Annotated in this window: 98 protein-coding genes, 3 pseudogenes and 1 riboswitch (2 of these 102 cut by a window edge); of the genes and pseudogenes, 37 read left to right on the top strand and 64 right to left on the bottom strand. The window is 72.3% G+C overall.

Going from position 1 to position 114,563, the window contains the following annotated elements; genetic code table 11:
* Nucleotides 1-2,799, bottom strand: the 5' portion of a protein-coding gene (locus AB0G35_RS16785) for an EAL domain-containing protein (protein ID WP_360949272.1). It extends 99 nt beyond the left edge of the window; 2,799 of the gene's 2,898 nt are visible here — the first part of the coding sequence; it begins with the start codon at nt 2,797-2,799; the stop codon falls past the left edge of the window.
* A 322-nt stretch (nt 2,800-3,121) separates the two neighbouring features.
* Nucleotides 3,122-4,084 carry a 2-hydroxyacid dehydrogenase gene (locus tag AB0G35_RS16780; protein ID WP_360949214.1) on the bottom strand — a complete coding sequence of 321 codons (963 nt, stop codon included), beginning with the start codon at nt 4,082-4,084 and terminating at the stop codon, nt 3,122-3,124.
* 89 nt (nt 4,085-4,173) lie between these two features.
* Between AB0G35_RS16780 and AB0G35_RS16775 the strand changes: the two genes are divergently transcribed.
* The 3 genes from AB0G35_RS16775 to AB0G35_RS16765 all read left to right on the top strand — a co-directional run bounded on the left by AB0G35_RS16775 (nt 4,174) and on the right by AB0G35_RS16765 (nt 6,780).
* A complete protein-coding gene (locus AB0G35_RS16775; RefSeq protein ID WP_360949212.1) occupies nt 4,174-5,205 on the top strand; it encodes an aldo/keto reductase in 1,032 nt (343 codons plus the stop codon).
* Between the two features lie 102 nt (nt 5,206-5,307).
* Nucleotides 5,308-6,492, top strand: coding sequence for a PQQ-dependent sugar dehydrogenase (locus tag AB0G35_RS16770; RefSeq protein ID WP_360949210.1), 1,185 nt, complete (start codon nt 5,308-5,310; stop codon nt 6,490-6,492).
* 87 nt (nt 6,493-6,579) lie between these two features.
* Entirely contained in the window at nt 6,580-6,780 is a 201-nt protein-coding gene (locus AB0G35_RS16765) for a DUF6191 domain-containing protein (protein ID WP_360949208.1), read from the top strand.
* Nucleotides 6,781-6,790: 10 nt separating this feature from the next.
* On the opposite strand, the gene AB0G35_RS16760 is transcribed toward AB0G35_RS16765, so the two are convergent.
* From AB0G35_RS16760 to AB0G35_RS16725, 8 genes are all read right to left on the bottom strand, one after another.
* Nucleotides 6,791-9,895: an AAA family ATPase gene (locus AB0G35_RS16760; RefSeq protein ID WP_360949270.1), complete on the bottom strand. Its 3,105-nt coding sequence runs from the start codon at nt 9,893-9,895 to the stop codon at nt 6,791-6,793.
* A 125-nt stretch (nt 9,896-10,020) separates the two neighbouring features.
* On the bottom strand, nt 10,021-10,227 hold the full coding sequence (locus AB0G35_RS16755) for a hypothetical protein (protein WP_360949206.1): 207 nt from the start codon (nt 10,225-10,227) through the stop codon (nt 10,021-10,023).
* Nucleotides 10,228-10,586: 359 nt separating this feature from the next.
* Nucleotides 10,587-11,213, bottom strand: coding sequence for a hypothetical protein (locus tag AB0G35_RS16750; RefSeq protein ID WP_360949204.1), 627 nt, complete (start codon nt 11,211-11,213; stop codon nt 10,587-10,589).
* Between the two features lie 81 nt (nt 11,214-11,294).
* Nucleotides 11,295-13,598, bottom strand: coding sequence for an MMPL family transporter (locus AB0G35_RS16745; protein ID WP_360949202.1), 2,304 nt, complete (start codon nt 13,596-13,598; stop codon nt 11,295-11,297).
* 330 nt (nt 13,599-13,928) lie between these two features.
* Nucleotides 13,929-14,315, bottom strand: coding sequence for a hypothetical protein (locus tag AB0G35_RS16740; protein ID WP_360949200.1), 387 nt, complete (start codon nt 14,313-14,315; stop codon nt 13,929-13,931).
* A 23-nt stretch (nt 14,316-14,338) separates the two neighbouring features.
* Entirely contained in the window at nt 14,339-19,117 is a 4,779-nt protein-coding gene (locus tag AB0G35_RS16735; protein ID WP_360949198.1) for a putative T7SS-secreted protein, read from the bottom strand.
* A complete protein-coding gene (locus AB0G35_RS16730; RefSeq protein ID WP_360949196.1) occupies nt 19,114-19,737 on the bottom strand; it encodes a hypothetical protein in 624 nt (207 codons plus the stop codon). Before AB0G35_RS16730 ends, AB0G35_RS16735 begins: the two co-directional genes overlap by 4 nt.
* On the bottom strand, nt 19,737-20,186 hold the full coding sequence (locus AB0G35_RS16725) for an SseB family protein (RefSeq protein WP_360949194.1): 450 nt from the start codon (nt 20,184-20,186) through the stop codon (nt 19,737-19,739). The genes AB0G35_RS16730 and AB0G35_RS16725 overlap by 1 nt, the downstream gene beginning before the upstream one ends.
* Before the next feature lie 428 nt (nt 20,187-20,614).
* On the opposite strand from AB0G35_RS16725, the gene AB0G35_RS16720 reads away from it, so the two are divergent.
* Entirely contained in the window at nt 20,615-22,345 is a 1,731-nt protein-coding gene (locus AB0G35_RS16720) for a glycoside hydrolase family 18 protein (protein ID WP_360949192.1), read from the top strand.
* 9 nt (nt 22,346-22,354) lie between these two features.
* Here the strand turns inward: AB0G35_RS16720 and AB0G35_RS16715 are convergent, their stop codons facing one another.
* Nucleotides 22,355-22,777 (bottom strand): ATP-binding protein, encoded by a 423-nt coding sequence (locus AB0G35_RS16715; RefSeq protein WP_360949190.1) that lies wholly within the window; start codon nt 22,775-22,777, stop codon nt 22,355-22,357.
* Between the two features lie 112 nt (nt 22,778-22,889).
* Here AB0G35_RS16715 and AB0G35_RS16710 point away from each other — a divergent pair, with 112 nt between their 5' ends.
* Both AB0G35_RS16710 and AB0G35_RS16705 read left to right on the top strand, forming a co-directional pair.
* Complete coding sequence (locus AB0G35_RS16710) at nt 22,890-23,711, top strand: helix-turn-helix transcriptional regulator (RefSeq protein ID WP_360949189.1); 822 nt, start codon at nt 22,890-22,892, stop codon at nt 23,709-23,711.
* Nucleotides 23,708-23,959, top strand: a complete 252-nt coding sequence (locus tag AB0G35_RS16705; RefSeq protein ID WP_360949188.1) for a DUF397 domain-containing protein — start codon at nt 23,708-23,710, stop codon at nt 23,957-23,959. The genes AB0G35_RS16710 and AB0G35_RS16705 overlap by 4 nt, the downstream gene beginning before the upstream one ends.
* Nucleotides 23,960-24,061: 102 nt before the next feature.
* Here the strand turns inward: AB0G35_RS16705 and gatB are convergent, their stop codons facing one another.
* From gatB to AB0G35_RS16620, 17 genes and pseudogenes are all read right to left on the bottom strand, one after another.
* A complete protein-coding gene (gene gatB, locus AB0G35_RS16700; RefSeq protein ID WP_360949186.1) occupies nt 24,062-25,570 on the bottom strand; it encodes an Asp-tRNA(Asn)/Glu-tRNA(Gln) amidotransferase subunit GatB in 1,509 nt (502 codons plus the stop codon).
* Between the two features lie 32 nt (nt 25,571-25,602).
* Nucleotides 25,603-25,845 (bottom strand): hypothetical protein, encoded by a 243-nt coding sequence (locus AB0G35_RS16695; RefSeq protein ID WP_030412837.1) that lies wholly within the window; start codon nt 25,843-25,845, stop codon nt 25,603-25,605.
* Nucleotides 25,842-27,344: an Asp-tRNA(Asn)/Glu-tRNA(Gln) amidotransferase subunit GatA gene (gatA, locus tag AB0G35_RS16690; RefSeq protein ID WP_360949184.1), complete on the bottom strand. Its 1,503-nt coding sequence runs from the start codon at nt 27,342-27,344 to the stop codon at nt 25,842-25,844. Before gatA ends, AB0G35_RS16695 begins: the two co-directional genes overlap by 4 nt.
* On the bottom strand, nt 27,341-27,637 hold the full coding sequence (gatC, locus tag AB0G35_RS16685) for an Asp-tRNA(Asn)/Glu-tRNA(Gln) amidotransferase subunit GatC (RefSeq protein WP_360949182.1): 297 nt from the start codon (nt 27,635-27,637) through the stop codon (nt 27,341-27,343). Before gatC ends, gatA begins: the two co-directional genes overlap by 4 nt.
* A gap of 169 nt (nt 27,638-27,806) precedes the next feature.
* Complete coding sequence (locus AB0G35_RS16680) at nt 27,807-28,214, bottom strand: hypothetical protein (RefSeq protein ID WP_360949180.1); 408 nt, start codon at nt 28,212-28,214, stop codon at nt 27,807-27,809.
* A complete protein-coding gene (locus tag AB0G35_RS16675) occupies nt 28,136-30,244 on the bottom strand; it encodes a bifunctional diguanylate cyclase/phosphodiesterase (protein ID WP_360949178.1) in 2,109 nt (702 codons plus the stop codon). The genes AB0G35_RS16680 and AB0G35_RS16675 overlap by 79 nt, the downstream gene beginning before the upstream one ends.
* A gap of 156 nt (nt 30,245-30,400) precedes the next feature.
* Nucleotides 30,401-32,617: an NAD-dependent DNA ligase LigA gene (gene ligA, locus AB0G35_RS16670; protein ID WP_360949176.1), complete on the bottom strand. Its 2,217-nt coding sequence runs from the start codon at nt 32,615-32,617 to the stop codon at nt 30,401-30,403.
* A gap of 31 nt (nt 32,618-32,648) precedes the next feature.
* A complete protein-coding gene (locus AB0G35_RS16665) occupies nt 32,649-33,662 on the bottom strand; it encodes a methionine synthase (protein WP_360949174.1) in 1,014 nt (337 codons plus the stop codon).
* A 104-nt stretch (nt 33,663-33,766) separates the two neighbouring features.
* Nucleotides 33,767-35,176, bottom strand: a complete 1,410-nt coding sequence (locus AB0G35_RS16660; protein ID WP_360949172.1) for an MFS transporter — start codon at nt 35,174-35,176, stop codon at nt 33,767-33,769.
* 324 nt (nt 35,177-35,500) lie between these two features.
* A complete protein-coding gene (locus tag AB0G35_RS16655; RefSeq protein ID WP_360949170.1) occupies nt 35,501-35,944 on the bottom strand; it encodes a MarR family transcriptional regulator in 444 nt (147 codons plus the stop codon).
* A gap of 125 nt (nt 35,945-36,069) precedes the next feature.
* Complete coding sequence (locus AB0G35_RS16650) at nt 36,070-36,759, bottom strand: SDR family oxidoreductase (protein ID WP_360949168.1); 690 nt, start codon at nt 36,757-36,759, stop codon at nt 36,070-36,072.
* A 47-nt stretch (nt 36,760-36,806) separates the two neighbouring features.
* Nucleotides 36,807-37,349 carry a TIGR00730 family Rossman fold protein gene (locus AB0G35_RS16645; protein ID WP_360949166.1) on the bottom strand — a complete coding sequence of 181 codons (543 nt, stop codon included), beginning with the start codon at nt 37,347-37,349 and terminating at the stop codon, nt 36,807-36,809.
* Nucleotides 37,350-37,419: 70 nt separating this feature from the next.
* Entirely contained in the window at nt 37,420-38,796 is a 1,377-nt protein-coding gene (gdhA, locus tag AB0G35_RS16640) for an NADP-specific glutamate dehydrogenase (RefSeq protein ID WP_360949165.1), read from the bottom strand.
* A 221-nt stretch (nt 38,797-39,017) separates the two neighbouring features.
* Nucleotides 39,018-39,164: pseudogene (locus AB0G35_RS16635) on the bottom strand (chorismate synthase); the annotation flags it as partial.
* A gap of 61 nt (nt 39,165-39,225) precedes the next feature.
* Entirely contained in the window at nt 39,226-39,708 is a 483-nt protein-coding gene (locus AB0G35_RS16630) for a hypothetical protein (protein ID WP_360949163.1), read from the bottom strand.
* Nucleotides 39,705-39,923: a DUF397 domain-containing protein gene (locus tag AB0G35_RS16625; RefSeq protein WP_360949161.1), complete on the bottom strand. Its 219-nt coding sequence runs from the start codon at nt 39,921-39,923 to the stop codon at nt 39,705-39,707. The genes AB0G35_RS16630 and AB0G35_RS16625 overlap by 4 nt, the downstream gene beginning before the upstream one ends.
* Nucleotides 39,920-40,732, bottom strand: coding sequence for a helix-turn-helix transcriptional regulator (locus AB0G35_RS16620; RefSeq protein ID WP_360949159.1), 813 nt, complete (start codon nt 40,730-40,732; stop codon nt 39,920-39,922). The genes AB0G35_RS16625 and AB0G35_RS16620 overlap by 4 nt, the downstream gene beginning before the upstream one ends.
* 368 nt (nt 40,733-41,100) lie before the next feature.
* Between AB0G35_RS16620 and AB0G35_RS16615 the strand changes: the two genes are divergently transcribed.
* Both AB0G35_RS16615 and AB0G35_RS16610 read left to right on the top strand, forming a co-directional pair.
* Complete coding sequence (locus tag AB0G35_RS16615; RefSeq protein ID WP_360949157.1) at nt 41,101-41,412, top strand: hypothetical protein; 312 nt, start codon at nt 41,101-41,103, stop codon at nt 41,410-41,412.
* Nucleotides 41,413-41,468: 56 nt separating this feature from the next.
* Entirely contained in the window at nt 41,469-42,593 is a 1,125-nt protein-coding gene (locus AB0G35_RS16610; protein ID WP_360949268.1) for a methyltransferase domain-containing protein, read from the top strand.
* Nucleotides 42,594-42,668: 75 nt separating this feature from the next.
* On the opposite strand, the gene AB0G35_RS16605 is transcribed toward AB0G35_RS16610, so the two are convergent.
* Together AB0G35_RS16605 and AB0G35_RS16600 are read right to left on the bottom strand one after the other, a co-directional pair.
* Complete coding sequence (locus tag AB0G35_RS16605; protein ID WP_360949155.1) at nt 42,669-43,106, bottom strand: MarR family winged helix-turn-helix transcriptional regulator; 438 nt, start codon at nt 43,104-43,106, stop codon at nt 42,669-42,671.
* Between the two features lie 86 nt (nt 43,107-43,192).
* The gene (locus tag AB0G35_RS16600; protein WP_360949153.1) at nt 43,193-44,080 is read right to left on the bottom strand and encodes an NmrA/HSCARG family protein; all 888 of its coding nucleotides are present in this window, start codon (nt 44,078-44,080) and stop codon (nt 43,193-43,195) included.
* Between the two features lie 102 nt (nt 44,081-44,182).
* Between AB0G35_RS16600 and AB0G35_RS16595 the strand changes: the two genes are divergently transcribed.
* Nucleotides 44,183-44,662, top strand: a complete 480-nt coding sequence (locus tag AB0G35_RS16595) for a MarR family transcriptional regulator (protein ID WP_360949151.1) — start codon at nt 44,183-44,185, stop codon at nt 44,660-44,662.
* Between the two features lie 126 nt (nt 44,663-44,788).
* On the opposite strand, the gene AB0G35_RS16590 is transcribed toward AB0G35_RS16595, so the two are convergent.
* From AB0G35_RS16590 to AB0G35_RS16580, 3 genes are all read right to left on the bottom strand, one after another.
* Complete coding sequence (locus AB0G35_RS16590; protein ID WP_360949149.1) at nt 44,789-45,514, bottom strand: dienelactone hydrolase family protein; 726 nt, start codon at nt 45,512-45,514, stop codon at nt 44,789-44,791.
* Between the two features lie 339 nt (nt 45,515-45,853).
* On the bottom strand, nt 45,854-46,582 hold the full coding sequence (locus AB0G35_RS16585) for a VC0807 family protein (protein WP_360949266.1): 729 nt from the start codon (nt 46,580-46,582) through the stop codon (nt 45,854-45,856).
* A 357-nt stretch (nt 46,583-46,939) separates the two neighbouring features.
* A complete protein-coding gene (locus AB0G35_RS16580) occupies nt 46,940-47,431 on the bottom strand; it encodes a MarR family transcriptional regulator (RefSeq protein WP_360949147.1) in 492 nt (163 codons plus the stop codon).
* 58 nt (nt 47,432-47,489) lie between these two features.
* On the opposite strand from AB0G35_RS16580, the gene AB0G35_RS16575 reads away from it, so the two are divergent.
* Nucleotides 47,490-48,332 (top strand): alpha/beta hydrolase, encoded by an 843-nt coding sequence (locus tag AB0G35_RS16575; RefSeq protein WP_360949145.1) that lies wholly within the window; start codon nt 47,490-47,492, stop codon nt 48,330-48,332.
* A 31-nt stretch (nt 48,333-48,363) separates the two neighbouring features.
* Here AB0G35_RS16575 and AB0G35_RS16570 read toward each other — a convergent pair whose 3' ends face one another.
* Complete coding sequence (locus AB0G35_RS16570) at nt 48,364-48,609, bottom strand: hypothetical protein (RefSeq protein WP_360949143.1); 246 nt, start codon at nt 48,607-48,609, stop codon at nt 48,364-48,366.
* A 202-nt stretch (nt 48,610-48,811) separates the two neighbouring features.
* Between AB0G35_RS16570 and AB0G35_RS16565 the strand changes: the two genes are divergently transcribed.
* The 5 genes from AB0G35_RS16565 (at nt 48,812) to AB0G35_RS16545 (ending at nt 51,598) form a co-directional block, all read left to right on the top strand.
* Entirely contained in the window at nt 48,812-49,597 is a 786-nt protein-coding gene (locus AB0G35_RS16565) for a helix-turn-helix transcriptional regulator (protein WP_360949264.1), read from the top strand.
* Complete coding sequence (locus AB0G35_RS16560; protein WP_360949141.1) at nt 49,594-49,848, top strand: DUF397 domain-containing protein; 255 nt, start codon at nt 49,594-49,596, stop codon at nt 49,846-49,848. The genes AB0G35_RS16565 and AB0G35_RS16560 overlap by 4 nt, the downstream gene beginning before the upstream one ends.
* Before the next feature lie 540 nt (nt 49,849-50,388).
* Nucleotides 50,389-50,835, top strand: a complete 447-nt coding sequence (locus AB0G35_RS16555; RefSeq protein ID WP_360949139.1) for a hypothetical protein — start codon at nt 50,389-50,391, stop codon at nt 50,833-50,835.
* A gap of 47 nt (nt 50,836-50,882) precedes the next feature.
* Entirely contained in the window at nt 50,883-51,173 is a 291-nt protein-coding gene (locus AB0G35_RS16550) for a hypothetical protein (protein ID WP_360949137.1), read from the top strand.
* Complete coding sequence (locus AB0G35_RS16545) at nt 51,170-51,598, top strand: type II toxin-antitoxin system VapC family toxin (protein ID WP_360949135.1); 429 nt, start codon at nt 51,170-51,172, stop codon at nt 51,596-51,598. The genes AB0G35_RS16550 and AB0G35_RS16545 overlap by 4 nt, the downstream gene beginning before the upstream one ends.
* A gap of 17 nt (nt 51,599-51,615) precedes the next feature.
* On the opposite strand, the gene mnmA is transcribed toward AB0G35_RS16545, so the two are convergent.
* Nucleotides 51,616-52,746 carry a tRNA 2-thiouridine(34) synthase MnmA gene (gene mnmA, locus AB0G35_RS16540; protein ID WP_360949133.1) on the bottom strand — a complete coding sequence of 377 codons (1,131 nt, stop codon included), beginning with the start codon at nt 52,744-52,746 and terminating at the stop codon, nt 51,616-51,618.
* 54 nt (nt 52,747-52,800) lie between these two features.
* Between mnmA and AB0G35_RS16535 the strand changes: the two genes are divergently transcribed.
* Nucleotides 52,801-53,649: an N-acetylmuramoyl-L-alanine amidase gene (locus tag AB0G35_RS16535; RefSeq protein WP_360949131.1), complete on the top strand. Its 849-nt coding sequence runs from the start codon at nt 52,801-52,803 to the stop codon at nt 53,647-53,649.
* Here AB0G35_RS16535 and AB0G35_RS16530 read toward each other — a convergent pair.
* The gene (locus AB0G35_RS16530; protein WP_360949129.1) at nt 53,646-54,815 is read right to left on the bottom strand and encodes a cysteine desulfurase family protein; all 1,170 of its coding nucleotides are present in this window, start codon (nt 54,813-54,815) and stop codon (nt 53,646-53,648) included. The genes AB0G35_RS16535 and AB0G35_RS16530 overlap by 4 nt on opposite strands.
* A 225-nt stretch (nt 54,816-55,040) precedes the next feature.
* Here AB0G35_RS16530 and AB0G35_RS16525 point away from each other — a divergent pair.
* Nucleotides 55,041-55,172, top strand: a pseudogene (locus tag AB0G35_RS16525) (alpha/beta hydrolase); the annotation flags it as partial.
* On the opposite strand, the gene AB0G35_RS16520 reads toward AB0G35_RS16525, so the two are convergent.
* The 5 genes from AB0G35_RS16520 to AB0G35_RS16500 all read right to left on the bottom strand — a co-directional run bounded on the left by AB0G35_RS16520 (nt 55,150) and on the right by AB0G35_RS16500 (nt 64,067).
* Nucleotides 55,150-59,250 (bottom strand): SAV_2336 N-terminal domain-related protein, encoded by a 4,101-nt coding sequence (locus AB0G35_RS16520; protein WP_360949127.1) that lies wholly within the window; start codon nt 59,248-59,250, stop codon nt 55,150-55,152. The pseudogene AB0G35_RS16525 and the gene AB0G35_RS16520 overlap by 23 nt on opposite strands.
* Nucleotides 59,247-60,260: a MoxR family ATPase gene (locus AB0G35_RS16515; protein WP_360949125.1), complete on the bottom strand. Its 1,014-nt coding sequence runs from the start codon at nt 60,258-60,260 to the stop codon at nt 59,247-59,249. Before AB0G35_RS16515 ends, AB0G35_RS16520 begins: the two co-directional genes overlap by 4 nt.
* Nucleotides 60,261-60,345: 85 nt before the next feature.
* Nucleotides 60,346-62,520: a trypsin-like peptidase domain-containing protein gene (locus AB0G35_RS16510; protein WP_360949123.1), complete on the bottom strand. Its 2,175-nt coding sequence runs from the start codon at nt 62,518-62,520 to the stop codon at nt 60,346-60,348.
* A complete protein-coding gene (locus AB0G35_RS16505; RefSeq protein ID WP_360949121.1) occupies nt 62,517-63,068 on the bottom strand; it encodes a CU044_2847 family protein in 552 nt (183 codons plus the stop codon). The genes AB0G35_RS16510 and AB0G35_RS16505 overlap by 4 nt, the downstream gene beginning before the upstream one ends.
* A gap of 147 nt (nt 63,069-63,215) precedes the next feature.
* Entirely contained in the window at nt 63,216-64,067 is an 852-nt protein-coding gene (locus AB0G35_RS16500) for a thioesterase family protein (RefSeq protein ID WP_360949119.1), read from the bottom strand.
* A gap of 94 nt (nt 64,068-64,161) precedes the next feature.
* Here AB0G35_RS16500 and AB0G35_RS16495 point away from each other — a divergent pair, with 94 nt between their 5' ends.
* On the top strand, nt 64,162-64,800 hold the full coding sequence (locus tag AB0G35_RS16495; RefSeq protein ID WP_360949117.1) for a trimeric intracellular cation channel family protein: 639 nt from the start codon (nt 64,162-64,164) through the stop codon (nt 64,798-64,800).
* A gap of 19 nt (nt 64,801-64,819) precedes the next feature.
* On the opposite strand, the gene AB0G35_RS16490 is transcribed toward AB0G35_RS16495, so the two are convergent.
* From AB0G35_RS16490 to AB0G35_RS16450, 9 genes are all read right to left on the bottom strand, one after another.
* The gene (locus AB0G35_RS16490) at nt 64,820-66,229 is read right to left on the bottom strand and encodes a M1 family metallopeptidase (protein ID WP_360949115.1); all 1,410 of its coding nucleotides are present in this window, start codon (nt 66,227-66,229) and stop codon (nt 64,820-64,822) included.
* 111 nt (nt 66,230-66,340) lie between these two features.
* On the bottom strand, nt 66,341-67,426 hold the full coding sequence (locus AB0G35_RS16485; protein ID WP_360949262.1) for a dipeptide ABC transporter ATP-binding protein: 1,086 nt from the start codon (nt 67,424-67,426) through the stop codon (nt 66,341-66,343).
* A gap of 29 nt (nt 67,427-67,455) precedes the next feature.
* On the bottom strand, nt 67,456-68,556 hold the full coding sequence (locus tag AB0G35_RS16480) for an ABC transporter ATP-binding protein (protein ID WP_360949113.1): 1,101 nt from the start codon (nt 68,554-68,556) through the stop codon (nt 67,456-67,458).
* Nucleotides 68,553-69,563 carry an ABC transporter permease gene (locus AB0G35_RS16475; protein WP_360949111.1) on the bottom strand — a complete coding sequence of 337 codons (1,011 nt, stop codon included), beginning with the start codon at nt 69,561-69,563 and terminating at the stop codon, nt 68,553-68,555. Before AB0G35_RS16475 ends, AB0G35_RS16480 begins: the two co-directional genes overlap by 4 nt.
* Before the next feature lie 78 nt (nt 69,564-69,641).
* Nucleotides 69,642-71,396, bottom strand: a complete 1,755-nt coding sequence (locus AB0G35_RS16470) for an ABC transporter substrate-binding protein (RefSeq protein ID WP_360949109.1) — start codon at nt 71,394-71,396, stop codon at nt 69,642-69,644.
* Between the two features lie 113 nt (nt 71,397-71,509).
* A complete protein-coding gene (locus AB0G35_RS16465; protein WP_360949107.1) occupies nt 71,510-72,508 on the bottom strand; it encodes an ABC transporter permease in 999 nt (332 codons plus the stop codon).
* A gap of 406 nt (nt 72,509-72,914) precedes the next feature.
* On the bottom strand, nt 72,915-73,712 hold the full coding sequence (locus tag AB0G35_RS16460) for an enhanced serine sensitivity protein SseB C-terminal domain-containing protein (protein WP_360949105.1): 798 nt from the start codon (nt 73,710-73,712) through the stop codon (nt 72,915-72,917).
* A gap of 120 nt (nt 73,713-73,832) precedes the next feature.
* The gene (locus tag AB0G35_RS16455) at nt 73,833-74,636 is read right to left on the bottom strand and encodes an enhanced serine sensitivity protein SseB (RefSeq protein WP_360949103.1); all 804 of its coding nucleotides are present in this window, start codon (nt 74,634-74,636) and stop codon (nt 73,833-73,835) included.
* Nucleotides 74,637-74,769: 133 nt separating this feature from the next.
* Nucleotides 74,770-75,495, bottom strand: a complete 726-nt coding sequence (locus AB0G35_RS16450) for an AAA family ATPase (protein ID WP_360949260.1) — start codon at nt 75,493-75,495, stop codon at nt 74,770-74,772.
* Nucleotides 75,496-75,723: 228 nt separating this feature from the next.
* Nucleotides 75,724-75,819, top strand: a riboswitch (glycine riboswitch).
* Nucleotides 75,820-75,968: 149 nt separating this feature from the next.
* Between AB0G35_RS16450 and gcvT the strand changes: the two genes are divergently transcribed.
* The 7 genes from gcvT to AB0G35_RS16415 all read left to right on the top strand — a co-directional run bounded on the left by gcvT (nt 75,969) and on the right by AB0G35_RS16415 (nt 83,308).
* Complete coding sequence (gene gcvT / locus AB0G35_RS16445) at nt 75,969-77,096, top strand: glycine cleavage system aminomethyltransferase GcvT (protein WP_360949101.1); 1,128 nt, start codon at nt 75,969-75,971, stop codon at nt 77,094-77,096.
* A gap of 131 nt (nt 77,097-77,227) precedes the next feature.
* Nucleotides 77,228-77,605 (top strand): glycine cleavage system protein GcvH, encoded by a 378-nt coding sequence (gene gcvH / locus AB0G35_RS16440; RefSeq protein ID WP_360949099.1) that lies wholly within the window; start codon nt 77,228-77,230, stop codon nt 77,603-77,605.
* 55 nt (nt 77,606-77,660) lie between these two features.
* Nucleotides 77,661-78,923, top strand: a complete 1,263-nt coding sequence (glyA, locus tag AB0G35_RS16435) for a serine hydroxymethyltransferase (protein WP_360949097.1) — start codon at nt 77,661-77,663, stop codon at nt 78,921-78,923.
* A 259-nt stretch (nt 78,924-79,182) separates the two neighbouring features.
* On the top strand, nt 79,183-80,865 hold the full coding sequence (locus AB0G35_RS16430) for an APC family permease (RefSeq protein WP_360949095.1): 1,683 nt from the start codon (nt 79,183-79,185) through the stop codon (nt 80,863-80,865).
* A 105-nt stretch (nt 80,866-80,970) separates the two neighbouring features.
* Nucleotides 80,971-82,341: an L-serine ammonia-lyase gene (locus tag AB0G35_RS16425; protein ID WP_360949093.1), complete on the top strand. Its 1,371-nt coding sequence runs from the start codon at nt 80,971-80,973 to the stop codon at nt 82,339-82,341.
* A gap of 305 nt (nt 82,342-82,646) precedes the next feature.
* Nucleotides 82,647-82,919, top strand: coding sequence for a hypothetical protein (locus tag AB0G35_RS16420; protein WP_360949091.1), 273 nt, complete (start codon nt 82,647-82,649; stop codon nt 82,917-82,919).
* Nucleotides 82,916-83,308 carry a PIN domain-containing protein gene (locus AB0G35_RS16415; protein WP_360949089.1) on the top strand — a complete coding sequence of 131 codons (393 nt, stop codon included), beginning with the start codon at nt 82,916-82,918 and terminating at the stop codon, nt 83,306-83,308. The genes AB0G35_RS16420 and AB0G35_RS16415 overlap by 4 nt, the downstream gene beginning before the upstream one ends.
* A 142-nt stretch (nt 83,309-83,450) precedes the next feature.
* Here the strand turns inward: AB0G35_RS16415 and AB0G35_RS16410 are convergent, their stop codons facing one another.
* The 5 genes and pseudogenes from AB0G35_RS16410 to AB0G35_RS16390 form a co-directional block, all read right to left on the bottom strand.
* Complete coding sequence (locus tag AB0G35_RS16410) at nt 83,451-84,164, bottom strand: UPF0158 family protein (protein ID WP_360949087.1); 714 nt, start codon at nt 84,162-84,164, stop codon at nt 83,451-83,453.
* Nucleotides 84,165-84,286: 122 nt separating this feature from the next.
* A complete protein-coding gene (locus AB0G35_RS16405) occupies nt 84,287-86,374 on the bottom strand; it encodes a hypothetical protein (protein ID WP_360949085.1) in 2,088 nt (695 codons plus the stop codon).
* A gap of 736 nt (nt 86,375-87,110) precedes the next feature.
* Entirely contained in the window at nt 87,111-87,419 is a 309-nt protein-coding gene (locus tag AB0G35_RS16400; RefSeq protein ID WP_360949083.1) for a hypothetical protein, read from the bottom strand.
* Between the two features lie 142 nt (nt 87,420-87,561).
* A complete protein-coding gene (locus AB0G35_RS16395) occupies nt 87,562-88,368 on the bottom strand; it encodes a phosphatase PAP2 family protein (protein WP_360949081.1) in 807 nt (268 codons plus the stop codon).
* Between the two features lie 76 nt (nt 88,369-88,444).
* A pseudogene (locus AB0G35_RS16390) lies at nt 88,445-88,624 on the bottom strand (hypothetical protein); the annotation flags it as partial.
* A gap of 217 nt (nt 88,625-88,841) precedes the next feature.
* Between AB0G35_RS16390 and AB0G35_RS16385 the strand changes: the two are divergent.
* Both AB0G35_RS16385 and AB0G35_RS16380 read left to right on the top strand, forming a co-directional pair.
* Nucleotides 88,842-89,270: a BlaI/MecI/CopY family transcriptional regulator gene (locus AB0G35_RS16385; protein ID WP_360949079.1), complete on the top strand. Its 429-nt coding sequence runs from the start codon at nt 88,842-88,844 to the stop codon at nt 89,268-89,270.
* Complete coding sequence (locus AB0G35_RS16380; RefSeq protein ID WP_360949077.1) at nt 89,267-90,223, top strand: M56 family metallopeptidase; 957 nt, start codon at nt 89,267-89,269, stop codon at nt 90,221-90,223. The genes AB0G35_RS16385 and AB0G35_RS16380 overlap by 4 nt, the downstream gene beginning before the upstream one ends.
* A gap of 108 nt (nt 90,224-90,331) precedes the next feature.
* On the opposite strand, the gene AB0G35_RS16375 is transcribed toward AB0G35_RS16380, so the two are convergent.
* Both AB0G35_RS16375 and AB0G35_RS16370 read right to left on the bottom strand, forming a co-directional pair.
* On the bottom strand, nt 90,332-91,720 hold the full coding sequence (locus tag AB0G35_RS16375) for a HAMP domain-containing sensor histidine kinase (protein WP_360949258.1): 1,389 nt from the start codon (nt 91,718-91,720) through the stop codon (nt 90,332-90,334).
* Between the two features lie 73 nt (nt 91,721-91,793).
* Complete coding sequence (locus AB0G35_RS16370; RefSeq protein WP_360949075.1) at nt 91,794-92,561, bottom strand: response regulator transcription factor; 768 nt, start codon at nt 92,559-92,561, stop codon at nt 91,794-91,796.
* 237 nt (nt 92,562-92,798) lie between these two features.
* On the opposite strand from AB0G35_RS16370, the gene AB0G35_RS16365 reads away from it, so the two are divergent.
* From AB0G35_RS16365 to AB0G35_RS16350, 4 genes are all read left to right on the top strand, one after another.
* Nucleotides 92,799-94,028 (top strand): glycosyltransferase family 4 protein, encoded by a 1,230-nt coding sequence (locus tag AB0G35_RS16365; protein ID WP_360949073.1) that lies wholly within the window; start codon nt 92,799-92,801, stop codon nt 94,026-94,028.
* A 291-nt stretch (nt 94,029-94,319) separates the two neighbouring features.
* On the top strand, nt 94,320-94,874 hold the full coding sequence (locus tag AB0G35_RS16360) for a GH25 family lysozyme (RefSeq protein ID WP_360949071.1): 555 nt from the start codon (nt 94,320-94,322) through the stop codon (nt 94,872-94,874).
* A 218-nt stretch (nt 94,875-95,092) separates the two neighbouring features.
* Complete coding sequence (gene nadE, locus AB0G35_RS16355) at nt 95,093-95,923, top strand: ammonia-dependent NAD(+) synthetase (RefSeq protein WP_360949069.1); 831 nt, start codon at nt 95,093-95,095, stop codon at nt 95,921-95,923.
* Nucleotides 95,924-96,638: 715 nt separating this feature from the next.
* Nucleotides 96,639-96,992, top strand: coding sequence for a hypothetical protein (locus AB0G35_RS16350; protein WP_360949067.1), 354 nt, complete (start codon nt 96,639-96,641; stop codon nt 96,990-96,992).
* 94 nt (nt 96,993-97,086) lie between these two features.
* Here AB0G35_RS16350 and AB0G35_RS16345 read toward each other — a convergent pair whose 3' ends face one another.
* The 7 genes from AB0G35_RS16345 to AB0G35_RS16315 form a co-directional block, all read right to left on the bottom strand.
* On the bottom strand, nt 97,087-97,974 hold the full coding sequence (locus AB0G35_RS16345; RefSeq protein ID WP_360949065.1) for a cytochrome c biogenesis CcdA family protein: 888 nt from the start codon (nt 97,972-97,974) through the stop codon (nt 97,087-97,089).
* On the bottom strand, nt 97,971-98,747 hold the full coding sequence (locus tag AB0G35_RS16340) for a thioredoxin domain-containing protein (RefSeq protein ID WP_360949063.1): 777 nt from the start codon (nt 98,745-98,747) through the stop codon (nt 97,971-97,973). The genes AB0G35_RS16345 and AB0G35_RS16340 overlap by 4 nt, the downstream gene beginning before the upstream one ends.
* A gap of 57 nt (nt 98,748-98,804) precedes the next feature.
* On the bottom strand, nt 98,805-99,302 hold the full coding sequence (locus AB0G35_RS16335; protein ID WP_360949061.1) for a hypothetical protein: 498 nt from the start codon (nt 99,300-99,302) through the stop codon (nt 98,805-98,807).
* Between the two features lie 103 nt (nt 99,303-99,405).
* Nucleotides 99,406-99,933, bottom strand: a complete 528-nt coding sequence (locus AB0G35_RS16330) for an ATP-binding protein (RefSeq protein ID WP_360949059.1) — start codon at nt 99,931-99,933, stop codon at nt 99,406-99,408.
* Between the two features lie 276 nt (nt 99,934-100,209).
* Nucleotides 100,210-100,977, bottom strand: coding sequence for an enoyl-CoA hydratase-related protein (locus tag AB0G35_RS16325; RefSeq protein WP_360949057.1), 768 nt, complete (start codon nt 100,975-100,977; stop codon nt 100,210-100,212).
* Between the two features lie 111 nt (nt 100,978-101,088).
* The gene (locus AB0G35_RS16320; protein WP_360949256.1) at nt 101,089-102,234 is read right to left on the bottom strand and encodes an Ig-like domain-containing protein; all 1,146 of its coding nucleotides are present in this window, start codon (nt 102,232-102,234) and stop codon (nt 101,089-101,091) included.
* 307 nt (nt 102,235-102,541) lie between these two features.
* A complete protein-coding gene (locus AB0G35_RS16315) occupies nt 102,542-103,786 on the bottom strand; it encodes an Ig-like domain-containing protein (RefSeq protein WP_360949055.1) in 1,245 nt (414 codons plus the stop codon).
* A 231-nt stretch (nt 103,787-104,017) separates the two neighbouring features.
* Between AB0G35_RS16315 and glgX the strand changes: the two genes are divergently transcribed.
* From glgX to AB0G35_RS16285, 6 genes are all read left to right on the top strand, one after another.
* Nucleotides 104,018-106,270, top strand: a complete 2,253-nt coding sequence (gene glgX, locus AB0G35_RS16310) for a glycogen debranching protein GlgX (protein ID WP_360949053.1) — start codon at nt 104,018-104,020, stop codon at nt 106,268-106,270.
* A 127-nt stretch (nt 106,271-106,397) separates the two neighbouring features.
* The gene (locus AB0G35_RS16305; RefSeq protein ID WP_360949051.1) at nt 106,398-108,302 is read left to right on the top strand and encodes an ABC transporter ATP-binding protein; all 1,905 of its coding nucleotides are present in this window, start codon (nt 106,398-106,400) and stop codon (nt 108,300-108,302) included.
* Nucleotides 108,299-110,197 carry an ABC transporter ATP-binding protein gene (locus AB0G35_RS16300; protein WP_360949049.1) on the top strand — a complete coding sequence of 633 codons (1,899 nt, stop codon included), beginning with the start codon at nt 108,299-108,301 and terminating at the stop codon, nt 110,195-110,197. The genes AB0G35_RS16305 and AB0G35_RS16300 overlap by 4 nt, the downstream gene beginning before the upstream one ends.
* 104 nt (nt 110,198-110,301) lie before the next feature.
* Complete coding sequence (locus tag AB0G35_RS16295) at nt 110,302-112,065, top strand: ABC transporter ATP-binding protein (RefSeq protein ID WP_360949047.1); 1,764 nt, start codon at nt 110,302-110,304, stop codon at nt 112,063-112,065.
* On the top strand, nt 112,062-113,882 hold the full coding sequence (locus tag AB0G35_RS16290) for an ABC transporter ATP-binding protein (protein WP_360949045.1): 1,821 nt from the start codon (nt 112,062-112,064) through the stop codon (nt 113,880-113,882). Before AB0G35_RS16295 ends, AB0G35_RS16290 begins: the two co-directional genes overlap by 4 nt.
* A 321-nt stretch (nt 113,883-114,203) precedes the next feature.
* Nucleotides 114,204-114,563, top strand: partial view of a M4 family metallopeptidase gene (locus AB0G35_RS16285; protein ID WP_360949043.1) — the beginning only. The gene runs 1,920 nt beyond the window's last position; only the first 360 of its 2,280 coding nucleotides appear in the window; it begins with the start codon at nt 114,204-114,206; its stop codon lies off the right edge, out of view.

Here is a 114,563-nt window from a genome sequence, read left to right as displayed (position 1 = left end):
GCCGCTGAGCACCACCGCCCGGCCCTGTCCCGTGAGGTCCGGGACGGGGTAGCCGGTACGGGTCACCGCCCGGCGCAGCCGGGGTTCGTCGAGCGGGCCGGAGAAGGCCAGGCCCATGCCGTGCGTGCAGCCCATGGAGCGCAGCGCGAGGACCTGCTCGGGCAGGTCGACGCCGTCCGCGACGGTCTGCATGCCCAGGTCGCCGGCGATCCGCAACAGCCCGGCGGTGATCTTGTGCAGCCGGGAGGACTCCACCACACCGTCGACCAGGCCGCGGTCCAGCCGCAGGACGTCGACGGGCAGCCGGCGCAGTGCGGTGATCGCGGCGTACCCGCTGCCGAAGCCGTCCAGGGCGATCCGTACGCCGAGCCGGCGCAGTGCGACCAGCCGGCGCTCCAGGTCGTCCAGCGGGACCCGGGCGTCGCTTTCGGACAGTTCCAGGACGAGCTCGCGGGCGGGCAGGCCGTGCCGGGCGAGGACCGATTCGACGCCCTTGGGGGACAGCGAGCGGTCCAGCAGCCGGCGGGCGGAGAGCCGGACCGCGACCGGGACCTGGTGGCCGGCGCGGTGCCGGGCGGCGGCCTGCCGGACGGCCTCCTCCAGCTGCCAGCGGTCGAGCTCCGCGGCGCGGTCGCCGTCGTCGGTGTACCGGCCGCGGTCGCCGACCCGGAGGAATTCGGCGGGGGTGAACAGGATGCCCTCGGCGGAGCGCCAGCGGGCGTGCGCGGCGAGCGCGGTGACCCGGCCGGTGGCCAGGTCGACGACGGGCTGGTGCAGCAGCGCGAACTCGCCCTCGTTGAGGGCGCTGCGGAGCTTGGAGGCGAGTTCGGCGCGGTGGGCGACCTCGTCCTGCATCTGGGGGGCGTAGAGCTCGACCCGGCCCTTGCCGGCCTGCTTGGCGCGGTACATCGCGAGGTCGGCGTTGCGGAGCAGGCCGGCGGGGGTGACGCCGGGTTCGGCGAAGGCGACGCCGATGCTGGCCGCGACGCGGACGTCCCGGCCGTCGATGCGGTACGGCTCGGAGAGCTTGATGCGCAGCCGGTCGGCGATCTCGTGGATGCGGAACTCGCGGGCCGCGCGGTCGCGGGTGCCGTCGCCGGTGATCAGTGCGGCGAACTCGTCGCCGCCCAGCCGGGCCGCTATGTCGCCGGAGCGGACCGAGTCGGCGAGCCGGCGGGCGGCCTGGATCAGCAGTTCGTCGCCGGCCTGGTGGCCGATGGTGTCGTTGACCTGCTTGAAGCCGTCGAGGTCGATGTAGAGCACGGCGGTGTCGTGGTCGCTGGCCCGCCGGCCGGTGACGGCCTGGGTGACGCGTTCGGTGAACAGCGCGCGGTTGGGCAGGTCGGTGAGCGCGTCGTGCGAGGCGTTGTGCTGGAGCTGGGCCTGGAGCCGGACGCGTTCGGTGACGTCGCGGGAGTTGAAGATCAGGCCGCCGTGGTGGCGGTTGACCGTGGACTCGACGTTCAGCCAGCCGTCGCCGCCGGAGCGCTGTGCGCCGGCCCGGAAGCGGCATTCGATGCGGGTGGTGGGCTCGTCCTCCGGATCGGCGGCGAGGAACCGGCGGACCTCGTGCACCACCCGGCCGAGGTCCTCGGGGTGGATCAGGGCCGCGAGCTCGGAGCCGATCAGCTCCTCCGCGTCCCGGCCGTAGACACCGGCGGCGGCCGGGCTGACGTAGCGCAGCACGCCGGACGGCGCGGCGATCATGATGACGTCGCTGGAGCCCTGCACCAGGGAGCGGAAGTGGTTCTCCTTCTGGGCGAGTTCGTGGGTCAGGGTGATGTTGTCGAGCAGCATGATGCCCTGGCGGACGACGAGGGCGAGCACGACCGTGCAGCCGGTGAAGAGGACCACGCGGTCGATCCGCCGCCCGTCGAGAACGTTGGTGAGGATGCCCAGGGTGCAGACCGCGGCGGCGAGGTACGGAGTGAGCGCGGCGAGCGAGCCGGCGAGCGGCCGGCTGCCGTGCGGGACGCGGACGGCGGCGGGCTCGGCCGACTCGTCCGGCTCCTCCTCCCCGGCCCGGCGGGCGGCCCAGGGTGCGTAGGCGAGCAGCATCGAGCCGGCGAACCACCCGGCGTCCAGGATCTGCCCGGAGCGGTAGTGCTCGCGCAGCAGCGGAGAGCTGAACAGGGCGTCGCACAGCACCGTCAACGCGAGTGCGGCGATGGCGGTGTTGACGGCCGAGCGGTGCACCGAGGAGCGGCGGAAGTGCAGGACCAGGACCATGCTGACGAGCACGATGTCCAGCAGCGGATAGGCCAGCGACAGGGCGCTCTGCGCCACGCTGCGGCCCTGGAAGTGGGCGGTGTGCGCGAGCGCGAGGCTCCAGGAGAGGGTGAGCAGCGAGCCGGCGATCAGCCAGGAGTCCAGGCCCAGGCAGACCCAGCCGGCCCGGCTCACCGGGCGCTTGGCGAGCACCAGCAGGCCGACGATGGCCGGCGGCGCGAACAGCAGGAAGCAGAAGTCGGCCGGCGAGGGGCTGGGCACGGTCCTGCCCAGGACGACCTCGTACCAGCCCCATACGCCGTTGCCGATGCCGGCCATCCCCGAGGAGACGGCGAACAGCATCCAGGCCGGCCGGAACCGGCTGCGGTGCCGGCGGGCGTACAGACCGCAGGAGAAGGCCGCGACCAGGGCCGCGAAGCTGAGCCCGAAGTCCCCCATGAACAGGGCGACTTCGGTGGAGCCCCAGCCGAAGGCGGCACCGAGGGCGTAGCCACCGCAGACCACGGCCAGGACGACCTGCGGCACCGGGCTCGGCGGACTGCCGGACGGCGCCGGCGGCCTGGAGAGCATCGCCCCGGGGGCGCTCACCGCACTCTCCCGTGGTCCCGCGCCGGACGGCGCCTCGCCCGGGCCGCCCTGCGGCCCCGTTGCGTCTCCGCGGGCGCTCGTGGATCCCGCGTCTCGCGGATCGTCCATCGGTCGTACATCGCCCGTCGCCCCCCTCGCGTTCCGGATCTCGCATCGCGCCGCGGCTGTCCCGGCGCCGTCCCCGCTCGGACGATACACCAGTTCCGTCACTCAGCGACATAGGGTATCTACGGAGCGTGACGGCGCGCGGGGTGGTGAATACCCACCGCATTCGTACGGCCCCGTAGCGCGATCCGCGCCCCGGTCAGCCGGCGGTCGCGACGACGTTCCGCAGGGGTTCACCGGCCGCGAAAAGCGCCAACTGGTCCCGCAGCAGCCGCTTCGCACGAGGCAGGAAAGCAGAGCTGGGGCCACCGACGTGTGGAGTGATGAGCACGCCCGGAGCGTGCCACAGCGGATGCCCCGCGGGCAGGGGTTCGGGCTCGGTGACGTCGAGCGCCGCGCGCAGGCGCCCGGATTCGAGCTCGGGGAGCAGTGCCTCGGTGTCGACGACGGCCCCGCGCGCGATGTTCACGAGGAGTGCGCCGTCCTTCATCCGCGCCAGGAAATCGCGTCCGACCAGGCCACGGGTCTGGTCGGTGAGCGGTGTGGCGAGGACGACGACGTCCGCGTCGGGCAGGAGGGCGGACAGGTCGGAGAGTGGGTGCACGGGGCCGCGCACAGTGTCACGCGCGGTGCGTGCGACGCGCACCACCCGCGCACATTCGAAGGGCGTGAGCCGGTCCTCGATGGCACTTCCGATCGAACCATAGCCCACAATGAGGACCGACTTGTCGGCGAGGGCCGGCCGGAAAGCCGGCCGCCACTCCCCCGCGTCCTGGGCCCGGACGAAGCCGGGGACGTCACGCAGCGCCGCCAGCATCAAGGTGAGCGCGAGTTCGGCGGTGCTGGCGTCGTGCAGTCCGCGGGCGTTGCACAGCCGGGCGCCGGCCGGCATCTGCGGCAGCCCGGGCAGCATGTGCTCGATACCGGCGGTGAGGGTCTGCACCACCCGCACCCGGCTCATCCGGGCCAGCGGCCGCAGGCTGACCTCCGTGCCCTTCATGTAGGGGACGGCGTAGAAGACGCAGCGGGCCGGGTCGGCCGGGTACTCGGGGCCGGCGTCCCAGTGGACGTAGTGGAGGCCGCCGGGCAGGCCCTCGATCTCGTCGGGCGGGATCGGGAGCCAGACGTCGTTCGGTTCGGTGCGCTGGTCTGCGGTTGCCATGCCCCGAGGCTATGCGAAGGGATGTTCTGCTCAGACGTTAGTTTGGTCCGTGCCCTTGATCGGGGGCGAGGGGACGGAGGCACAACCAGGTGGAGCGCAGGACAATCGGTGCGGCGGCTCTGGAGGTGGGCGCCGTAGGTCTCGGCTGTATGCCGATGAGCTGGGGGTACACCGAGTCGCAGCGCAACGGGGAGGGGTCCCTGCGGGCCGTGCACACCGCGCTGGACCGGGGCTGCAGCCTGCTGGACACCGCCGACATGTACGGGCCGTTCACCAACGAGCTGCTGGTCGGGCGGGCCTTGAAGGAGCGCCGCCGGGACGCCTTCGTCTCGACCAAGGTCGGACTGCTGGTGGGCGAGCAGCACATCGTCGCCAACGGGCGGCCCGGTTACGTCAAACGCGCCTGTGACGCCTCGCTGCGCCGGCTGCAAACGGACCGGATCGACCTCTACCAGCTGCACCGGGCCGACCCCGAGGTGCCCGTCGAGGAGACCTGGGGGGCGATGGCGGAGCTCGTGGCGGCCGGGAAGGTGCGGTCCCTGGGACTGTGCGCGGTGGGCGCCCGGGCGGTGCGGCAGCCCCGCGCGGCGCGTGCGGAGCGGCGGCCGGCCGGCGCCCGGCCGCGGCCTCGTACGCATGACGGCACGCTGGCCCAACTGGAGCGCATCCAGCAGGTGTTCCCGGTCAGCAGTGTGCAGGCGGAGCTGTCGGTGTGGTCGCGGCAGGCGCTGGAGGCGCTGCTGCCGTGGTGCGAGTCGCGCGGGGTGGGCTTCCTGGCGGCGATGCCGCTGGGCAACGGCTTTCTGACCGGCACCCTCACCCCGGGGCAGGGCTTCGAACGGGAGGACCTGCGGGCCCGCCATCCGCGCTTCACGGCGGAGATGATGGCCGCGAACCAGCCGCTGGTGGCCGGGCTGCGGCGGGTCGGCGCCCGGTACGGCGCGACGCCGGGGCAGGTGGCGCTGGCGTGGGTGCTGGCCCAGGGGCGTCATGTCGTCCCGGTGCCCGGTACGAAGAAGGAGCGCTGGGCCGCGCAGAACGCCAAGGCGGCCGATCTGGTGCTCAGCCGCGAGGACCTGGCGGAGATCGCCGCGCTGCCGCCGGCCCGGCAGTCCTGGTAGCCCGCGAGCAGGCCCGCCCCCGGAGGCATCCGCGCCGTTCACGCGTCCGGCCTCCCGATGTGGTGTTCTTGTGCTCGCCCGGACGACGAGAGGACCCTTGCCGTGCAACGCCGTTCCCAGACCGCCGTGTTGGCCGCCGCTTCGCTGCTCCTGGCAGCGGGCTGTTCGAACGGCGGCGCGCAGCCCCCCGGCGGGGGTGCCTCCGCCACGGCGAAGAGTCCCGGCGCCTCGGCCGGTGCCACCTCACCGGGCGCCACCCCGTCACCCGCCGCGCCGCCCGCCAAGGGGTCGGTGAAGGTGACCAAGACCCTGACCACCGGGCTGAAGTCTCCCTGGGGCGTGGCGGTGCTGCCGGGCGGGGACCTGCTCGTCGGCTCGCGGGACACCGGCAAGATCGTCCGGGTCTCCGCGGACAGCGGGAAGACCACCGAGCTGGGGTCGGTCCCGGGCGTGGCCCCGGGCGGCGAGGGCGGACTGCTCGGCCTCGCGGTGTCCTCGGACTTCGGCACCGACCACCAGGTGTACGCGTACTTCACCACCGCGTCCGACAACCGCATCGCCCGCATGATCTACGACGACAAGCGCCCGCCGGGCGACCAGCTGGGCGCGCCCGACACGATCCTGCGGGGCATCCCCAAGGGTGAGATCCACAACGGCGGGCGGATCGCGTTCGGCCCGGACAAGATGCTCTACGCCGGCACCGGCGAGACCGGCGACACCGGGCTGGCGCAGGACAAGAGCTCGCTGGGCGGCAAGGTCCTGCGGATGACGCCGGACGGCGAGCCGGCGCACGGCAACCCCTCGGCCGATTCGGTGGTGTACGACTACGGTCACCGCAATGTGCAGGGCCTGGCCTGGGATGCCGACCACCGGCTGTGGGCCTCGGAGTTCGGGCAGCACGCCTGGGACGAGCTCAATCTGATCGAGCCGGGGAAGAACTACGGCTGGCCGGAGATCGAGGGCAAGGCCACGTCCGGGCAGGGCGGCCCGGATTACGTCGATCCGGTCGAGGTGTGGAAGACCGAGGACGCCTCGCCCAGCGGGATCGCGTACGCCAAGGGGTCGATCTGGATGGCGTCGCTGCGCGGGGAGCGGCTGTGGCGCATTCCGCTGGAGGGGACGAAGCCGGTGGCCGCCCCGCAGGCGTTCCTCAAGGGCACCTACGGGCGGCTGCGGACGGTCGTGGCGGCCGGCGACGGCACGTTGTGGCTGGTCACCAGCAACACCGACGGCCGCGGCAAGCCCCGTAAGGGAGATGACCGAATTCTCCGCCTCAAGGTGAGCTGATCCTTCTGGTCCCCTTTTCGTGTCTCCTGCCTAGACTCGGGCGGCAGGGGACGGGTGCGCGTCACGCCGAAGAGGGGGCAGGGCACCGTGTTCAACATCGTGGAAGAGCTGTTCGCACCGGGCCGCAAGCACACCGACGAGGAGCGGCAGCGGATGTCGCTCGTACTGGACGACGTGGGCGACGGCGATCACCCCTGGGAGGGGCCGATAGACCTCTCCTCGGGGACGGTGGTCGTCCGGGCGCCGCGGCAGGCGGCCCGGGACGACACCGCTGCTGAAGGCCCGTAGCCGTCTTGACCTAGCGCGCGGCCGGTTCGCCGAACAGCCGGAGGCGGTGGGCCACCGCGCCGGCCTCGCCGCGCCCGGAGACGCCCAGTTTGGCGAGGATGTTGGAGACGTGGACGCTGGCCGTCTTGGGCGAGATGAACAGCGCGTCGGCTATCTGGCGGTTGCTGCGGCCGTCGGCCACCAGGCGCAGTACGTCGCGCTCGCGGGGGGTCAGGCCGAGGGAGGCGGCGGGGGTCTCGGCGGCCCGGGTCTCCCCGGCGGTCCCGCCGTCCCCGGCGCCGGCGTCCGCTGCGTCCGCCGTGGCCGGTGCCAGCCCGGGCAGCGGGATGCGGGCGCGCTGGGCGAGCAGGGCGAGTTCCTCGGCGAGCGGGCGGGCACCCATGGTCGTGGCGGCGGTGTGGGCCTGGCCGAGCAGCAGCACGGCGGCCTCGCGCGGGGTGCGGCCCTCCAGTCCTGCGGTGGCCCGCTCGGTGCCGTGCAGCAGTGACTCCGCCCAGCGGTAGCAGGCCCGGGCGAGCTCGTACGGGCGCTCCAGCGGCGTGAAGGCGGCGACCGCGGCCGCCCAGTGGTCGGGGGTCTCCCGGCCCTCGGCGCGGCGGAGTTCGGCCTCGACGGCGACGGCGTACGCCTCCCATATCGGGCAGGCCCGGGCCAGCCTCTTGGCGGCGTCGCGGACCCGGGCGAGGACGGCGGCCCGGCCGGGCCCGGCGGCCGGCAGTCCGCGGGCGTCCGACTCGGCGGCGGTGGCCCACCACAGCAGGGGCCAGGCGTAGCGCTGGATGCCGGGCGGCAGTCCGGCGTCCAGGGTTTCGGTGAGGATGGCCCGGGCGTCCAGGATGCGGCCCTGGTGGGCGGCGATCCGCAGGGCGTGCTGCGCGAGCGGGATGGCGTGCTGCGGCTGGGGGTCGTGGGTGCCGTAGTGCTCGCGGGCGACGGCCAGTTCGCGCTCGGCTTCGTCGAAGTCGCCCGTGCCCAGGGCAAGATCCGTGCGGCGGTTGGCGGCCAGGGCGATCGAGCGGGCGTTCTGGGCGAGCCGGCGGGAGTCGGCCGCGGCCCGGCCCGCCTCTTCCCAGCGGCCCAGCGACTGGAGCGATTCGGCGCGGTTGGCCATCACCCAGCAGGTCTTGTCCTTCAGGCCGTAGCGGGTGGTGAGTTCGATGCCCTGCTCGGTGACCTCGACGGCCTCCCGGGAGCGGCCGACGCCCTCCAGGAAGGACGGGAGGTTGACGTGGCCGCGGCCGATGGCGGTGAAGTAGCCGCGCTCGACGGCGCGGTCGAGCGCGGCCCGGAGGTCGGCGAGGCCCTCGTCGACCTCGCCGGAGTCGGTCCGCAGCCCGGCCAGGGTCAGCCGGGAATTCAGCTCGGCCTCTTCGTCACCGACCAACTGGGCGAGTTCCACGGCGCGTTCGGCGGTGGCGAAGGTGGCCGGGCCCGGTTCGTGCAGCACCGCCCAGCTGGCGACGGCGGCCGTCACCTCGGCGTGCACGGACGACGGCGGCAGGCCGCGCATCAGCTCCTGGGCCCGGCCGAGGTCCTCCCAGCCGTTGCCGCGGCCGGTGCCCTGGCAGAGCCGGGAGCGCTGCACCAGGAACCAGGCCGTCCGAAGGGGGTCGTTCTCCTCGCGGAGGGCGCGCAGGGCGCGCTTGGTGATCTGGAAGGCGCGCTCGCCGTCGCCGGACAGCCGGGCGGCCACCGCGATCTCGGCGAGCAGGTCCAGGAAGCGCAGGGAGTCGTCGTCGCAGCCGCAGGCCGGGTACGCCTCGACGTGGTCGACCGGGCGCACCCCCTGGCGGACCTCGGGCGGGGCGTCGTCCCAGAGCTCCAGGGCCCGGTCCAGCAGCCGGAGTTGCTCGGCGTAGGCATGGCGACGGCGGGCCTGCACGGAGGCGGCGAGGACGGCGGGCAGCGCCTTGGCGGCGTCATGGGCCTTGTACCAGTAGCTGGCCAGGCGGGTCGCGCAGGCGTCGGCGCGCACCAGGGAGGGGTTGGCCTCCAGGGCCTGGGCGTAGCGGCGGTTGAGGCGGGTGCGCTCACCGGGCAGCAGGTCGTCGACGACGGCCTCGCGGACCAGGGCGTGCCGGAAGCGGTAGCCCGTGCCGTCGTCGGTGGGCACGAGGGTGTTGCTGCCGACGGCGGCCCGCAGCGCCCCGATGAGGTCGTCCTCGGGCATCTGGCAGACGGCGGAGAGAAGTTCGTGTTCGACGGTGGAGCCGCCCTCGGCGGCCGTACGGACCACCCGCTGGGCGTCCTCGGGCAGCGCCTCGACGCGCACCAGCAGCAGATCGCGCAGCGGGTCGCTGAGGCCGTGCAGACAGCCGTCGGCGAGGCTGCGGGCCAGCTCCTCGACGAAGAACGCGTTGCCCTCGGAGCGGCGGAAGACCCGGTCGAGGGTGTCCTCCTCCGGGGCGCTGCCGTTGATGCCGGCGAGCTGGGAGCGGACCTCCTCGCGGTTGAAACGGTCCAGCTCGACCCGCCGGACCGTGCGCATCCGGTCGATCTCGGCGAGGAACGGGCGCAGCGGGTGGCGGCGGTGGATGTCGTCGGAGCGGTACGTCGCCACCAACAGGACGCGGGCGTCGTGCAGGGCCCGCAGGAGGTAGGTGAGGAGTTCGCGGGTGGAGCGGTCGGCCCAGTGGAGGTCCTCGATGACGATGACGAGCGTGCGCTCCGCGGCGAGACGCTCCAGGAGGCGGGCGGTCAGCTCGAAGAGCCGCGCCCGGCCGATCTCCTCCCCGTGCGCCTCACCGGGCGTCTCGCCCAACTCAGGCAAAATACGGGAGAGTTCACCCTCCTGCCCGGCGACGGCGGCGGCGAGCTCGTCCCGCAGATGCCAGTTGAGAGTGCGCAGAATCGCCGAGAACGGTGCGAAGGGCAGACCCTCCGAACCGATCTCGATGCAGCCGCCGAGCGCGACCAGCGCGCCCCGCCCCCGCGCGGCCTCGCCGAACTCCTCAATCAGCCGGGTCTTTCCGACCCCTGCCTCACCCCCGACCAGCAGCGCCTGCGGCTCGCCGGACGCCGCGACGCGGGCGAGCGCGTCATCGAGCGCGGTGAGTTCGGCGGCTCGACCGACGAACACGGGACTGACGGACCTGGTCTCCACGGGCTTGAGCATCGCACAGGGGTCTGACATTCCGGCAGGGGGTTTGGTCGGGTGGGAGGTGGCGGGTGGCGCGGAGGGGGGGCCGGGTGCCGGACGGCTCCAGCAGTGGCAGGGTGCCCTCGCCCGGCCCGGCCGGCTCAGGCGGTGGCACGGCGTACCCGCCACCGCCGGGCCCGGCTCCGGCTGCTCCTCACCCGCCCCTCGGGTTCGTCGCTCCCGGAGCGGGCGGCGGCGGCACGCGCGGCCCGCCGGCCCTCGATCGCCTCGCGCGCCAGACGCTGCCGGGCGGCCTCGCGGTGCAGCTCGTCCTGACGGACCCGGAGCTCCAGTTCGAAGCTGTGCATCTCGTTCTCCCCTGTGGTGTGGGCTTGTTGAGCACCGGTGGTGTGGGATGGCTGAGCCGCGGTGGTGCGGGCTCGTAAAGCCCTGGTAGTACGGGCGGCTCATTGAGCCCCAGTGGTGCGGGCTCGTTGACGTGCTCAAGCCTCGTCTCCAAGGGGGCCCGCCACATCGGGAGACTGCCCGATCTTCGGGCGCGGGGGTGCTTAGGAAATACGGCCTGCTCCCGGGAAACGGCGTACGGGCGGTGCGCACGGCACCGCCCGTACCAGTCCCGGACAGCGATAAGGCCCCTGTGCCTTAGACACCGGAGCGGGTGCCTAAGGCACAGGGGCCTTAGCGAGACCGGGCAGCCGGCCCGGCCTCAGGCGCCGGGCCGGGTGCCCTTGGGGATGGTGGGCATGCTCCCGAACAGGTCGAGGTACATGCCCGCCGAGATCAGCAGGCCGAGCACGCCGAGGGCCAGCCCGCCCCAGGCGACGGCCCGTACCCAGGTGGCCCGCGGCCGGGTCAGGACCACGGCGGCGACCAGCGCCGCCAGCACCGCGAAGACGCCGTTGACCAGGGCGGTCGTGTGCCAGGGGGTGCCGTACATGGCGGAGATCTGGTCGGTGGCCTTACCGGCCTGGAGGTTGATCTGCCCCATCAGCGTCTGCCGCTCGGCCATCAGCGTGCCGAGCCAGGTGCCGGTGACGGAGGCGAGCCCGAGCCCGGCGGCGACGACTGCGCCGGCACCGGCGGCCACGCTGGGGGCGGCGGGCGGTGCAGGCGCGTCCTGGTCCAGCTCCTGGCCCTGGTCAGCGCCCTCGATGTCCTCGGCGTCCTCGGTGTGCTCGATGTCCTCGTCGGCAGCCCCGGGGGCCGCCGCGGCGTCCGTCTCCTTCTCCGTGGCGACGGCCTGCGCCGGCACGGTCTCGTCGTCGGTCCGCTTCTCGGTGGTGGCGGTGCTGTCGGTCGTGTCGATCGTGTCGGTCGTCCTGGTCGTACCCATGGGCGCGACCGTAGGTGCCGTGTCTGAGAGTGAGATGAGAACGGCGGAGGACGGACCCGGCACGGGCCTCCATGAGCGCTTTCACGCCCCTACCAGCGGCCGCTCACCGTCCCGCGGCCCGGGAGGCCCGGGAGGCCCGGGAGGCCCGGGAGGCCCCGGCACGCCGGACGGCTCCGTCCCTCCGCTCACCTGCTCCGGCGGCGGTTCGATGCTGATCCGGGGCAGCCACCGTGCCAGCCAGGACGGCAGCCACCAGTTGGCACCGCCCAGCATGTGCATGAGCGCCGGGACCAGCAGCGTACGCAGTACGAACGCGTCCAGGGCGACGGCGGAGGCCAACCCGATCCCGAACATCGCGATCGTCCGGTCGCCGCTCAGCACGAAGGCCGCGAACACCGCGATCATGATGACCGCCGCCGAGTTGATCACCCGGCTGGTCTCCGCCAGACCGACCCGCACCGCCCGGCGGTTGTCCCCGGTCAGCTGCCACTCCTCGTACATCCGCGACACCAGGAACACCTGGTAGTCCATGGACAGCCCGAAGAGCACCGACACCATGATCACCGGAAGGAACGGCTCGATCGGCCCGGCGCTGCCCAGCCCCAGCTGCTCGCTCCCCCACCCCCACTGGAAGATCGCGACCACGACCCCGAACGAGGCGGCGACGGCCGCGACGTTCATCAGCGCCGCCTTGAGCGGTACCGCGAGCGAGCGGAAGGCGAGCAGCAACAGGACCGATCCCAGCGCGATGACGACGCCGACGAACAGCGGCAACTTCCCGACGATCACGGACGCGAAGTCGTCGTAGCCGGCAGTGACCCCTCCGACCGCCACCCGCATCGTGGTACCGCGCTCGGTCTTCGGCAGCACATCGTCCCGCAGCCGCTCCACCAGGTCGGAAGTCTGCCGGGATTGCGGCGAACTATCCGGAATGACGGTCAGCACGCCGGTGCTCCGACTGCCGTCGAATTCCGGCCCGCCGACCTGGGCCACCCCGGGGGTGGTGCGCAATTGGCGCGGCAGCTTGTCGAAGGCGATCCGGTCCTTGGCCCCCTCCAGCGTGCCGACCAGCGTCAACGGCCCGTTGGCTCCCGGCCCGAAGCCGCCCCCGGGCCCGTCCCCGGGGCCGCCCCGCGCCATCAGGTCGTACGCCTTGCGGGTCGTCGAGGTGGCCGGGTTGTTGCCCTGGTCGGAGGTCCCGAGGTGGAGGCCGAGCGTGGGCAGCGCGAGGGTGAGCATGACGGTGGCCGCGACCGTGCCCAGCAGCTTGGGGTGCCGCTCGACGAACCCGGACCAGCGCGCGGCCATCCCGGCGCGCCGCTCAGTCCGTTCCCCTTCCCCGGCCAGCCTCCGCCGCTCCCGCCGCCCGAGCGCCCGCATCCCGATCAGCCCCAGCAGAGCCGGCAACAGGGTTACGGACGCGGCGACGGTCAGCACCACGGTGAGCGAAGCGGCCAGCGCCACCCCGTTCAAGAAGCTCAGCCGCAGCACCAGCATCCCCAGCAACGCAATACACACGGTCGCCCCGGCGAACACGACCGCCCGCCCGGACGACGCCACGGCCCGCTCGGCGGCTTCTTGGACCGACAGTCCGGCCCGCAACCCCTTCCGGTGCCGGGTCACGATGAACAACGCGTAATCGATCCCCACCCCGAGCCCGATCAGACTCCCGAGCATCGGCGCAAAGTCGGCAACGGTCATGGCGTGACTGAGCAGCGCGATGCCGGCGGACGCGGTGCCCACGGCGGCCACCGCCGTGACGATGGGCAGGAAAGTCGCAGCCAGCGAGCCGAACGCCAAGAACAACACCACGGCCGCCGCACCCAGCCCGATGAGCTCCGGCAACTGCGCCCGCGGCGCCTCGGTCACCGCAATCCCGGCCCCGCCGAGCTCCACCTGGAGCCCGTCGCCGCTCGCAGACCGCGCGACCTCGACGACCTTCCGGACCTGCGCCGCATCCAGCTCATCGGTCGGCCGCTGGAAGATCAACGAGGCATACGCGGTCCGCCCGTCCTGACTGATCTGCCACACCGCCTGGGAGCGCGCTCCCCGCTCGTGCTTCGTATAGGGACCATGAACCTCGGCAACCCCGGGCAACCCGTCAACCCTCTCCAGGGTCTGCCGCATGGTCTTCTCCACCGCACCGGCCCGCACCGTCCCGTGATCGGTGTGCCACACGATGGTGTCACTGTCCCCCGCCTCCCCCGGGAACGCCTTCTCCATCAGCGCAGCCGCCCGCCCCGACTCGGTCCCCGGCACCTCATAGTCAGTGGAGTACGCGGACCCGCTCACCCCCGCGGCCACGCCCACGCCCACAAACACGGCAAGCCAAAGAACGATCACCACGAAGCGGCGCCTGAGACACCACCGAGCCAGAGCGGTCACGACGTCGATCGCTTCCCGGGTTGTGCGTCGAGAACTCCCGGGTACGGGTGGTGCCGAGCGCTATGAACGGGGACGGGCGGGCCCCCACGCGCCGGTTTGGCACGTCGGCGAGCCCCATCAGAGCAGAGTGACACCCGGAAAAGATCGTTTGACCTTTTTGTGGGCTACTCCACAGAAAGACGGAGCTTGGAGCCCCCCTTAGGTATTACTGATATCCAACCAAAAGCCTAATCGATGCCGCTCGATAGGCAATCCCGGCGTCTTACATGACACACAAAGTCGGCGAATGCGGCGCCTCAAATAACCAGCAATAGACCATCAACCCTCTTTTCACGATTGAGGAGTTTCACCAGAAACCCACAAGACATCGGATTCATCCAGATTGAACGCCTTCCGCGCTTCCCGAAGGATTGACCTGGACTCATCCTTACCCACCCCATACAGTCCGGTACCTGGCGTAGGGCTAGTCGGGTCAGAAACTAGCGCCACAACGACCCCCGACCCAAGCCTGACGATCGCGAAACCAAAATTATCTTCATCCTCTGGATATTCGAATTTCAACCGATTGAACGGCGGTTCGGCTTCGGTAGGGCGAAGAAGGGCGATGGGATACTTGGAACCTCGACCCTGCTCCCAGACGGAAAGATCCACCTGCATCCACCCTGTGGCAGAACTTTCACGCCGAAAACATCTAGCAAGCAGGTTGGCGAGTTTCACCAGCACAAGAACCTCCGAAATAATCAATCCAATTGGGTGTTCTTTGATATATAGATCTTAATCTTCGCCCAGCCATCTTCGAGGACGACTCCTGGTACCTTCCCTACCTCCCACCACACCTGCGAGACCATAGTGCGAATGGGGCGCAATTCAGTATAGAATTCCACCCCCTTTGCCCCTTCGGGGAGGGGGCCCCAATGCGCTCGAGCCGCCTCTTCTCCACCCAGACGCGGAGACACCCCTCCCCACAGTTCACCACTCTCCTGCTGGAGCCTCGCATGCTCGACTGTCTGCGTCGGTGACTCCTTCCTGTGGAAGGGCCCGTGCAGGATCGTCTCCTTGGCTTCCTGTGCTGCTGCATCATCCGGGACCCGGCACGAGAACAGTCCGAACATATCGAACTGCACGTGTGCATTCTTTACGTAGGAAACAGGGTTTGGGCCTGCCCGCAACCCCAGGGGATCACGCGACAAATAACGCGCACTCTCAGCGTCATAGTAGCGATGATAGTTATAATGCAGGCTCGTTTCAAAATCGAAGTACTGACCGGGGAATCTCAGCGGCGTGAACGCCGTCGCGCCACCGTCCCACCCGGCACCGCCCCAGAGACTGGCCCTCTTTCGCCAAGCGACGCCACCCGTTTCCGTGAGCATTTCCGTTGGGCTTCCAACGAGGTCACTAATAACGCTAAAGAAGCGCTGATCTACGATTCTCTGATCGGAGGCCAGGTCGGCTTTTCGCGCCAACAGTTTACGTTCCGTCTGCGCGAGAGCCGTAGTCCCCTTATAGTCCCACGTGAGGGCTAGAGACTCTTGCTTCCCTTGCGCGCAGGACGTTTGTTCGGTGAGAGTGGGACCGTCCCAGGTAAAGTAAGTCTGTTCAGCAACCGTAGAGGCGTCACCCGCCAAGCGCTGTTTGGCTATGCGGCGGGCAAAGGGGTCGTAGAGATATTGCCAGGTGGTGCCATCCGGAGTAACCACGGAAGTCAGGCGGTCATCCGCATTCCAGGTGTATCGCCACGTATCCGGCTTCCGGGAGACGCGCGTCTTTTGTCTGAGGGTTACCCGCCCCAGTTCGTCGTGCTCATAGCGGATGCGGCCCGCGCGAGTGATGTTGGTGCCGGTGTAGGTGCGGTCGCCTCGGGCGGAGGGGTTGGGGTGGCGGTCGGGCCAGGTGGCGTGGGTTTGGTTGCCGGCGGCGTCGTAGGCGTAGGTCTCGGTCCAGTCGGTGGCGTGGACGGCGGTGACGCGGCCGGCGCGGTCGAGGTCGAAGGTGCGGCGGCCGGTGTGAGAGTCGTCGATCGCGGTGAGGTGGCCGTCGGGGCGGTAGGTGTAGGAGCGGGAGAGGACCTGCTCGACTTCTGCGGCGGCGGTGTGGGGGGTTTGGGCGGTGCCGGTTCCGAGTGTGGTGAGGGACGTGGACGTGGGGGACTGGGAGGTGAGGGACTGGGAGGTCAGGCGGCCGGTGGGGTCCCAGGTGTGGTGGAGGGTGAGGTTGTCGCCGATGGTGCGGGTGAGTTCCTGGCCGGCGGCGTCGTGGTCGAAGGTGAGGACGTGGCCGGCGATGTCCATGGCGGTGCGGTTGCCGGCGGCGTCGTAGGTGTAGGTGGTGGTGTGGCCGGTGGGGGTGGTGCGGCTGGTGCGGCGGCCCAGGGCGTCGTACGTGAACGTCATGGTGCGGCCGTTCACGGTTTCGGAGGTGATCCGGCCCAGGACGTCGCGGGTGTAGGTGACGGTGGCGTCGGGGTTGGTGGCCTGGTGGAGGTTGCCGGAGGCGTCGTGGGTGTAGGTGGTGAGGAGGCCTGCGGCGTCCTTGCGCGTGATGCGGCCGAGGGTGTCTCGGGTGTAGGTGGTGACCTCGCCGAGGGCGTTGGTGCGGGTGGTGAGCTGGCCTGCGGGGTCGTGGGTGTAGGTGAGCACCCGGTCGTCGAAGTCCGACTCCGACATCAGACGCCCGGCGGGGTCGTAGGTGTAGTTCCAGGTCAGGCCCTGGGGGTTGGTGACCTGGGTGAGGCGGAGTTCGGTGTCGTGGAGGAAGGTGTAGCGAACGCCGTCGGGAGTGGTGCGGGCCGTGAGGAGGTCGAAGTGGCCGTACTCGAAGGTGGTGGTCTGGCCGATGGCGTCGGTGTGGGAGGTGCGGTTGCCCTCGCCGTCGTAGGTCCATTCCTCGGTGGCGCCGGTGGGGTCTATTCGGGCCGCCAGCTTTCCTTCGACGGTCCACACCATGTGGGTGGTTTCGCCGAGTGGGTTGGTGATGGAGGTGGTGCGGCCGAAGGCGTCGCGGCGGTAGTGGGTCACCGCGCCGAGGGGGTCGGTGACGGAGAGCGGGAGGCCGGCTGCGTTGCAGTAGAGGCGGGTGGTGTTGCCGAGGGCGTCGGTGATGCTGGCGAGGTTGCCGCGGGCGTCGTGGGTGTAGGTGGTGGTGGCGCCGGTGGGGTCCGTGGTCGCTGTGCGGTTGCCGGTCTCGTCGTACCTGTGGGTCCAGGTGGTGCCGTCGGGTCCGGTGACCGCGACCGGGTTGCCGTCGGCGTCGTACGTGGTGGTGGACGTGGAGCCGTCGGGGAGGGTGACCGTCACCGGGCGGCCGGCGTCGTCGTAGGTGATGGTGGTGGTGCGGCCCAGGGGGTCGGTGGTGGACAGGATGCGGTGGCCGGCATCCCGCACCGTTCGGGTGGTGGCGCCCGTCGGATCGGTCGTGGCGACGATGTGGTGGTGGTCGTTGACCTGGTAGGTGGTGACCTGGCCGAGGGAGTTGCGGTGCTGGTTGGTGCGCAGGCCGGTTTCCGGGTCGGGGTCGCCCCAGGTGAAGTCGCCGCGGAGGTGGCCCTCGATGCCGCCCTGGGTGATGCAGCGGTCGGCGTCGTCGTAGACGTAGTGGTAGCTGCTGTTGTTGGTGTCGGTCCAGGAGGTGATACGGCCGGCGTCGTCGTAGGTGAAGCGGAGGGGAAGGCCGGAGGAGTTGGTGACGGTGGTGAGGTTGCCGCGCTCGTCGTAGCCGTAGGTGACCAGGAGTTGGTCGCCGCCGTCGGGGGCGGCGCCGGCCAGGTGGAGGGCGGTGACGCGGCCCTCCTCCGTGGTGAGGAGGAGGCGGTAGCCGGCGCTGTGGGTGATGGCGAGCGGGGTGCCGTCTTCGGCGTAGTCGAAGGTGTGGTGGTTGCCGTGGCGGTCGGAGATCTCGTCGAGGACGGCGAGGTGGTCGGTGTGGGTGGTGAAGTAGCGGCGTAGGCCCGTCACCGGGTCGACGAGGACGTAGTCGCCGTCGGGGGTGAGTTCCAGCGGGGCGCCGTCGCCTTCGACCGGGCGGGTGGGGACGCCGACCGCGGGGTGGGGGTAGCAGAGGAAGTTGCCCTCTTCGCCGATGAGGATGACGCCCTCGGAGTCGATCTCCAGGCGCTGGTCGACCGTGGACATCCAGGTCGGGCCGAACCAGCGGCCGGTGCGGTAGGACGACTCGAAGGTGCGGGAGAAGGAGAGGGGGAGGCTGCCGGGGAGGGTGATGTCCGTTTGCGGCAGGTGCATACGGCCGGTGGCCATGTCGATGGGGTCGCTGCCGAAGATCTTGCAGGCGGCGATCCGGGCCCGGTCGCGGACGGTGATCTTGCCGCCGTTGCGGGCCGCGTGCCGCGCCCAGCTCTTGGCGATGTCCTTGGCGCCGGCGCGCGCCGCTCCCTTGGCCAGGCCACCTGCTCCCTTCCCGCCGACGGTGTTGACGATGAGCCCGAGGGCGGCGTCGGCCGGGTCGCTGCCCCAGCCGGTGCCCAGCATGCCCTTGGCGGCTGCGACGGGGTGGAGGGGGGCCGAGGCCAGGCCGAGGAGGGTCGTCGAGGTGTTGCTGAGGTACTTCCAGGGGTGGGTGAGGTTGTACGGATCCAGCGGGTTGATCATCCGGCCCAGCTTGAGGGTCTCGGCGCCGGCCTTCACGGCGCCGCCGGCCATGTGGAGGTGCTCCAGCACGAACGCCTCGCCGCCGTCCTTGAGCGCCGCCCCCGCCAGCTCGGTGAACGCGGGCTTCTCGGGTGCGTGCGCCATGGCGGCCTTGACGGCGTTACGGGCCCGCTCGGCGGCTTCGTTGCGCTGGCTGCGGGCGCTCTTGAGCATGTCCTCGGCGGCTTCCCGCCCCTCCGCACCCGGGTCGACCGAGACGGTGGGCTCCTGCGGCTTGGGGCCCGGGTCCTGTCCCTGCTCGACGGCGGCGTTGTAGGCGTCGGCCCGGGCGTTGTACTTCTCGACGCGGGCCTTGTAGTCGTCGAGGGAGCGCTGGGTGGCTTCCTGGGCCTTGCGGTACTTCTCGATCGCGTCGGCCGCCTTGCCCTGCGCCCAACTGACGGTCTCCGCATACGACTTCAGGGCCTTCGAGGCGTCGCCACAGGCGTCCGCCGCGTGCATCCACTGCTTGGGATGCATGTCGAACGCCTCACGGAAGGCATCGGCCGCCTTGCCGCTCCAGTGGTGGCCCGAACCCAGCTTCCGCATACCGTCCGCGACCCGGTCGAAGGCGGCGGAGAAGTCCTTCAGATGGGACGCCGTTTCGTTGATCTTCTCCACGTCGCCGTGGATGAGCTCCTTGGGGTCCTCGGTCTCACCCAGCTGCCGTTCGTCGACATGGGCACCCAGAGCACCGGCCAGCTCGGCCCCGCCACTACGGACCGCATGCGCCGCATCATCGAGGCCGACCGACTCCAGCGCATCACCGGTGAGGTCGGAACCCTCCTCGATCAGCTCGCCCGCCCCCCGCTCCACGGCGTCCGTGAACTTGCCCGCGCCCTCGCCGACCGCGTCGACGGCATCACCGAAGATGCTCACTTGCCGTTACCCCCGTGCCCCTCGGACTCGTCCGCTGCGTAGAACTTCGTGCTGACGCCGGTGACCTCCTCATCGCCGAGTGCGATGCGGTCCGGGATCGACGTGACGTCCTGACCGGCCTGGGTGGCCACCTCCACCATCTGCTGGCGCGACTCCAACGACTCCTTGGAGTTCGGGTCGAAGTCGGCGTTCGCCACCTGGGAGATCGGATTGTTTCCCAAGACCGTGCCCCATGACCTCTTGTGCAACTGCTCCGCGGTCAGGGACGGGTCGCCCATCGACGCGTTCACGGTCTGCTTCATGACGTCCGAGACGTACTGCTCCTGCTCGTAGTAATTGCCGGCCGCGAGACCCAGCTTCTTGGAGAATGTGTTGGCGTCCTGCATCAGGGTGCGTACGCCCCAGCCCCAGCGGTCGCAGAACGAGTCCAGGGCCGCGGCCAGGCCGTCGTCGCCGCATTCCATGCTGTCCAGGGACAACCGGTCGAAACCGCGGCCCAGTTGGGCCTCCATATCGAAGCCGAGTTCTTTCAGTTCGGACGTTGCGGCCCTGATGCCCTTGGTCAGCTGCTCGAATGCCTCCGGCTCCAGCTGGTAGCCGTTTCCTTCCAACAGGCCCATTAACGCTCCCCCTCATGCGCTACGTCCGATATGCCGCGAGATATACCGCCAGATACACCATCTTCCGATACGGCGGTGACGTCGATGGCCACTCGGTCGGGCACGATTCCGGCCACCGGCGGGAAGAGCGCGCCCTGTTCGCTACCCGCATCCAGAGCCACCCCCGTAGGGCCCTCGATGGCGGGAATCAGCACGTCAAGGACACGAGCGCCGGACACGGACACGTACTGCCACTCCGCGCCGGGCTCCGCACCACGCCCCAGCGCGAAGCGGGACAGCGCCTCCTCGTCGGTGAAGGCGCACAGCCAGCGGATGCCGTCCAACTCGGTGGAGAGAAGGCTGTCATTGACCGTCGGAATCAAGACATGCGTGCGCCGAAATTCACCTACGAGTGCGGCCGGATCTGGTTGTCCGGCGTGAATCGCCGCTACCTCATCGATCAAAGACATAACGGATCGACCCCTCCCCCGATTCCCTGCTCAACTATCGAACATACTTTGGCATACGGCACTGACAACGAGCCGCCGAGACACGGACCAGGAGGCCGAAGGAAAGGCGGACCGGGCGACCGAACCGGGAAACCGGCCCGCAGTTCTTTTCGAGTTCAATTACCTTGCTGTTTGGGCGGCGAGAGGATTCGCCCGCCAAACTGGCGGCCACTGGCGGCCACTGGCGGCCGCCCCCACAACCGACTCCGCCCTCTTCGTGCCGGCCACAGCCGCCCCCGCACGAGCCCGTCCGCCCGCGTCACACCCCTTGACCGGGGCATTGGTCTGAACCATTCTGGGCGCAGGGTCGGGACCGAACGGCCCCTCGTCAGCGGTGGCCACCGTCTCGTGCAGTCCTCGGGCTTCCCCCTTCAGCACAGGAGACAGGTATGCCTCGCACCGCAGCACGCACCCGCATCAGACCCCTGCGCCACAGACGCCTTTTCACCGCCGTGGTGGCGGTTCTCGCCAGCGTGGCGGGCGGCATGACTGCGGCCGCCCCGGCCGCGGCCGCCGCCGACGACGACGTCAACGTCGCCAAGAACGCCGGCTACGAGTCCGGGCTGAGCAACTGGACCTGTTCGGCGGGGAGTGGGGCCTCCGTCGGGTCGCCCGTGCACGGCGGCAGCGCGGCGCTCAGGGCGACCCCCACCGCCTCGGACAACGCCACCTGCTCCCAGACCGTGGCGGTCAAGCCGAACGCGACGTACCGGCTCAGTGCGTACGTCCAGGGCTCGTACGTCTACCTGGGCGCGTCGGGCACCGGCACTACGGACGTCTCCACCTGGACCCCGTCGGCCACCGGGTGGCAGCAGCTCGCGACCAGCTTCACCACGGGCCCCCACACCACCTCCGTCACCGTCTCCACCCATGGGTGGTACGGACAACCCGCCTACTACGCCGATGACTTCAGCGTGCTGGGGCCGGACGGCGGGGGCGGTACCGACCCCGGGCCCCAGGTTCCGGCGGCGCCCGGCGGCCTGTCCGCGGGTTCCGTGACGTCGTCATCGGTCGCCCTGTCGTGGAACCCGGTCTCCGGGGCCACCGGCTACACCCTCTACCGGGACGGCGCCAAGGACCGGACGGTGAGCGGGACGTCGGCGACGGTGACCGGTCTGAGACCCTCGACCAGTTACCGTTTCCAGGTCACGGCCACCAATACGGCCGGTGAGTCGTCCCGTTCGGCAGAGGTCACCGCAACGACCTCGCCCTCCGGTGGCGGCACCGACCCCGCCGTCCCCAAGCACGCGGTCACCGGCTACTGGCAGAACTTCAACAACGGCGCGACGGTCCAGAAGATCAGCGAGGTGCCGAGCCAGTACGACATCATCGCGGTCGCCTTCGCCGATGCGACGACCACGCCCGGCGCGGTCACCTTCAACCTCGACTCGGCGGGCCTCGGCGGCTACACGGTCGACCAGTTCAAGGCCGACATCAAGGCCAAACAAGCGGCCGGTAAGTCGGTCATCATCTCCGTCGGAGGCGAGAAAGGCACGGTCTCCGTCAACGACTCCGCCTCGGCCGCCAACTTCGCCGACAGCGTGTATGCATTGATGCAGCAGTACGGCTTCAACGGGGTCGACATCGACCTGGAAAACGGCCTCAACCCGACGTACATGACGCAGGCGCTGCGCTCGCTCTCCCAGAAGGCGGGCGGGAAACTCGTGCTCACCATGGCGCCGCAGACGATCGACATGCAGTCGACGTCCGGCGGCTACTTCCAGACGGCGCTGAACGTGAAGGCCATCCTCACCGTCGTCAACATGCAGTACTACAACAGCGGCTCGATGTTGGGATGCGACGGAAAGGTCTACTCCCAAGGCAGCGTGGACTTCCTCACCGCGCTGGCCTGCATCCAGCTCGAAGGCGGCCTCGACCCGTCCCAGGTGGGCCTGGGCCTGCCCGCCTCCACCCGGGGCGCGGGCAGCGGTTACGTCGCCCCGAGCGTCGTGAACGCCGCCCTGGACTGCCTCGCCAAGGGGACGGGCTGTGGCTCGTTCAAGCCGTCCCGGACGTATCCGGGCGTACGGGGCGCCATGACCTGGTCCACGAACTGGGACGCGGCGAGCGGTAATGCGTGGTCGAACGCGGTCGGGCCGCACGTTCACGCCCTGCCGTAACTCTCACTCTCACCCTTGGTGCTCGTTACGGAACTCGCACCACACGACCTTTCCGGGTACGCGCTCGCCGATGCCCCACGCGTCGGCGAGCGCGGCAACGAGCAGCAGCCCGCGACCGGCCTCGGCCTCGCCGCTGAGGGCGGCCGCCGGTACGCACGGGTCGCCGCCCCCGCTGTCGTGCACCTCGATGCGCAGCGGCCCGTCCGCGGCCTCCCACGACAGCCACAGCCGGTAACCGCGCCCCGGCGGGACGCCGTGCAGGAGGGCATTGGTGGCCAGTTCGCTCACGCAGAGCACGATGTCGTCCGCACGTTGCTTCACGTCCCAGTCCGCGAGCGCGGTACGGGCGAACTCCCTGGCCAGGGACACGGAACGGCGCTCCCGTCGGTAGAACGCGGTGCGGGACCGAAGCGCGTGGATCTCCTTCTGCATGGCTCCAATGTCACAGGCAGTGACTATGCTGGACCACAGCGTGAGGTCGTACAGATCCGATGTACGACTTCCCGCCGCATCAGACAGTCACGACGGGGGGAAGGCAAGCCGCATGCACCCGGCGAACAAACCGAAGAGGATCACGTCCTGGCATGTGATCGGGGCCCAGTTGAGTCACTTCCGGCGGGCCGCCCGGATCACCCAGCCCGCACTTGCCGAGCGGGTCGGGCTCCATGAGGACACCATCGGCTCCATCGAGCAAGGCCGCAGACCACTGAAGATCGACCTGGCCGAGACGCTGGACGAACTCCTGGAGACGAAGGGGGCGTTGGCGGTCGCGGTGCAGAAGGTTCCGGAGAAGGAGCGGTTTCCGGCCTTCGTGCAGGACTTCGTCGAGTACGAGGCGGAGGCGCTGGCACTGCTCTCGTACGAGAACCACGTCGTGCCTGGCCTACTGCAGACCGAGGACTACGCCCGGGCCGTCTTCTCGTGCCTGTTCCCGCCGATCGGTGAAGCGGAGGCTGGTGAACGGCTCTCCGCGCGGCTCGATCGGCAGCGGCTGCTGCAGCGGGACCCGCCGCCGGTCCTGAGCTTCATTGTGGAAGAGGCCGTCCTGCGTCGACCGATCGGGGACCCTGACATCCTGCGGGAGCAAATCAGACAGCTGCGACGGTGTGCGGAGTTGCCCTTCCTCGGGTTCCAGATCATGCCGTTGCTTCAGACGAAACATGCAGGGCTGGACGGGCCACTCGTCCTGCTGGAGACACCGGACCACGGACAACTGGGCTATATCGAGGGCCAACGAGTCAGCTTCCTCGTGGACGACCCCGATGAGGTAAGTCTGCTGCAATACAAATATGGGATGCTGCGGTCGCAGGCGCTGACACCGGAGGACAGCATCAGCCTGCTCGACCAACTGGCGGGAGAGGCATGAGCAGCCCAGCAAGCGGCGACCTGACCTGGTTCAAGTCGAGCTACAGCGCCAGCGAAGGTGGCAACTGCATTGAAGTCGCCTACGACTGGCACAAGTCCAGCTACAGCAGCGACGAGGGCGGCGACTGCGTAGAAGTCGCCGCCTCCCCCTCCGCCATCCACGTCCGCGACTCCAAGAACCCCGCCGGGCCGACGCTCGCGCTCGGGGTCGGCGCCTGGCAGGCGTTCGTGGCCGCGGTCGTGGATTAGATCGCTCAACGCCGAGGCCAGCGGCACGTACGCGAAGCGGCCGCCCTTCCCTACGAGGAAGGACGGCCGCTCAGCACGCAACCGGAGGAACCGGAGCCAGGATCAGCCCTCGACGCCCAGCTTCTCCAGGATCAGCTCACGGACGCGCGCCGCGTCGGCCTGGCCGCGGGTGGCCTTCATGACCGCGCCGACCAGGGCACCGGCCGCGGCCACCTTGCCGCCGCGGATCTTGTCGGCGATGGCGGCGTTGGCGGCGATCGCCTCGTCGACGGCGGTGCCCAGGGCGCCCTCGTCGGAGACGACCTTCAGGCCGCGCTTCTCGACGACCTCGTCCGGAGTGCCCTCGCCCGCGAGGACGCCCTCGATGACCTGGCGGGCCAGCTTGTCGTTCAGGTCTCCCTTGGCGACCAGCTCGGCGACCCGGGCGACCTGCTCGGCGGTGATCGGCAGGGCCGCCAGCTCCACGCCGTCCTCGTTGGCGCGGCGGGCCAGTTCGCCCATCCACCACTTACGGGCCGCGGCGGCGTCCGCACCGGCCTCGACGGTGGCGACGATCAGGTCGACCGCGCCGGCGTTGAGGATCGACTGCATGTCGTGCTCGCTGATTCCCCACTCCTCGCGGAGGCGGTTGCGGCGCACACGCGGCAGCTCGGGCAGGGTCGCGCGCAGTTCCTCGACCCACTCGCGGGAGGGAGCCACCGGGACCAGGTCCGGCTCGGGGAAGTAGCGGTAGTCCTCCGCCTCCTCCTTGACCCGGCCGGGCGTCGTGGAGCCGTCGTCCTCGTGGAAGTGGCGGGTCTCCTGGACGATCGTGCCGCCGGAGGAGAGCACCGCGGCGTGCCGCTGGATCTCGAAGCGGCAGGCGCGCTCGACGGAGCGGAGCGAGTTGACGTTCTTGGTCTCCGAGCGGGTGCCGAACTTCTCGGTGCCGTTGGGGCGCAGCGAGAGGTTCACGTCGCAGCGCATCTGGCCCTGCTCCATGCGGGCCTCGGAGACGCCGAGCGCCTTGATGAGCTCGCGCAGCTCGGCGACGTACGCCTTGGCGACCTCGGGGGCCCGCTCGCCGGCGCCGACGATCGGCTTGGTGACGATCTCGATGAGCGGGATGCCGGCGCGGTTGTAGTCCAGGAGGGAGTGCCGGGCGCCGTGGATGCGGCCGGTGGCACCGCCGACGTGCGTCGACTTGCCGGTGTCCTCCTCCATGTGGGCGCGCTCGATCTCCACGCGGAAGATCTCCCCGTCCTCCAGCTGTACGTCGAGGTAGCCGTCGAAGGCGATCGGCTCGTCGTACTGGGAGGTCTGGAAGTTCTTCGGCATGTCCGGATAGAAGTAGTTCTTCCGGGCGAAGCGGCACCATTCGGCGATGGAGCAGTTGAGTGCCAGGCCGATCTTGATGGCGGACTCGACGCCGGTCGCGTTCACGACCGGGAGCGAGCCGGGCAGGCCCAGGCAGGTGGGGCAGGTCTGCGAGTTGGCGTCGGCGCCGAGGGCGGTGGAGCACCCGCAGAACATCTTGGTCTTGGTGCCGAGTTCGACGTGTACCTCAAGCCCCATGACGGGGTCGTAGGCGGCCAGCGCGTCCTCGTACGACACCAGGTCGGTGACAGTCACGGTGAAACTAACCTCTCAGGGTCCGGCGCCGGTCAGTCCGCGAGGACGTCGTCGTCGCCCAGACGGCGCAGTTCGCGGATGAGCAGGGCGACGCCGGTGACGATGGCGGCGGCGGAGACGACGGCGTCGACCAGCTGGAGCGTGTCCTGCTCCACCCGTGCCTTCTTCGCCTGCTTGACGACGCTCACCGCGCCGAACAGCGTGGTGCCGATGGACAGGTACGTACCGGGCTTGGACTTCTTGAAGCCCTTGGCCTTGGCGAGCTTTCCACTCACAGTGCAGGTGCCTCCTCGATCAGCGGGTGGCCCCACTTGGCGGTGAACGCGGCCTCGACCGCGGCGCCGACCTTGTAGAGCCGGTCGTCCTTCATGGCGGGGGCGACGATCTGCAGGCCCACCGGCAGTCCGTCCTCGGGGGCGAGACCGCAGGGCAGCGACATGGCTGCGTTGCCTGCCAGGTTGACGGGGAGCGTGCAGACGTCGGCGAGGTACATCGCCATCGGGTCGTCGGCGCGCTCGCCGATCGGGAAGGCGGTGGTCGGCGTGGTCGGCGAGACGATCACGTCGACCTGCTCGAAGGCCTTCTCGAAGTCGCGGGTGATCAGCGTCCGCACCTTCTGGGCGGAGCCGTAGTACGCGTCGTAGTAGCCGGAGCTCAGGGCGTAGGTGCCGAGCATGATCCGGCGCTTGACCTCGGGGCCGAAGCCGGCCTCGCGGGTCAGGGCGGTGACGTCCTCGGCGGACTTCGTGCCGTCGTCGCCGACCCGCAGGCCGTAGCGCATGGCGTCGAAGCGGGCCAGGTTGGAGGAGCACTCGGACGGCGCGATCAGGTAGTACGCCGCGAGCGCGAGGTCGAAGGACGGGCAGTCCAGCTCGACGATCTCCGCGCCCAGCTCCTTGAGCAGCTCGACCGACTCGTCGAAGCGCTGGAGCACACCGGGCTGGTAGCCCTCGCCGCGGAACTGCTTGACGACGCCGACCCGCATGCCCTCGACGCTGCCGTTGCGGGCCGCCTCGACGACCGGCGGGACGGGGGCGTCGATGGAGGTGGAGTCCAGCGGGTCGTGCCCGGCGATCACCTCGTGGAGGAGGGCCGCGTCCAGCACCGTACGGGCGCAGGGGCCGCCCTGGTCCAGGGAGGAGGAGAAGGCGACCATGCCGTAGCGGGAGACGCCGCCGTAGGTGGGCTTGACGCCGACGGTGCCGGTGACGGCGGCGGGCTGGCGGATGGAGCCGCCGGTGTCCGTGCCGATGGCGAGCGGGGCCTCGAAGGAGGCGAGCGCGGCGGAGGAGCCGCCGCCGGAGCCGCCGGGGATCTTGGTCAGGTCCCAGGGGTTGCCGGTCGGGCCGTAGGCGCTGTTCTCGGTGGAGGACCCCATGGCGAACTCGTCCATGTTGGTCTTGCCGAGGATGACGACGTCGGCGGCCTTGAGCTTCTTGGTGACCGTGGCGTCGTACGGCGGGATCCAGCCTTCGAGGATCTTGGAACCGACGGTGGTCGGGACGCCCTCGGTGGTGAAGATGTCCTTGAGCGCGAGCGGGACGCCGGCCAGCGGGCCGAGCTTCTCGCCGCGGGCGCGCTTCTCGTCGACGGCGCGGGCCTGCGCGAGGGCGCCCTCGCGGTCGATGTGGAGGAAGGCGTGCACCTTCTCGTCGACGGCGTCGATGCGGGCCAGGTGGGCCTCGGTCACCTCGACGGCGGTGAGCTCGCCGGAGGCGATCTTGGCCGCGATCTCGGCGGCGGTGAGCTTGATCAGGTCGGCCATGTCGGTCACTCCTCCCCCAGGATCTGCGGCACCTTGAAACGCTGCTGCTCCTGGGCCGGGGCGCCGGAGAGCGCCTGCTCGGGGGTCAGCGAGGGACGGACCTCGTCCGGCCGCATGACGTTGGTCAGGGGCAGCGGGTGGGAGGTCGGCGGAACGTCTTGGTCGGCGACCTCGGAGACGCGGGCGACCGCGCCGATGATGTCGTCGAGCTGCGAGGCGAAGTGGTCGAGCTCTTCGTCCCGCAGCTCCAGACGTGCCAGCCGGGCGAGGTGGGCGACCTCCTCGCGCGTGATGCCAGGCATGCAGCGATCCTCTGGTGTTCTTGGCGGAGTGTTCCGGACGGAGTGTTCAGGCGGAGTGGTCTCGACGAGCACTCCGGTGAACTTTTCCGGCCCAATCCTATGGCGTACGGGTCAGCGGCCGCGAAACCGTTTCGCCGGGGCGCGGCCCGTGCGGGCGGGCGCGCCCCGGTCAGCGGGGCCCGGGGGCCTGATCACCCCCGTCGGGCCGGTCACCGCCGGCTTCCGGTTCACCGCCTTCTCCGGGTTCGGCTTCCGGTTCGGTGGCGGGTTCGCCGCCTTCTTCGGGTTCGGCTTCCGGTTCGGTGGCGGGTTCGCCGCCTTCTTCGGCTTCGGCTTCGCGGTCGGCTTCGGGTTCGGTGGCGGCTACGGCTTCGCCGTCGGCTTCGGGTTCGGTGGCGGGTTCGGCTTCGGCTTCGCTGTCCGTTTCGGCTTCGGCTTCGCGGTCGGCTTGGGCTTCGCTGGATTCGGAGCGGGGACGTGGGACGGCCGGTGGCCGGGTCAGTTCAGGACCTGTCCCGAAGGGCGCTCGGCTGCCTTCTCCGCCGCCAGGGCGGCCGTCTCCGATTCGCGGTGCCATCCGTGCTCACCGCGGGCCCTCAGCCAGGCCGTGGTCTCGTCGGGGGGCATCGCGGCCGCCACCAGCCAGCCCTGGACGGCGTCGCAGCCGAGGTCGCGCAGCCGTTCCCAGGTCTCGTCGTCCTCCACGCCCTCGGCGACGACCAGGAGGCCGAGCGAATGGGCCAGGTCGAGGGTGCAGCGGACGATCTCGGCGTCCTCCGTGTCGACGGCCAGCCGGGCCACGAAGGAGCGGTCGATCTTCAGCTCGCTGACCGGCAGGCGACGGAGGTGGACGAGGGAGGAGTAGCCGGTGCCGAAGTCGTCCAGCGACATCTTCACGCCGTGGGCGGTGAGCCCGGCGAGCGTGTCGGCGGCCCGCTGCGGGTCCTCCAGGAGGACGTGCTCGGTTATCTCCAGTTGGAGGGCGCCCGGTGGGACCCGATGTCGGGCGAGCCGGGCCGCGACGGCGCCGGCGAAGCCCGGGGAGTGCACGTCGCGGGGGGAGACGTTGACCGCGACCGGGACCTCCAGGCCCATCGCGCGCCAGCGCGCCACCTGGGCGAGCGCGGTCTCCAGGACGTACTCGGTGAGCCGGGGCATCAGCCCGGAGGACTCAGCGATCGCGATGAACTCGTCGGGGGGCACCCGGCCGCGGTCGGGGTGTACCCAGCGGACCAGGGCCTCCAGCCCGGCGACATGTCCGTCGAATCCCACCTTGGGCTGGTAGTGCAGCTCGACGTCGCCGGCGTCCAGGGCGCGCCGCAGATCGCCCAGCAGGCCGAGCCGGTCGGGGGTGTTGCCGTCGCGCTTGGCCTCGTAGAGCTCGACGCCGCTGCGGTCCCGCTTGGCCTGGTACATCGCCACATCGGCGCGGCGCAGCAGTCCTTCGGCGTCCAGGGCGTGGTCGGGGAAGACGGCGACCCCCGCGCTGGCTTCGAGCACGAGGGTCAGTCCGTCGAGGTCCAGCGGGGAGCTGAGGGCGGCGACGAGGTTGCGGGCCACCCGCTGGGAGCTGGTGAGGGAGTCGGTGGTGGGGAGCAGGACGGCGAACTCGTCGCCGCCGAGCCGGGCGGCCTCGGCGCCGCGCGGGAGGGCGTGCCGCAGCCGGTCGGCGATCTGCAGCAGCAGGCGGTCGCCGGCGAGGTGGCCGAGGGTGTCGTTGACGGAGCGGAAGCGGTCCAGGTCGATGAGGACCAGGGCCGAGCGGACGCCGATCCGTTCGGCCTCGTCCAGCGCGGTCCAGGTGCGCTCCAGCAGCCACTGGCGGTTGGGCAGGCCGGTGAGCGGGTCGCGCAGCTGCTCCTCGGCGCGGGCCCGGGCTATCCAGAGCGTGGAGTCCAGGGCGATCAGCGGGACCGCGAACAGCGGCAGCAGCAGGGGGGCGTTGACGGCGCAGACGGCGATCAGCGGGGCGATGCCGAGCAGGGCGATGCCGACCAGGGCCTGGCGGACGACCGCGGTGCGCGGGATGGCGGGGAGCTGGCCGCTGCGCGGGGTGAGGCTGAGCCACAGCAGGCCGCGGCTGACGAAGAGGTAGCCGCCCGCGGTGACGACGACTTCGGGGAGGACGGAGAGGTCCCAGGCGAGCGGGGTCCACGGCTGGCGGACGGTGGAGACCACGCCGAACGCGGCGAGGCCGAGCGCCGCGGCGCCGATGCCGAGGACGTCGACCGCGCCGTGCACCACGGCCTGCCGCCAGCGGTTCCGGCGGGCGGCGCCGACCAGCACGACGACGGAGAGGCTGACGAGGGTGGCCGGGACCCAGCCGTACAGCAGCAGGACGGCGAGGGCGAGCGCCGCGCCGGAGCCCGTGCCGCCCCACCAGCGGTCGCGGCCGAGGGCGACCAGGTGGCCGACGATGACGCCGGTCAGGATCGCCAGCGACCATCCCACCGCGCCTCCGGGAAAGAGCGCGTCACCTACGCCCAGAGTCCGGAACACGCCCGTGGCGAGCGCGAGGCTCGCCACGGTGACGATGCCCGCGGGCAGCGCGGGCACGACGAGCTGCCGGAGCCGCGACGCCGGAGCGGCGCTGTCGGTCGGTTTCATTCCGATCCCTCTCACAGCCGGCTGTGCCCGCGCCACGGCAGGCGCACTCCTCAACAGTAGGCCGCGGAAGGCCGCCGCGGGCAGCGATCGATGACGGTTGCCCGAATGCGACCCGGCATCCTGGATCAATCTGGTATGCGCCGATGGGGTGACACCTCACTCCTCCTCAGGCGGAGTGACAGCTACCGCTCGTGCCGCCTCGGGACCCTGTTCCAGCAGCACCGCGAAGCCGTCATCGTCCAGCACGGGGACCTTCAACTGCATCGCCTTGTCGTACTTCGAACCGGGGTTGTCGCCCACCACTACGAAACCGGTCTTCTTCGAAACGGAACCGGTCACCTTCGCTCCGAGGTTCTGGAGGGCCTCTTTCGCGCCATCTCTTGTGTGTGACTGAAGTGTGCCCGTTACGACGACGGTGACGCCTTCGAGGGGGCGCGGGCCCTCCTCACCCGTTTGCTCCTCCTCCATTCGGACGCCGGCGGCCCGCCACTTCTCGATGATCTCGCGGTGCCAGTCCTCGGCGAACCACTGCTTCAACGACGCGGCGATGGTGGGCCCGACGCCGTCCACGGCGGCCAGCTCGGCCTCTTCGGCGTCCCGGATGCGGTCGATCGAGCGGAACTCCCGGGCCAGCGCCTCGGCCGCCACCGGGCCCACGTGCCGGATCGACAGACCGGTCAGGATGCGGGCCAGCGGGCGCTCCTTGGCGGCCTGGATGTTCTCCAGCATCGCGAGGGTGTTCTTCTTCGGCTCGCCCTTCTGGTTGGCGAAGAACGTGACGACCTTCTCCTCCCCGGTCTTCGGGTCACGCTTGGGCAGGCCGGAATCGGGGTCGAGGACGTACGACTTGATGGGCAGCAGCTGCTCGACGGAGAGGCCGAAAAGATCGCCCTCGTCCTTCAGCGGCGGCTCGGCGGGCTCCAGCGGCTGGCTGAGGGCCGTGGCGGCGACATATCCGAAATTCTCGATGTCCAGGCATTTGCGGCCGGCCAGGTAGAACAGCCGCTCACGGATCTGCGCGGGGCAGGAGCGGTTGTTGGGGCACCGCAGGTCGATGTCGCCTTCCTTGGCGGGCTGCAGGGCCGTGCCGCACTCGGGGCACTCGGCGGGCATCACGAACTCCCGCTCGGCGCCGTCCCGCAGATCGACCACCGGGCCCAGGATCTCGGGGATGACGTCGCCGGCCTTGCGGATCACGACGGTGTCCCCGATCAGCACGCCCTTGGCCTTGACCACGTCCTGGTTGTGCAGGGTCGCGAACTCCACCTCGGATCCGGCGACGGTGACCGGCTCGACCACCGCGTACGGCGTGACCCGGCCGGTGCGGCCGACGCCGACCCGGATGTCCACCAGCTTGGTGTTGACCTCCTCCGGGGGGTACTTCCAGGCGATCGCCCAGCGCGGGGCGCGCGAGGTCGAGCCCAGCCGCCCCTGGAGCCGGATCTCGTCCAGCTTGACGACCACGCCGTCGATCTCGTGCTCCACGGCCGTGCGGCGGGTCTCGGGGTCGCCGTAGTGGGCGATGAACTCCCGTACCGCTTCGAGGGAGTCGACGACCCTGTTGTGCGTGGCGGTCGGCAGGCCCCACTCCTTGAGCAGGTCGTACGCCTCCGAGAGCCGGTCGATCTCCAGGCCGTCGCGGGCGCCGAGGCCGTGGACGACCATGTGCAGCGGGCGGCTGGCCGTGATCTTCGGGTCCTTCTGGCGCAGTGAACCGGCCGCGGCGTTGCGGGGGTTGGCGAACGGCGGTTTGCCGTCGGCCACCAGCCGCTCGTTGAGCTGGAGGAACTTCTCCATGGGGAAGTAGACCTCGCCGCGCACCTCGACCAGGGCCGGAATCCGGTCACCCTTCAGGCGGTTGGGAATGTCGGCGATGGTCCGGATATTGGGGGTGATGTCCTCGCCGGTGCGTCCGTCGCCGCGGGTGGCGGCGCGGGTCAGCCGGCCGTGCTCGTAGGTGAGGTTGACGGCGAGGCCGTCGACCTTGAGCTCGCACAGGAAGTGGTAGCCCGCGCTCTTGGGAGCACCGCCCAGTTCACCGGCGAGCCGCTCCGCCCAGGCCGCCAACTCCTCCTGGTCGAAGGCGTTGTCCAGCGAGAGCATCCGCTCGCGGTGCGCGACCTCGGTGAATTCGGTTGCGTACGCGCCGGCGACCTTCTGGGTCGGGGAGTCCGGGGTGCGCAGCTCGGGGTGTTCGTTCTCCAGGGCCTCCAGGGAGCGCAGCAGCCGGTCGAACTCGGCGTCGCTGACGACCGGAGCGTCCTTCACGTAATAGCGGAAGCGGTGCTCCTCGATCTGCTCAGCGAGCTGCGCGTGCTTCTCCCGCGCCGCTGCGGGCACCTTGGATTGCGCTGCGTGCTGTTCGCCAGCCACCGTCTTGTCCTCCCGTGGTCCTTGAGTGCGGTCACTCAGGGTTGTCTGCGAGCGACCTCGCCGCCCGGACGCAATGGGCGAGCACCGAACGGGCATATCCGGGCGAAGCGCCCGCCAGCCCGCACGACGGGGTGACGACCACGGACTCGCTGAGAGTCCCCGGTGCCAGCCCCAGCCTGCGCCAGAGCGTCCTGACACCCATGACGCTACCGGCAGGGTCTGACAATCGACCGTCCACGCCCGGCACCACGCCCGCGAACAGCGCCGTACCGCCCTCGACCGCCTCTCCGATCGCCTCCTCCTCACGCTCGGTGAGCAGTGCGAAATCGAACGAGATGCCCGTGACGCCGGCCCGCCGCAGCAGTCCGAACGGCACCGCGGGCGCGCACGAGTGGACGACCACCGGTCCGCCCTGCGCCACCGTCACGAGATCGCGCAGCGCGCCCTCGACCACGGCGCGGTCCACGGCCCGGTGCGTCCGGTACCCGCTCGCCGTCTTCACCCGCCCCTGGAGGACCGCGGTCAGCGACGGCTCGTCGAGCTGGAGGACGACCTTGGCGCCCGGGACCCGGCGCCGGACGTCCGCGAGATGGCCGCGCAGCCCCTCCGCCAGCGACGCCGCGAGGTCCCGGCAGGCGCCGGGGTCGCTGAGGGCGGCCTCGCCGTTGCGCAGTTCCAAGGCGGCGGCGAGGGTCCAGGGCCCGACCGCGGAGACCTTCAGCGGGCCCTCGTAGCCCTGGGTGAACTCCTCCAGGGCGTCGAGGTCCTCGCCGAGCCAGGAGTGCGCCCGCCGGGTGTCCCGGCCGGGCCGGTCGCTGATCCGCCAGCCGCTGGGCTCCACATGGCCGTAGACCTCGACGAGCATCCCCAGGGTGCGTCCGATCATGTCGGCGCCGGGGCCCCGCGCCGGGAGCTCCGGCAGATACGGGAAGGTCTCCAGCGACCCGGTGACGGTCTTGGCCGCCTCCCGCGCGTCCCCGCCGGGCATCGACCCGATCCCGGTCGCCGCGCCCGCTGCCCACTCGTACGTGCTGTTCTCGCTCACCCCGGAAGGGTATGCGGCGGCGCGCCCCGGGTGGGTACCCCGGTCCCGCCGCCGCACGCGCCCCGCTCTGCCCCGCCCCGCCCCGCCCCGGAACGTGAACCCCGTCACCGCCGGCCGCGCACGCCCAGCCAGCCGGTCACCGCGGCCACCGCCAGCGCCCCCGCCGTCAGCGCGAAGGCGGCCTGTGCGCCCGGGTAACCGCCGCCGGCCGCGGTGAGCACCGCGCCCATCCCGGCGATGCCGACCAGCGAGCCGATCTGGCGGTTGGCGTTGAGGGTGGCGCTGCCGATGTCGGCGTGTTCGCGGCCGGCGGCCTCCATCAGGACGCCGGTCATGGCCGGGGAGGCGACCCCGCTGCCGATGTTGGTGACGGCGAGCACGACCGCGAGGACCCAGTACGGCAGTCCGGGCCGGACGATCAGGAAGAGCACGACATATCCGGCGGCGGAGAGGGCCAGGGAGGCGGTGAGCGCGGTCCGGTTGCCGAGGCGGTGTCCGATCCGGGCGTAGAGCATGTTGCCGAACGGCAGGATCAGCACGGCCGGCAGCATCTGGAGCCCGGCGGTCACCGCGTTCGCGCCGCGGGCCGTCTGGAGGAACAGTCCGAGGACGAACAGGACGCCGTAGAAGGCGAAGTTGAAGAGGAAGCCGACCACGTTGGCCGCGGAGAACCGGCTGTCAGCGAAGAGCGCGACCGGGAGGATCGGTGTCCGGACGGTCCGTTCCCGGACCACGAACCCGGCCACCGCCACCACGGTGACCGCGAAGGCGGCCAGCACGAGCGGCGCGGACCAGCCCGCCTCCGGCCCTTCGATGAGGGCGTAGCTGAGCGACCCGAGGGCGAGCAGCCCGAGGACGTGGCCGGTGCCGCCGAGCGCGGAACCGCGGGCCGGGGTCGCCGCGATCACCCGGCGGGTGAGCAGCAGGCCCGCGGCGCCGATGGGCAGGTTGACCAGGAAGATGGAGCGCCAGCCCAGGGTGCCGACCAGGAGGCCGCCGATGGTGGGGGCGAGCCCCACGGAGGTGGAGACGATCGCCGACCAGATGCCGAGGATCCTGGCCCGGCGGGCCGGTTCGGGGAAGGCGTTCATCAGCAGCGACAGCAAGCTGGGCATGAACAGGGCGGCACCGACACCCTGGGCGAAGCGGGCCGCCACCAGGACGGTGCCGTCCGGCGCCACGGCACCGAGCAGGGAGGCGGCGGTGAACGCGGCGAGCCCGACGAGGTAGATCCGGCGGGCGCCGTACCGCTTCGCCAGTGATCCGGCGAGCAGCAGCAGTGCGGCGAAGGCGAGGACGTAGCCGTCGACGACCCAGGTCAGGCCGGCCATGCTCAGGCCGAGGCGGGCCCGCAGGTCGTGCGCCGCGACGTTCATGATGCCGGTGTCCAGGCTGGCCATCACGAACCCGAGGGCCAGGACGAGGAGTTGGAGCCCGCCACGGGCCGCGGGGGCGGTCGGCGCCTCGGACGTCTCGCGCGCCGGGCCGCGCGCCGTCGCCTTCTCAGTGATCATGCATTTAGTTAAAGCTATAGCTATCTTCCGCGACAATGGTGACAGCTATAACTTTACTGAACGCATACGAAGGGGCGGCCCCGCCGACCGGCCGCCCCGGCGTCAGCCCTCCACCTGCTCCTGGGTGAAGCTCCACGGGAGCCGGCCGAGGTGTCCGAGGTGCCCGCCCTGCCGAGGGGGTTGAAGCCCATGGCGCCTCCCGCTGACGACGTTGCCGGGAGCACGGGTACCCGCGGGCGCCGCCCGGACCACGCCCAGGGGGCGGGACACCGCCGAACGCGTCGGCAAAGGAGGGAAACGGCGGGCCGGGCGACCGCGGCCCGGTCAGGCGTCGCCCCGCCCCAGGGCCTTCAGCAGGTCGTCGCGCAGCGCGGCCCGCTCCTCGTGCGTGAGGTGGTCCAGCGGCGACGCGGTCCCCATCCGGCGCAGCAGGTCGAGCCGCAACTCCCGCCCCGCCTCGGTCAGTACGAGCTGCTTGGCCCGCCCGTCCAGCGGATGTGGCTGCCGCACCACCATGCCCTGTTTCTCCAGCTTGGAGATGACATAGGTGACGTTGGGCGGTTCACAGCACAGCACCCCGGCGAGCTCCCGCGCGGTCTTCGGCTCGCCGAGCTCCTCCAGCACCTTGGCCTGCGTCGGCGTCAGGTCCAGCTCGGCGATCCGACTGCGCTGATGGGCGTCCAGCCGGCGGCTCAGTTCGGTCACGAGCCCCCGGATCTCCCGGAACCCGCACCCCGCCGCCGCGGTCGACTTCGCTTCAGTGGTCACTCTTGCAGCGTACGTCGCCACGGCGGCCCGCCGGGCGGCCCGGCCGCCGGGTGAACGGGCACCCGGTGAACAGGCACCCGGCGAACGGGCACCCAGTGAACAGGCACCCGGTGAACAAGCACCCCTCAGCGTCCCGGGCGCACCGTGACGTCGTTGATCTCCGCGTCCCGCGGCAGGTCGACGGCGGCGAGGATCGTGCTGGCCACCGACTCCGGGTCGATCCAGCGGGACGGGTCGTACGCCTTGCCCTCCTGCTGGTGGGTGCTCTCCTGCATCGGCGTGGCCGTGCGCCCCGGGTAGACCGAGGTCACCCGCACGCCGTTGCCGTGCTCCTCCGCCCGCAGGGAGTCGGCCAGGGCCTTCAGGCCGTGCTTGCTCGCCGCGTACGCGCCCCAGTTGGCGTGCGCGTTCAGCCCGGCGCCGGAGTTGACGAAGACCACGTGCCCCTTGGCGAGGCGCACCAGCGGCAGCAGCAGCCGGGTCAGCTCGGCCGGCGCCACCAGGTTGGCGGCGAGCTGGCGCTGCCACGCCTTGGCCGGCAGATCGCCGACCGCGCCCAGTTCGATCACGCCCGCGATGTGCTGGAGGGAGTCGATCCGGTCCGGCAGCGACTGCTGGCCGAGCGCGAAGGACAGCTTCTCGGGGGTGGCCAGGTCGCCCACGATCACATGGGCCGTGGGGAACTGCGCGGCCAGCTCCTTCGCGCGGACCGCGTTGCGCGCCAGCAGCCACAGCTCCTCGCCGCGCTCCGCCAGCCGCCGTGCGACCGCCGCTCCGATGCCCGACCCTGCGCCCGTGATCAAGTGCGTACCCATGGGCCCGATCCTAACGAGCCGCCTTACGGGACGGCGGGACGGCGGGCTCAGCCCGTGAAGCCCGCCTTCTCCTCCAGGTAGGCCAGCGCACCGACGCCGTCCGCCGCGAAGAACACCAGGTCGGTGAGGGGAAGCGGCAGGAAGCCCTCGTCCTCCATGCGCCGGAACTGCTCGTGCAACCCGTCGTAGAAACCGGCGGTGTTCAGCAGCACGACGGGCTTGCTGTGCAACCCGTGCTTGCGCAGCTCCAGGATCTCCGTGGCCTCGTCGAGGGTGCCCGTGCCGCCGACCATGATGACGATGGCGTCGGCGCGCGCCAGCATCTCCGCCTTGCGCTCGGCGAGGTCCTTGGTGACGACCATCTCATCGGCGCCCGGCCGCGCCTTGTCCGCCAGGAACTCCACGGAGATCCCGATCAGCTTCCCGCCGGCCTCCTGCACGCCGTCGGCCATGACCTTCATCAGCCCGGTGTCCGAACCGCCCCAGACCAGCGCGTGCCCGCCCTTGCCGATCAGCTCGGCGAACCGGCGGGCCGGGGCGACGTAGCGGTCGTCGAGGTCGGCGGCGGAGCAGAAGACGCAGATGTTCATGCCGGCCACCCTACGAGCCGGGGGCGGCGGGGCGGCAGCCCGTACCGGGCGCACACCCCGCCGCCCGCGGTCAGATCAGGCCCTGGTCGAGCATGGCGTCCGCGACCCGCTCGAAGCCCGCGATGTTGGCGCCCGCGACGTAGTCGCCGGGCCGGCCGAACCGTGCGGCGGTCTCGTGGCAGGTGCGGTGGATGCCGCGCATGATCGCGGCCAGTTCGCCCTCGGCCCGCTCGAAGGACCAGGTGTCCCGCGCGGAGTTCTGCCGCATCTCCAGCGCACTGGTCGCCACTCCGCCCGCGTTGGCGGCCTTGCCGGGCCCGAAGGCCACCCCGGCCTCCTTGAAGAGCGCCACCGCGTCCGGTGTGGTCGGCATGTTCGCGCCCTCGGACACCGCCTTGACGCCGTTGCGGACCAGGATCCGGGCCGCGTCCGCGTCCAGCTCGTTCTGGGTCGCCGAGGGCAGCGCGACGTCGCAGGCGACGTCCCAGACCCGGCCGCCGGGCACGTACCGGGCCGACACCCCGCGCCGCTCGGCGTACGCGCTGATCCGGCCGCGCTCGACCTCCTTGACCTGCCGCAGCAGCGCCAGGTCGATGCCCTTCTCGTCGACGACGTAGCCGCCGGAGTCCGAGGCGGTCACCACGTTGGCGCCGAGGGCCTGCGCCTTCTCGATGGTGTAGAGGGCGACGTTGCCGGAACCGGACACCACGACCTGCTGGCCGTCCAGCTCCTCGCCGCGCACCTTGAGCATCTCCTGGGTGAACAGCACATTGCCGTAACCGGTGGCCTCGGTACGGGCCTTGGAGCCGCCCCAGGACAGCCCCTTGCCGGTGAGCACCCCGGCCTCCCAGCGGTTGGTGATCCGCCGGTACTGGCCGAAGAGGTAGCCGATCTCCCGGCCGCCGACGCCGATGTCACCGGCCGGTACGTCGGTGTGCTCGCCGAGGTGGCGGTGCAGTTCGGTCATGAACGACTGACAGAACCGCATCACCTCGGCGTCCGACCTCCCATGCGGGTCGAAGTCGCTGCCGCCCTTGCCGCCGCCGATGTTCAGGCCGGTCAGGGCGTTCTTGAAGATCTGCTCGAAGCCGAGGAACTTCACGATCCCGAGGTTCACCGACGCATGGAAGCGCAGCCCGCCCTTGTACGGGCCGAGCGCGCTGTTGAACTCCACCCGGAAGCCGCGGTTGACGTGGACCGTGCCCCTGTCGTCCTGCCAGGGGACGCGGAACATGATCTGCCGCTCGGGCTCGCAGATCCGCTCCAGAACCTTTGCCTCGGCGAACTCCGGCCGGGCTGCCAGTACGGGCTCCAGCGTCTCCAGCACCTCCAGGGCCGCCTGGTGGAACTCGGGCTCACCCGGGTTCCGGCGGACCAGCTCGGCGTACAGGGATGCCGGCCCGGCCTGCTGCGCACCGGACCTGACCCCAGACTGAACAGTCGACATATGGACTTCCGTTCCGTTCGTGGCCGCGAAGGCCCCACCTCTGACGCCCCGTGCTGGCCGACCTTACTCGGCGCCCGTGACGCCCCGGGGCGCTCACCGCCGGGGCCGGCCCGGGGTGTCACGAACGCCACACTGCGCAGGCTCCCGGGCCGGTCCCGCAACCACCCGCGCGGAGCGGCCGCCGGTTGACACCGGCTGCCGCGGCCACCTCGGCGGACGCGTCAGGTGATCGCCGGGCCGCCGAGGAGGCCCCGGACGCGGCGGCGGGTCTCGGTCACGCCGTCGCCCCCGAATTTCTCCACTCTTGCGTCAGCGGGGACGAACGCGACCATGGCCTCGGCGACGACCCGGGCGGCCGGCCCGGCCGAGCACCACGACACAGGCCCCGCGGACAGCTCGTCCGCGGGGCCTGCCTCACCGTCCCGTTCGCTACCCGCGCTCGGCCCCTTCGGGCCAGACGACGTCCACGGGCAGCCCGAGCGCCCGCGCCTGCGCGACGGCGTCCGCGGTACCGCCCCCCTTACCGCTGGGAGGCGACCCGTCCCACACCGCGACCAGCCGATCGGCCCGCTTCAGCAGTTCCGTGTTGGCCGACTCGTACGCCGGCCAGCCGGCCACGTCGTACGGCATGGTCACCACCTCCGCGACCGCCGCCAGCCGGTCGAAGGCGGCGGCGTGGTCGCCCTTGACCTTCGTCTCCCTGTAGTCCAGGGACGGCACGATGACCACCAGCCGCCCCCCTGCCTCCACGACCTCCTCGGCGAACAACGTGTCGGCGCCACGGGCGAGGCAGGAGACGCCGACGAGCTCACTGGTGGCGTGCTCACGCAGCAGCGCCCGCAGGGCCGCTTGCACCAGGGGCACGGTGGCCTCACTGAGGCCCAGGTGCCCGGTCACCGCGATGGTGGTCATGCGCGCTGTCCGAACTCCCCGTCCCGCACCCCGGAGACGAACGCGGACCAGACCGCCGGCCCGAACACCAGCGACGGGCCGTCCGGGGCCTTGCTGTCCCGGACCAGCACTTCACCGTGAACACGGGCGTGGGTCGGCGACCACTCCAGGCAGTTGCCGCCGTCCGAGGTGCTGTAGCTGGACTTGACCCATCGGTGGCGCCCGGGCACGGTCACGATGCCTCCATTAGCTCGCGAATCAGGTCGGCGGATGCGTCGCGCGAGAGCGCTGACGCCCTGACCACATCGTAGGACCGCGTCAAATGCCTTACCGTGGCGGGCTCTTCGATGATGGATCCGAACCGCACACCTTCCGTGTAGAGGACGGTTCCTCCGTCAGGCATCGTCAGTATCGACAGCGAGCCGTCCAACAGCTCCGGCGCGTTGGCGCTGAACGGAAGGACCTGCAGAACCGTGGTGGGTTGACTGCCGTACCACAGCAGGGCCGCGAGCTGGTCCCGCATGACCTTTCGTCCGCCGACGTTGCGTCGGAGCACCGACTCACAGACGACGACGGAGAGATCCGGTGGGGTACTGCCGCGCAGGATGTCCTGTCGCGCAAGCCGGGAGCCCACCTTGTGCACCAACTCCCGCTCGGTGGCTCTCGGGTCACCGGTACTGAACACCGCCCGCGCATAGGCGCCCGTCTGAAGCAGCCCGGGGACCAGCGTCGCGGACCACTCCGAGATGGCTCTCGCCCGCGGCTCCAACATCATCCGCCGCCGTGAATGCGCAGGATAGGCCCCCGCAGCGATCTGTTCGTAAAGCCGCTTGAACAGGCCGTCCGTCGAGAAGACCTGGTCCAGCAGCGGCGGCAGGTCCGGCGGGATCGGCCCCTCGCAGATCTCCACTCGGCTGATCGTGGACTTGGACACCCGGACCATGCGGGCCAACTGCGTCTGGTTCAGCCGCCGTTCCGGGAACAGCTCCCGGGCGCTGCGACACTCCTCTGCAAACCGCTGTCGGGGGTCCTGTTCGTCATCCATGCCTCTCCCTGACCAGAGCCCTGGTCACAACCGAACCGTCGGCTTCCACACAGGTCGCTAACACGTACATACCCCTCCCTGACCAACACCCAGGTTGGGCGCCGAAGTCCCTTCCACGGTACCGACTTTCACCTCATCCTGGTAACCGAACGGCAACACAGAGTGAGGAACCGGATGGTGGAGTACACAGTCCCCACACCCGTGGCCCCGGCGGGGCCCGAGCTCGAACCCGTGCCCGTCGCGGCGTGCGATGTCTGCCAGGCATTGGCACGGGAACGGGAGGCAGCCCGTGCACAGGGCCGCCGCCTCGCCGTCCGGAGCTGCAACGCCGTGATCGCCGGGCATCCGCACGGAAGGGCGAGCGGGACGTGACCGCGCCGGAGGTCGGAGCGGGCGGCTGGGCCACCTGCGCCACCTGCGCTGAGTTACTGCGCGCGGCCGACGCCGCGGAACGGGCGGGGGACTTCTCCCAGGCCGTGGACTGCCGCGTACTGCTCCGGCGGCACCAGCCCCACCACGGCCGAACCGACAACCACCCCAGGAGGGACACCGTGAGCGACACCACCACCCACCACGGCGGCGACAAACTGCCGGGGAAGCCCTATCCCGGCCCACACGAACCGCCCACCCCCGACGGCGGTCCCGGCGTGCCCAACCCGCCCAAGGCAGGCGACCGTTGAGCACCGAGCGACACGACGAGCCGCGCCCCGGCCACACCGCGCTGGGGCGCGCCCTCATGGCGGCCGGCATCCTGACCTCGGATTGGGCGCCCGCGTTCGCCGCCGTGCCCCGTTCCGCCTTCCTGCCGGAGCTGATCTGGCCGTTCGATATGGATGCCGGGCGGAGTGTGGCCGTGTGCAAGGCGGACGAACCGGCTGCGTGGCAGGGGTACGCGGACGACGCCGATGTGCCGATCGTGACGCAGTGGGACGACGGGGAGCACTCCGGGAGCGAGCCGGGCAGCGTGCCGACCAGTTCGGCCTCGATGCCTTCCGTGGTCTTCCGGATGCTGCGTGAACTGGATCTCCGGCCCGGGCACAAGGTGTTGGAGATCGGGACCGCCACGTGCTGGAACGCGGCCCTCATGGCGCACCGGGCGGGCCCGGGGAACGTCGTCACGGTGGAGGTGGACGGGGCCGTGGCTGCCGCCGCCCGTGCCTCGGTGGAGCAGAACCACCTCGATGTGCGTGTGGTGCACGGGGACGGGGCCCGCGGGTATCCGGAGGGTGCGCCGTACGACCGGGTGATCGCGACCTGCGGGGTGCGGTCCGTGCCGTACGACTGGGTGGCGCAGTCACGCCCAGGCGGCGTCATCGTCGTGCCGTGGGGGACGCACTTCGGGAACGGGGACGCGGTGGCCCGGCTGGTCGTCGCGCCGGACGGGAAGAGTGCGGCCGGGCGGTTCGCCGGGCCGGTGGAGTTCATGAAGCTGCGGGCCCAGCGGCTGCCGGTCGTGGACCACTCCGCGTATGTGACCGGGAGTGTGGAGGAGGGGGAGGAATCCGCCACGTCGCTGACCGAAGGGGAGGTCCTCGGCGGGCAGTTCGCTCCGCAGCGGTTCGCACTCGGGCTGCGGGTGCCGGAGTGCTGCCACGTCATGGCGGAGAAGCGTGACGGGGGCCGGCCGGTGTGGTTCTACGGGACGGGCGGCGACCGTTCGTGGGCCTGTGTGTGGTTCCGGGACGGGGAGGCGGCCCGGGTGTGGCAGTCCGGGCCGCGGCGGTTGTGGGACGAGGTGGCCGCGGCCCATGCGTGGTGGGTCGGGCAGGGGAGGCCGGACCCTTCCCGGTTCGGGCTGACCGTGGACGCCGGCGGGCAGCGGGTGTGGCTGGACGGACCGGAGGGGACGTGGGTGGTGTGAGCCGGCGGCGGGCCGGGGGCCCGCGGGCGAGGCGACGCCGGGCGACGGCGCACCCGCCCTCCTCCGGCATCGTGGTCAGCGGCCGCCGCTCGTCGGCGCTTCGAGGTTGTGGCACATGCGTTCCAGGACGCGGACGGCGGTGTGGTACTCGTCCAACGGGATGCCGGTCATGGCCAGTTCACGGAAGGCGTCGATGCGCACCGCCACGTCGGTCAGGCGCCAGCGGCCCTCGGGGGTCAGGGTGAGCCGGCCCGGTGCGGGCCGGGCCGCCCAGCCGCCGGCGAGGACGGCGTCGATGGCCTCGGTCAGCGTGGCGGGGTCGGCGTTGGCGTCGAGGATCGACCGGATGTCGGTGTCCGCGGTGCCGTCGGTGCCGTCGACGCCGGGGGTGTCGTGGATGACGTTGAGGACCTGCCAGGCGATGCGGGTGAGGCCGAAGCCCGCCAGCATGTCGTTCATGTGGTGGGTGAGGGCCTTGTCGGTGCGGTTGAGCCAGTAACCGATCGGCTTCATGGGTGCGTTCCCTAAGAATGTGAGGCGGTCCGGGGGACCGGGGGTGGCCGCTGCCGAGGCCGTGGCCGCAGTCGTGGCGGAGGGCGTCACCCGTGCGCAGGCGTGGCGGACAGCAGCGCGGGCCAGTCCTGGGCGGTGGCCCAGTCGGTGAAGCTGTGCCAGCCGACTTCGGGGTAGTCGCGGCGCAGCCCGGCGACATCGACGTCGAGGCCCGCGGTGGCGAAGTACGCGAACATGGCCGCCAGGTCCGCCGATCGGGCCCGTACGTGGTCCAGGGGCACCTCTTGGTGGACGACCGGCCGCCCCATGGCGGCCGCGATGATCTCCGCCATCCGGCCGGGGGTGTGCTCGTCGGAGGCGATGTCGATGCGGCGGCCGGCGAAGTCGTCGCGGCGCTGGAAGGCCAGCGCGGCGAACGCGCCGATGTCTGCGGCCGGAATGAGCGTGAGCGGCCGGTCGGTGGGCATCGGCCAGCCGAAGGTGCCCTGGCGCAGTCCGTCGAGGATCCAGCCACCGGCGTAGTTGTCCATGAACGCCGCCGGGGCGATCACCGTCCAGGGCACTCCGGCGGTCCGCAGGTACTGCTCGATCTCGTGCTTGCTCTCGTAGTGCGGTATGCCGGTGTCCCGGTCGGCGTGGGCGGCGGAGGTGAACACGACGTGCCCGAGACGGGCCTTGGCCGCGGTGTCGACGAGGGCCTTGCCGTGCCGGACCTCGGTGGCGGTGTCGGTGCCGGTGCCGAACGGGCTGGTGACCGCGAAGAGGGAGTCCGCTCCGGTGCAGGCGGCCAGGAGCGAGCGGCGGTCGTCGAAGTCGGCGTGGCATACGTCGGCGCCGAGGCCGCGCAGGGTGTCGGCGGCGGGTGAGTCGGGACGGCGGGTGAGCGCGCGGACCCGGTGGCCGGCTGCGAGCAGGGCGCGGGCGGCGGCCCCGCCCTGGGCTCCGGTGGCTCCGGTGACGGCGACGGTCAGCATGGATTCTCCAACAGATAGTATCGCTGTGTAGCGCATTAACTGCGCCACGCAGAAGATTACGAGAAATTGCTGCGCCGCGCAGGGATTTGGAGTGTGATCCAGATGACAGACCCTCACCGGGCCCGGCTGTACGAGGAGTTGTCGAGCGAGTCCCGCCGCTACCTGGCGTCCTACGTGCTGTTCAACCAAGCCCTCGCCGACCACCTCGGACTGCACCCGACCGACGTGCAGTGCCTGAGCCTGCTGACGGCGGAGCCCGGACCGCTCACCGTGAAGCAGATCGCCGAGATGACCGGCCTGACCACGGGCTCGGCCACCCGCCTGGTCGACCGGCTCGAACGCGGCGGCTACGTGGCCCGCACGCCCGACCAGCAGGACCGGCGCCGCGTCCTGGTCTCCCCGGTGCCGGACCGCATCGCCCGGGTCGCCGCGGTGTGGGACGACCTCGGCCGGAGCTGGCAGACGCTCCTGGACGACCACACCGAGGACGAGCTGGAGGTGCTCATCCGGCACATGCGGCGGGCCCACGAGCTCAGCCACGTACAGATGGGACGCCTGCGGTCCCGGCCGAAACCGGACTGAGTCCCGGAGCTGGGCCCCGGACCCGCCCCGCGCCCCGGCCTGTGGACCCGGCCGCCGCTCCGTCCGCCGGCCCGTCCCCCGGGCCGGCCGCCCCCGCCGCGCGCTCCACACTCAGGCCACGGCAGCTCACTCCGCTACGGGCACGCACTCGGCGAGCAGGTCGACGATGTCGCGCCAGGCCCGCTGCGCGTGCTGCGGGTGGTGGCCGACGCCGGGGGGCGCGGCGTGGTCGACCGGCGGGTGGTGGAAGGCGTGCAGGGCGCCGCCGTAGACCACGAGGCGCCAGTCGACGCCCGCGGCCTGCATCTCGGCGGTGAACGCGTCCCGTTGGGCGGGCGGCATGATCGGGTCCTCCGAGCCGACGCCGGCCCACACGGGGCAACGGATGCGCGCCGCCTCGCCCGGTCGGCCCGTGGTCAGGGCGTTGACCGTCCCGATCGCGCGCAGGTCGACGCCGTCGCGCCCGAGTTCCAGCGCGATCGCGCCGCCGGTGCCGTAACCGATGGCGGCGATCCGGTCGGGGTCGGTCCGCGGTTCGGCGTGCAGCACGCCGAGTGCCGCGTGGCCGATGCTCCGCATCCGGTCGGGGTCGGCGAGCAGCGGCATGCAGCGGGCCAGCATCTCCTCGGGGTCGCTGAGATAGCGCCCGCCGTGGAGGTCGAAGGCCAGCGCCACGTAGCCCAGTTCGGCGAGCGCATCGGCCCGGCGGCGCTCGACATCGCTGAGTCCCATGCCCTCGGGTCCGAGCAGCACCGCGGGCCGGCGGCCGGCGCCGGCGGGGAGCGCGAGGTGCCCGATCATCGTGAGTCCGTCGGCCGGGTACTCGACCGTGCGCGTGGTGATCGTCGTCATGAGACGGACTGTAATGATCGTCGAGCGCGGTCGGGCCGGGCTTCACCGTCGGCAGAACGGCGCGGACGGGCCGGGCTTCACCGTCGGCAGAACGGCGCGGGTGGGGCTCGTGGAGGGGCGCTGCCAGCGGCCGCACCGCCGAGCGCATGGGCGCTGCCAGCGGCCGCACCGTCGAGCAGAGCCTGCGGTCCCGCTCCCCCCGGCGCCCAGGTGTGCCCGGCACGCGCCTTCGCCCTTCCCGTGCCTCCCGGACCACCGTCAACGTCGCTGGCCAGCGCGTTTTCCACAGAAGAGGGGTGGTGACCGGGTCACCACCCCTCCCCCGCGACCGCCGGAGCGTCAGCTTCCGACGCGCACCGGCTCCCCCGCGGTGGTGCCCGCCCCCGGCTCGGCCCCGGCCGCCGGTCCGTCCGCCGGCCCGTCCCCCGGGCCGGCCGCCTCCGCCGCGCGCTCCACCTCGGCCGCGACCATCTTCTCCATCGGGTCGGCGCAGCTGCCGCCGGCGAGGAGCATCGCCGCCAGGATGGCCACGACCGTCAGCACCGTCCCCAGCCAGACCATCGTCTCCACGGGCAGCGTGTACGCGCCGATCACCTTGAGCACGCACTCGGTCAGCAGCGCGGTGCCCCAGATCAGCGAGAACCGCCGCTCGGCCCGCCGGAACGCCGCGGATTCCGCCTGCAGCCGGTCCCAGGCGGCGTCCCCGGCCGCGCTGCCCTTGGTCACCCAGGGCTTGAGCCCCGCCGTCATCAGCGGCCGCCTGGTCCGCAGGGACAGCAGGATCACGATCCCGACGGTGCTGCTCACCGCGCTGTCCTTGGCCATCATCAGCCGGGCGTCACCGGCCACCGCGGTCATCGCCAGGCCGACCACGTTCACCACGAGGATCAGCAGTGCCAGTCCGTTGACCCGGCGGCTGGCGACCAGCTCCCACACCGTCCGCAGCGCCGGCACCACACTGCTCCAGCCCAGCGCCGCCACCGTGCTGAACCCGAAGCCGTCCTTGAGGACGTAGTACGAGGCGATCGGGATCCCCGCGTCCACGACCAGCGGAACGAAGCTCCGCAGCACGGCCTTCCCCGCGTTCTCCGGCGTGCCCGGCTTGCCCGGCTTGCCCGGCTTGCCCGGCGTGCCCGGCTCCCCCGGCTTGCCCGGCTCCCCCGCCCTGTCCTCGATGACGGACTGCTTCCGACTCACGGCGTACTCCCCCAAGTTGAGACTGCGACCAGCTGACGGCGTCCCCCGATGCCGCCCTCCGCGCCACCGTTCTCCGCAACGCCCTCAGCCTCCCGCACGGCCGTACCCGGCCAACAGCCCCGTCTGTCCTGTCCGCACGGTGACATTTGTCAGTGGGGGAAGGCCCACCTGTCGGCTGTCAGTGGGGGAAGCCCACCTGTCGGCGGGACAGCCCCCGCCGGACGGCGCTCAGTTGACCTCCACGTCGTCGAAGAGGTCCAGCACGCGCCGGAGCACCCGCAGGCACGCCGTCACCTCGGCATCGGTCAGATCGCCGCCGACCTGGCGCAGCAGCGCCCGCTCCCGGGCCGTCACCGCCGTGATGGCCGCCCGGCCCGCATCGGTCAGCCGGATCAGCGAGGACCGCTGGTGCGCGGGGTTCGGGACGCTCTCGACCAGTCCCCCGGCCGCCGCGTCGTTGACCATCCGCTGGACGAACTGCCGGCTGAGCGCCTGCGCCCGGCCCATCTGCGGGACGGTCATCGGTCCGTGCTCCCGGAGCAGGTCCAGGACCGCCCGCACGCCGACGGACAGCCCTTCGAGCGGTGCGCTCAGTTCCACCTTGCGCTGCACCCGCCGGTACAACGGGCCCACCAGGGCGAACACCTCGGTGAGCCGGCGGGCCAGCTCGTCAGGCTCCAGCGGCTCAGGGGACGTACGGGACTGTTCAGTGTCGGTCACCGGACCAGAATGACACCTTGGTTGCCAACCCATCAACAATCATGACACCTTGGTTGTCATGACAGCCACCCGAGAGATGCACTCCTTCCCGTTCGAGGACGGCCGGCTCGCCTACCGGGACACCGGCCGCGGCCAGCCACTGGTCCTGCTGCACGCCGGCTTCTTCGATCACCGCATGTGGGACGACCAGGTGGCGGCCCTCGCCGCGCACTACCGGGTCATCGCCCCCGACGCCCGCGGGCACGGCGACTCCTCCAACGCGGACCGGCCGTTCCGGCACACCGACGACCTGGCCGCACTGCTGCGCCACCTCGGCGTCGGCCCGGCCGTGCTCATCGGCGTCTCGATGGGGGCAAGTACCGCCGTGGACACGGCACTTGAGCATCCGGAGCTGGTGCGCGCCCTGGTGGTCACCGGCGCCGGCACCAGCGAGCCGGAATGGCGCGACCCGTGGGTCGCGGAGGTGCGGGCCGCGGAGGCCGCGGCGCTGGCCGCCGGTGACATCGAGGGCTGGATCGACGCCTTCCTACGCTTCGCGGCCGGCCCGCACCGCACGCTCGACGACGTCCGCCCGGAGGTCGTCGCCCTGCTGCGGGAGATGGCCCGCCGCACCATCGGCAAGCACACCGCCGACGAGAAGAACTGGCTGGTGCCGGTGTCCGACACCTGGGCGCGCGCGGCCTCGATCACCGTGCCCGTGCTGGCCGTCAACGGCGCCCTGGACTCCACCGACCACCTCGGCATGGCCGAGCGGCTCGTCCGCACCGTGGTCAACGGCCGCAGCACGACGATCGAGGACGCCGCGCACTTCCCGGCCATGGAACGGCCGGACGCCTTCGCCGCCGAACTGCTGCCGTTCCTCCAGGCCCTGGACCCGGACGTCTCCTCCCCTTCACGATGAGGCCCGGCGCGGCTCCCGGAGAGCGCCGGGGTCAGTTGCGGGCGACGCGCAGCGCATCACCCAGCGCCTCGGCGAGCCGCCGCGAGAGATAGCGGAACTCACGGTCCGGCACCTTCGGATCGGCATGCATCGCCCGTGCGTGGCGCAGCAGTTCCTCGCCGATGTCCAGCTGCATCTCCTCGATGCTGTCGGCGAGGTCGGACACCGGCCCGCCCGCACCGTCGGTGATCAGGAAGCAGGACCGGTCGTCCGGCGTGGTCCAGGGCAGCAGCCTCATCCGTGGAGCGACGCCTTCGGCAGCATCGGACAGACCCGAACGCTCGGAAAGTTCGGATCCTGGCGGTTCGTTCATCATGCGGACAAGCATCTACCCGCACATCTAGCCTGGCCACAGGTACGGCGCGACTGTGCGTCACCACGCGGCAACTGTGCGAGGTGTGCGATGCCTCACAACGACGAACCACCGGTCACCCTAAAGGATCTTCGGGAAGCAGTCCCGCTTCCTGCGAGAACAACGCGAGATGACACGCCGTGAGCTGGCCGGCCTCATCCCGTACTCCGAGTCCCTCATCGCGATGGTCGAACGCGGCGAGCGACCACCGAAGCCGGGTTACGTCGACGCGGTGGACGAGGCGCTCGGCGCGAACGGCGTGCTGCGCGTACTGATCCCCGATGTCGCGGAGAAGCACCATCCGGCGTGGGCGGAGGAGTATGTGAACCTCCAGGCGGAGGCGCTGGCGCTGCATTCGTACTCCACGCACTTCCTACACGGGCTGCTACAGACGGAGGAGTACGCGCGAGCGGTGTTCGGCTGTGTGCGGCCCAGCATGGATGACGACGAGATCGAGCGGTCTGTCCAATCTCGTCTGGCGACGCAGTCACTGCTGACTCGTAAGCCAGCCTGCCGGATGACGTTCGTCCTGGAGGAGCCGGTGCTCCAGCGAAGGATCGGCGGGCCGGCCGTCTGGGAAGGAGAGCTGAGGAACCTCCTCAAGCTATCCGAGCTGCACAACATCCAACTCCAGGTCATGCCGCTCGCCCGGGAGACCCACGCAGGGATGGATGGCCCGATGACGCTGCTGGAAACACCGGACCATCACACGATCGGTTACGTCGAAGGTCATCGCGGTAGCTACTTCCTTACGGAGCCGGACGATGTCAGCGTGATGAGTCATGTGTACGGCACACTCCGTTCCCAGGCCCTCGATGCCGAGGCATCGCGAGACCTCATTCACCGTCTGCTGACAGGAGACGCACGAGAATGAACACCGAACTGGCATGGTTCAAAAGCAGCTACAGCGGTGGCACTGGCGAAGCCTGCGTCGAAGTCGCCGTCGCCTGGCGGAAGTCGAGTCACAGCGGTAGCGAGGGCGAAGCCTGCATAGAGGTCGCCACCTGCCCCCACACCATCCACATCCGCGACTCCAAGGACACCGCGCTCCCCCACCTCATCGTCACCCCCGCCGCCTGGGCGTCCTTCCTCGCGTACGCGCAGGTCGCACCGGAAGCCGTCTGAGCGGACACCGGTGGGGCGGCACCAGGTTCCGCCCCACCGGCCGCCGGTGACCCGGCCGGCTACCAAAGAACCCGGGGAGAGAACCCCACCCACCTACCGCCGCCCTCGCCGCCCAACTCCTCACCCCATTGGGTGACTTGGGCGCGGACGCGTCCGGAATGCGGTTACGCTCGCCGCACAACCCCACAACTGCGCATGGAAACGGCCCTCGGCGGGACGGCAATCCCAACCCGAGGGCCTGATCACAAGGAAGAACGGACCTTCCCGACGACTTCAGCGCAGTCTAACGCGCCCTCGCCCGCGCCCTCATTCCCTTCCAGCGGTGTCATCCACATCCGTACGCGCCAGACGTCCCACTTCACCGTCCTCGCCAACCGCCTTGCGCAGCGCGCCGGTAGCGCGGGCCGGGCGGCCGGATCATCACCCGGACCTTCGCCTACGACCTGCCGGGTGCGGAGCGGTGCCGGAGGAGCCGACGGACCACCAGGAGACGGAGGCCGGGCCGCACCCGTACCGGAACCCGCCGAGCCCCCGCGGCCGATGCCGGAAGCCGCCCCCGAGGCCACCGGCCTCCTCACCCGCCTCCCCCACCGCGACCGCCGTCTCCTCCTCTCCGAGCGGGAGATCACGACGCTCGCCCCGGCCGTCGCGGAGTGGCTCGACCGTGGCGTACCTCCACAGGAGATCACCGCCGCCCTGACCGACGGCCTCCCGGCCCGGTTCGACCGCCGCCCGGCCCGTCTCCTCGCCCACCGGCTCGCCGTCCTGCGGCCACCGGTCCGTACGGGCCCGCCCCCACAGCCCGACCGGTCACGGTCACCGGTCGTCCCCCTCCAGAACTGCGACGGCTGCGACCGCGCCTTCCGCGCCGACGGCCCGGGCCGCTGCCGCGACTGCCGCGCCCCCGACCGAGGGGCGACGAGCGGCCTGAACGGACCACACACCGACTACCACCAGCCCACATCAGCGGCCAAGGCCGTAGCCTGAAAGGACAGAACACGATGAGTTCCGCACTTGCGAAGAGGGAGGCGCCCATGACGCGTTCACCTCACGACGACTCGCGCACCCCTGCCACCGATGCCACCCATGAGAGCCGCCCGCACCCTCTCCGCACCATCCGTGACATCCGTGAGGCGTTGCCAGAGCATCAGCGACGCCACTTTGACGCCGAGCTGGCAGAGACGGACGTCGACGCCCTCCCCGAAATGGTCCACCGATGGATCACCTTGGGCTTTGACGGGTTCGAGGAGTTCCTCCTGTCGACCCCGTTCGAGGGCCTGGAGTTCGGTGCCCGGTCGTACGACGACGCGGAGCAGGGCGAGTGAACTTCCTGTTCGACACGAACGTCATCGCGGAACTCACCACCCGGCCGAAGCCGGACCCCCGCGTACTCGCCTGGTTCCATACGACGCCACGCCCCAGGCGCTACCTAAGCGTCATCACTGTCGGGGAGATTGAGGCGGGAGTCGCGGCCACAACCGACACCACCAGGCGAGAGCGCTACGCCCAGACCTTGGCTGACGTACGGCACGAGTACCGGAACCGGATCGTCGGCATCGGCGAGCCCGAGGCCATCGCCTACGTTGCCTTACACCGGCGGCTCAAGGCAGCTGGAACGAACATCGATCCAGCCGATGCCCTGATCGCCGCAACGGCAATCGCCAACGACTGGATCGTGGCCACCCGGAACGCCAAGCACTTCGAGCGCACCGGAGCGACCGTGGTCAATCCTTGGGAAGAACCCACATAGGCCGATCGAGCCTCCGGTTACGCCCCTGCCGCCACCCGCCGCTCCGTCGTGGCGATGGTGGCCGAGCCGACCACCCGCGTGCCGTCGTAGAGGACGATGGCCTGGCCGGGGGCGACGCCGCGGACCGGCTCGGTGAAGGCCACCCGGAGCTCGGTGCCGTCGACCAGCTCCGCGGTGACCTCGGTCTCGCCGCCGTGGGCGCGCAGCTGGGCGGTGTACGTGGCGGGGCCGGCCGTCGGCGGGCGGCCGCACCAGCGGGGGCGGATCGCGGTGAGGCCGGTGACGTCGAGGGACTCGGCGGGGCCGACCGTGACGGTGTTGTCGACCGGGGAGATGTCGAGGACGTAGCGCGGCTTGCCGTCCGGGGCCGGGTGGCCGATCCGCAGGCCCTTGCGCTGGCCGATCGTGAAGCCGTACGCGCCCTCGTGGCTGCCGAGGCGGTTGCCGGACTCGTCGACGATGTCGCCGGGGGCCGTACCGAGCCGCTTGGCGAGGAAGCCCTGGGTGTCGCCGTCGGCGATGAAGCAGATGTCGTGGCTGTCCGGCTTCTTGGCGACGAACAGTCCGCGCCGGGCGGCCTCCTCGCGGATCTCCGCCTTGGTCGTCTCCGTGTCTCCGAGCGGGAACATGGCGTGCGCCAGCTGGCGGTCGTCGAGGACGCCGAGGACGTAGGACTGGTCCTTGGCCATGTCGGTGGCGCGGTGCAGCTCGCGGCTGCCGTCCGGTCGCACCACGACCGTGGCGTAGTGGCCGGTGCACACCGCGTCGAAGCCGAGGGCCAGCGCCTTGTCCAGCAGCGCGGCGAACTTGATCTTCTCGTTGCAGCGCAGGCAGGGGTTCGGGGTCCGCCCGGCCTCGTACTCCGCGATGAAGTCCTCGACGACGTCCTCACGGAACCGCTCGGCGAGGTCCCAGACGTAGAACGGGATGCCGATGACATCGGCGGCGCGGCGGGCGTCGTGCGAGTCCTCGATCGTGCAGCAGCCGCGGGCGCCGGTGCGGAAGGACTTCGGATTCTCGGAGAGCGCGAGATGCACGCCGGTCACGTCGTGGCCGGCCTCGGCGGCGCGGGCGGCGGCGACGGCGGAGTCGACACCGCCGGACATGGCGGCGAGTACGCGGAGGCGGCGGGGGGCGTCATCAGTCATAGCCAGTCCAGGGTAGACGGAACCGCTGACAGTGCGGAAAGCGTTAAGGAGCGCATGGGGAAGAGCAGGGTCGGGGAGCCGGCCGGGGAACAGCGGGCCGAGGCCGGGGAACAGCCGGGCGAGCGGCCGGACGGCCGGGGCGAGGGCCACCACGACGCCGGCCGGGACGACGCCGGCCGGGACGTCCCGCAGGGCGAGGCGCAGGCGGGACCGCAGGACGAGCGGCGGGGCGGCGCGGCGGGGGTCACCCGGCGGCGGGCGCTGTGGCTGGCGGGCGGCGGGGCGGTGGCCGCCGGGGCCGTGGTGGCGACCGGGTGGGACGAACTACGGCACTGGTGGTGGCAGCTGCCGGGGAACGACCTGCCGCGGCGGGCCGGCGAGGTCGACTACCGGGGCGCCCAGTGGGTCGCGGCCTCCGGGGCGAACTACCGCCGGGCGGACCGGCCCGCCGACTACGCCGTCGACCGGGTGGTCATCCACGTCGTCCAGGGCAGCTACGCCACCGCGCTGCGGGTGTTCCGGAACGCCGACCACGAGGCGGCGGCCCATTACGTCGTCCGCAAGGACGGGCACATCGCCCAGATGGTGCGGGAACTGGACGTGGCGTTCCACTCCGGGAACCGCGGCTGGAACGAGCGGAGCATCGGCATCGAGCACGAGGGCTTCGTCGACCGCCCGGAGTCCTTCACCGACGCCATGTACGAGTCCTCGGCCCGGCTGACCGCCCGGATCTGCCGCCGCTACGGCTTCCCGGCCGACCGGAAGCACATCGTGGGCCATGTGCAGGTGCCGGGGACGGACCACACCGACCCCGGCCCGCACTGGGACTGGGACCGCTATCTGCGCCTCGTCCGGGCGGCCGGGCACGAAGGGCCGGGATCCGCCCGGCAGCGGCGCTCTTAGCTGAGCCCCGCGCTCCGGGCGCGTTCGACCACCGGGCCGATGGCCTCCGCCAGCGCCGCCACGTCCTCCGCGGTGGAGGTGTGCCCCAGGGAGAAGCGCAGCGTGCCGCGCGCCAGCTCGGGCGACATGCCCGCGGCCAGCAGGACGTGGCTGGGCTGCGCGACGCCGGCGGTGCAGGCGGAGCCCGTGGAGCAGGCGATGCCCTGGGCGTCCAGGAGGAGCAGCAGGGAGTCGCCCTCGCAGCCGGGGAAGGAGAAGTGCGCGTTGGCCGGGAGCCGGCCGGCCGGGTCGGGGTCGCCGCCGAGGACGGCGTCCGGGGCGGCCGCCCGGACCGCCTTGATCAGGTCGTCGCGCAGTGCGCCGATGTCCCGGGCGAAGTCCGCGCGGTGCGCCACGGCGTACCGGCCGGCGGCGGCGAAGGCCGCGATGGCGGGGGTGTCGAGGGTGCCGGAGCGGACGTGCCGCTCCTGGCCGCCGCCGTGCAGCACCGGCACCGGGGCGTACTCGCGGCCCAGCAGCAGCGCGCCGATGCCGTACGGGCCGCCGATCTTGTGCCCGGAGACCGTCATCGCGGCGAGCCCGGAGGCGGCGAAGTCGACCTCCAGCTGGCCCACGGCCTGCACCGCGTCGGCGTGCAGCGGGATCTCGAACTCCCTTGCCACCTCGGCGAGTTCACGGACCGGCTGGATGGTGCCGATCTCGTTGTTGGCCCACATGACGGTGGCCAGCGCGACATCGGCGGGGTTGCGGACGATCGCCTCGCGCAGCGCCTCGGCGTGCACCCGGCCGTAACTGTCGACCGGCAGCCACTCGACGTGGGCGCCTTCCTGCTCGGCGAGCCATTCCACGGCGTCGAGCACGGCGTGGTGCTCCACGGGGCTGGCGAGCACCCGGTTGCGGGCCGGGTCGGCCGCCCGGCGCGCCCAGTACAGGCCCTTGACCGCGAGGTTGTCGGCCTCGGTGCCGCCCGCCGTGAAGACGATCTCACTCGGGCGTGCTCCGAGCGAGGCGGCGAGGGATTCCCGTGCCTCCTCTACGGTGCGGCGGGCCCGCCGGCCGTCGGCGTGCAGCGAGGACGCGTTCCCCGTGACGGTCAGCTGGGCGGTCATCGCCTGCACCGCCTCCGGGAGCATCGGGGTGGTGGCGGCGTGGTCGAGGTAAACCATGGTGCCCCGATTCTACGAGGCGGAGGTGGGGCGCACGGCAGGCGCGGGAGCGCAGGCGCTCTGCATGCGCTCTGCATGCGCGCCGACCGCCCGAGCCGTCGGCTCCCCTCGACTCCCCCGTAAGGAGCACATGCCCTTACGGTCATGACACGGCGGCTGCTGGATCGTACGTTCCGCACGGACTCGGGGTACGAGGTGCGGTGGGCCACCCTCGGGGAGGGGTCGCCCGGTGCCCGGCTGCACCTCATCGAGGGCGCGGGCCATCTCGTCCAGGAGGACGCACCCGCGGAGCTCACCGCGGCGCTGGCGGACTTCCTGCGTCCGGGCGGCGCAGCTACGGCGCGAGACGGCGGCTGAGTGCGCGGACCGTGTCGGCCGCCTCGGCCGCGCCGGCGCCCTGCTCCCCCGGTGCCACGGCGGACACCGCCGACTCCAGTTCTGCGCGCAGCCGGCTGAGCTCGGCCCGCCGCACCCGGCTCGTACGCTCGAAGTCGGCGATATGACCAGCGAGTTCCGCTTCGAGCGCTTCGAGTCCTTCGAAGCCGCGGCCCCCGGAGGGACCGGCCGGATCGCCCGGGCCCGGCTCCGCCCGGCCGCCGGTGCCCTGGAGCCTGAGCTGGTCGCGGAGGGTGCGGACGGCCGCGGTCAGCTCGCGCAGCGCCGTACCGGTGCTCGCGGCGTCCGCGGTGCGCGACACGGCCGCGGTGCGCGCCCCGCCCGTCGGCGGTCGCGCCGCCACGGATGCCTTCTCCCGCAGCAGTGCGCGCACCCCGGCGGCCTCCGGGGCGCCGAACTCCTCGTAGGCGGCGAGGGCTTCACGCCAGTGCCCCTGGGCGCTCTGCTTGCGGCCCAGCGCGGTCTCGGCCTGCCCCAGCGAGGTCAGCGCATCGGCGCGCCAGCGCTCACCGCCCGGCACCAGCAGTCGCTTGGCGGCGTCCTGGGCGGCGGCCACCGCCTCGCCCGGCCGGATCAGCGCGACCATCTCGGCGGCCATCCGGCTGCGGGTGCGGCCCGCCCACAGGCGCTGGCGGTCCTCCTCGTAGAGCGGCAGCGCCTGGAAGAGTTCGCGCAGCGCATCCGCGTGCCGGCCGGCCGCCGACAGCGCCTCGGCCAGGGCGTACCGGGCGTGCGCGAGGCCCGGGGAGCCGTCGCCGGAGGCGCGGTGCAGGCCCACGCCGCGCTCGGCGAACAGGACGGCGTCGCTGCTGCCGGTCGCCGCCCAGACCCGGGCGAGCGCGCCGAGCACGGCGGCCTCGCCCAGCCGGTCGTCCCGGCCGCGGCAGCGCTCCCAGGCCGCGGCGAGGTGCCGCTCGGCGTCGTCGTACCGCCGTTGGTGCAGGGCGATCACCCCGGCCGCCAGCGGGGCGCGGAAGAGCGTGAGCGGGTCGTTCGCCGCCCGGGCCAGCCGGACCGCCTCCCGGGCCTCCCGTTCGGCACGGGCGAACCGGCCGACGGCGGCCGCGCAGTCCGCGAGCGCGACCCGGGCCCGGGCCTCGGCGCGGGCGTCGCCGGCCGTGGCCGCCCGGGCCGCCACTGCGGCCGCGGCCGGTTCGAACGCGGCGGCGTGCGCCCCGCAGTCCGCCGTCACCTGCGCGAGCAGCAGCAGGTCGGCGGCGCGCCGGACCAGCTTCGGGGCCTCCGCCACGGCCTGCCGGACGAGCGCGAGCGCCGGCGGCGCCTCCTCGGTCCACACGGCCAGGGCCCGGGCGGCGTCCTGAAGGGGCGGCAGACCGGCCGCCGACTCCCGGACGAGGTCCTGCGGCATCCGCTCGCCGGGGTAGCGGAGCGTGTGCACCCGCCGCCCCAGGGCCACGTACCACGACACCAGCCGGGACAGCGCCTCCGTACGCTCCTCCTCGGGCAGCGCCAGCCTCAACTCGCGTACGAGGGGGCGCAGTTCGCCCGCGGGGCCGTAGCGTCCGGGGGCCGTCTCCGTCAGCGCGCCGGCCGACAGCAACTCCTCCAGCAGCGCCTGACAGCGTTCCGCCGGCACGTCGAGCAGGGCCCCTGCGGCACCGGCCGAGAGGTCCGGGCCCTCCGGTACGGACAGCAGCCGCAGGGCCCGTCGCGCGTCCGGGGTGAGCCGGTCGTCGAGCCCCCGGAGCACGGACTGTCCCGACGCCCCGGGCCCGCCCGAAAGTTGCCCGGCCGCGGACGCGGGGGCCTCCGAGGGGTACGTTTCGGCCAGGAGCTCGGTCCACCACCGCGCGAGCCGGACCCGCTGCGCCGCCGCGTACGGCCCGGGCAGCCCGGCGAGCGGTTCGCCGTCCCACAACTCCAGGGCGGCGTCCCGCAGTCGGCGGGCCTCCTCCGGGTCCCGGGCGGCACGCGCACGGGCGATCAGCTGCTCGGCTTCGTCGAGGTCGAGGGCGGGCGGGCTGCCGTCGGGGCCGCGCAGCGCATAGCCGCCCCGCTCGCTGACCAGGAGCTCCCCGTCCTCGCCGAGCGCCCGGCGCAGCCGCGCGGCGTATGTGCGCAGCGCGGCGCGGGCACGGGGCGGGGGCTCGTCCCCCCAGAGGCCGGCGACGAGTTCGGACGCGGTGGCCCGGCGTCCCCGGCGGAGCAGCAGCGCGGCGAGCAGGGCGCGCTGCTGCGGGGAGCCGAGCGCGAGGGGGGCCGCCCCGCGCCGGGCCCGTACCGGCCCGAGGACCGTGAAGCGCAGCTCCGCGGGCGGCGCGGCGGGCAGCACGGCGCGAGGCGGCGCCGGGGCGTCGCGGGTGCGTTCTCCCGGCTCCGGGCCGCTGCCGGTGCGCTGCCCCGGCACCGTGCCGCCCATCCGCTCCAGCACCGGGCTCGCGAGGACGGCGAACGCCCGCGCCGAGGCGTCCAGCCGCAGCTCGCCCTCGTCGTCGCCCATGAGGACGGGGAAGTCCGGCAGCCGCCCCATGTACGGCTCCAGGGAGCGGCCGACCGCCTCGACGACCTCCACGGCCTGTTCGGTGCCGAGCCCGCTGAACAGCAACGCGCGGACGCCCGGCCGGAAGTCGTAGACCGGCTGCACCGGCCGGCCCGCCGGGGGCGCGCCCAGGGCCCGGTCCAGGGTCCGGACGGCGGCCGCGGCCGCGGTCCGGTCGGTGCGCTCCAGCAGGCCGCCGAGCAGGATCTCCGCGACATGGGTGGGGCTCGCGTCGCGCATCGTGGCCGCCCGCACCAGCTGCATCAGCGGCGTGGTCAGCGGGCGGATCGCGGAGAGCCGGACGGCGAGGCGGTAGGCCTCGGGCGAGAACGCACCGCGGAAGTGCGTGAGCAGCTCCTCGGCGCTGCCGAGGGGCGGGGGCGGCGGGGCGGGCGGTGGCGTCCCGGCCAGCAGGGCGGTGTCGATCAGATGCGGCACCCCGGGGCGGGTGAGCAGTCCGACCCACTGCTCCAGGGCGGACGCGGTGGGGTGCAGCACGGGCAGCGCGAACAGTCCGGCCGCCTCCGGGTCGCGCTCACCGCTGAGCGGGTCGCACACCACCAGCCGCCCGGGCGGGTCGAACTCGCCCGGCGCGGACAGGAGTTGGGGACGGGCGTCGAGGGCCGTACCGCGCCACAACCGGCGCGGGAGGGGGTTGATCACGGCCACCGGTCCGCCCCGTCCGCCCGCGGTCAGGGCCTGCACGGCCTGCGGTGCGCGCCAGCCCGGGTCGGTGCCGTCGGTGAGGACGAAGGTGACCGTCGTGTCCCCGGAGCGGCGGCGGTGCAGCGGGCCGCCCGGATCGCGGGGGTCGAGCGCCCGCACCCGGACGGAACGGAATGCCGCACTCCGGACGAGCAGCGTCCGCAGCTCGGCGGCGAGCGAGCCCCACACCTGCATGGCCGGCGAGGTGTCCACCCACAGCTCGGCCGACCAGTGCCGTTCCCGGTCGGGCCGGGCGACGACGTCGAGGAAGCCGGTCTCGGCGGTGAGCCGGACGGTGGCCTCGACGTCGGGGACCGTGCGGTGCGGGTGCTCGCGGGTGCGCCGCAACGGGCGCAGCGCGCCGCCCAGTTGCCGGGCGTCGGGCAGCGCCCGCCCACCGGGCACCCGCGCGGGCCGGGCCCGCCCGCCGTCCGGCCCGCCGCCCTGGCTGCCCATGGCGTAGAGGGCGCGGCGGGGCGGCTCGGAGGCGTCGGAGGGGCTGAGGGGGTCGGCAGGATCGGCGGGACCGGAAGGCTCGGTGGGATCGGCGGGCCGCTCCGGCGCGGTGGTTCCCGCCGCGGCCCGTACGCCGCCGGGGGCCTCTTCGGTCTCGTCGGTCTCGTTGGCCTCGTCGGTCTCGTCAGCCCCAGTGGCCTCCCCCGAATCCCCCGGCTCGCCCGACTCCCCCGGCTCGCCCCGCCGCTGCGGCCCGGTCGCCGCCCCCGGCCGCCCCTCCCCTTCCATCGCCCGTGCCAGCCACAGCACGTCGAGGAGTTCGGTGGCCGTGAGGTCGTACCCGGCGGCCGCCAGCGTCTGCCGCAGTCGGTCCATCATGGCGACAGCGGTTCGTCGAGGCGGTGCAGGACGGCGGCGAGCAGCTCTTCCTTGCCGAGGTCGGCGCCGCTGATCCGCAGGTGGACGGCGGCCAGCAGCTGGTCGGTGGCCAGGGTCTGGGTCTTCGCGCGCTGATGGAAGACCTCGATGAGGTCCTCGGCGGCGGCGACCGCGTCCTCACCCAGGTTGTGTTCGATGATCTTCCGCAGCCGGTCGCCGGTCGGTTCCGGCAGGTCGAGGCGTACGCAGCGGCGCATGAAGGCCGGCGGGAAGTCGCGTTCGCCGTTGCTGGTCATGATGACGACGGGGAAGTGGTCGCAGCGCACCACCCCGCGCCGGACCGTCACCCGCTCCCGGCTTCCGCTCAGGCGCACCTGCACCTCCTGCTGGTGCTCGGGCAGCCGGGCCAGCTCCGGGATCTCGAACTCGCCCTCCTCCAGCACCACCAGCAGGTCGTTGGGCAGGTCGATGTCGGCCTTGTCGAGCTCGTCGACGAGCAGGACCCGGGGGCGGTCGGCGGCCAGGGCGCTGCCCAGCGGGCCGAGGCGCAGGTACTGGCCGATGTCGCCGGCTCCGGCGGCGCGGCGGGCCCGGGGGCGGCGCGCCGAGCCGCGGGCCGCCTCGCGCTCACGGCGCAGCGACGCCTCGCGGAGCCGGCCCACCGCGTCGTAGCGGTAGAGGGCGTCCTGGAGCGTGGAGCGGCTGTTGACCGACCAGCGGAGCACCTCGCCGAGGCCCAGTTCCTCGGCGACCGCGCGGGCCAGCGAGCTCTTGCCGGCGCCGGGGCGGCCGGTGACCAGCAGCGGGCGGTGCAGGTGCAGGGCGGCGTTGACGACGGAGATCTCGTTGCGCTCCAGGAGGTAGGGCGCGCGGGGTGCGGTGCCGCGGGCGGCGGTCAGGCGTCGCCAGGGCGGTGGGGCGGGCAGCTCCGCGGGGCCGCGGAAGACCCACCAGTCCTCCGGCCGGTCCGCGGGGTTGTCGTACCCGTCTGTGGTGCTCTGTCCGGTCACCGCGCGTTCTCCTCGTTCCTTGCTGCGTTCGCGCCCCGGCTCCCCCGCCCCGCGGGGCACCGGTGTGGCTGTCGTTCCGGGGTGCTCATGGCTGGGTCAGTACCCAGGCGTCGGGGGCGAGTTGCGGGGGCCGGTGGTCCGGGGCGTCGTAGAGCAGGGACAGTTTGCGGCCGGGGTGGGTGGAGCTCTCGGGCTCGGCCATCGCCTTGGCCCGTTCGAGCCGGACGACCTCGGGGACCTCGGTGTGGTCCGCACTGTCCACCAGGGCCAGCAGATCCTGGGCGAGGTGCTCGCCGTGGTCGGCGCGGTGCCACAGGACCGTGTGCACGCCCGCCTGGACGCACTGGCGCAGCAGTGTGCCGTGGTGGTGCGGCGGACAGCAGACGATCACCGTGCCGGCGTCGCGGTGGACCTCCAGCTGGGCGCGGGCGACCTTGCGGTCGGTGTGCCGGTGGTCGAGGACGAGCCGCTTGGCGTGCGGCAGGGCGGCGGTGCGCTGCTTCCAGCCGGCGTAGCTCTCCCGTGAGCGCTCGGTGGTGCGGACCACCACCCGGCGGGTGATGCCCGGGGCGAACGGCCCGTCCTCGTCGCTGTCCGGTGATTCCCAGGCGTCGACGTCGAGGCCCAGCCAGGCGCACGGGAGGAAGTACTCCACCAGGGCGGTCTCCGGGTCCTCCCGCACCTCGGTGCGCAGCACCCGGCGGATGTCGTCGACCACCTGCTCGCTCCCCGCCTCGGTGTCCCGGACCAGCGCGAGACGGTGCGGCCGGCCGTCGGCGAAGGTCCAGATCTGGTACGTGAAGCGGCGGCCGGTGGGGGCCGGCAGCAGCTCCACCTGGACCCGGGGGGCGAGGGCCGGTCCGCGGGCGGCGGTGGCCGCCGGCCCGGGCCCGGCCACCGGCGCAGGGGCGGCGACCGTCACATCGGCGCGGAACTGGCTGATCGCCGCCTCGTCCACGCCGGACCGGGCGGCCACCCGCTCCACCCAGGCGTCCAGGTCGTCGGCCGGGTACGGGCCGGCCGCCCGCTCCTCGACGCTGATCCGCACCACCCCTTGGAGCAGCGGTGGCACCGGGGCACCGGTGGTGGGCCCGAAGCCCTCCAGGGCGTCGATGGCATCGGCGAGGCCGGTGACGGCGGGGAGTTCGGGGGCGTGCGGCAGCACTTGGGCGAGGAGGGTGCGGGGGTCGGTGCGGGTGCAGTGCGCCAGCAGGCCGGCCAGGTCGCGGCGCTGACGGGTGGTCAGGTATTCGCCGGGGCGGACCGTGCGGGCCGCGCGGCGCAGCCGCTCCCAGTCCTCGCGGGCGCCGTAGGGGCCGGGGCGGTGATGCGGGTCGTACGGGTCGGGCAGCACCGGGGGTTCCTGGTCGCGGACCACGTCGAGGAGTTCGGGGAGGCCGCGGCGGACGCTCACCGCGAGGCCGACCAGCCGCTCCAGATCGGCGGCCGGGCCCGCCGAGGTCCGGCCGAGCCGGGCGGCCAGCCGCCGCTCGCAGTCCGGCACCGCCTCGCGGCCCTTCAGGACCCGTTCCAGCGCGCTGAGCAGTTGTTGGACGCCGCGGCGGGCGGTGGGCACCGCGGAGGGCGGGAGGGAGGGAAGCTCGGCCTCGATGGCGGGCACGCTGATGGCGTACATCGTCGCGGGCCGGTCCCCGGCGCCTTCGGGGGCGCGGTGGACGGCGACGACCAGTCCGACCACGGCCTGCCGTTCGCGGTCCCACAGCGGTCCGCCGCTGAAGCCCTCGGTGACCTGGGTGCCGCCGAGCACGTCCAGCGCGATCCAGGGCGGCGCCGAGACCCGGGGCACGGCCCGGACCGTGGGCAGCGGATTGCCGCTGGCCCATAACGCGATGGTCTCCCCGGCGTAGTTGTGCTGGAGGAACGGTGCGGGCTCAGCGCCGGGCGGCGGGGCGTCGGTGAGCTCCAGCACCGCGAGGTCGCCGTGGTACGGCACCCGCCCGGGCTCGGCCGGGCCGGGGCCGGTGGCCGTGGCCCGCGGCGGGGTCCACATCGTGCGCACGACCCGGGCGGTCAGGTCCACCCCTGCCGCGACGTGCGGCAGCCGGACCGTGACGGTCTCGCCGGGCCCAGGGATGTCCTGGGAGAAACGCGCCCTGCCCAGGGCGCTGTTGACGACGTGGGCACAGGTCAGGATCAGCCGCTCGGCGACCAGGACGCCCGCGCCGACGGCCCGTTCGCCGTCGCGTACGGAGGCGAAGGACAACTGGAGCGGGGTGTCCGGACCTGCACCGGCGATCATGGCGCGGCACCACCCGAGGTGCCGGGGCCTCCGGGGGTGTCCGGGGCGCCCGTGCCGTCGCGTTCGCCGCGGTCGCCGTCGCGGCGGGCGTCGCGGTCACCGCCGCGGTGGGCGTCGCGGTCACCGGCGCGGTGGGCGTCGCGGTCACCGGCGAGGTTCCAGGTGGCGGAGACCTTGAAGCTGGCCTCGCCGTTGCCGGTGAACACCCCGAGGTGCAGGTCGGAGCCGAGGGTCACCCCGAACTCCACGGTGACCTCGTCCGGGCGGTGGCTGCCGGCCGAGATCGAGCGGTGGATCTGGCCGAGGACGCCGCCGAGCGGCCGCAGTGCCTCCTCCAGGACCTCGCCGCCGCGGGTCAGCGCCCGGCCCATCCGGCCGTCGACGCTGACCGGCTGCGCGGAGCCGAACGCGTCCGGCAGCTCCAACTCGCCGTCAGCGGCCGCTGGTTGACCGGGCGCAGGTCCGGGCGGGCCGTCGGTGGCGGCCGGTGCCTGAGCGCGCAGCCAGACCACGGTCCCGTCTTCCATCGTGAGCGGCACGTCCCCCATGTCGATCAGTCTGACATGAGCCGCATCGCCCCCGCGCGCACTTTTGCGTCACTCTCCGCCCTCTCGCACCGGTGGCCACCTGCGGAAAGTCCGTTCCAGAGGGGGCCGCACGGCACCATCCGGACACGGCCGTGCCGACCCGTCGGATCAGTCCACTCCCAGGGCCCGGGCGAGTTGGCGCGATTGCGCCACCAGCCGGTCCTCCGCATCCCACACCTCCGCGTCCTCCTCAAGGAACCCGCCGGCCAGATTGCGGGTGGTGATGGCGACCCGCAGCGGACCGGGGGCCGGGCGGTGCCGGACGTGGACGGTCAGTTCGACGGTGGGGACCCAGCCGGACAGCCCCATCTCGAACGCGGTGGGCGGCAGCGCGTCGACGGTCAGCAGGAGGGACAGCGGGTCGGGGTCCCGGCCGTCGGCGAGTCCGAACCAGGCGCGCATCTCGCCCCGGCCGGACGGCGCCCCGACCGCCCAGCCCGCGGTCGCCGGGTCCAGCCGGAGGTCGAGCCGCTCGGCGATGGCGGTGCTGCCGGGGATGGCCGGGGCCCCGCCGGGGGCGCTGTCGGCGCCCAGGCAGTGCTCGTACGGCGGGATGGCGGGCGGTTTGGCCGTGGTGCGGACGTCGTCGGGCAGGGCGCCGAGATCGCCGTACGCGGCGAGCACCCGCAGCCGCTCGACCTCGCTGCCGTCCTCCGCGAACTGGACCAGGGTCGCGGTCCCGGTCGACATCGTGCGGCCGGTGCGGACCACTTCGGTGCGGATGACGGCCGGGCCGGGCACGGAGGCGGTGAGGTAGTGCGCGGTGACCGACAGCGGGTCGGGGTGGGGCAGGGCGTCGCCGAGGGCGCGGCCCATGAGGGCGAGGAGGTAGCCGCCGTTGACCGCCTGGATGATCGTCCAGCCCGGGGAGAGCTGGGCTTCGTAGATGCCGGTTGCGCGGCGGGTGACCGCGGTGTCGCGGTCGAACTCACTGTTGCCTGATGAGGTGACCAGAGCCATGGCGGCACCGTACACGGATAAATTACCGACCGGTAGGGTCAGCTTTTCCGGACGCAAGCGGAGAGCGCCGTTCCGGCCCTGCGATGATGACGCCATGCTTCACGTCCTCTACCTGGCCGGCGTCGCGGCCTTCGCGGCGAGCGGGGTGCTGGCCGCCTACCGCGCCAACATGGACCCCTTCGGCGGCCTGGTGCTCGCCTTCGCCGCCTCCATCTCCGGCGGCACGCTGCGCGACCTCATCCTGGACCGGCGGCCGCTGTACTGGACGCACGACTGGGTACTGCTGACCGTGATCATCTGCGTCGGCGTGGGCACCATCATCTATCTGCGGTTCTGGTCCCTGCCCCGGAAATCGCTGCTGGTGGTCGACGCGGTCGGACTGTCCGTGGTCACCGTGATCGGCGCCCGGGCCGCCATCGCGGCGGGCGCCACCCCGCTCGCCGTGATCATCCTGGCGGTGCTCACCGGCGTCACCGGCGAGGTCATCCGCGATGTGCTCTGCGGCGAGTTCCCCCCGCTGCTGCTGCGCGAGGACGTCTACGCCATCGCCGCCCTGGCCGGCGCCGGCTGCCTCCTCCTGCTGCACCACCTCGGCGCCCGGCCCACCCCCGCCGCGGCGATCTCGGCGGGGGTGGTGTTCGCCCTGCGCATGGGCGCGGTCTACCTGGGGCTGCACCTGCCGCGCCCCCAGCAGCTCCGCCCCCGGCCGGGCCGCCGGCCGGACGCCGACTGACCCGCCCGGCAGCGGCGGCCTACTTCCCGGACAGCGCCGGCTTGCTCTCCGTGTACAGCCAGGTGTCGAAGAAGTCCCCCAGCTTCTGCCCGGAGATCTTCTCGGCCAGCGCGACGAACTGGGCGGTGTGCGCGTTGCCGTAGCGGTGGGCCGCGGTCCAGGCCGGCAGCAGCTTGAAGAACGCCTGGTCACCGATGCGTTCGCGGAGCGCCTGGAGCGTCATCGCGCCCCGCCGGTAGACCGCGGCGGAGAACATCGTGTCGCGCTGCGGATCGGCGATCTTCTGCTTCCAGAAGGCGTCGTCGGCGGGGATCGCGTCGTACGCCTTGCGGAAGGCGTCGTGGGCGCTCAGCGTGCCGCGGTGCTCGCTCCACAGCCACTGCGCGTAGCTGGCGAAGCCCTCGTTGAGCCAGATGTCCTTCCACTGCCGCACGGACACCGAGTCGCCGAACCACTGGTGGGCCAGCTCGTGGACGATCGTGGTCTCGCTGCGCACCGCCGAGTAGACCGGCTTGGACTGCACCTCCAGCGAGAACCCGGCCTGCGGCATGTCGTCGACGATCGCGCCGGTCTCCTCGAACGGGTAGCGCCCGAAGACCTTCGACCAGTAGTCGGTGGCCTCCGCGGTGATGCCGTACACGTCCACCTGACCGGTGGGCAGGGTCGGGTCGGTAGCCACGTAGATCGGGATGCCGCCGGGCGTGGTGCCGGTGCGGACGTCGAACTTCCCGATGGTGGCGGTGGCGAGGTAGGTCGCCATCGGGCGGGACTCGCGCCAGTGGGCGTACGAGCGGCCGTGCGCCTCCCCGGAGGCGATCAGCCGGCCGTTGGAGACCCCGGTCAGCCCCTTGGGAGCGTCGATGCGGATGTCGTACGTCGCCTTGTCGCTCGGGTGGTCGCTGGAGGGGAACCACGTCGAGGCGGCGTTCGGCTCGCAGGCGACGAACACCCCGTCCTTGGTCTTCATCCAGCCGTAGTCCGAACCGAAGACGATCGGCCCGCTCAGGGCCTGGGGAACGCCGTGGTAGGCGACCGTGACGGTGAACTTCCCGCCGCGGCGCAGCGGGAAGTCGGGGCGGACGGTTATCTCGTCGCCGGATCTCGCGAAGTGCGCCCGCCGGCCGTTCACCCGCACCGAGTCGACCGTCAGCTTCTGCAGGTCGAGGTCGAAGGCGGAGAGGTTCTGGGTGGCCCGGGCGGTGAGCGTGGTGCGGCCGTCGAGCCGGCCGCTGTCGGGGTGGTAGCTGACGCCGAGGTCGTAGTGCAGGGCGTCGAAGCCGCCGTTGCCCAGTTCGGGGAAGTACGGATCGCCGACGCCGGGCGCGCCGGGGGTCGCCGCGGGGGCGGCGGCGATGGTGGCGGCCGAGGCCACCGCGGTGGCCAGGGCCAGCCAGCGGGAGGTGCGGCGGACGGAGCGGGAGAGTGCCATGAGCCATCCCTTCGGACACACGGATTCACGGTCGATCAAAGATCGAACAACCGTGCTGACTCTGCACCCTTCCGCCCCGCTCCACCCGCGACTTTGCCAAGTCGTCAGGTGTTACTGATCACTTGACGCCGTTCCGGCCGGCTCCCCGGCCGCCGCTGACCCGTCGCCCTCCGCGTTCTCCGGGTGGTGGCAGGCCACTTGATGCCCGCTCCGCAGCGCGACCAGCGGCGGCTCGGTGGTGGTGCACACCTCGGTCGCCTTCCAGCAGCGGGTCCGGAACCGGCAGCCGGAGGGCGGGTTGATCGGCGAGGGCACATCGCCCTTGAGCAGGATCCGGTCCCGCTGGGTGCGACGCTTGGGGTCGGGCACCGGCACCGCGGACAGCAGCGCCTTGGTGTACGGGTGCATCGGCGTCTCGTAGAGCGAGGTGCGGTCGGCCAGCTCCACGATCTTGCCGAGGTACATCACCGCGATCCGGTCCGAGACGTGCCGGATGACCGAGAGGTCGTGGGCGATGATGACGTAGGTCAGGCCCAGCTCCTCCTGCAGGTCGTCCATCAGGTTGACGACCTGCGCCTGGATCGACACGTCCAGCGCGGAGACCGGCTCGTCGGCGACCACCAGCTTGGGCTTGAGCGCCAGCGCCCGGGCGATGCCGATGCGCTGCCGCTGCCCGCCGGAGAACTCGTGCGGATAGCGGTTGTAGTGCTCGGGGCTCAGGCCCACCAGCTCCAGCAGCCGCTGCACCTCCTTCTTCACCCCGCCCTCGGGCTCGACGCCCTGGAGGCGGAAGGGGGTGGAGACGATGCCGCCGATGGTGTGCCGCGGGTTCAGCGAACCGTACGGGTCCTGGAAGATCATCTGGACGTCGCGGCGCATCGGTCGCAGCCTGCCCGTCGACAGATGGGTGATGTCGGTGCCCTGGAACTCGATCGAGCCGCCGGTCGGCTCGTCGAGCCGGGTGATCAGCCGGCCCATCGTCGACTTGCCGCAGCCGGACTCGCCGACCACGCCGAGCGTCTCCCCGGGCCGTACGTCGAAGTCGATGCCGTCGACCGCCTGCACCGCACCGACCTGCCGCTTGAGCAGGCCCTTGGTGATCGGGAAGTGCCGGACCAGCCCGCGCACCCGCAGCAGCGGCTCGGCGTCGTCCCCGGACCCGGCCGGTGCCGTCTCCGCCGACTTCTGGAGCGGGATCGTGGTGTTCTCGTCGTCAGTCGTCTCGGTCACAGCTTCGGCGCAATCTCTTCGGTCCAGATACGCTTCCGCTCCTCCGGCGCCATGTGGCAGGCGGAGAAGTGCCCGCCGCTCGCCTCGCGCAGCTCGGGGCGGACCGTACGGGTGAGGTTGTCCTTGGGGACGTCCGCGTACGGGCAGCGGGGGTTGAAGGCACAGCCGGACGGGACGTTGATCAGGCTGGGCGGGGAGCCCTTGACCGGGATCAGCCGCTCGGTCTGCGCCCGGTCGATGCGCGGCATGGAGCCGAGCAGCCCCCAGGTGTAGGGGTGCTGGGGCTCGTAGAAGACCTTCTCGGCCGGGCCGCGCTCGACGCACCGGCCGCCGTACATCACCAGCAGGTCGTCCGCGAGCTCGGCGACCACGCCCAGGTCGTGGGTGATGATGATGACCGCCGAGCCGAACTCCTTCTGCAGATCGCGGATCAGGTCCAGGATCTGCGCCTGGACGGTGACGTCCAGGGCGGTGGTCGGCTCGTCCGCGATGAGCAGCTCGGGGTTGTTGACCAGCGCCATCGCGATCATCGCGCGCTGGCGCATACCGCCGGAGAACTGGTGCGGATGGTCGTCGACCCGCTTGTCGGGCTGCGGGATGCCGACCCGGTCGAGCATCTCGATCGCCCGCTTGCGCGCGGTCTTCTTGTCCACGTCGTGGTGGACCCGGTAGGCCTCCATGATCTGGCTGCCGACCGAGTAGAAGGGGTGCAGCGCGGACAGCGGGTCCTGGAAGATCATCGCCATCTCGCGGCCGCGCAGCCGGCGCACCTCGTCCGGGTCGGCGGAGACCAGCTCCTTGCCGTCCAGCCAGATCTCGCCGGACATCCGGACCTTGCTGCGCTGCTGGCGCGAGGCGCGGTGCAGGCCCATCACGGCGAGCGAGGTCACCGACTTGCCGGAGCCGGACTCGCCGACGATGCCGAGCGTCTTGCCCTTCTCCAGGCTGAAGGTCAGCCCGTCGACGGACTTCACCAGGCCGTCGTCCGTGGGGAAGTGCACCTTCAGGTCGCGCACTTCGAGGAAGGCGGACGTCTGCGGCGACGATTTCGGGGTGGCCGCCTCGGTGGCGGTCCTGTCCTCGGAGGAGTCGGTCACGAGAGCCTCACCCGCGGGTCGACGGCGGCGTACAGAACGTCCACCACCAGGTTGCATATGACGATGAAGAACGCGGCGAGCAGGGTGACGCCGAGAATGTTCGGCAGGTCGTTGGCGTTGATCGCCTCGACGGCGAAGGCGCCGACTCCCTTGAGCGAGAAGACCTGTTCGGTGATGAGCGCACCGCCGAGCAGCAGGCCGAGGTCCATGCCGAAGACGGTGATGATCGGGGTGAGCGCGGCGCGCAGACCGTGCCGGACGACCACCTTGCGCTCCCGCAGGCCCTTGGCGCGGGCGGTGCGGATGAAGTCCTCGGACAGCGTCTCCAGCATGCCGGCCCGGGTGAGCCGGGCGTAGAGCGCGGAGTAGAGGAAGGCCAGGGTGACCCAGGGCAGCACCAGGGTGCGGGCCCACAGGAACGGGTTGTCCAGCAGCGGCACGTAGTCGCTGCGTTCGAAGATCGGCCACTGGTAGGTGAACAGGGCCAGGGCCAGCGCGCCGGTGAAGAACATCGGGAGGGAGACGCCGGCCAGCGCCACGCCCATCGCCGTACGGTCGAAGAACGAGCCGGGGCGCAGCGCGGAGAGCACGCCGGTGGCGACGCCGGAGACGACCCAGAGCACGGCCGCGCCGGCGGCGAGCGAGAGGGTCACCGGGAGCCGGGACTGGATCTCCGGCCAGACCTCGATGTGGGTCTTGAACGAGTAGCCGAAGCACGGCACGTGGCACGTGGCCGCTTCCGGGCCGAACTTGTAGTCCACGCCGGCGAAGATGCCCTTGAGGAAGTCCCAGTACTGCTCGTACACGGGCTTGTCCAGGCCGAGGTTCTTCTTCACCGCGGCGATGTCCGCGGCCGTGGGGGCCTTTCCGATGTACTGCTGGGCAAGCTGGTCGGCGCTCTGCCCGGCCAGTTTCGGCAGCAGGAAGAAGATGCCGAAAGTGACCGCGCTGACGATCAGCAGCAGGATCACTGCGCTGATCAACCTGCGGATGATGTACGAGAACACGGGGATGCGGCGTCGGCGCCGCGGGCCGGCCGGGACCGGCCCGCGGACACCAATGCCTTCACCTGCCTTCCAGGGCTGCTACTTCTTGACGCCGATGTTGAGGTAGTCGTACTGACCGCTGAAGGCCGACGTGGACACCAGGTTGGTGGCCTTGGGCGAGCGGTACATCAGGACCTTGAAGTAGGTGAGCGGGACCAGCGCCGCCTGCTCCATCGTCTTCTTGTCGATCTCGGCGTACGCCTTCTCGCGGGCCGCCTTGTCGGTGTTGGCGATGGCCGTTTCGAGCAGCTTGTTGATCTCCGGGTCGTCCAGCTGGGACAGGTTGGTGTTGCCGGACTTGCTGATGGCCTTGCCGTTCAGGATCTGCTGCAGGTAGCCGTAGCCGGTGGGGAAGTCGGAGCCCCACTGCATCATGATCAGGCCGACGTTGTTCTTCTTGTTGAACTCCGGCACACCGGCGTAGTCCGAGAAGTACTTGCTCGTCGGGTACGACTGGATCTTGGCGGTGACGCCGATCTTCTTGAGCGACTCGATGACCGAGGTGGCCGCGTCGACCTCGTCCTGGCGGTCGTTGCGGGCCAGGATGGTGGTCGTGGTCTTGCCGGCGCCGCACTTGTCCCAGTGCTTCTTGGCCTCGGTCAGGTCGAGCTTGTCGCCGGCGTACTTCTGCGGGTACAGGTCGTACTTCTGGTAGCCGGCGATGTCGGTCGGCAGGACCGTGGAGGCCAGCTCACCGCGGATCGGGCCGCCGAGCGCGGTCTGCACGGCCTTCTTGTCGATCGCGTACTCGACCGCCTTGCGGCACTCTAGGTTGTCGAACGGCTTGACCTTGGTGTTGATCGCCGTGTAGACGAGGCGCTGGCCGAGCGCGTTGTCGGTGTTGGCCTTCTCCTTGGAGTCGGTCAGGAGCTGGGCCTGCGTCTGGCCGTCGACGCCGCGGCCGGCCAGGTCGACCAGGGTGTTGCCGGACTGAAGGTCCTTGTCGATCGTCGACTGGGCGACCTTCAGGTTCAGCACGATCTTGTCCGGGAGCTGCTTGCGCAGCGGGTCGGTCTTCGCCGACCACTGCGGGTTGCGGACCAGGGTGAGCTGCTTGCCCTCCTGGTAGCTCTGGAACTTGTACGAGCCGGTGGACAGCACGGACTTGGTGTAGTCCGCGCCCTTGTCCTTGGCCTGCGGGACCGGCGCGGTCTGCGGGGCGCTGACCAGGTAGTCGAACTCGGCGAACGGCTTCTTGAGGTGGAAGACGATCGTCTGGTCGTCCGGGGTCTCGATGGACTTCAGACCGGCCTTGCTCTTGTCCTTGTAGGGACCCTTGTAGCCGCCGCCGTCGTTGTCCTTGAGGAACTGCTGGAAGTAGTTCGGGCCCAGCGAGAGCACATCACGCGCGAAGTTGGAGCGCTCCACGGCGTACTTGACGTCCTGCGAGGTGACGGTGGAGCCGTCCTCGTACTTGACGCCCTTGCGGAGCTTGTACGTCCAGGTCTTGCCGCCGTCGCTGGGCTTGCCCATGGACTCGGCGAGGTCCGGCACCAGCTGGTTGCCCTTGGTGCCGGGGCCCGGCTTGAAGGTCGTGAGCGGGCGCGCGTAGAGCCGGCTGAAGTTGTAGATGAAGGCGTAGTAGGTGTTGCCCGGGTCGAACGACTCGGGGGCGTCGCTCATCGCGTAGGTGACCGTGCCGCCCTTGGCGTCCGAGGCGTTGACGATGCCCTTGGTGGCCGCGTTGGCCTCGCCGGAGCCCTCCGAGGAGCCCTTGCCCCCGCTGCAGCCGGCCAGCAAAAGGCCCGCACTGGTGATGGCCGCTATGGTCGCGGCCGGAACTGACCTTCGCATGGTGGTCGGTGTCCCCTTCGTTCGGTCTTCGTACGTCTTCGTTCGGTCTTCGTTCGTCGAGAAACGTCACAACACAAAGCGCGGTGGCGGCCGGGCGGATGCCCGCGGTGCCGTCAGCGGCTGCGCGGGTCCAGCGCGTCCCGCAGACCGTCACCGAGCAGGTTGAACGCGAGCACGGTGACGAAGATCGCGAGGCCGGGGACGATCATGTACTGGGGGTCGACCTCGTAGTACTTGACCGCCTGGTTGAGCATGCCGCCCCACGAGGCCTGGGGCGGCTGGATGCCGACGCCCAGGAAGCTCAGCGCGGCCTCGAAGAGGATGTTGGAGGGGATCAGCAGCGTCGAGTAGACGATGATCGGGCCCACCAGGTTGGGCAGCAGCTCACGGAAGAGGATGAACGGTCCGCGCGCACCCATGCCCCGGGCGGCGTCCACGAATTCCCGCTCGCGCAGCGACAGGGTCTGCGCGCGCACGATCCGTCCCATGTACGGCCAGTTGAAGAAGCCGATCACGAAGATCAGCACCGAGATGTGCAGCGGCAGGCCCTCCAGGCCGAAGGCGCCGCCCTGAAGCGAGGCGGAGATCGCGATGGCGAACAGCAGCAGCGGGAACGCCAGGAAGACGTCCATCATGCGGCTGATGAAGGCGTCCACCCGCCCGCGGTAGAAGCCGGCGATCACTCCGAGCACGGTGCCGATGGCGACCGACAGCAGGGTGGCGCCGAACGCCACGATCAGCGACACCCAGGAGCCCTCCAGGACCCGGGCGAGCAGATCGCGGCCGAACTTCGGGTCCACGCCGAGCGGGTGGTCCCCGCTCATTCCGCCGAAGTCCCCCTTGGGCAGCGTGGTGTTGGGGTCGATCAGCGACTCGTTGGGCGCGTTGGGGTCCAGCCCCAGCAGCGCCTGCAGCGGACGGGAGAACGCCGCGACGACGATCAGCAGGATGACAACGATGGCACCCGCCACCGCGACCTTGTCCCGCCGGAAGCGCAGCCATGCGATCTGGCCGAGCGAGCGCCCTTCGATGCGCTTGCTCGCCACGCCCTCCAGCACCGCTTCCGGCTGCGCCTCGGCAGCCGCCCCGGTGGTCTCGATCGGTGCGGTCACGGTGCCTTTGACCCCTCTCGGCCGACGGTGGCCGGCCCCTGCCCGCCGCGGTAGCGGCCTGGTTCACGTCAAGTGGTGCACTGCGGAGCAAGTCCGGTGGTCCTCGCGGGAGTTCATCTCGCGGAAGGGAGCGGTTCACACGACGCCGCCCGGAATCACGCTCGCACAAAGGACCGAGGCCCTTGTTGTTTCCGGAGTCTTCATCCCCTTCGCGATCAGTCACCAGCCCTGGCGGGGAAAGGATGCGCAACTGTGATGTGCTCCACGACGTTCCGTTATACGGACACAAGTTCGGGCTGAGCGGAGCGAAGGGCCGCGGGAGAATGCCTCAACCGCGGTGTGTACGGGGCGAATTCACCGTAGGACACCCGCCGGAGCGCTACGCTCCGGCGGGAGAGACCAGCTGTCAGTAAGGGCGCGGGTAGCCGTAGCCGTACGAGGGGGCCGGCGGCTGGGCCGGCTGCTGGGTGTAGCCGTCACGGTCGAAGAACGGCCGGGCGGCGGCCCGCATCCACATGGCGACCGGGTCGTACTCGTCGTTCATCGCGACCGTGGAGACCGGCAGTCCGTCCGGAACGGCACCGATCGACTGCTGGATCATCAACCGGGCCGAATCCACCGCCTGCGGGCCGGTGTCGTACAGATCCAGACCGATCGCCAGATACGGGGCGCCGAGCGCGGGCTGCACCCAGGCGCGGCGCAACGAGCGTACGGCGGGCGTGCGATGGGCGTTCTGCGCCAGCAGGGCGTAGAACTGCGGGATGTCGATGACCGGTTCGGAGATCCGCAGCGGGCCGGCGGGCAGCCGGTCGAGGCCGCCGGCGATCCGGCGCAGATCGAGCCACGGAATGCCGACTCCACCACCGGGAGCGTGCGGATTCAGCCACAGCCCCCAGCGGTCGGGGAAGAGCGCGGCGGCGATGTCCGGGCCGCTGACGACCTCGTGGTCGCGGTTCCAGCCGGAGGCGGCGAGTTCGGGCGCGGAGGTCACGCACGGGGCGTAGCCGAGGCCGTCGACCTCCATGTTCCCGTACTGCGCGTCGGGCGAACCGGCCCGGCCGTGCCAGAGCAGCATCCAGACCTGACCGGCGGCAAGTGCGTGCAACAGCGCCTCGTAGGCGTCGTAACGGCCGGGCGAGACCTGCTGCAGCAGCTGCTCCAGCTGTCCGGCCGCCGCCGGCCCCTGATGCGCACCCGCACTCACGTGGTCCGTCCCTTCTCTCGGCAGGGCACGTGTGGGTGCGCCCGCGCGTCATCCAACCAGCTTAGAGCTTGCCGATGGTCCAGGGCCGGAAGGCCGCGGGGTCCGCAACGACGGCGGCCCCTAGGAGTGGTCGCGGGAGTAGAAGGGCCGCACCCGCTCCAGCATCCAGTCGGCGACCGGGTCGCCCTGGGCGAGGTCGAGCATGACGAGCTGGACGGGCCAGGGCACCGGCACCGCGCCCAGGGCGCGTCCCAGGCCGGCGAGCACCGCGTCGCGGGCCGAGCCGTCGTGCAGCGCCTCGGGGGCCGTGGCGACCTGGACACCGACGAACAGCGCGGGCGTGTCGCCCTCCACACTGGCCAGGACACGCCGGGCAGTCAGGACAATTCCGACGCCGGAGAACTCCAGTCCGGCGGCGGCCAGGAAGTCCACCGGCTCGTCCTGCCAGTCCGGTTCGAAGAGCCGGACCCGGGCGCCGCTCGGCAGTGCCGCGCTGTCCGGTTCCTGACGTCCCGAGCGACACAATTCGGCCACCGCGGGCGGCGGCAGCGGGACGCCGACCGTCCCGTCCGGATTCACCGCGATCCCGACCTTCGGCGGCAGCCCGCGGGCGAACTCCCGGGCCGGGGCGACGGTGAAGGACATGTGCGAGCCGACGACCCGCAGGAACTCCTGCTCGGAGCTGTAGACGGGGACGTAGGCCAGTCCGCCGATGTCGACGGTGGGCAGGTCCAGTCCGGCGGTACCGAGCCCCGCGCCGTCCGGACCGCCGCCGTTGGGCAGCGGCACCCAGAGCCGGCTGCGGCCCAGGACCTCGACGATCCGGCCGCCGGCGCCGGGATGCCCGACCGACGCGGCCAGCACCTCTTCCAGCTCGTTCGCCGGCCAGGCCAGCTGAGGTATCCCCTGCTCCGGAAAGTTCATCTGCATCCACCCGTGTTCCACACCGCACTCGCACTTTCTGGCCCAAGACCCTAGACGAGGGGAGGCGGAGGCCGCGCCCACCGGGCGGGTCACGCCGCGGCGGGCGGCGGCGCGGACGGAAGAGCCGCGGCGGTCAGCGGAAGGTGAGGGTTTCCAGGGCGCTCGCCGCACGGCGGTCCAGCAGCACGGCCGAGGCGAACCCCCGGGGCAGCCGCGCCGCCTCCGCGCCGTCGACCAGCCGGGACACCGCCCGGCGGTGCCGGGCGAAGGCGTACCCCGAGACCCCGCGGCCGCGCGCCTCCTGGCCGGCCCGGGCCACCTCGGGTGTCACGTCGAGCAGCACGAGATGCAGCCCGCGGCCGCCGCGGCCGGCCGCCCGGGCGATCCAGCGGCGCACCCACGCCAGCGTCCCGCAGTCGTGCACCACCACGCTGCGGCCGGAGCGCAGCGCCCGGCCGAGCGCGAGGTAGTGCGCGGCCCGGACCAGCGGGCGGTACAGGCCGTAGGGCAGCCGGCGCAGCCGGCCGCGTTCCCAGCGCTCGCGGACGTCCTGGGAGTCGATCCGGTGCACCTCGGCGCCGCCGCCGTCCAGCGTCGGGACGACGCGGTGCATCAGGGTGCTCTTGCCGCTGCCGGGCAGGCCGGAGACGACCACCAGGTCGCCGGGCGGGAAGCGCAGCTCGGCGGCGGGCCGGGCCCGGCGCCCGCCGCGGAGGTCCACCACCCGTGCGCCGCGCCCCGGCCGCACGACCGGGCGGGCCGGGCGCCGGGCCCGGGAGGCGGCGGCGCGGACCGCCGCCGGCTCTTCGGGTCCGGCCCCCGAAGCGGCCGCGAGTGCCGCGTCCCTGTGCACCGTGATCACCCTCCCCGTCCGGGTTGTGTCCGGGTTGCGGTCCGGCCCGGGGCCGGTTCCCTACCCGCACAGTGTCAAGAAAAGGTAATGGCCATCAAGGCGATTGTCCGATCCGCCCACGTCGGGGACGGTGCGGCAACCGGGCCTCCTGTATTCGGCGATCCCGTGCAATGATGTGCGCGCCACGTGCACATCCCGTTTCACTCGTGCACCGCCAACTGCATACCGGCCGCTTGAATCCGCGCGGGAGAGTCCCCGGCCGCCACGGCGGGGCGCCGAAGGAGCAAGTCCTCCCTTGAATCTCTCAGGCCCCTATACCGCGCGGGCGAGGCAGATCTGAAAAGCGAGCCGGCCCGGCCCACGGGGCGGCTCCACCCAAGGTGCAAACCGGGCCCGTTCGCGGGCTCCCGGTGAACCTCTCAGGTTCCGATGACAGATGGGGAGAACGTCTTGTCACCCCTGCCTGGGAGCCCAGAACCATGACTGATGCCCCCCGCCGCACCGCGCTCGATGCCACGCATCGGGCACTCGGCGCGACCATGACCGACTTCGCCGGCTGGGACATGCCACTGCGCTACGGCAGCGAGCGCGACGAGCACGTCGCGGTCCGCACCCGCGCCGGTCTCTTCGACCTCTCCCACATGGGCGAGATCACCGTCACCGGCCCGCAGGCCGCCGACCTCCTCGACTTCGCCCTGGTCGGCAACATCGGCGGGGTGAAGACCGGCCGCGCCCGGTACACCATGATCTGCAACGCCGAGGGCGGCATCCTCGACGACCTGATCGTCTACCGCCTCGCCGACCAGGAGTACATGGTCGTCGCCAATGCCTCCAACGCCCAGGTCGTGCTGGACGCGCTGACCGCCCGGGGCGGCGGCTTCGACGCCGTGGTCCGGGACGACCGGGACGCCTACGCACTGCTCGCGGTCCAGGGCCCGGAGTCGCCCGGCATCCTCAAGAAGGTGACCGACGCGGACCTGGACGGCCTGAAGTACTACGCCGGCCTGCCCGGCACGGTCGCCGGCGTCGAGGCGCTGATCGCCCGTACCGGCTACACCGGCGAGGACGGCTTCGAGCTGTTCGTCCGGCCGGCCGACGCGGTCGCCCTCTGGGAGGCGCTGACCGAGGCCGGCAAGGACGCCGGCCTGGTGCCGTGCGGCCTGTCCTGCCGGGACACCCTGCGCCTGGAGGCGGGCATGCCGCTGTACGGGCACGAGCTCACCACCGCCACCACCCCGTTCGACGCGGGCCTGGGCCGGGTCGTGAAGTTCGAGAAGACGGCCAACAACGGCGACTTCGTCGGCCGCGCCGCGCTGGAGAGGGCCGCCGAACGCGCCGAGACCGCCCCGCCGCGCAAGCTGGTCGGGCTGATCGCCGAGGGCCGCCGGGTCCCGCGCGCGGGCTACCCGGTCGTCTCCGCCGACGGCACGGTGATCGGCGAGGTCACCTCGGGCGCCCCCTCCCCCACGCTCGGCAAGCCGATCGCCATCGCGTACGTCGACGCGGCATACGCCACCCCGGGCACCGAGGGTGTCCGCGTGGACATCCGTGGAAGCCATGAGCCGTACGAGGTCATCGCGCTGCCCTTCTACAAGCGGCAGAAGTAGCGGTTCCGCCCCGGCGGACCGGACGGCGGCGCGCCACCGCGCGTCTCACTGTGCAAGACGTTCCCCCCGGACTTCGTCCGGGGAGGTGCCCCCATTCACGATCACACCCTCGCGTACAGGAGAATCGAGCCATGAGCAACCCCCAGCAGCTGCGCTACAGCAAGGAGCACGAGTGGCTGTCGGCCGCCGAGGAAGGCGTCTCGACGGTCGGCATCACGGAGCACGCGGCGAACGCGCTCGGCGACGTCGTCTTCGTGCAGCTCCCGGAGGTCGGCTCCACGGTCACGGCGGGCGAGAGCTGCGGTGAGCTGGAGTCGACCAAGTCGGTCAGCGATCTCTACGCGCCCGTGCACGGCGAGATCGTGGAGATCAACGAGGACGTCGTCAACGACCCCTCGCTGGTGAACTCCGCCCCGTTCGAGGGCGGTTGGCTGTTCAAGGTGAAGATCAGCGACGAGCCCGCCGAGCTGCTGTCGGCCGACGAGTACGCCGCGTTCATCACCGAGTGAGCCACCCCGCCCGAGTGGCAGCTCCCCGCGCCCTCTGACTCCTCCAGGAAGACCCATGTCGCTTCTGAACAGCTCCCTGCACGAGCTCGACCCCGACGTCGCCGCCGCCGTCGACGCCGAGCTGCACCGCCAGCAGTCCACCCTCGAAATGATCGCGTCGGAGAACTTCGCCCCCGTCGCCGTCATGGAGGCCCAGGGCTCCGTCCTCACCAACAAGTACGCCGAGGGCTACCCCGGCCGCCGCTACTACGGCGGCTGCGAACACGTCGACGTCGTCGAGCAGATCGCCATCGACCGCATCAAGGCCCTCTTCGGCGCGCCCTACGCCAACGTCCAGCCCCACTCCGGCGCCCAGGCCAACGCCGCCGCCATGTTCGCCCTGCTCAAGCCGGGCGACACCATCCTGGGTCTCAACCTCGCCCACGGCGGGCACCTGACCCACGGCATGAAGATCAACTTCAGCGGCAAGCTCTACAACGTCGTCCCCTACCACGTCGACGAGAAGACCAACCTGGTCGACATGGACGAGGTCGAGCGCCTGGCCAAGGAGCACCGCCCCAAGCTGATCGTCGCCGGCTGGTCGGCCTACCCCCGCCAGCTCGACTTCGCCGCCTTCCGCCGTATCGCCGACGAGGTCGACGCCTACCTGATGGTCGACATGGCCCACTTCGCGGGCCTCGTGGCGGCCGGGCTGCACCCCTCGCCGGTGCCGCACGCCCACGTGGTGACCACCACCACCCACAAGACCCTCGGCGGCCCCCGCGGCGGCGTCATCCTCTCCGCCACCCCCGAGATCTCCAAGAAGATCAACTCCGCGGTCTTCCCGGGCCAGCAGGGCGGCCCCCTGGAGCACGTCATCGCGGCCAAGGCGGTCTCCTTCAAGGTCGCCGCCTCCGACGAGTTCAAGGAGCGCCAGCAGCGCACCCTCGAAGGCGCCAAGATCCTGGCCGAGCGCCTGGTCCAGGACGACGTCACCGAGCACGGCGTGTCGGTCCTGTCCGGCGGCACCGACGTCCACCTCGTCCTGGTCGACCTGCGCAACAGCCAGCTCGACGGCCAGCAGGCCGAGGACCGTCTGCACGAGGTCGGCATCACCGTCAACCGCAACGCCATCCCCAACGACCCGCGCCCCCCGATGGTGACCTCGGGTCTGCGGATCGGCACCCCGGCCCTGGCCACCCGCGGCTTCACGGCCGACGACTTCCGCGAGGTCGCCGACGTCATCGCCCAGGCCCTCAAGCCGGACTACGACGCCGAAGCCCTCAAGGCCCGCGTCACCGCACTCGCGGAGAAGTACCCGCTGTACCCGTCGCTGTGACGCGTCTCATGCGGTGATCCTCCGGCCCGCCGGTGAGCGGCGGGCCGGGGCTCAACGGGCCGTGAGCCCGGGGCCGTTGGTCCCGGGCTCGTGGTCTGCATGCCCGGATTCCCCCTCCCCCTTTCCCCAACATCGCCCGCCCTCACGTGGATTCCGGTGATTCACGGTGTTTGGCGCGAAATAAGGTGTCAGCGGCATACGCAGCGGCCCTTCAACGGCGAGGGGGCATTTCCCACAGCAGGACGGACGGCACCACCCCATGGACATGAGCGCGGGCGACCGGAAGGGGCTCAGCCTCTTCGCCCTCATCATGATCGGCATCGGCTCGATCTTCGGCTCCGGCTGGCTCTTCGGCGCCGGTGCCGCCGCCCAGGTGGCGGGCCCCGCGGCGCTGGTCGCCTGGGTGATCGGTGCCGTCTTCATCGGCATGATCGCGATGTCCTACGCGGAGGTCGGCGCGGCCTACCCGGTACCCGGCGGGATGGCCCGCTACGGCCACCTCTCGCACGGGCCGGTGCTCGGCTTCCTCACCGGCTGGGCGGTGTGGATCGCGGTCGCCTCACTCATCCCGATCGAGTCGATCGCCGCCACCCAGTACATGACGTCCTGGGACTTCGGCTGGGCGAAGGGGCTGGTCGAAGGGGCCGGCCACCAGCTCTCGGCGTCCGGCCTGGCCGTGGCGCTGGCCCTGACCGTCGCGCTCTGGCTGACCTGCTACTGGTCGGTGCAGCTGCTGGCCCGTGCGAACACCGTGCTCACCGTGGTGAAGTTCGCCATCCCGGTGCTCGCCGTGGTGGCGCTGACCGCCTCCGGCTTCCACACCTCGAACTTCACCGCGCAGGGCGGCTTCGCCCCGTACGGCTGGTCGGCCGTGCTCACCGCCGTCACCACCTGCGGCGTGGTCTTCGCCTTCAACGGGTTCCAGGCCGTGGTCAACCTCGGCGGCGCGGCCCGGAACCCGGGCCGGGCCATCCCGGTCGCGCTGGTCGGCGCGCTCGCCCTGGGCCTGGTGATCTACCTGGCGCTGCAGACCGCGTACCTCGGGTCGGTGCCGCCCGGACAGCTGGCGCAGGCCGGTGGCTGGCAGGGCGTGAACCTCAGCTCGCCGTTCGCCGACCTCGCCGAGCTGCTGATGCTGCACTGGGTGGTCACCCTGCTGCAGTTCGGCGCCTTCATCTCGCCGGCCGGCTCCAACATCGCCAATGTGGCCTCGGCCGCGTACATGGTCACCAACCTGGCGGAGACCGGCTTCTTCCCCCGGAAGCTGGCGGCCGTGCACCCGCGGTACGGCACCGCCCGCCCGGCGATGTGGCTCAACCTCGGCTTCTCCGTCCTGCTGCTGCTGACCGTCGGGCGCAGCTGGCAGGCGCTGGCCGGGGTGGTCTCGGCGGCCATGGTCATCTCGTATCTGATCGGGCCGATCGCGGTGGGGGTGCTGCGCCGGACCGCGCCGGAGCTGCCCCGTCCGTTCCGGCTCCCGGCCGCCGGGATCCTCTGCCCGGTCACCTTCGCCTTCGCGGCCTGTGCCCTGTACTGGTCGAAGTGGCCGGACACCGGGAAGGTGACCGCGCTGACGCTGGTGTCCGTGCCGATCGCGGTGCTGGTGCTGCGCCACAAGGCCGGGTCCTTCGGCGCGGCCGGGCTGCGGCGGCAGTTCGCCCCGGCCTGGTGGATGATCGCCTTCCTGCTCTGGCTGGCCACGCTGTCCGCGCTGGGCAGTCCGGAATTCGGCGGCCGCGGCCTCATCCCCGACGGGCTGGACACCGCCCTGGTCGCGCTCTCCGCGCCGGCCTTCTATTTCTGGGCCGTACGGGCCGGTGTCCGGGCCCGGGCGACCGGTCTGACCGGTTCGCCGGCCGCCGCGGTGGCCGACCTGGCACCCACCGTGACACCGACACCTCCTGTTCCGCCCGCCGACGGCCGACCGACGGTTTCCGTCTGAGGGCACCGTGCCGGGTCCGCGTTACGCTCGACATTCGGCACAGAAACCCCCCACCTGTCCCATAGCTCCACCGTCCACCACGAGCAGACAAGGGAGTCCGCCCCCGTGGCCATCTCCGTCTTCGACCTCTTCTCCATCGGCATAGGTCCCTCCAGCTCCCACACCGTCGGCCCGATGCGCGCCGCCCGGATGTTCGCCGGCCGGCTCAAGAAGGACGGTCTGCTCGCCCAGACGGCCCGCGTCCGCGCCGAACTCTTCGGCTCCCTGGGCGCCACCGGCCACGGCCATGGCACGCCCAAGGCCGTCCTGCTCGGTCTGGAGGGCGACTCCCCCCGCACCGTCGACGTGGAGACGGCCGACGACCGCGTCGACGCGATCAAGGAGTCGGGGCGGATCAGCCTGCTCGGCGCCCACGAGATCGCCTTCGACTTCGACGAGGACCTGGTCCTGCACCGGCGCAAGGCCCTGCCGTACCACGCCAACGGCATGACGATCGCGGCCTACGACGCCCAGGGCACCGAGCTGCTGAACAAGACGTACTACTCGGTGGGCGGCGGCTTCGTCGTCGACGAGGACGCGGTGGCGGGCGAGAACCCGATCGTGCCGGACGACACGGTCCTGAAGTACCCCTTCCGCACCGGCGACGAGCTGCTGCGGCTGTCCGAGCAGACCGGCCTGTCCATCTCCGCCCTGATGCTGGAGAACGAGAAGGCCTGGCGCACCGAGGACGAGATCCGCGAGGGCCTGCTGGAGATCTGGCGGGTGATGCAGGCGTGCGTGACCCGCGGCATGTCCCGCGAGGGGATCCTGCCGGGCGGCCTGAAGGTCCGCCGCCGCGCGGCCGGCTCGGCCCGCAAGCTGCGCGCCGAGGGCGATGCCACCGCCCGCGCGATGGAGTGGATCACCCTCTACGCGATGGCGGTCAACGAGGAGAACGCCGCCGGCGGCCGGGTCGTGACCGCGCCGACGAACGGCGCCGCCGGCATCATCCCGGCCGTGCTGCACTACTACATCAACTTCGTGCCCGGCGCGGACGAGGACGGTGTGGTGCGCTTCCTGCTCGCCGCCGGGGCCATCGGCATGCTCTTCAAGGAGAACGCCTCGATCTCCGGCGCCGAGGTCGGCTGCCAGGGCGAGGTCGGGTCGGCCTGCTCCATGGCCGCCGGCGGCCTGGCCGAGGTCCTGGGCGGCTCCCCCGAGCAGGTGGAGAACGCCGCGGAGATCGGCATGGAGCACAACCTCGGCCTGACCTGCGACCCGGTCGGCGGCCTGGTCCAGATCCCGTGCATCGAGCGCAACGGCATGGCCGCCGTCAAGGCCGTCACCGCGGCCCGCATGGCCCTGCGCGGCGACGGCCGGCACCATGTCTCGCTCGACAAGGTCATCAAGACCATGAAGGACACCGGCGCCGACATGAGCGTCAAGTACAAGGAGACGGCGCGGGGCGGGCTGGCCGTCAACATCATCGAGTGCTGAGGAAATAGGCCCTGACCAGTGCGTTCGCTTCTTACAGCGCTGTCAGGGCCTTCTCTGCTTACCCTGCGGAAAGTCCCTGGAACCTCCCTGGGACAGACCTGAAAGTCCCTGAAAAGTCCCTGGGAAATCCTTCACGGATCGGCGTCTGACCCTGGGGATTCATCGCGCCTGCTCGACGACGGCCCCTTCCCCGTGGCACACCCTTCGAGCAGTTCTGCAGTGACGGCTATGCAGCCGATGCCTGCACGGAGGGCCAGACACGGATGGCGATCCCTCAATAACAAGAGTTTTGTTAAAGTAGATCCATGACCACCTCCCCCGCTCCCGGCGAAGGCCCCGTCCGTCCGGTCTCCGTCTCCCTCCACGAAGGCACCATCGCCGCCCTCAAGGCACGCACCGGCAAGCGAGGCATGTCCGCTTACGTCGAAGCTCTCATCCAGCGCCAGCTGGAGCGGGACCGGCTGCGCGAACTCATCGAAGACGCCGAAGCCGAACACGGCCCGGTGGACCAAGTAGCGGTCGAGACCAAGCGAGCCATCCTGCGCGGTGACACGGTCGGCTCGGCGGACGCCGCGTGAGCGGGACACTCATCCTGGACTGCGAGGGGCTGTCCAAACTCGTACGACGCTCCCCTGAACTCACCGAGTGGCTGGCTGCGGCCGAGGCCGAGGACATCCGCGTGGTCACCAGCTCCGTCACGCTGGTCGAAGCACGCGATCCCAAGGTCGACCAGGCCCGCTTCGACTACGCCGTTTCCCGCGTGAACATCGTCCCGCCCACGGAAGCCATCGCCCGCCACGCCAGCAAACTCCTCGCCGCCGCTGGCCTGCACGGCCACAAGTACGCCCTCGACGCCATCGTGACCGCCACCGCACTCGCCTCGCCCGCCCCTGTGACCGTCCTGACGTCGGCCCCCGAGGACCTCCTCATGCTGTGCGGCCCCGGCATCCGCATCGTCAAGGTCTGACTCTGCGAGGCCGCGGCTCAACGGAACGCGATATCCCTGGTCGACGGCGAACGTGCCGGATGGCGCAGGCTCGTCCCGCCGTCGCGCGGCCCCGCCCGTCGGGGTGTACACGAGCCGCCTTCTCCCTGCCCCCTTGCACAGGTCAGAGTCTCCGTACAGGGAGCCGCGGACAATAGCCCTCCTCGGCCAGCCAGGCGCGAGCCCGACCACGCTGTCGCTCATCGCAGAACCGGAGGTACCGACGCCAGGAGCGCTCGTCATGGCCGAGGGCGTCCTTGAAGCGCCGGAAGGCGCCCCGCCCGCCGATGGCGATCCTCAGCCGGTCGGCAAGGGCAGCGTCGCCTAGCCCGTCGATGAACAGCTCCATGTCCCGGTAACCGGCCCGGGAGCCCAGAGCCGGAACGCACAGCCATCGCTCGGGATCGTTCGCCTCCTCGGCCTCAAGCCCAGGCTCCAACTCGTCAGCGAACGCCGGCCGGCACTCCCCAGTGGACAGATCGAGCCGGCCCCCGAATTCGGCCGGGTCACCCTCCAGCAGCATGGCGAGCATCTCCATATCGACCGGAATCGGGCGCAGGAGGGGGGTAGCTGCGTCGCCCGTGACCGTGCGCAGCCGGTGCGCCAGCTCCTCATCGCCCCGGAAGCCGCGCTCCCGGAGTGCGCCGAGAAACGCGGCCGCCATCTCCGCGGCTCCCGGCAGTCCTCGCGCTGCGGCCTCGGCCACCCCATCGCCGGCCATCTGCAGCACCTCACGCACGGGTCCACGGCGCAACGCGGCAAACAGCGCCGCCCCGTCCAGCGTGTCGAGCGCGCTGCGCACAGCCCGCAGCCCGTCTTCGCCCCATCCCTCGGCCACAGCCCCGACGGTAGCGCGCCACCGAGGACGTACGACGCCGGGACCCATCGGCTTCGCGCCGCCCGACTGCGTATCGATGCCGGTCTCACCCGGCGCCGGCGGGGTGGACGATGTTGTTCCGGTCAGCGGCGCCGCTTGCGGCCGATCTTGCCTCCGGGGCGCCGGGGTTTCCGGGCGCGGCCGAGGCGGGCGCCGGGGGTACCCAGTGCCCGTGCCGCCAGTTGCCTGAGCTCGTCGAGTCCGGACCGGTCCGGGTGCGCGGAGTCCAGTGCGGCGGCAACCGCGTCTCTGGCCTCGATGCCCTGGGCGCGCAGCACCTCCTCGGCGCCGTCCCGGCCACCCGCCACCTCCACGAGCTGGAGCAGGCTCTCGGCGAGCACCAGCAGATGCTCGGCATCGGTCATGTCCTCGGGAGACAGCAGTTGACTGTGCGCCAGTTCGCCCAGCGCGAGCGGCGCAAGCCAGGCATCGCCGCGCAGTCCGCGCAGCAGCCGCTCACCCTCGCCATCCGGCAACGCCGCCAGCAGGACAGCGAGCATCGCCTGCGCACGCACGTGGAAAGGCATAGACCTTACGGCTTCGACGAGTTGCCGCAGTGCGGCATCCCGCTCGCCGCGGGCCGCAATCCAGCCGGCCAGCTCCACGCGGGCGGTGTCCGGGTCGTAGTCGTCGGCCAGCACGCCCAGCAGGCCGGCCGCCGGGGCATGGGCCAGCTCGCCGACCAGCGGCGCGTCCCGGCCGACCGCCAGGAGCCGCTGTCGTACCGCCCGAGTGCCCAGGTCAGTGAGGCGGAGAAGCTCGACCGGCCCGGCGGTCAGCTCCTCACGCTGGGCCCGGGCACGCTCCTGCGCTGCCGGGTCCGCGGCCGTCCCCGCGACGCCCAGCAGCTCCGCGAGTTCCGGCGGCATGTCCGCGGGCAGCTCGTCTCCGGCGTCGGAGAGGTCGGCATCGAGGAACACCGGATCGGCCATCCCCCGATCACGCTCGATCGCGCCCAGGTTGACCAGCACATCGAGCACCGTGCGCAGGTCCCGGTCGGCGTGCTCGAACCACATCCGGTGCGCGGCGTGCGACCCGCCGTCCAGTGGGAACTGGGCCCGGTAGCCCAGGTGTACGGAGTCACGCAGCCGCGGCCAGGGCATCGGGTACGGCAAGCTGTAGAGGGTGTTCAGTACATCCTCCAGCACATCCTCGTACACATCGAAGAGCATCGACTCGACATGCCCGCCGCTGCGCGCACCGATCAGGGCCTGCCGCAGCTCGAAGCACGCGTCGAAGGCCCGCAGCCACAGCTGAAGCGGGTCGGCCAGCACCGGCCGGGCCTTGGCCACCGCGTACAACCGCCCCTTGACCACCCGGACCAGCCGCGCCTTCTTCGCCCACTCCACCAGCAGCCCGAGCCACGGCAGGTCAGCCGAGGAGCGCACGCCCTCGGCGTTGTCGCCGGTGCCCAGCACGTCCACCAGCTCGCGGGCATCGGCCATCCGTAGCCGCCCAGCCGCCGTCACCGCACGGCCGTCACGCCCCGCCCACTCGGCGAGCCCGCGAAACTGCGCCACGATCGCCGACTCCGCGGCCCGTCGGCGCAGTTCGCCGTCCGGAGGGAGTGCCACGGGCAGCTGCGGCTCGGCACGGGCCGCATCGGACAGCGCACGGCCGGTCAGCCGCCGTTCCATGATCGCGTCGAGTGCCTGCTCGTCGTAGGCGACCTCTCCTCGCTGTGCCCGCTCCGCGAATCGCTGCAACGCCGCCCCGTTCAGGACGTCCACGCCGTGCTCGGCAGCCGTCGTCGCCCAGAACTTTGCCAGACCCCAGCGGCTACGGTCCGCCATCGCCGCCGGGTACTGCTCCGCTGCCGCGTCGACCGCTGCGAGGGAGTCCTGAAGCGCGGGACCGCGCGGGTCCGCCAGCTGCGCGGCGTGCAGATAGCGCAGCAGCGTGCGCAGCGTGCCCGGGGCGTCCCCGCCTTCCTCCCCGGGGAGTTCAGTGATCGTCTGCGGCAGCCAGAAGAGCACCAACTCCTCCACATGCCGCGGCTCCCACAGCCCCAGCCGACCGTCGGCAGTCGCCCCGTGCCGGTAGTCCAGCGCCGCCTCGGCCAGGAACCCGTCAACCGGCAGCCCCTGCTCCCCGGCCCACCGGACCAGCCGGTCGACCAGCAACCCGCGCGCCGCCTCGTACTCCTCCTCGGCCCCGGCTTCGAACCGCATCCGCATGAGCCCACCCAACGTGTCCGCAGCACTCCTTGCCACGCAACACTATCGCCCAGCCGCGACGCGCCACACAGCCGAGGACAAGCGGCCCGCTACCCCATGGGCAGCATGCAGTGGGTAGTTGCCCTCGCCGACCGCGGCTTCGAGCGTCCGGACGACAGCCCGGGCATCGCCGTACAGACCTGCGACATCGAACGGCACTCCGTCCCGGCCGAACTCGATCGGCACCGGCCCCGCGGGCTCGCCCAGGTACACGGCCGCCGCGGCGAACTCCTCATGCGGCTCGAAGCCCAGCCCGCGGGCACACGGCCGCGGAGACAGCGCGTCGACGACGCCGCGCCGCCACATCCACTGAACCAAGAAACCCCAGCTCAGAGAGTTCCTGAGCTGGGGTTCCAGCGGAGCCGCCTTCGGGATTCGAACCCGAGCCCTACACATTACGAGTACAGCGGCCCGATAGAGCGATCGAACGTCTGCATGGACGCCAAAGATCCGACCCGCACAGGCATGTCACGCACCGTCGGATACCTTGTAGGTGACTGTCGGCAAGAAGCCCCTGAAAAGTCCCTGGTGTGACGCAAGGCGCGCTTGCCACGCCAAATTCGCAGGTCAGAGCAATGATCAAAAGCGGCCGACATGAGCGTCAAGTACAAGGAGACGGCGCGCGGCGGCCTCGCGGTGAACATCATCGAGTGCTGACGGCGACGGCCGCCGGACGTCGGTCCCGGTGCGGCTACCTGCCGATCTCCCAGGCGAAGGGCGGGAGTTCGCGGGCCCGGGAGTAGATCTCCAGGGCGTGCCGGGCCGGGACGAACGGGTGCACCCGGGCACCTTCGAGGCCGGCCAGCAGGCGGGCGCAGTGGTGGACGCAGCCGGCCACCTCGCGGCCGTGGCGGTCGACGATGGTGGCGGCGTCGTGCGGGCCCTCGCACGGGGTGGGGTCCTTGACCGCGGCGGCCGGGCAGCGGCCGGGCGGGGTTCCGGCGACGGTCTCCCGGCCGGCTGCCGGGTGCGGGAGCCGGGCGTCGAACGGCTGGTTCATGGCGATCTCCCCCTGGCGGTGCGGTGCGGTGGTACGTGCCGTGGGCGGTGGCGGGATCCGTGCGGTCCCGGCGCCCAGGACAGTGGTGCTCGGCGCGGGCGGCGTCCATGCCGCCTTGGGGAAGACCTGGTCGGATCGTCAGCTATTCATGGAAATGCTCATCCCCGGACCGTGCCGCCCCGGGCTGCACCACCCCGGCGTGCGCCCGGGGCGCCCGGCGACGGAAGGCGGTGGGCGCCAGGAGCAGGGCGAGGGTGAGCAGGGTGGCGGCCAGCAGCCAGCCGCCGACGACGTCGCCGAGCCAGTGGACGCCCAGGTAGACCCGGGTGAGGCCGACCCCGGCGGCCCAGAGGGCGAGGACTCCGCACCAGGTGCGGGCGACGGCCGGGCCGCAGCGGTGCGCCAGGCCCCAGGCGAGCAGGCCGGCCGCGAGTGCCGAGGTGGTGGCGTGGCCGGAGGGGAAGGCGTATCCGGTGGCGTGCCCGGCCCAGTAGGCGGCCGGCGGGCGGGCCCGGGCGAGCAGTTCCATCAGGCCGTAGCGGATCGCCTGGCCGACGGCGAGGACGACCACCGTGCAGGTCACGGCCCGGAGGCGGCCGGTGGCGCCGCGGCCGGCCAGCAGCCCGGCGAGGACGGCCATCAGGTACGGGACGAGGCCGGTGCCGGTGGCGGTCAGGGCCCGGGCCAGCGACCGTACCGGCTCGCCGTGGTGGGCGGTGGCCCAGTGGACGGTGTCCCGTTCGGGGGCGAGCGGGGAGCCGTGCCGTACGGAGACGGTGACCGCGGCGGCTGCGAAGAGCACGGCGCAGACCGCGGCCAGGGTGAGGAGCGCTGCGGTGCCGGCCCGGGGGACGGATCCGGGGCCCAGTTGCGGTCGCGGTTCCCGGCCCGGCACCGGCTCCCGGCCCGGCCCGGGCTCCGTTCCCGGCTCTCCTCCCCGCGCGGTCACCGCGCGGTTCCCAGGGGGTGCGGCCGGGCCGCGCGGATCCGGGGAGCGGCGGGCGTCGGGGGGTGGGCGAGGGGGGTCATGGGTGCTGCTCCTCCGGGTCGGCCGTCGCCGGGCGCCGGCGGCGGGCGCGGAGCACCTCCAGGGCGAGCGGGGTCAGCGACACCGCCACCACGAGGGCCACCAGCGGCAGCGGAGAGCGGTCGGCGTTCGGCACGGACGAGCCCGGTGCGTCACCGGCGAGGGAAAGGCCGAGCGTCCCGAACGCCGCCGGCGGCGAGCCGGCGCCGAGCACGTCGACGGTCTGGCCCAGGTCCGTCGCCCCGGCTGCCACCTGCGAAAACGCTGCGTCTACGGCCATGTCGGTGCCCCCTCCCATAATGGATTGCGGGCCTGCCGCGCGACCGGCCCGACCGACTACAGTCACGTAGACGGTCTACGGCACTGTAGACGAACGAGCAGGCGAAGGGCGTTCCATGTCGGAGACACCACCCGTGCAGCGGCGCCCCTCCGGCGAGCTGGAGGCCAGCGTGCTCGCCGCGCTCTGGGCGGCAGAGGGACCGCTCAGCCCGGCCGAGGTGCAGAGCGCCCTCGGCGGCCGGCTGGCCCGTACGACCGTCACGACGATCCTGTCCCGGCTGCACGACAAGGGCGCGGTGTCCCGCTCCCGGTCCGGCCGCGGCTTCGCGTACTCCCCGATACAGGACTCCGCGGGGCTGACCGCCCGGCGGATGCGCAGCGAACTCGACAAACAGCACGACCGCGGCACCGCGCTGGCCCGCTTCGTCTCCCAACTGACCCGCGAGGACGAGCAGTTGCTCCGCACACTGCTGGAGGGCGCCGGGGACGGCCCGCAGGGGGCGCCGGGGGCCGGCCGGCCGCCGGGCGCCGGGGCCACCCCGTGATCGTCGCCGTCTGGATCCCGCTGCTGGTGCCGCTGCTCGCGGTGCCCGCCGCCCGCCGACTGGCCGAGACGCTGCCGCCGCGCACCGCCGCCTGGCTGCTGACCGGCTGCGCCGCCCTGCTCGCCGGCTGCACGACCGCCGCCCTCGGCCTGCTGCTGGCCGCCGGGGCGCTGCGGCTGCCGCCGGTCGCCGCGCTCGACCATCTCTCCCTCCCGCTCGTCGACGGCGCTCCGGCCGTCATGCTCCCCGCCGCCGGGGCCGCCGGGGTCCTGCTCACCGCCTGCGCCCTCGCCACCGGGCACCGCGCCCGCCGGCACCGCACCGAGCTGCGCACGGCCCGGCGCGCCACCGCACCGCACCCGGTCTCCGGCGACCTGTGCGTGCTGCCCGACGCCGCGCCCGACGCGTACGCCCTCCCGGGGCGGCCGGGCCGGGTGGTGGTCACCGCCGGGATGCTGCGGGCGCTGTCCGCCGCCGAGCGCGAGGCGCTGTTCGCCCACGAGCGCGCCCATCTGGCCGCCCGGCACCACCTCTTCCTGCTCACCGCCGCACTGGCCGAGGTCTGCCATCCGCTGCTTTGCGGCCTGCGCGCACCGCTGGCGTACGCCCTGGAGCGCTGGGCGGACGAAGCGGCCGCCGCCCGGGTCGGCGACCGCCGGGTCACCGCCCGTGCCATCGGCCGCGCCGCCCTGGCCGCCGGCCCGCAGGCCGCGGCGGCGCACCGCCCCCGTACGGTCCTCGCCGCGACCGCCGGCCCGGTGCCGCGCCGGGTCGCCGCGCTGCTCGGCTCCGGTCCGCCCGCCGGCCGGCCCCGCATACGGACCGGCTTCCGCGGCCGCCGGCTGGTCGCCGCGGCACTGCTCACCTGCCTCACGTTCTCCGCGGCCGCCGCACTGGACGCCGCGGCGGACCTGCACGCGTCGGTGGAGGTGGCCCAGGGCGAGGCCCGCTGAGGAGCCCGGGCCGGTCCACCACGGCTGCCTCACCGTGCCGAGCCGCCGGGCCGCCCCGGTCGGCCCGCCGGCGCGGACGGCCCCGCCGGCGCGGACGGCCGGGCCGGATCAGTGCGCGTACCCCCGCCCGACCGTGAAGCCCAGGACCGCGCCGCCGCCGGGGCGGGCGGCCGCGAAGGCGTGGCCACCGTGGGCGGTGGCGATCTCCCGGACGATGGCGAGGCCGAGCCCGGAGCCGGGGAGCCCGCGGGCGGCCGCCGAGCGGTAGAAACGGTCGAAGACGCGGGTGAGGTCGGCCCCGGCGATCCCCGGGCCCCGGTCGAGGACCTCGATCCGGGCGCCGGTGACCCGTACCTCGATCGGCTCGGTGCCACCCGCGTCGAACTTGGCGGCGTTCTCCAGCAGATTGCCGATCGCCCGGTTCAGCGCGGCCGGCCGGCCCCAGGCCACCGCCGGGCGCAGGGTCCGTACGACGATCTCGCGGCTGGTGCGGCGGCGGGCCGACGCGGCCGCCTTCTCCGCCACCTCCGCCAGGCTCACCTCCGACAGCGGGTCGTCGTCGCGCTGCCCGGCCGCCAGCCCCACCAGCTCGTTGACCAGATCGCTGAGCTCCCGGGCCTCGCCCGCCAGGTCGGCGAGCAGCTCCTCGCGGGCCTCCGGCGGCAGGTCGTCGAACCGCTTCAGCAGCGAGATGTTGGTCCGCAGCGAGGTCAGCGGGGTGCGCAGCTCGTGCCCGGCGTCCTGGACGAGGCGCTGCTGGTCCTGGACGGCGCTGGCCAGCCGCCCCAGCATGTCGTCGAAGGCCCGCCCCAGCCGGGCCACCTCGTCCCGGCCGGCCACCGGCACCGGCACGTCCAGCCGCCCGTGCTCGGCGACGTTTTCCGCGACCGACGTCAGCCGCACCAGCCGCCCGGTGATCCGGCGCGCCAGCCACCAGCCGACCGTGCCGGCCAGCGCGATGACCACGGCCGCCAGCAGGACGGTGCGCTGCTGCAGCGCCGAGAGCAGATCCTCGGTCTCGCTGAACCTCTGGGCGACCTGCACGGCCCCGCGGCCGCCACCGAGCGCGACGGTCGCGACGTGGTACTCGTCGCCGCCGAGGTCCGCCTCCCGCTCCGCGTACCGGCCGGCGTGCGGATCGGTGGCGATCCGCCGCTCGGCGGCACCGGCCGGCAGGGCCGGGCGCCCCAGCTCCACGATCCGGCCGCCGGCGCCCAGGATCTGCACATCGGTACGGGTCGGCCGGGTCAGATCGTCGCGCGGCCCGTCGTGGTCGGGATCGGACGCCGCGTAATCGGACGGCCCGAACTCCTTCTCCTGCACCTGCGTGCGCAGGTCCCGTACGACCTCGGAGAACACCGACTTCTCGTCCACCCGCACCAGCCGCGCCGCCGCGTCATAGCTGAGGAACCCCACAAGCACGGTGACCACCGCGGCCCCGGTCGCGAACGCCACCGCGAAGGCCGTGCGCAGACTGGCCGGCCGGCGGGTGCGCAGCCAGGCCGCCCGCCCGCGGTCCCGCCAGGCGGCGGTCCGGGACCGGAACCAGGCCCGCAGCCGGCCGGGCACGTCAGTCCTCCCGCAGGACGTAGCCGACGCCCCGCACCGTGTGGATCAGCGGGCGGCTGCCCGGGACGTCGACCTTGCGCCGCAGATAGCCGACGTAGACCGCGAGGTTCTTGGAGCCCGGCCCGAAGTCGTAGCCCCAGATCCGGTCGTAGATCGTCGAGTGGTCCAGGACGATCCCGGCATTCCGGGCAAGCAGCTCCAGCAGCTCGAACTCGGTCCGGGTCAGCTCCAGCTCCCGGTCACCGCGCCAGGCGCGCCGCGAGGGCCCGTCGATCCGCAGGTCCGCCGCCTCGACGACCCCGCTGTCCACCGCCCGGGCGTCGTACCCGCCGGCCGCCTCCTCACCGCCCGGCCCGGGAGCCGCACCGGTGCCGCCGCCCGCGGCCGCGCCGGCCTCACCCGCCGCGGTCCGCCGCAGCAGCGCCCGCAGCCGGGCGAAGACCTCCTCGACCTCGAACGGCTTGACCACGTAGTCGTCCGCCCCGGCGTCCAGACCGGCGATCCGGTCCGCGGTCTCGACCCGGGCGGTCAGCATCAGGATCGGGGTGCGGTCCTGCTCGGCCCGCAGCACCTGGCACACCTGCAGCCCGTCGATGCCCGGCATCATCACGTCCAGCAGGATCACGTCCGGCCGCTCGCGGTGTGCGGCGGCCAGCGCCTGGATGCCGTCGGCGACCGCCGTGACCCGGTACCCCTCCAGGGTCAGCGCACGCTCCAGCGCGGTGCGGATGGGGCGGTCGTCCTCGGCGAGCAGCACGGAATGGGTCACCCGGCAAGTCTGCCAAGGCCCCAGCGGGGCGGCGGCGGGCGGCCGGTCCGGCGGCGGCTTTCTTACCCGGCTCTCACCCGTGGTTCTTACCGGCCTCTCACCCGCGCCACGCAGTCGGCTTACCCCTTGCCGACACGGTGGCCCCGTGCCGGACGGGCCGGCCGCGGCGGGTCGGCCGCGATGCTGCGACCCGCCGGTCCCCACGACTGGGCAGACCTCGGGAAGACACCACTCCGGATGAAGATCACCCTCCTGCTGCACAACGCGTACGCCATCGGCGGCACCATCCGCACCACCTTCAACCTCGCCGCCGCGCTCGCCGGCCGTCCCGGCGTCGACGAGGTCGAGATCGTTTCGATGCTGCGCCACCGCGAGGTCCCCCGGTTCACCCTCGACCCCCGGGTGCGACTGGTGCCCCTGGTGGACACCCGGGTCGGCAGCGACGACATGGCGGACCCGCGGTTCGCCGAGCCCGCCGAGGACTTCCCGCTCGCCGAGAAGCGGCACCACCAGTACAGCCGGCTGGTCGACGTCCGCGCCGCGGAGTTCCTGCGCACCACCGACGCCGACGTGCTGATCGGCACCCGCCCCGGCATCAACGTCTATCTGGCCCGCTTCGGCCCCCGCCGCGCCCTGCGGATCGCCCAGGAACACCTGCGCCACGACGCGCACAGCAAGCGCCTGCGCGCCGAACTCGCCCGCCACTACCGGCACTTGGACGCCCTGGTCACCACCACCGAGGCGGACGCGGCGGTCTACCGCGCCCGGATGCCACTGCCCGGCGTACGGGTCCTGGCGGTGCCCAACATCGTGCCCGCACCGCCCGTCGCACCCTCCGACGGCACGTCGAAGGTGATCGCGGCGGCCGGCCGGCTGGTCCGCGGCAAGCGCTTCGACCTGCTGATCGAGGCGTTCTCCGCGGTCTCGGCCAAGCACCCCGACTGGCGGCTGCGGATACACGGCGGCGGCGCCGAACGCGCACAGCTCCAGGGGCTGATCGACGGGCTGGGGCTGACCGAACGCGTCGCACTGACCGGGCCGCGCTCGCCGATCGAGGCGGAGTTCGCCAAGGCGTCGATCGTGGCCTCCGCCTCGGACGCCGAGTCGTTCGGCATGACCCTCGTCGAGGCGATGCGCTGCGGTGTGCCGGTCGTCAGCACCAACTGCCCGCTAGGACCGGCCGAGATCATCGACGACGGCACGGACGGCCTGCTGGTGCCGCCCGGCGACGGCCGGGCGCTCGCCACCGGACTGCTCGACCTCATAGAGGACCCCGTGCGCCGCCGGAAGATGGCCGAGGCGGCGCGGGAGAGCGCCCGGCGGTACGACCCCGAGCCGATCGCCGAGCGCTACCAACTCCTCTTCCGGGAACTGCGCTCGTCCCGGACCCGCCGCGCGGCGCACCGCGTCCTCGGCCGCGCCCGGCGCCGGGCCCGCACCGTCCTGCGCCGCGCACTGCGCCGCTGACGGGCCGTCTCCCCCTCCCCCCGGCGCCCGCCCACCGGGACGCCAACCGCCAACCCGCGGTGAACAAGCGGCCCGTGGAGAACGTACGTCCGGTCAGAAACGGGAAGACTGAAGAAAGGGAAGACCGAGAACACGGGGCGCGCACGGACGCGGAACACGCAGGGCACGGGGACGGCACGGCACGGCAGGCACGGAACTCGCACGGCACAGCACGGCACTCGTGGCAACGCACATGACGTTTCGAGCAGTTGGCGCTTCGAATCCGCAGGTCCGATCGGCAGGAGGCCATGCATGCTGCACGGTGTCGATGTCAGCGCGTACAACACCTCGTATTCCACCGAGGGGCTGGACTTCGTTTTCGTCAAGGCGACCGAAGGCCGCTCCTACATCAATCCGCACCAGAAGTCCCAGGCCGCAAAGGCCCGTCGGGCGGGCTGCGTGGTCGGTTTCTACCATTTCCTGTGGCCGGGCCACATCTCCGCCCAGGCGCGGTATTTCGTGGAGAAGTGCGCTTCGGTCCCGGGCGACATCCTGGCCTGCGACTGGGAGCGCACCAGCGAGGGAACGTCCGCCAGCAATGCGCAGAAGGACCAGTTCCTGGTCGAGGTGAAGAGGCTCCGCCCCAAGCACCGCGTGATGCTCTACTGCAACCGCGACTTCTGGCTCCACCACGACACCACGTCCTACGCGGCCGACGGCCTGTGGATCGCCGATTACGTCACCGCCGGACACCCGCGGATCAAGGCGAAGTGGCGCATCCACCAGTACACCGACCACCCGCTGGACAAGGACGTCGCGAACTTTTCCAGCAGGACCGCTCTCAAGAAGTGGGCGCACCCGGCATAAAGTTTCCTACGGCACGCGAAAACGCGGCTTCGGTACACCGTGCGTAGACCGGCGCGGAACAGAGCGCAACCCTGCGCCACGTTTCGTACGCGGGAAATCCACACCCGGTGACCGGAGCGCGCCCCGCGTGACCAGGCCCACACACCTCCCACAGGACCCTCGTACGCAAAGCAAGGGGGCTCCTTAAGGGAACGAACGCGAGCGGAAAAGGAGCAGCCGTGACCGACCCGGCGTCCATGGCCCTGCAGCAGGAGATCGCCCGGGATCTCCAGGTACCCGCGTCCTTCGACGCCGAGCAGGAGATCGAGCGCCGGGTGGCCTTCCTCACGGAGCAGCTGACCTCCACGGGCCTGCGCTCGCTGGTCCTGGGGATCAGCGGCGGCGTCGACTCGACCACCACCGGGCGGCTGTGCCAGCTCGCCGTGGAGCGGGCCCGGGCCAACGGGTACGAGGCGACGTTCTACGCGATGCGGCTGCCCTACGGCGTCCAGGCGGACGAGAAGGACGCCCAGCGGGCGCTGGAGTTCATCCGCGCCGACCGGGAGCTGACCGTCGACGTCCGCCCGGCGAGCGACGCGGCGCTGCAGGCCGCGGTGGACGGCGGGCTGGTCTTCCGCGATGCGCACCACCAGGACTTCGTGCACGGCAACATCAAGGCGCGGCAGCGCATGATCGCGCAGTACGCGGTGGCGGGTGCCCACGACGGACTGGTGGTGGGCACCGACCACGCGGCCGAGGCGGTCTCCGGCTTCTTCACCAAGTTCGGGGACGGCGCGGCCGACGTCGTGCCGCTGACCGGTCTCACCAAGCGCCGGGTGCGTGCGGTGGCGGCGGCCCTGGGCGCCCCGCAGGAGCTCGTCACGAAGGTGCCGACCGCCGACCTGGAGACCCTCGACCCGGGCAAGCCGGACGAGGACGCGCTCGGCGTGACCTACGACCAGATCGACGACTTCCTGGAAGGCAAGCCCGTCCCCACCCCCGCCTTCGAGGCCATCGCTCGCCGCTACCGCCTCACGTCCCACAAGCGGGCTCTGCCGGTGGCGCCGTAGGCACGCCCCCGCGCCGTTCGGCCTCCGCCGCGTTCTTCCCGCTTTGGGGCGCTTCCCTCTTTGGGGCGCTCCCTTGCGCCTCCTCCCCTCTCCGCCTTTAGGGCTCTCCCCTGCCGCTCACCCTCCCCTTTGGGGCGCTCCCCAGCCCGTCCGCCTCCGCCTTTGGGGCTCTCCCGGGCGTCTCACCCTCCCCCTTTGGGGCGCTCCCCCGCGCCATGGGGGCACTCCCCCGCCGCCTCCCCCTTTGCCCTTTGGCTCTCCCCCGCCCCCTCCCCCCTCCCCCCTACGGGGGAGGGGCGGGGGGTGGGTTCGGGGGTGGGGGGGGTGCGCCGGGCCGCGCGACAAGCCGGCGCCTCGGCCTCCCGGCGCCTCGGCCTCCCGGCCCACGCGCCGTAGCCCGCAACTCCCGGCCCACGCCCCGTAGCCCCCGCAGCTCCCGGCCCACGGTGGCCCTGGCCCGCAGCCCCCGGCTCCCGGCTCCCAGCTCCCGGCTCCCGGCTCCCGGCTCCCGGCTCCCGGCTCCCGGCTCCCGGCTCCCGGCTCCCGGCTCCCGGCTCCCGGCGGCGCCATACCCCGCCCCGTCATGCGCCCGCAAGGGGACGGTCACCCTTCCGGTGCTAAATCGTGGGCGTGGGCGGGCATGGATGCGGGCATGGGAAGCCGCGAAGTGCGATCGGAAGATCAATTGTCAGTGGGTCCGCCTACGCTCCAAGGCATGGGTTACGCACACCTGCGCGAACTCCAGACCGCGCTGACCACCGCCTCCGACCTGACCACCGCCCTCCAGTCCGCGCCCAACCGGCACGACGCGGACCAACTCGTCGACGTCCTCCGACAAGCGCTGACCGCCGCCAGTTCGCTGGGCGCCGAGACCGGCCCGACCGGCTGCGCCCTGCATCCCCATGGCGCGGTCGACCCGCTGTACGGCGACCCGGAGGACCCCCTCCCGCCGGGCTACGGCAAGTGCCTGCTCTGCAACGACCGCCGGCGCCGGGCGGATGCGCGCAGCCCGCACATACGCCGGTTCGCCCGGCCGCACCCCCGCTGGCGCCGCCCCCTGAGCGCCTGACGCCCGGCCGCGGCGGCGGCCCGGCAGCACGAGGGGCCGGGCCGCCGCGGCGGCCGCCAGGGCGCATGTCCGGCCCGCGCGCGGCTACCGGCGGCTACCGGCCCGGAGGCCGGACCTCGCCACTCCCGTCCTCCGGCTGTTCCTCCGGCCGCAGGGCGTCCGGCTGCTTCTCCGGCCGGAGGGCGATACGCCCGAGGACCCCGGCGACGGCCAGTGCGGCCACGGCGATCAGGGCGTAGTCCGGCACGCCGTTGCCGAGCCGGGTCGCCCATTCCTCGACCCGGAATTCGGCGTCGGCGTCGAGGATGCCGGGCAGCCCGCTGGTCCCGTTGAAGCACAGGAAGAGCACGCCGATGCCGAGGAAGAACGCCCCGGACGCCACCGAGGTGGTGTGCAGCCGCAGCCGTCCCAGGGTGAACTCCCGGCCGCGCAGCCAGCCGCGGGTCCCGAGCCGGAAGCGGTCCCAGAACAGCGCCAGCACGAACAGCGGCAGCGCCATGCCCAGCGCGTAGACGGCCAGCATCGAGGCGCCGTACACCGGTGAGCCGCTGACCGCCGTCACGGTCAGCACCGCGCCGAGGATCGGGCCGGCGCAGAAGCCGGCCAGGCCGTAGACGCAGCCGAGGAGGAAGGTGGTGACCGCCGACCGCGGGGTGATCCGGGCCGCCGCGGCCTGCGCGCGCCGGGAGGCGAAGCCCAGGCCGAAGATCTGGGCGAGCCCCATCGCGATGACCGTCCAGCCGCCGAGGGTGACGAGCAGGTCGCGGTGGCCGTTGAACAGCCGGCTGGCCGCCGTACTCGCCGCGCCGAGCGGTACGAGCGTGGTGGCCAGCCCCAGGTAGAACACCCCGGTGCGGGCCAGCAGCCGGCCGGTGCCGGTGAGCGAGTAGGCGAAGAACGCCGGCAGCAGCAGTGCGCTGCAGGGGCTGATCAGGGCCAGCACACCGCCGAGGAACGCCGCGAGGTAGCCGATGTCGGTCACTTCCCGGCCCCCGCACCGCCCTTGCCGGCCCGCGCCGCGGCGTCCTCGATCGCCTGCGCGAAGACCCCGGTGGGCTGGGCCCCGGCCACCGGCCGGCCGTTGATCAGGAAGGACGGCGTGGACTGGACTCCGAGCCGGTAGCCCTCGTCCTGGTCCTTCTTCAGCGCCCGCTCGGCGTCCGCGCTCTTCAGGTCGCTGCGGAACTCGTCGAGGTCCGGCACCCCGCTCTCCTCGGCCAGCTCGACGAGCTTGTCCTCGGCCAGCGCGGCGCCCTTGCGGGTCTTGGCGTACAGCGTGTCGTGCAGCTGCCAGAACCTGCCCTGCCGGCCGGCCGCCCAGGAGGCGCGGGCGGCCCGCTCGGAGTCGGCGCCGAAGACCGGGAAGTTGCGGAACTCGATGCGCAGGGTGCCCGCGTCGACGTACTTCTTGATCAGTTCGGGCTGGGTCTCGCGGGTGAAGCGGCCGCAGAACGAGCACTGGTAGTCGGCGTATTCGACCAGGACGACCGGGGCGTCCTTCTTGCCGACGGCCAGCGGGTCGCCGGCCGTGCGCCGGCTGGTCCGCCGGGCCAGGTCGTCGAACATCTTCTGCTGGGCGGGGTCCTCCTCGGGCCGGGCGGAGGCGGCGGCCTCGGGTTCGCCGCTGCGGGCGGGGTCGCGGTCGCCCTCGACGGACGTGCCGACGGCGACGCCGATGGCGATCAGCGCCACGACGAGGGCCAGGACCGCCCCGATGGCGGCCAGTTTGCGGGTGCGGGAAGCGGTTGTGGGCATGCGGAAGCTCCTGACGTACGGAGAGGAAGAAAGGGCCGGGTGCGCGGGGGCGTCGGCCTATATCCGCAGTACGGGCAGGAGCTCGGTGGGGTCGGTGGCGGGGGTGCGGTCCGTCGGCGGACGGGCCAGCGCGAACTGGGCGGGCGCGTCGGCGGCGAGCGGCCCGGGCCCGGCGGTCGGTGCGGGGGCCAGCGGTTCACCGCGGTGCGGAGTGGGCAGCGGCGCGGACTCCTCGGGCCCGGGCGCATGCCGGTCCGAGCACCGCTTCGCCGGGTCGACGGCGAGCGGCGGGGCGGTCGACGCGCCTGCCCGCGGGGCGGCCTTCGGTTCCGCACCGGGCCGCCCGTCGGCCACGGCCGCGGTCGCCGTCGTCGCCGCGGTCGCCGTCGTCGCCGCGGTCACCGGCGCCGCCGCGGGCATCGCCACGGCCGCCGGCATCGCCGTACGGCCCTTCGGGGCCGCGGCTTCGGAGCCGGTCCGGCACAGCAGCGGCCCGAAGGTCACCGCGAGGAGGAGCAGCAGCATCATGCCGGCCGATCGCCGCAGCTGGTGCATGTCCCTCCTCTCCGTACCGTGCCCGCGTCCGTACCCGTCGCGCGCATGAACGTCCCATCCTACGGATCGCCGGCGCACGACCGGGGCACCGGTCGGAGGGGTTTCAGCGGTCGCCGACGCGCATCTCGAACCAGGTGGTCTTGCCGCGCGGCAGCAGGTCCACGCCCCACCGGTCGGAGAGTGTGTCGACGAGGAAGAGACCGCGCCCGCTGACGTCCAGGTCCTGAACGGGCATGAGACAGGGCAGCCCGCGGGACGGGTCGCGGACCTCGATGCGGATCCAGCCGCGGCGGCGCAGCATCCGCAGTGCCAGGGTCCGGGCGCCGGTGTGGCGTACGGCGTTGCCGACGAGCTCGGAGACCAGCAGCACGGCCTGTTCGGCGAGCTGGGGCGTCAGGGACCACTGCTTCAGGAGGACGGCGGCGGTCAGCCGGCGCGCGATACCGGCGGACTGCGGACGGGAGGGCAGCCGGACCTCGCCGAGGGTCGGCTCGGCCACCAGGTCGACGGATACCGCACCCGGATTGCCGGGAGCCGGCGCCGGGGCCCGGTCCGCGCCCGGGATGCCCCACCGCGCGGCGGCCGGATCGCTCCGCGGCCGCGGCTGCTCCATACCTTCGAGGCCCGCCATGCCCCCCATCATGGCTGCTACTTGGCGGTCACGGGGGCGGAACCGACGGAATCCTTTGCCCGGAATCGACGGTTCCAACCCCCGGGGGAGACATATGCCAGCGGCAGTCAAGGTTCCGAAAACCCGCCGCTGACCTGCGGCAACACCGGGCATACGAATGATCAACGCGGGGCGTCAACAGGGTTGCCTCGGGGCGGGGTTACGTTTTCCGTAATTAGCCCACACGAGGCATCCGGTCCCGGCCAAACCTCATGCACCCCGCCAACACCGCGTGGATCAGAGGAACTTGGCCTTGCCGGGGCCCTCCTCGACGAAACTGCGCATCCCGATCTCCCGGTCCTCGGTCGCGAACAGCCCGGCGAACCAGTTCCGTTCGACCGTCAGCCCGGTGTCGATGTCGGTCTCCAGCCCGGCGTCGACGGATTCCTTCGCGGCCCGCAGCGCCAGCGCCGGTCCGGCCGCCAGCCGCGCCGCCCAGGCGTGCGCCTGCGCGTAGACCTCGGCGGCCGGCACCACCCGGTCGACCAGCCCGATGGCGAGCGCCTCCTCGGCCTTCACCTGACGGCCGGTGAAGATCAGGTCCTTGGCCTTGGACGGACCCACCAGTCGCGCCAGCCGCTGGGTGCCGCCGGCGCCCGGGATCAGGCCGAGCAGGATCTCCGGCTGGCCGAGCTTGGCGTTGTCGGCGGCGATCCGGAAGTCGGCGCAGAGCGCCAACTCGCAGCCGCCGCCGAGGGCGTAGCCGGTGACGGCGGCGACCACCGGCTTGGGGATCCGGGCCACGGCGGTGAACGCGTCCTGCAGCGCCTTGGACCGCACGACCATCGCCGCGTGGTCCATGACCTGCATTTCCTTGATGTCCGCGCCGGCCGCGAAGACCTTCTCGCCGCCCCAGACGACGACCGCGCGCACGTCGTCGCGGCGGGTGACCTCCTCGGCCAGCTCGCGCAGCCGGTCCTGGGTGGCGATGTCGAGTGCGTTCATGGGCGGGCGGTCCAGGCGGATGGTGCCCACACCCTCGGCGACCTCAAAATTCACAGTCATGCCGGAAGGTTAGTACGCGTTAACGGCGGGCGGACCGGTGCGCTCGGTCACAGGGCCGGGGCCGGTCGTCCTCCGGCCGCTTCCCGCCGCTCCCCCGCCCGCCACCGTGGCCTACCGGCCGGCCTTCCACTTCTCCCAGGACAGGTTCCAGTCGCTGAAGCCGTTGTCCGGCTGGATCGTCTCGTCGTGCGAGTTCTTGACGATGACGACGTCGCCGATGAGGGAGTTCCGGAAGAACCACGCCGCCGGAGTGGAGCCGTCGCCGCCGCCGCGCTGGTCGAACAGGCCGACACAGCCGTGGCTGGCGTTGCGGGTGCCGAACGTCGGCCGGCCCGACCAGTAGTTGCCGTGGATGAACGTCCCGGAGTTGCTCAGCCGCATGGCGTGCGGGACGTCCTTGATGTCGTACTCGCCGCCGAAGCCGACGGTGTCGCCGTTCATCCGCGTCACCAGGTGCTTCTCACTGATCACCATCGTGCCGTTGTACGTCTCGGTGCCGGGCGCGCCCGCGGTGATCGGGACGGTCTTGAGCTTCTTGCCGTCGCGGACCACGGTCATCGTCTTCTTCTCCGCGTCGACCGTGCTGACCTGGCTGCGGCCGACGGTGAAGGAGACCTGCTTGGACTGGGTGCCGTAGACGCCGGGGCGGCCCTCGACACCGTCGAGGTCGAGCTTCAGGGTGACCTTGGTGCCGGCCGCCCAGTACTTCTCGGGGCGGAAGTCCAGCCGGTCGTTGCCGAACCAGTGGCCCTCGATCGGGACCGACGGGCTGGCGGTGACCTTGATGGCGTCCTGCACCGCCTCGGGGTGGGTGATGCCGCGGGTGAAGCGGATCGAGACCGGCATCCCGACGCCGACCTGCTGGCCGTTCTCCGGGCTGTACTGGCCGATGAAGGTGTTCTTCGGGACGAGGGTGGTGAACGTGGAGTGCTCGGCGGCCTCGCGGCCCCCGCCGTCCACCGCGACCGCGTCGACGGTGTACTTCGTCGAGGCGCCCAGATGGCCGCTCGGCTGCCACAGCGCGCCGTCGCCGGATATTTTCCCGTCGACCGCGTTGCCCTTGCCGTCGGTGACCTTGACGGTCTTGAGCCGGCCCTTCCGGGCGGTCACCTTCAGCGCGCCACTGGTGGCCACGCCGTCCGCGCCGTCCTTGGGCGCTATCGTCACGGCGGCCCGCGAGGCGGCCTTGTCGCCGCCGGCCTTGCCGGCCGCCTTCCCGTCGTCGCCGTCGTCGCCGCCGCACGCGCTCACCAGCATCAGCGTCGCGCCGAGCAGCAGCGCCAGCGGCGCGCGGCCCCCGCGCGGCCCCCGGTGCCGGCGCGCCGGCACCCCCGGATTCGGCTGGACGTTCACCACTGGCCCCTTTTCCCCTCGCACGGCCCGCAATCCCCCGCGCGCGGACGCGGAGGACCGCGCGCCTGGCGTTAGATAACCACACCGCACCGACAACTGAACTCCCCGCGGATGTCACCGTTTAGTCCCAAGTGTGGGGGTGAGCGGGAGCGTGCGGCCGGGCCCGCCCGCCCGAGCGGCTCCGGCGCGGCCGGTTCGGCGCGGGCTCCGGTCAGTGCAGCGCGGAACCGGACCGCCACTGCGCCCAGGGCATGTTCCAGCCGCCCAGGCCGTTGTCCGGTGCGACCAGCCGCTCCGGGGAGTTGAGGACGACCACGGTGTCCCCGACGATCGACTGGGCGAAGAACCAGCCGGCCGGGGTGTGCGGGCCGCCGCCCTTGATGTCCTTGAGGCCGACGCAGCCGTGGCTGGTGTTGAGACCGCCGAAGACCTCCGGCCGCGCCCAGTAGTTGCCGTGCAGAAAGGTCCCGGACCTGGTGAGGCGCATGGCGTGCGGCACGTCGGGGATGTCGTACTTGCCGCCGAAGCCGACCGTGCCGCCGTCCATCCGGGTCAGCGAATGCCGCTCCAGGATGACCATCCGCCCGTTGTACGTGGGGTTCTGGGCGTCGCCCGCGGTGACCGGCAGCACCGCGACGGTCCGTCCGTCGCGCCGTACCGTCATCGTGTGCCGGGCGGCGTCGATGAAGCTGACCTGGTCCCGGGCCACCCGGTAGTGGACGGTCCGGCGCTGCGTCCCGTAGACGCCCGGTGCGGCCTGCACGCCGCGCAGCCGGAGTTCCACCGTGATCCTGCTGCCCGGCCGCCAGCGGTCGCGGGGGCGGAAGTCGAGGCGGCGGTGGCCGAACCAGTGGGCGGCGACCTCGACGCGGGGCTGGGCGCTCACCCGGACGGCGCGCTCGACGGCCGCGCGGTCGGCGATCGGGCGGTTGAAGACCATCGAGAAGATCAGGCCGGTGCCGACCGTGGCGTCGCTCTGCGGCGAGAACGACCCGGTGACGCGGTGGACCGGCGGTGCGGTGGTGAAGGTGGTGCGGCGAACGGCGCGGTGGCCGGCGCCGTCCAGGGCGACCGCGTCGACGGTGTACGTCGAGCCGAGCCGGAGCGGGCCGGCGGCGGGGCGCCAGACCATGCCGTCCGGTGAGATCCGGCCGGCGACCGGCTGCCGGCCGCCGCCTCCGGTGCGGGTGACGTGCACCCGTTCCAGCCGCCCCGCCGGCACCCGTACCTCGAAGTGCCCGTTGGCCCGTACGCCGCGCGCGCCGTTCTTCGGGACGATCCTGATCGCCTCCTCCGGGGAGCGCGGGACGCCGTCGAGGAGGGCCTCGGCGTCCCCGCAGCCGGCCAGCACCACCGTCCCGGCGAGCCAGGCCACCACCGCGCGGGCGACACGGAAGCGGACGTTCCGGTGGTTCTTCGCTCGTCCCCCTGCACGTTCCTGCTGATGGCCGCTCATATATCGAATTGTGCGGGATGGTGGGGAGAGAAGGGGGTATGTCGCGTGCGGATCCATCCGTTTGTCCCGTCACGGAGGCGCTCCCGGGCGGCGCGCCGAGCCCCCGCGCGGCGAAACGTGAGGCAACGGCCGGTTGCGGGAAGAACAACGGGGAGGGCGGGAACGTACGCGCGGCCGGGACTCCGTGCGGGGCACCGCCCGACCGAGCCATGAGCCGCAGGAGGCCGGCACGTGTCGAGCGCACCCGAGCAAGAGGCGGTGGCGGACGAACCCCTCGCCCCGCCCGCGGACGTCCGCCCCGGCGCCCCCACCCCCCTGGGGGCGCGCTACCGCACCGGCCCCGACGGGGTCGCCGGCACCAACTTCGCCCTCTGGGCGGGCGGCGCCGAGGCCGTGGAGCTGTGCCTGTTCGACGAGGGGGAGCGGGAGACCCGCCATCCGCTGACCGAGCTGACCCACGAGATCTGGCACGGCTTCCTGCCCGATGTGCGCCCCGGCCAGCGGTACGGCTACCGGGTGCACGGCCGCTGGGACCCCTGGTCCGGCGCCCGCTGGAACCCGGCGAAGCTGCTGCTCGACCCGTACGCCAGGGCCGTCGACGGCGACTTCGGCCGCCGTACGGAGCCGGCCGGCCCCGGGGCCGCGCTGCCGGCCCAGCTCTACGGGCACGTGCGGGACTGGCCGGAGCAGCACCTCGCCGACACGGTCCGCGACAACCGGGACTCCGCGCCGTTCGTCCCCAAGGGCGTCGTGGTCGGCGGGGACGCCGGTGAGGAGGGCGAGGACGAGTGGCGGGACGACCGCCGCCCGAAGACCCCCTGGCCGGATTCGGTCCTCTACGAGCTGCATGTGCGTGGTTTCACGATGCGTCACCCCGGTGTTCCCGAGCGGCTGCGCGGTACGTACGCGGGGCTGGCGCACCCCGCCGCGCTGGACCACCTGGTCCGGCTCGGCGTCACGGCCGTCGAGCTGCTGCCGGTGCACCAGTTCGCGCACGAGGACCATCTGGTGCGCCGGGGGCTGCGCAACTACTGGGGCTACAACTCCATCGGCTATTTCGCGCCGCACGCGGGCTACGCCGCCACCGGGACCCGCGGGCAGCAGGTCGGCGAGTTCAAGCGGATGGTGCGGGCGCTGCACGACGCGGGCATCGAGGTGATCCTCGACGTGGTCTACAACCACACCGCGGAGGCCGGGGAGCTGGGCCCGACGCTCTCCCTGCGGGGCATCGACAACCGCGGCTACTACCGGCTGGCCGGCGACGCCCGCCGCTACGCCGACTACACCGGCTGCGGCAACACCCTCCACGTCGTCCAGCCGCACGTGCTCCGGCTGATCACGGACTCGCTCCGCTACTGGGTCACCGAGATGGGCGTGGACGGCTTCCGCTTCGACCTGGCGGCCGCGCTGGCCCGTTCGATGCACGACGTCGACATGCTCTCCCCGTTCCTCGCGGTGATCGCCCAGGACCCCGTGCTGCGCCGGGTCAAGCTGATCGCCGAACCGTGGGACGTCGGCTCCGGCGGCTATCAGGTCGGCGCCTTCCCGCCCCTGTGGACGGAGTGGAACGACCGCTACCGCGACACCGTCCGCGACTTCTGGCGGGGCGCGCAGCACGACGTGCGCGACCTGGGCTACCGGCTGTCCGGCTCCAGCGACCTCTACGCCTGGGGCGGCCGCCGCCCCTACGCGTCGGTCAACTTCATCACCGCGCACGATGGCTTCACCCTGCGCGACCTGGTCACCTACGAGCACAAACGGAACGGCGACAACGGCGAGAACAACCGGGACGGCAACAACGACAACCGGTCCTGGAACTGCGGCGCCGAGGGCGAGACCGACGACCCCGAGGTCACCGCCCTGCGCGGCCGCCAGCTGCGCAACTTCCTGACCACCCTGCTGCTGTCCACCGGCGTGCCGATGCTGGTGGCCGGCGACGAGATGGGCCGCACCCAGCACGGCAACAACAACGCCTACTGCCAGGACAACCCCACCAGCTGGCTCGACTGGTCGCTCCTGGAGGACCCCCGCTGGCGGCCGCTGGCCGACCTCGCCGCCCGGCTGATCGCGCTGCGCCGCGCCCACCCCGTACTGCGCCGCCGGGCGTTCTTCTCCGGGCGGCCGCACGGGCAGGGCGGGCTGCGCGATCTGGCCTGGTTCACCGCGGACGGCACGGAGATGACCGAACAGGACTGGTACACCCCGGGGGCGACGCTCGGCATGTACCTCTCCGGGAACGACATCTCCCAGCGCGACGCCCGCGGCGTCCGCGTCGTCGACGACAGCTTCCTCGCCGTCCTGCACGCCGCCGCCCGCCCCCGCGAGATCACCCTCCCCGGCCCGCCCTGGGCCCAGACCTACGAACTCCTCGTCGACACCGCCCGCGAGGTCCTGCCCACCGCCGCCGAACCGCCGTACCCGGCGGGCGGTGCGCTCACGCTGGAGGGCCGGTCGGTGGTGCTGTTCCGCGCGGTGCCGGGCTGACGCGGAGGCGGTGCGGGGCCGGCGGGAAGCGGCGCGGGGCCGGCGCGGCGTGAACTGACGGGTGCCGGCCACCGCCCGCGGAAATCCACCTGAGAGTTGTCAGTGGTCCGCCTTACGCTCGCGAGTGATGGCTGCTACCACGAACGCGACGAGCCCGACCGACCCGACGTCCTTATCCGCCCGGCCCCAACTCTCCGCGGTGCGCTCGCTGTTGCGCCTGTGGCCGTTCGTGCGCCCGGTGCGGGCCCGGCTGTTCACGGCCGCGTTCGTGGCGGTGGTGGCCTCCTGCGTCAGCCTCGTCATCCCGCTGGTGCTCAAGTGGCTGGTGGACGGTCCGGTCGCGGCGGGTGATCCGGGCGGGGTGTGGCTGGGCGGTGCCTGGCTGCTGCTGCTCGGGCTCGCGGAGGCGCTGCTGTTCGGGTTCCGGCGCTGGCTGGTGGCGCGCCCGCTGTCCGGGGTGGAGGCGGCGATGCGCGCGGCGCTGTACCACCGGCTGCAGCGGCTGCCGGTCGCCTTCCACGACCGCTGGCCGTCGGGCCAGTTGCTGTCGCGGGGCACCACCGATCTGCAGATGCTGCGCATGTTCCTGACCTTCCCCCTCACGTTCCTGCTGGTCAACGGCGTGACCATCCTGGTGGGCGGGGTGCTTCTGGTGGCCCAGCGCTGGTCGCTGGGGCTGGTGCTGCTGTCGCCGGTGCTGCCCCTTCTGGTGCTGTGCTCGGTCTTCGAGGCGAAGTACGGGCGGGCCGCCCGCGTCGTCCAGGACCAGATCGGCGATCTGACCACCGTGGTCGAGGAGTCGGTGCTCGGCATCCGGATCGTCAAGGGCTTCGGACGTCACCGCAGCCAGGCCCGGGCCTTCAAGGAGCTGACCCGCCGGCTGCGCGCCTCCGAGCTGCGCAAGGCGCGGCTGCTGGCCTGGATCTGGGGGCTGAACACCACCCTCCCGGAGTGCGCGCTGGGCGCCGCGTTGGTGTGCGGCACGGTGCAGGTGGCCGACGGCGCGCTGTCCGCGGGCACGCTCGTCGCGTTCCTGTCGACGGCGCTGGCGCTGCGCTGGCCGGTGGAGTCGATCGGCTTCCTGCTGGCCATGAGCAACGAGGCGGCCACCGCCACCGACCGGTACTTCGAGGTGATGGACGAGCCGGAGGTGTGCGACGCGCCCGGTGCGGCCCGCGCCGCCGCGAGGACCGGCGGCAGCCCGGCGCAGGGCGGGAAGCCGGCACGGAGCGAGGGGCCGGGGGCGGGCGGCGAGCCGGAGAGCGGCGACCGGCCCCGGTCGTCCCCCGGCGGTCTGGTCTTCTCCGGGGTGGAGTTCCGCTATCCCGATGCCCCGCCGGACGCCCCGCCCACCCTCAGGGACGTCACCCTGCACATCCGGCCCGGCGAGACGATGGCCCTGGTCGGCGCGACCGGCAGCGGGAAGACCACGCTCACGGCGCTGGTGCCACGGCTGTACGACCCGACCGCCGGCCGGATCACCCTCGACGGCCGCGATCTGGCGACGATCGGCCGCGACGAGGTCCGCTCGCTGGTCGCGGTGGCCTTCGAGGAGCCCACGCTGTTCTCCGCGACCGCGGCGGAGAACGTCCTGATGGGCGCGGCCGACGCGAAGGAGGCCGAGCTGCGGCGGGCGTTGCGGGTGGCGCAGGCGGACAGGTTCGTCGACGCGCTGCCGCAGGGCGGCGCGACGCCGGTCGGCGAGCAGGGCCTCAGCCTTTCCGGCGGGCAGCGGCAGCGGCTGGCCCTGGCCCGCGCGGTGGTCGGCCGGCCACGCTTCCTGATCCTCGACGATCCGCTCTCCGCCCTCGACGTGCACACCGAGGCCCTGGTGGAGGCCGCGCTGCGCCAGGTCCTGGCGACCACCACGGCCCTGGTCGTCGCCCACCGCCCGTCCACGGTCCTGCTCGCCGACCGGGTGGCGCTGCTCTCCGGCGGCCGGATCACCGCCGTCGGCACCCACCACCAACTCCTCCGGGACAACGCCGAATACGCCGCCCTGATGTCCGGCGAGGAAGAGGCCGCCCGATGACCACCACCGCGACCGGCCGCCCGTCCGACGCCCCCGAGCCCGGCCGCGGCGCGGACCGGCGGCCCCCCGCCGGCCCGGACCGCTCCCCGGAGCCGCCGGAGGGAGACGACGCCTTCGAACGGGACCGGCTGCCCGCCCCCAGGAACGCGGCCCGTTCGCTGCTCGGCTCCCTGCTGGCGCCGCACCGCCGCCGCGTCGGAGCGGTCGCCTTACTGCTGCTCCTCCAGCAGGCCGCCGTGCAGGCCGGTCCGCTGCTGGTCGCCTACGCACTGGACCGGGCGGTGCCCGCACTGCGGGCGGGCGACCACGGGCCGCTGGTCGCCGTGGCGGTGGCGGCCGTGCTGTGCGCCGCCGCCTCCGGCGGGCTGCAGTGGGGCTTCATCCGGCTGTCCGCCCTGGTCAGCCAGGACGTGCTGCTGGACCTGCGGGGCCGGATCTTCCGGCACGGCCAGGCGCTCAGCCTGGACTTCCACGAGCGCTACACCTCCGGCCGGCTGATATCCCGGGCCACCACCGACGTCGAGTCGCTGCGCGAACTCCTCGACGAGGGCATCCAGGAACTGATCACCATCGCCCTGTCGACGGTCTACATCACCGTGACCCTGCTCTTCCTGGACTGGGGCTTCGGCGCGGCCGCGCTGGCCTCCGCCGCCCCGCTGGCGCTCCAGGTGCGCGCGTACCGCCGCCGCTCCCAGCGGGTCTACAGCGCCAAGTCGACGGCGATGGCGGGCGTCATCGTGCAGTTCACCGAGACCCTCAACGGCATCCGCCCGGTGCAGGCGTTCCGCCGCGAGCGGCCCAACGACACGGTCTTCGCGCGGCTCAACCACCGCCACGAGCGGGTCAACGGCGATGCGTTCCTGGAGATGGCGCGCTATGTGGTCCTCTCCCGGCTGGCCGCCAACGTCGCGGTCGCCGCGATCGTCCTGTGGGGCGCCTACCGCGTGGCCACCGGCGGTCTGGCGCTGGGCGTGCTGGCGGCCGCGGTGCTCTATCTGCGCCGGCTCTACGACCCCATCGACCGCCTCGGCATGTTCCTCAACGCCTATGAGAGCGCCGCCGCTTCGCTGCAGAAGATCGCCGGTCTGCTCGCCCAGCGCCCGACGGTCCCGGAACCGTCCGCCCCCGCCAGGCTGCCGGCCGTCGCGTCCGGCCGGCCGGGCCGCGAGGTGGCGTTCCGCGGGGTCCGCTTCGCCTACCGGACCGGCGGCGAGGTGCTGCCCCGCTTCGACCTGGCCCTCGCGGCGGGTTCCACGGTCGCGGTGGTGGGCGCCACCGGCGCCGGCAAGTCCACCCTCGCCAAGCTGCTGGCCCGCTTCTACGACCCGACCGAGGGCCGGGTCCTGCTCGACGGCGTCGATCTGCGCGAGCTGTCCACGGCGGAGCTGCGCCACGCCGTCGTGATGGTCACCCAGGAGGCGTTCCTGTTCTCCGGCACGGTCGCCGACAACATCGCCCTCGGCCGCCCGGACGCCACCCGCGCGGAGATCGAGAGCGCCGCGAAGGCCCTCGGCGCCCATGAGTTCATCACCGCCCTGCCGGACGGCTACGACACCGACGTGCGCAAGCGCGGCGGCCGGATATCCGCCGGCCAGCGCCAGCTCGTCGGCTTCGCCCGGGCACTGCTCGCCGACCCGGCCGTGCTCGTCCTCGACGAGGCGACCAGTTCCCTGGACATCCCCGGTGAACGCGCGGTCCAGCGCGCCATGGACACCGTGCTGCGGGGCCGTACGGCCGTGGTCATCGCGCACCGCCTGTCCACCGTCGAGATCGCCGACCGGGTCCTGGTCATGGCCGACGGCCGGATCGTCGAGGACGGCCCACCGGACCGGCTCATCGAGGACCGCGGCCGGTTCGCCGCCCTGCACCAGGCGTGGCGGGACAGCGTGGTCTAGGCGGCGTGGCCCGGGGAGTTCATGGCGGCGACGCCGGGGTGGGCCCACGGAGGAAGGTCGAGCCGCCTACCTAGAGTGGGCGGACGGAATCCGGGGGGGGCGACATGACACAGCCGGCGGAGGCGCCGCGTGGTGCCGCGCGTTATCTGTGGTGGCTGGTGACGAGCCAGCGCGGGCGGGTGGCGGCGGGCGCGACGTACGGGAGCCTGTGGATGGCGGGGCTGATGGTCCCGCCGTACGTGCTCTCCCGGGCGATCGACGAGGGGCTGGCGCCGGGGCGGCCCGCCGCGCTGGCGGGGTGGGTGGCGGTGCTGCTGGCGGTCGGCGGGCTGAACGCCTGGCTGGGCATGATGCGGCACCGCACGATGACCAGGATCCGGATGGACGCCACGTTCCGTACGGTCCGGACGGTCATGGCGCACACCCTGCGGCTGGGCGCGGCACTGCCCCGGCAGGTGACGGCCGGGGAGGTCGTCACGATCGGGATCGGCGACGTCGCGGTGATCAGCCAGACCCTGACCATGGCCGGGCCGGGCGTCGGCGGGGTGCTGGCGTACGGGATCGTCGCCGTGCTGCTGCTGTCGGTGTCGCCGCTGCTCGCCGCGGTGGTGCTGCTGGGCGTACCGCTGCTCGCGGTGGCGGTCGGGCCGCTGCTGGGCCGGCTGCAGGGGGCGGAGACGCACTACCGCGAGCGACAGAGTGGGCTGGCGGCCCAACTGGGCGATCTGGTCAGCGGGTTGCGGGTGCTCGGCGGGCTGGGCGGCAAGGAGGTGTTCGCCGGCCGCTACCGGCGCGCGTCGCAGGAGCTGTGCCGCGAGGGCTACCGGGTCGGGGCGGTGACGAGCTGGATCCAGGCGCTCGGGGTGGGCCTGCCGACCCTGTTCCTGGCCGCCGTCACCTGGCTCGCGGCCCGGATGGCGGCCCAAGGTGCCCTCACTGCCGGTGAGTTGGTGGCGGTATACGGCTATACGGCGGCGCTGGTGGCCCCGGTGTCGTTCTTCATCGAGGGCGGCTACGACCTCACCCGCGGTCTGGTGGCCGCCCGCCGGGTCGTACGGTTCCTGGAACTCCGGGCGGACGGGGCGGAATCGGCCCCCGGCAGCGCCACCGACGCCGCGGCGGACGGCGGCGCGGCCCCGGCCGGGCCCGAGCGGGTGGCCGTGCTGCGGGATCCGGAGTCGGGCGTCGAGGTGGTGCCCGGGCTGCTGACCGCGCTGGTCGCCGCCCGGCCGGCCGAGTCGGCGGCGGTGGTCGACCGCCTCGGCCGGTTCGCCGGCTCCGCGGCGACCTGGGGCGCGGTGCGGCTGGACGAGATCCCGCTGCGCCGGGTCCGCGAGCGCATCCTGGTCGCGGACAACGAGGCGGACCTGTTCGCCGGCTCCCTGCGCGAGGTGGTGAGCGGACGCCGGGACCGTACCGACGCGGCGATCGGCCGGGCGCTGCACACGGCGCTGGCCGAGGACGTCGTCCGGGCGCTGCCGGACGGCCTGGACTCGCCGGTCGCGGCGCAGGGCCGCAATCTCTCCGGCGGGCAGCGGCAGCGGCTGCGCCTGATGCGGGCGCTGCTGGCCGACCCGGAGGTGCTGCTCGCGGTCGAGCCGGCCTCGGCGCTGGACGCCCATACCGAGGCGGCGGTCGCGGCCCGGCTGCACAGCGCCCGCGCGGGCCGTACCACGGTCGTCACCACGTCCTCCCCGCTGCTGCTCGACCACGCCGACGTGGTGTGCTTCCTCGTCGACGGCAAGGTCGCCGCGGTCGGCCGCCACCGCCGGCTCCTCGACGACGTACCGGAGTACCGGCGCCTGGTCGCCCGTGACGCGGACGAGGAAGCAGGCGAGGACAACCGGACCGAAGGGGCCGCATCATGACGTCACCGGCGGCACGCGCCACACCCTCCACCTCGCACGGCCTCCCCGTGGCCGACCCGGCCGCGACCCGGCGGGCCGCGCTGCGGCTGGTGCGCCGGGACGGCCGCGGGTTCGCGCTGATGCTGGTGCTGAACGCGCTGGCGGCCGGTGCCGGGCTGGCCGGTCCGTGGTTGCTGGGCCGGATCGTGGACACGGTCCGGGCGGGCGGCGGGGTGGCCGCGGTGGACCGGCTGGCGCTGGTCATCCTGGTGTGCGCGGTGGCCCAGCTGCTGCTGGCGCGGCAGGCCCGGTACGTCGGCCACCGCTTGGGCGAACGGGCCGCGGCGCGGATCCGCGAGACGTACGTCGACCGGGCGCTGGCGCTGCCCGCCGCGGTCGTGGAGCGGGCCGGGACCGGCGATCTGACGGCCCGCGGCACGACGGACGTCACCGCGGTCGGGCGGACGCTGCGGGACGCCGCGCCGGAGGTCTCGGTCGCGGCCGTGCAGGCACTGTTCCTGCTCGGTGCCGTGGTGGTGGTCGCCCCGCTGCTCGGGCTGTGTGCGCTGGGGCTGTTCGGCGGCGTGCTGGCGGTCCGCTGGTATCTGCGCCGGGCGCACCGGGCGTATCTCGCGGAGGGGGCGGCGACCTCGGAACTGGCCGAGCTGCTGGCCGCCACGGCCGCGGGGGCCCGGACGGTGGAGGCGCTGGGCCTGCAGGAGCGCAGGCGGGCGGCGGGCGAGCGGGCGATCGCGGAGTGCCGCCGTACGCGGCTGCGGACGTTGTTCCTGCGCAGTGTGCTGCTGCCCGCGGTGGACTTCGGGTACGTCCTGCCGGTGGCCGGTGTGCTGCTGGCCGGCGGGGCGCTGGTGGCGCGGGGCGGGGTCGGTCTGGGCGCGGTGGTCGCCGCGGCGCTGTATCTGCGGCAGCTGTCCGGGCCGCTGGACACGATCCTGCTGTGGCTGGAGCAACTGCAGAGCAGCGGCGCCGCGTTCGCCCGCGTCGAGGGGCTGGGGGCGGTCCCGCGCGCCCGGGAGGCGGCCGCCGGCACCGGGCCCGTCCCCGACGGTGACCGGTTCGAGGTCCGCGGCGTCCACTACGCCTACCCCACGGGTGGCGACGGGCCGGCCGGGGCGGAGGCGGACCGGGGTGCGGGCGACGTGCTGCACGGGGTCACCCTCACCGTGCGCCCCGGTGAGCGGCTGGCGCTGGTGGGGCCCTCCGGGGCCGGGAAGTCGACGCTGGGGCGGCTGCTGGCCGGCGTCGACGCGCCGCGGCGCGGGTCGGTGACGGTCGGTGGGGTGCCGGTCGCCGGGCTGGATCCGGAGGTGCTGCGCCGGCACGTCGTCCTGGTCAGCCAGGAGCACCACGTGTTCCTCGGCACGGTGCGCGACAATCTCCGGCTGGCCGCGCCCGGTGCCGGGGACGCCGAGCTCCGGGATGCGCTGGCGGCCGTCGGGGCCGACTGGGCCGGGGAGCTGCCGGCCGGTCTGGACACCGGGCTGGGCCCGGGCGGGCATCGCCTCGACGGTGCGCGGTCCCAGCAACTGGCGCTGGCGCGCGTGGTGTTGGCGGATCCGCACACGGTGATCCTGGACGAGGCGACGGCGCTGCTCGATCCGCGTACCGCGCGGCACACCGAGCGGGCGCTGGCCGCCGTCCTCGCGGGCCGTACGGTCATCGCGGTCGCGCACCGGCTGCACACCGCGCACGACGCGGACCGGGTCGCCGTCATGGAGTCCGGCCGGCTGGCCGAACTCGGCACCCATGACGAGCTGGTGGCGGCCGGCGGGGCGTACGCGGCGCTCTGGCGGTCCTGGCACGGAGGGCGGCCGTGACGGGCGCTCACCCATCGTCCGGATTCCGGACGCCGATTCCGCGCAACGGACGTTTTCCGGCCAATTACTTGAACGGGCCCTGACAACAAGACATCCGTGGTGGGACTCTTCCCCGCAGCCGCCGCACGGTCCCCACAGCACCACGCCCTGCGGCAGCGGGCTTCCCCTGCACCACCCGTTCCACCAGTACGTCGAACATCTCGCGTACGTCTCCCCCCACACGCTCCAAGTGTTCTGCCTCGATCTGCCTGGACGGCCGCTGGCCGCTCCGGTCCCCCTCGGCCGCGCCGTCACGTAGCGGCCACCGCAGAAGGAGTCAGTGTGAGACGCACCCCCCATGGACGCGCCGTCGCGACCGGCGCACTGGTCGCCGTGACCGCGATGCTGGCCGTCGGAGTCCAGGCCGGCACCGGAACGGCGGCCCCCGCGCGGCCCGGCACCGCGCACGCCGTCCCCGATCCCGGCGCACTGCCGGTCAAGCTGTCCCCGTCCCAGCGTGCGGAGCTGATACGGGCGGCCGGCGCCACCACCGCCGAAACGGCCCGCGAGCTCAAGCTCGGCGCCAAGGAGAAGCTGGTCGTCAAGGACGTCTCGAAGGACGCGGGCGGCACGGTCCACACCCGCTACGAGCGCACCTACGCCGGACTTCCGGTGCTCGGCGGCGACCTCGTCGTGCACGAG

Source organism: Streptomyces sp. NPDC021749 (assembly GCF_040640655.1).
Lineage (GTDB): Bacteria > Actinomycetota > Actinomycetes > Streptomycetales > Streptomycetaceae > Streptomyces.
Note: the sequence above shows the minus strand (reverse complement) of the source record. Positions and strands in the feature narration are given on the sequence as shown.

Excerpts from the sequence above, each read along its gene's own strand:
- AB0G35_RS16715 (WP_360949190.1), bottom strand. The coding sequence starts at position 22,777 with ATGCAGAAGGAGATCCACGCGCTTCGGTCCCGCACCGCGTTCTACCGA.
- AB0G35_RS16590 (WP_360949149.1), bottom strand. The coding sequence starts at position 45,514 with ATGACGACGATCACCACGCGCACGGTCGAGTACCCGGCCGACGGACTC.
- AB0G35_RS16620 (WP_360949159.1), bottom strand. The coding sequence starts at position 40,732 with ATGGATGACGAACAGGACCCCCGACAGCGGTTTGCAGAGGAGTGTCGC.
- AB0G35_RS16350 (WP_360949067.1), top strand. The coding sequence starts at position 96,639 with ATGGGTTACGCACACCTGCGCGAACTCCAGACCGCGCTGACCACCGCC.
- gcvT (WP_360949101.1), top strand. The coding sequence starts at position 75,969 with ATGACTGATGCCCCCCGCCGCACCGCGCTCGATGCCACGCATCGGGCA.
- AB0G35_RS16555 (WP_360949139.1), top strand. The coding sequence starts at position 50,389 with ATGCCGGAAGCCGCCCCCGAGGCCACCGGCCTCCTCACCCGCCTCCCC.
- AB0G35_RS16595 (WP_360949151.1), top strand. The coding sequence starts at position 44,183 with ATGACAGACCCTCACCGGGCCCGGCTGTACGAGGAGTTGTCGAGCGAG.
- AB0G35_RS16360 (WP_360949071.1), top strand. The coding sequence starts at position 94,320 with ATGCTGCACGGTGTCGATGTCAGCGCGTACAACACCTCGTATTCCACC.
- AB0G35_RS16630 (WP_360949163.1), bottom strand. The coding sequence starts at position 39,708 with ATGACCACCATCGCGGTGACCGGGCACCTGGGCCTCAGTGAGGCCACC.
- glyA (WP_360949097.1), top strand. The coding sequence starts at position 77,661 with ATGTCGCTTCTGAACAGCTCCCTGCACGAGCTCGACCCCGACGTCGCC.
- gatC (WP_360949182.1), bottom strand. The coding sequence starts at position 27,637 with ATGCCTGGCATCACGCGCGAGGAGGTCGCCCACCTCGCCCGGCTGGCA.
- AB0G35_RS16320 (WP_360949256.1), bottom strand. The coding sequence starts at position 102,234 with ATGCTGGTGAGCGCGTGCGGCGGCGACGACGGCGACGACGGGAAGGCG.
- AB0G35_RS16520 (WP_360949127.1), bottom strand. The coding sequence starts at position 59,250 with ATGATGGACCGACTGCGGCAGACGCTGGCGGCCGCCGGGTACGACCTC.
- AB0G35_RS16560 (WP_360949141.1), top strand. The coding sequence starts at position 49,594 with ATGAACACCGAACTGGCATGGTTCAAAAGCAGCTACAGCGGTGGCACT.
- AB0G35_RS16675 (WP_360949178.1), bottom strand. The coding sequence starts at position 30,244 with ATGAAACCGACCGACAGCGCCGCTCCGGCGTCGCGGCTCCGGCAGCTC.
- AB0G35_RS16755 (WP_360949206.1), bottom strand. The coding sequence starts at position 10,227 with ATGCACAGCTTCGAACTGGAGCTCCGGGTCCGTCAGGACGAGCTGCAC.
- AB0G35_RS16400 (WP_360949083.1), bottom strand. The coding sequence starts at position 87,419 with ATGAACCAGCCGTTCGACGCCCGGCTCCCGCACCCGGCAGCCGGCCGG.
- AB0G35_RS16455 (WP_360949103.1), bottom strand. The coding sequence starts at position 74,636 with ATGAACTTTCCGGAGCAGGGGATACCTCAGCTGGCCTGGCCGGCGAAC.
- AB0G35_RS16470 (WP_360949109.1), bottom strand. The coding sequence starts at position 71,396 with ATGCGAAGGTCAGTTCCGGCCGCGACCATAGCGGCCATCACCAGTGCG.
- AB0G35_RS16340 (WP_360949063.1), bottom strand. The coding sequence starts at position 98,747 with ATGCCCACAACCGCTTCCCGCACCCGCAAACTGGCCGCCATCGGGGCG.
- AB0G35_RS16750 (WP_360949204.1), bottom strand. The coding sequence starts at position 11,213 with ATGGGTACGACCAGGACGACCGACACGATCGACACGACCGACAGCACC.
- AB0G35_RS16420 (WP_360949091.1), top strand. The coding sequence starts at position 82,647 with ATGACCACCTCCCCCGCTCCCGGCGAAGGCCCCGTCCGTCCGGTCTCC.
- AB0G35_RS16660 (WP_360949172.1), bottom strand. The coding sequence starts at position 35,176 with ATGATCACTGAGAAGGCGACGGCGCGCGGCCCGGCGCGCGAGACGTCC.
- AB0G35_RS16365 (WP_360949073.1), top strand. The coding sequence starts at position 92,799 with ATGAAGATCACCCTCCTGCTGCACAACGCGTACGCCATCGGCGGCACC.
- AB0G35_RS16290 (WP_360949045.1), top strand. The coding sequence starts at position 112,062 with ATGACGTCACCGGCGGCACGCGCCACACCCTCCACCTCGCACGGCCTC.
- AB0G35_RS16295 (WP_360949047.1), top strand. The coding sequence starts at position 110,302 with ATGACACAGCCGGCGGAGGCGCCGCGTGGTGCCGCGCGTTATCTGTGG.
- AB0G35_RS16315 (WP_360949055.1), bottom strand. The coding sequence starts at position 103,786 with ATGAGCGGCCATCAGCAGGAACGTGCAGGGGGACGAGCGAAGAACCAC.
- AB0G35_RS16530 (WP_360949129.1), bottom strand. The coding sequence starts at position 54,815 with ATGGTTTACCTCGACCACGCCGCCACCACCCCGATGCTCCCGGAGGCG.
- AB0G35_RS16505 (WP_360949121.1), bottom strand. The coding sequence starts at position 63,068 with ATGGGGGACGTGCCGCTCACGATGGAAGACGGGACCGTGGTCTGGCTG.
- AB0G35_RS16730 (WP_360949196.1), bottom strand. The coding sequence starts at position 19,737 with ATGGGCCTGTTGGAAGGAAACGGCTACCAGCTGGAGCCGGAGGCATTC.
- AB0G35_RS16500 (WP_360949119.1), bottom strand. The coding sequence starts at position 64,067 with ATGGCTCTGGTCACCTCATCAGGCAACAGTGAGTTCGACCGCGACACC.
- AB0G35_RS16330 (WP_360949059.1), bottom strand. The coding sequence starts at position 99,933 with ATGGCGGGCCTCGAAGGTATGGAGCAGCCGCGGCCGCGGAGCGATCCG.
- AB0G35_RS16305 (WP_360949051.1), top strand. The coding sequence starts at position 106,398 with ATGGCTGCTACCACGAACGCGACGAGCCCGACCGACCCGACGTCCTTA.
- AB0G35_RS16325 (WP_360949057.1), bottom strand. The coding sequence starts at position 100,977 with ATGACTGTGAATTTTGAGGTCGCCGAGGGTGTGGGCACCATCCGCCTG.
- gdhA (WP_360949165.1), bottom strand. The coding sequence starts at position 38,796 with ATGTCGACTGTTCAGTCTGGGGTCAGGTCCGGTGCGCAGCAGGCCGGG.
- AB0G35_RS16780 (WP_360949214.1), bottom strand. The coding sequence starts at position 4,084 with ATGGCAACCGCAGACCAGCGCACCGAACCGAACGACGTCTGGCTCCCG.
- AB0G35_RS16385 (WP_360949079.1), top strand. The coding sequence starts at position 88,842 with ATGTCGGAGACACCACCCGTGCAGCGGCGCCCCTCCGGCGAGCTGGAG.
- AB0G35_RS16705 (WP_360949188.1), top strand. The coding sequence starts at position 23,708 with ATGAGCAGCCCAGCAAGCGGCGACCTGACCTGGTTCAAGTCGAGCTAC.
- AB0G35_RS16600 (WP_360949153.1), bottom strand. The coding sequence starts at position 44,080 with ATGCTGACCGTCGCCGTCACCGGAGCCACCGGAGCCCAGGGCGGGGCC.
- AB0G35_RS16550 (WP_360949137.1), top strand. The coding sequence starts at position 50,883 with ATGACGCGTTCACCTCACGACGACTCGCGCACCCCTGCCACCGATGCC.
- AB0G35_RS16535 (WP_360949131.1), top strand. The coding sequence starts at position 52,801 with ATGGGGAAGAGCAGGGTCGGGGAGCCGGCCGGGGAACAGCGGGCCGAG.
- AB0G35_RS16725 (WP_360949194.1), bottom strand. The coding sequence starts at position 20,186 with ATGTCTTTGATCGATGAGGTAGCGGCGATTCACGCCGGACAACCAGAT.
- AB0G35_RS16335 (WP_360949061.1), bottom strand. The coding sequence starts at position 99,302 with ATGCACCAGCTGCGGCGATCGGCCGGCATGATGCTGCTGCTCCTCCTC.
- AB0G35_RS16605 (WP_360949155.1), bottom strand. The coding sequence starts at position 43,106 with ATGAAGCCGATCGGTTACTGGCTCAACCGCACCGACAAGGCCCTCACC.
- AB0G35_RS16650 (WP_360949168.1), bottom strand. The coding sequence starts at position 36,759 with ATGGGTACGCACTTGATCACGGGCGCAGGGTCGGGCATCGGAGCGGCG.
- AB0G35_RS16570 (WP_360949143.1), bottom strand. The coding sequence starts at position 48,609 with ATGAGGCTGCTGCCCTGGACCACGCCGGACGACCGGTCCTGCTTCCTG.
- gcvH (WP_360949099.1), top strand. The coding sequence starts at position 77,228 with ATGAGCAACCCCCAGCAGCTGCGCTACAGCAAGGAGCACGAGTGGCTG.
- AB0G35_RS16680 (WP_360949180.1), bottom strand. The coding sequence starts at position 28,214 with ATGGCACCGCGAATCGGAGACGGCCGCCCTGGCGGCGGAGAAGGCAGC.
- AB0G35_RS16760 (WP_360949270.1), bottom strand. The coding sequence starts at position 9,895 with ATGCTCAAGCCCGTGGAGACCAGGTCCGTCAGTCCCGTGTTCGTCGGT.
- mnmA (WP_360949133.1), bottom strand. The coding sequence starts at position 52,746 with ATGACTGATGACGCCCCCCGCCGCCTCCGCGTACTCGCCGCCATGTCC.
- AB0G35_RS16430 (WP_360949095.1), top strand. The coding sequence starts at position 79,183 with ATGGACATGAGCGCGGGCGACCGGAAGGGGCTCAGCCTCTTCGCCCTC.
- AB0G35_RS16575 (WP_360949145.1), top strand. The coding sequence starts at position 47,490 with ATGACAGCCACCCGAGAGATGCACTCCTTCCCGTTCGAGGACGGCCGG.
- AB0G35_RS16300 (WP_360949049.1), top strand. The coding sequence starts at position 108,299 with ATGACCACCACCGCGACCGGCCGCCCGTCCGACGCCCCCGAGCCCGGC.
- AB0G35_RS16645 (WP_360949166.1), bottom strand. The coding sequence starts at position 37,349 with ATGAACATCTGCGTCTTCTGCTCCGCCGCCGACCTCGACGACCGCTAC.
- AB0G35_RS16495 (WP_360949117.1), top strand. The coding sequence starts at position 64,162 with ATGCTTCACGTCCTCTACCTGGCCGGCGTCGCGGCCTTCGCGGCGAGC.
- AB0G35_RS16710 (WP_360949189.1), top strand. The coding sequence starts at position 22,890 with ATGCACCCGGCGAACAAACCGAAGAGGATCACGTCCTGGCATGTGATC.
- AB0G35_RS16610 (WP_360949268.1), top strand. The coding sequence starts at position 41,469 with ATGGCGGCCGGCATCCTGACCTCGGATTGGGCGCCCGCGTTCGCCGCC.
- AB0G35_RS16510 (WP_360949123.1), bottom strand. The coding sequence starts at position 62,520 with ATGATCGCCGGTGCAGGTCCGGACACCCCGCTCCAGTTGTCCTTCGCC.
- AB0G35_RS16405 (WP_360949085.1), bottom strand. The coding sequence starts at position 86,374 with ATGCGGTTCGAAGCCGGGGCCGAGGAGGAGTACGAGGCGGCGCGCGGG.
- AB0G35_RS16490 (WP_360949115.1), bottom strand. The coding sequence starts at position 66,229 with ATGGCACTCTCCCGCTCCGTCCGCCGCACCTCCCGCTGGCTGGCCCTG.
- AB0G35_RS16720 (WP_360949192.1), top strand. The coding sequence starts at position 20,615 with ATGCCTCGCACCGCAGCACGCACCCGCATCAGACCCCTGCGCCACAGA.